Source organism: Rhizobium sp. TRM95796 (genome assembly GCF_025779995.1).
Lineage (GTDB): Bacteria > Pseudomonadota > Alphaproteobacteria > Rhizobiales > Rhizobiaceae > Rhizobium_E.
This window is the reverse complement of the sequence record NZ_JAOXHE010000009.1, coordinates 57,209-172,551: the sequence shown is the minus strand read 5'-3', so window position 1 is coordinate 172,551 and position 115,343 is coordinate 57,209. Positions and strand designations below refer to the sequence as shown.

Here is a 115,343-nt window from a genome sequence, read left to right as displayed (position 1 = left end):
CGAACTCGCGGTCTGCCGCTCGGTGCGCGACAGCGCCGCCATGCTCAGGCTGTTGTCCGGCGAGGCGAGAGGACCATTCCCCCCCGTGGCGCTGGCAGCGCCTGGCGATGGGCCGATGCGCATCGGTCTTCTGACCGACACCGGGGACGAGTTCCCAACAGATCCAGACCGCGCCCAGGCGATCGAAGACGCCGCTCGTCATCTCGAGCAGGACGGCCACCGCATCGTCCCCATCTCGTTTTCGCAGATTGACGCGGCGGCGGCCAGCAGCCGGCGCGCCTTCGTCGATATCGTCTGCATCAACCTCGCCGATACGATCGCACAGTTTAGTCTCGACGCGACCAAGACCGAGCGGCTGACCCAGGCGGTGATCGAGCGCGGCCTCGGCATGAACGCCGGCGCAGTGTGGCGTAGCCTCAACGCGATGGTCATCGTCAGCCGCGACCTCTGGCGTCTGTTCGACGGCATCGACTGCCTGCTCACGCCGATCCTGTCGTCCGCGCCGTTGCCGGTCGGCTCCTTCCCGAGCGATCACGTCGATACGGATCTGCATTTCGGCCGCATGGCCGCGTTTTCGCCGCTTGCGGCGCTCGCCAACGCGTCGGGTTTCCCGGCTCTGACTCTGCCTTTCGGCAGCGACGCCAAGGGCTTGCCGCTGCCGGTGCAAGTGATGGCTCCGATGGGCGGCGATTACAGGCTCTTGCGTCTCGCCGCGCGTCTGGAGCAGGATGAACGCTGGACGCATCGTTTCCCGATCGCAGGAATGACCGCATGAGCGCTTCCGTTCTCGACATTGTCGGCGTCAGCAAGCGTTTCGGCGACAATCTCGCTAATGACGATATTTCGCTGTCACTGGGTCGGGGCGAGATTGTCGCGCTGCTCGGTGAAAACGGCGCTGGCAAGACCACGCTGATGAGCATCCTGTTCGGCCATTATACGCCCGACAGCGGCCATATCCGGATCGACGGCCGCGATCTGCCGCCGGGAAAGCCGCGCGACGCCATCCGCGCCGGCATCGGCATGGTGCATCAGCATTTTTCGCTGGCGCCCAATTTGACCGTGCTCGAAAATGTCATGACCGGAACCGAAAGCCTGTGGTCGCTCGGCTCCAAACGCGCCGAGGGCCGGGCCAAACTGATGGCGATTTCCGAGCGCTTCGGCCTGAAGACCGATCCGGACGCCCGGTTGGGCGATCTCTCGGTCGGCGAACAGCAGCGCGTCGAGATCCTCAAGGCGCTTTATAACGATGCCCGCATCCTCGTGCTCGACGAGCCAACGGCTGTTCTGACACAGATCGAGGCGGAACGCCTGTTCGCGATCCTCAAGGACATGGCGCGCCAGGGTCTGTCGCTGATCTTCATTTCGCACAAGCTCGACGAAGTCATGTCCACCGCCGACCGCGTCGTCGTGCTGCGCGGTGGACGGCTTGTCGCCGAACGTAAAGCGGCCGAGACCAGCAAATCCGAACTCGCGGAACTGATGGTCGGGCGCAGCGTGTCGCGTCCAGTTCGCGAGGCCTCGACGCCGGGCGCGGTCGTGCTTGAGGCAGCCCGCGTCACCATCCGTCAGGGCGGCGTCGACAAGTTGAAAGCGGTGGATTTCCGCCTCCGCGAGGGCGAGGTTCTCGGCGTCATCGGGGTATCCGGCAATGGCCAGGCGCAACTGGCGCAGATGCTGTCGGGCACGCTGCCCTGGACGTCAGGCGACATCCTCCTGTTCGGCCAGACCGTCGAACGGCTGACGGTGTCAGATGCGGTCGCGGTGGGCATTGGGCGCATCCCCGAAGATCGCAACAAGGACGGCGCGATCGGCGAAATGGCGATCTGGGAAAACGCCGTGCTGGAACGCCTGTCGAAATTTTCGAAAAACGGTCTGGTCGACCGCAAAGCCGGCGCCGCCTTTGCGCAGGAGATTATCGGCAAGTTCGACGTGCGCGGCGGCTCGCCAACCAGTCGCATCCGGCTGTTGTCGGGCGGCAATATGCAGAAGCTCATTCTCGGTCGCAATCTCATCGAACGGCCGAAAATCCTGATCGCCGCGCAGCCGACGCGCGGGCTCGACGAAGGCGCGGTCGCCGCCGTGCATGCGCGTATTCTGGAGGCGCGTCGCCAGGGCGCGGCGGTGCTGCTGATTTCCGAAGATCTCGACGAAGTCATGGCGCTCGCCGATCGCATCCAGGCCATTGTCGGCGGCAGGCTTTCGCCGCCGATCTCCGCCGAACAGGCATCGACGCGAAAACTTGGGCTGATGATGGCGGGCGAATGGGATAGTGAGGTGGCGCATGCGGTTTGAACGCCGTGAACACAGGCCGCTAGCGCTGGTCGTGGCTACGCCGCTGATCGCCATTGCCGCCGCCATGGCGATCGCCGGGGTGCTGATCGCGATTGCCGGCGGGCCGGTTCTGGAGGCCTATTGGTTGATCCTCAAGGGCGCCTACGGCTCCAGGCTGTCCGCCACGGAGACGCTGACCCGCGCCGCGCCGCTGATCCTGACCGGGCTTGCCGCAGCCGTGGCGTTTCGCGCCCAGCTCTGGAATATCGGCGGTGAAGGCCAACTCTATCTCGGCGCCATCGCGGTCGCGTGGATGAGTTCGCATGTTCTGGGTGATTTGCATCCTGCAATCCAGATCCCGTTGTTGCTGGTCTTCGGCGCCATCGCCGGCATGGTCCTGCTGCTGGCGCCGCTTTGGCTGAGACTGCGCTTTTCGGTCGATGAAGTGGTGACGACGCTGCTTTTGAATTTTGTCGCAGTCCTGTTCGTCTCGATGCTGATCGACACGGTGCTCAAGGATCCAATGGCTTTCGGCTGGCCGCAGTCGCAATCGGTCGCCGATCAGGCGATGCTGCCGAAGTTGCTCTCGCGGTCGCGGTTGCATCTCGGCCTGGTCATTGCGATTGCGTTGGCCGTCGTCCTGCATTTCATTCAGTCGCGCACGGTGTTCGGCATGCAGTCGCGGGCGGCCGGGCTTAATCCGCAAGGCGCGGTCTTCGCGGGCGTGCCTCTCGGGCGCACATTGGTGATGGTCGCCTGCCTGTCGGGTGGGCTCGCAGGTCTTGCGGGCGCGATCGAGGTGATGGGCGTCAAGGGTTACGTGACCACGGATCTGTCGCCGGGGTACGGCTATTCCGGCATCGTCGTCGCCATGCTCGCCAATCTCAATCCGCTCGGCGTCGTACTGGCCGGATTGTTCACCGCCACCATGTTCGTCGGCGCGGATGGCATGAGCCGCAGCCTCGGCATCCCCAGCTATATCGCCGATGTGATCGTGGCGCTGTCGCTGCTCACCATGCTGATCGCCGTCTTTTTCACCCAATACAGGATTCGCCGATGAGCGCGCTGTTCGACATCGTCGCCTCCGCCGGCCTCTGGGCCGCCGTGCTCAGGATCGCGACACCCCTGATCCTCGGCACGCTGGGCGCGCTGCTGTGCGAGCGGGCGGGCGTGCTCAATCTCGGCATCGAGGGGATCATGACCTTCGGCGCGATGATCGGTTGGCTCGCGGTCTATAACGGCGCCGATCTCTGGACCGGTTTCCTGATTGCGGGGATCGCCGGCGGCGTCTTCGGTCTGCTGCATGCCGGCCTGACCGTGACGCTCGGCCTGTCGCAGCATGTCTCCGGCCTGGGCGTCACGCTGTTTGCGTCGAGTTTCAGTTACTACGTCTTTCGCCTCATGGTGCCGGTCGCCGGCACCCCGCCGACAATCGAGCCCTTCAAACCGATTTCGATCCCCGGCCTGAGCGATATTCCCTTCATCGGACCGGCGCTGTTTTCCCAGACGACGCCCACATACGCCGCCATTCTTCTCGCAATCGGGCTGGCCTATATGCTGTTTCGCACCCCGCTCGGGCTAGCGATCCGCATGACGGGGGAAAATCCGCATGCGGCGGATGCGCAGGGCGTCAACCCCATGGCGGTGCGTTATGGCGCCGTCATTGCCGGCAGCGCCCTGATGGGCATGGCGGGCGCGTTTCTGACATTGTCGGCCTTCAACAGCTTCTTCCCGACCATGGTGCAGGGGCGCGGCTGGATCTGCATCGCGCTCGTGGTGTTTTCGTCTTGGCGGCCGGAACGGGCGCTGTTGGGCGCATTGCTGTTCGCCTTTTTCGACGGATTTCAGCTCAGGCTGCAGACGACGCTCGGCGGCGCCGTGCCTTATCAGCTGTTCCTGATGATCCCCTATGTCCTGTCGATCGCGGCGCTGGCGGTCATGGCTCGGCGCGCCCGCGTTCCCCAGGCGCTGATGCAACCCTATCGGCGCGGCGAGCGCTGACCTCCGGAGAGTGACCATGTTCGATCTGATCATCCGCAACGCCAATCTGCCCGATGGCCGCCAGGGCTGGGATATCGGTCTCAAGGGCGGCAAGATCACTGCGATCGAGAAGAGTATCGTTGCCGAGGCGGGCGAGGAGATCGACGCGTCGGGCCGCCTCGCCAGCCCGCCCTTCTGCGATCCGCATTTCCACATGGATGCGACGCTGTCGCTCGGTATGCCCAGGATGAATGTCTCCGGCACGCTTCTGGAGGGCATCGCGCTCTGGGGCGAATTGCGGCCGCTCCTGACCAAAGAGGCGGTGGTCGAGCGGGCGCTGCGCTATTGCGATCTCGCCGTCAGCCAGGGTCTTCTCTATATCCGCAGCCATGTCGACACCTCTGATCCCCGGCTGGTCACGGCCGAGGCGTTGATCGAGGTGCGCGAGCGCGTCGCGCCCTATATCACGCTGCAGCTGGTCGCTTTTCCGCAGGACGGCTATTTCCGCGCGCCGGAAGGTGAAAAATCGCTGGAGCGGGCGCTGGACATGGGCATCGATATCGTCGGCGGCATCCCGCATTTCGAACGCACGATGGATGACGGGCGACGCTCGCTGGAAGCGCTGTGCCGCATCGCCGCCGAACGCGGCCTGCCGGTCGATATCCATTGCGACGAGACCGACGATCCCATGTCGCGACATATCGAGACGCTGGCGGCGGAAACGATCCGCTATGGCCTGCAAGGCCGAGTCGCCGGCTCGCATCTCACCTCCATGCATTCCATGGACAATTACTACGTGTCGAAACTCATTCCGCTGATGGCGGAGGCCAAGATCAACGTCATCCCCAATCCGCTGATCAACATTATGCTGCAGGGCCGGCACGACACCTATCCGAAACGGCGCGGCATGACACGGGTGCGTGAATTGATGGCGGCGGGCCTGAACGTGTCCTTCGGCCAGGATTGCACCATGGACCCCTGGTATTCGATGGGCTCGGCCGACATGCTCGAAGTCGGCCATATGGCCATCCATGTCGCGCAGATGGGCGGGATCGAGGACAAGAAGAAGATCTTTGAGGCGCTGACCGTGAATTCCGCCAGGACCATGGGATTGGAAGGCTATGGCCTGGAGGTCGGCTGCAACGCCGATCTCGTCGTGCTGCAGGCGGCAGACGTGATCGAGGCGCTGCGGCTGAAGCCGACGCGGCTTTATGTCGTCAAGAGCGGCAAGGTCATTTCCCGCTCTCAGCCGCGCATCGGCGAATTGTTCCTCGACGGTCGCCCCGCCAGCATAGATCCGGGGCGTGACTACGTGCCGAAGATGGCTTGAGGATGATGGCGCTCCCGAAGGAGCGCCAAGAGATCAGCCGACGAAGGCGCGCTCCACCACGAAGGTTGCCGGCGCATTGTTCGCGCCCTCTTCGAGGCCGAAGCTCTCCAGAACATACTTGGTCTCGTTCAGCATCGCCATCGAGCCGCAGATCATCGCCCGGTCGGTTTCGGGCGAAATCGCGGGCAGGCCGAGATCGGAAAACAGCTTGCCATTGCGCATGAGATCGGTGACGCGGCCCATGCGAGGCGAGGCCTCGCGGGTCGTCGTGGTGTGGAGCCTGAGCTTGCCCGCCGAGCATTCGCCGACCAGCGGGTCCTCCGCCAGAGCTTCCACCAGTTCCGTGATGTAAGTGAGTTCGGCGACCTCGCGGCAGGTCTGCACCAGAATGACCTCTTCGAACTTTTCATAAGTCTCGGGATCGCGCACGAGGCTTGCAAATGGCGCGACGCCTGTGCCGGTCGAGAAGAGATAGAGCCGCTTGCCGGGCAGCAACGCGTCCAGCACCAGCGTGCCCGTCGGCTTTTTGCGCATCAGTACGGTGTCGCCGGGAATGATTTTCTGGAGATGTTCGGTCAGCGGACCGTTCTCCACCTTGATGGAGAAGAATTCCACTTCCTCGTCCCAGGATGGGCTCGCCACCGAATAGGCCCGATAGACAGGCTTTTCGGCGTTGGGCAGGCCGATCATCACGAATTCGCCCGAGCGGAAGCGGAAAGCGGCGGGGCGGGTGATCCGGAATGAAAACAGCCGGTCGGTGTAATGCTTCACGCTGACCACGCGCTCGGCGAAAACATTGTCAGGAATGGGGAAGGCGGGTGCGGAGACGAGGGCGTCCATGACGGGCTCCTGTGGATAGATTGTTTGTATACGAATTAATTGCATGCAAGTTGTCTTGGGGCGGCGTCCGGCGGCCCTCAGGCCGCCTTTGCAGATCGCGATGCTTTCGTCGCCGCGATATCGACATCGCCGGCCGCATCGAGCGCCACGCCGAACAGAGCCAGGGCTTGGTCGAGCGTGTAGCGTCCGAGCCTGACATCGCGGGCCACGGCTTCCGGATCCCGTTCGAACGGATCGCCGTAGCCGCCGCCGCCGGGGGTCTGCACCCGCACCCGGTCGCCGGCTTTCAGCGGAATGTCCTGCGCCTTCGACAGATGCTCGGGCGTCATGGCGACGCCGTCGCGATAAAGCGTCACTTGATTGGGCGCGCCATCCTTGCCGCCGAGCGCGCCCGGAGGTCCGAAACGGCCGTGATCCATCACGAAGCTCGCAGTGGCCTGTCCGCGCCGCAGTTCGATCTCATAGTCGAGACCGAAGCCGCCGCGATGGCGGCCCGCGCCGCCGGAGCCTTCGCGAAGCGCATAGCGGTGATAGAGCACCGGATATTGCTGCTCCATGATTTCCACCGGCGGCGCCTTGGAAATGCCGATGGTCGAGCAGCCATTGGCCAGCCCGTCGTGATCGGCGTTGCCGCCATAGCCGCCGCCGGAGATCTGATACATGACATAGCCCTGGCCGCGTTCGGGATCATGGCCGCCGAGCGCGAAATTGCCGGAACTTCCGGCCGGCGAGGCCGTCACCCGGTCCGGCAGCGCCTCGACCAGCGCCGCAAACACCGCCTCGGCGATCCGCTGGCTGACTTCGGCGGCGCAGCCGGACACAGGTCGCGGATAATGGGCGTCAAGGAACGTGCCTTCCGGGCGGATCACCGTCAGCGGCTCAAACGCGCCCGCCGAGATCGGGACATCCGGAAAAATATGGCGCATGGCGAGATAGACGGAGGACAGCGTCGTCGCCAGCACCGAATTCATCGGGCCGATGCAGGGTTTGGAAGAACCAGTGAAATCGAAGGTCAATTCGCCTTGATTGGCTGTCACCGTCAGGCGGATTTCGAGCGGTTCATTGACCACGCCGTCGCTGTCGACATAGGCGGTCGAGCGGTAAACGCCATCCGGGATGAGGCGGATATTGGCGCGCATCTGGTCGGCCGCGCGGCGGCGCAATTCGGCGATCGCCTCGGTCACCGTCGCGTCGCCATAGCGATCCAAGAGCCGCACAAGGCGTTTCTCGCCCACGAGGAGGGCAGCGGCCTGCGCCTTGACGTCGCCGATGCGCTGGTCGGCCACGCGGATATTCGAGCAGATGATCGCGTAGATTTCCGTGTCGAGTTCGCCTTGCTTGAACAGGCGCACGGGCGGCAGACGCAGACCTTCCTGCTCCACCGATGTCGCCGAAGCAGAGAAGCCGCCCGGCACCGCGCCGCCGGTATCGGGCCAATGGCCTGTATTCGACAGCCAGCAGAAGATCTCGCCATTGCGATAAACGGGCATGGCGAAGCGAACATCCATCAGATGCGTGCCGCCGAGATAGGGGTCGTTGACGATATAGATGTCGCCCGGCTTGGGAGCCGCCGCCTTGCCGGCGGCGATCATCTCGATCAGCACGCGGGTGGAATACTGCATCGTGCCGACGAACACCGGCAGGCCGCTAGATCCTTGCGCGATCAGCGCGCCGTCGACGGCGGAATAGATGCCGTCGGAGCGGTCATTGGCCTCAGCGATAACAGGCGAGAAGGCGGCGCGGGAGAAGGACAGGTCCATCTCGTCGCAGACCTGCTGCAGGCCGGATTGAATGACGGAGAGCGTGATGGGATCAATGCCTTGGGTCATGGCTCAGCCTCCGATGGTGATGATGATGTTGCCGTCGGCGTCCTGACGAGCGACGTCGCCGGGCTCGATGACGATGGTCGTGTCCATCTGTTCGATGATCGCAGGACCTTCGACGACGGCGTCGGCGGGCAGATGGTCGCGCCAGTAGACCGGCGTCTCTACGAAGCCGCCGAAAAACACCGGACGTCTGCCGGTCTCGGCTTCGGCGAGGCTCGCCTTGCGGCCGCTGGCGTCGATCAGCGCCGAGAGATCGATCTCCTCACGGCGTCCGATGACCGATGTATTGACATTGACGAGATTGGCGCGGATTTCCGGCAGCGCCACATGGAAGCGGGCGAAATAGGCCTCTTCGAAGCGCTGCTGCAACTCTTCGCGGCTCGGCGTGGGATTGGGCAACGGCACGCGCAGCACATGCGTTTGGCCGATGAACTGCATGTCGACCGAGCGCATCTCGCGGATTTCGCGGATTTGCACGGCTTCCTTGGCGATCAGGCTGCGGCCTTCCTCGCTCTGGCGGGCGAAGATCTGGTGGACCGTGTCGATATCGGCGACGGCCAAAGGACGATTGACCGTCTGCACGAAATCATGCCGGAGATCGGCCACCACGCAGCCCAGCGCATTGGTGATGCCGGGTCTGGAGGGCGCAAGAACCTTGGGAATGCCGAGTTCCCTGGCGATGGCGGAGGCGTGGAGTGGCCCCGCGCCGCCGAAAGCGAAGAGCGCGAAATCGCGCGGATCTTCGCCGAGGCTGACCGAGACCATGCGCACGGCGTCGGACATGCGGGCATTGGCGATGCGGATCACGGCGTCGGCGGCCTGGATCGCGTCGAGGCCGAGCCTGTCGCCGATCTCGCGGGCGAATGCGGCTTCGACATCGGCGAGCGTCACGCCGCCCGGCACCTTGTTGAGGCGCGAGGGGTTGAGGCGGCCGAGCAGAAGATTGGCGTCGGAGATGGTCGGCCTGGTTCCGCCCTTGCCATAGCAAATCGGGCCAGGGGTGGCGCCGGCGCTTTCCGGGCCGACCTGCAGCAAGCCGGCTTCCGTGACGCGGGCGATCGAACCGCCGCCGGCGCCGACGGTGCGCACATCCACCATCGGCACATGGATCGGCATGGCGTATTCCACCTCGATCTCGTTGGAGACGGTGGGCTCGGCGTTGCGGATCAGCGCGACATCGGTGGAGGTGCCGCCCATGTCATAGGTGATCAGATTGGGCATGCCCGCGCGGCGGCCGGTATAGGCGGCGGCCATCACGCCCGAGGCCGGGCCGGACATCACCGTCTTGGCCGCTTCATTGGCGACCCGGCGAGCCGACACCATGCCGCCATTGCCGTTCATCACCAGCACGTCATGGCGATAGCCGCGCGCGGCCAGCGTATCGGCGAGACGCTCGACATAGCGGCGCAACAGCGGCTGCACCGAGGCGTTGACGGCGGCGGTGACGCCGCGCTCATATTCACGGCTTTCCGACAGCAGCGCGTGCCCCATGGTGATGTTGCCGTTCGGCCAGATCTCGCGGGCGATCTCGCCGGCCCGGAGTTCATGGGCGGGATTTGCGTAGGCATGCAGGAAGTGAATCACCAGCGACTCGCAGCCCTTGTCGACCAGTTCTTTCAACGCCGAACGGAGCGCATCCTCGTCGAGCGGCGTCACCACCGCGCCGCGCGCATCCATGCGCTCGGGGACTTCCATGCGCAGATCGCGCGGAATGATCGGCCGGAAGTCGCCCTTCATGCCATAGGCCTGCGGCCGGGTGCGGCGACCAAGCTCCAGCACGTCGCGGAAGCCCATGGTGGTGATCATGCCGGTCTTGCAGAGCTGGCGTTCGAGCACGGCGTTGGTGGTGGTGGTCGTGCCATGCACGATAAGATCCAGCGCGGCGAAATCGGCCTCGGCCGCCTCGAGCGCATGGATCACGCCGAAGGCCTGATTGTCGAGCGTCGTCGGCGTTTTCGCCAGCCGCACCGTGCCGGTTGCAGTGTCGAACAGCACGAGATCGGTGAAGGTGCCGCCGACATCGACGCCGGCGACGATCGATTGGTTGGAGGATGGAGTCCTGGCGTCGGTCGCCGATGCGGGGGGCTTAGACACGGCTGTTCCTTGCTTATTATTGTTTGTATACGAATGATATTGTCAGCCGCTATCTGGGCTGTCAAGCAAGGGCGGTCAGCGCAGACCGTCCTTGCCTTCGATTTCCTGGACCGTCAGACCGCCGATACGGGGCAGGGGCCGGCCGCTGTCCGTCAGTGCCACTGCGACCATGATTTCCCCGGCTCTCGGGCTATCGGCGAGCCTGATATCCATGCCGTCGAAATGCGAGCGGACATAGGCCGCATCCTTGTGCCCCAGGGGAATGTCGAGCGTCTGCCCCGGGCCGCCGCGCTTCTTGGACGAGGGCACCAGAGCCGCGCCCTTTTCGACGGCGGCGCGCAACGGCTTGCCCAGCGCGGGATGCAGAATGGCGGCGGCATGTTCGAGCTCGCCGTTCTCGCCCACCATCGCCGCCTTGCCATAGCTTTCGACGGCGCTGGGTTCGATGCCCAACGCGTCGACGCAGCGCCGGCCGAGGAGATCGCCCAGTTCTGCGCCGATGTCGATCAGATCGGTGAGATCCTCGACATAACGGCCCGCAAAGGGGTTGCGGATCACCGCCACCGCCGCGACCTTGCGGGTCGGAGGGGTGACCTCGCGGCCCATTTCCTGGCGCAGTTCCTCGACGAAGACCGCGATTTTCCGGATTTGCGCCTTCACCGCAGTCCGTCCTCGCCCTTGATGTCCTCGGCCTTGAGGCCGCCGACGCGGGCATGGATGCGGGCGCCGGTGGTCATGACAAGGCAGAGCACGATCTCGTTGGCGCGCGGCGCATCCGACACGCCGACTTCCATGGCGTCGAAATGGCTGCGCACATAGGACGCGTTGATATGGGTGACGGGCACGTCGAGCCGCGTTCCGGGACCGCCGACTTTCTTGGTCGAGGGCACGATGGCCTTGGCGTCGCCGAGCGCTTCGCGCATGGCGTAGCCGCCCGGCACATGCCAGAGCGCGCCATGCTCGAGTTCTCCGCCCTGGCCGACGATCGCGCCCTTTCCATAGGCCTGGATATCGCCCGCGTCGCCGCCGAGGATGTCGATCAGTTTGCGCGCCATCTCAAGACCGAGCGGCTCGAGATCCTTCATGAAGCCCGCAATCTCCGGCTCATAACGGCCGGCGAAGGGATTTTCGATCACGGCCATGACCGCGCCGCGCTTGAGCGGCGTCTCGGACACCGGGCCGCCCTCGTGGAAGACCTCTTCGACGATGGTGGCGATCTTGCGGACTTTGGGTTCAGGCATAGAGTTTTTCCTCCGGAATGGGGATGTGCGGGGCAGAAGGGTGGGGCGGCGTAACGAGCCGGCCATGACGACCGAGAAACAAAGCCGACCGCTCGATGAGAGTCCTTAAGCGAAGGTTTTTGGCCATGGCCTCGCCTTTGTCGAGCGCGAAGGCAATGTCCTGATCTGTGAGCGCGCCGACGCCTGTCGTGACGAGGCGAGCGCCGAGATCGCTGTCGTCGACGACAGTGTCTGCGGGCGCCCTGCAGACGGCGGGGTGACCAGGAAGATCGACGGCGTTGGCGATGATCGTGGCCGCCGCGTCAGCGCTCGCAGCACTGTCGGAAAGCGTGGTCACGGAATCGGCGATGCCCATGGACAGTGAGCGCCCACCGCGTCCCGACGTGGCGACGCCCCGGCAACGATCTTCGGCGGTCACGGTGAAATCGCCGAGATCGGCGCCATCCTCGCGGGCGATCTTCACCCGGAACGACGCGTTCTGTTCCAGATGCAGCGCGATGTCGCCGCCATTGTTGACATAGATGCGGTTGGGGCGGTTCTCGGCTGTGAAGCCTAAGAGCATCGCCGTCAGGATTTCGTCGGCCACCGCGCCGGCCACCGCGGCCATCGGCGTGATGAAGTGCTCGCTGGCAAAGGGCAGCACGGCGCGCCACATGCGCCTGGCGACCGCGCCTTGGGGCTCAACACCATCCGGTCGCGCCTGGCTCCTGAGAAGGGGAAGTTCCGCCACGAGTTCGTCGAGAACCGTCTTGAAGCGGCGATGCGCGAGCGCGAAGGCAAGCGCCCGCTGATAGGCTTCGAGTTCCAGCGAATGCGCGCCGTCGACGCCGATCAACAGTTCGATCGGACCGTGCTGCAGATGCAGACGGCCGTTCTGATGTCCATCGAGATAGGCGGCGACCGGTCCCGGCATGATCTCAGGCGCCCCAGCGGAAATTCTTGCCGTCCATCGGCCAGACGCTGTCCTCGGTCGAGGCGATCCGCCGCTCGGCCTGCTCGACGGCGCGCTCCACCGGAATGACGGCGTCCATATGGCCGCCCAGCGCCCGGTAGTCCTCGAGCCGCATGGTGAATTCGATCGGCGCGACGATTGCCGGCGTCGGCACATAGCCGAAACTGTTGGTCGGCATTCTGGTGACGTCGGCCATCACGGTGATGCCGCCGCCCGGCCAGACATAAGCGGGCGCTCCGCCCACCGAAACATAAGTGAGCGCATCCTTGACCGAACGCGTCAGCCGCACCGGATTGGTTGTGACGCCCGCGCGGAGGCTGCCGCCGGCGCCGCCGATAAACAGCACCGAGGTCATGGCCGGTTCGCAGTTTTCAGCGACAATCTCGACGGTCTCCTGAATCGCGGCGGGCAGGATGTCCTGCAAAACGGGGCGAAGCTGATGGTCGAGAATGTAATAGCCATATTGCTCGCCGGTGGTGGAGACCATCAGCAGGCGCAGGCCGGGATAGGCGACCTTGGGGTCGAAATCGCCGAGAATGGCGAGCGGATCGGAAACATTGGTGCCGCCCCAGCCGGTGCCGGGTTCTGCGACCTGGAAATAGCGGCCCGGCGTCGAGCGGCGGCCCTTGATCTTGATGCCGGTCGGGGCGACGTCGAGAAGTTTGCCCGCCTGATGTTCGGAAAGGACGCCGGTGATATGGTCGTCGACCACCACGACCTCGTCGACCATGTCCTTCCACTGCTTGGCGAACATGCCGATCGTGGCGGAACCGCAGCCCACGCGCATACGGCTTTCCTCGACGCCATTGATGATGGGGGGACAGCCTGCCGTGAGCGTCAGCGTGGCGCCACCATCGATCACGAGATCGACGCTTTCGCGGTTGCACAGCCGCAGGATCGTGTCGCAGGTGACGCGGCCCTCTTTCTTGGAGCCGCCGGTCAGATGGTGCACCCCGCCGATCGACAGCATCTGCGAGCCATATTCGCCCGTCGTCACATGGCCGACGGGTTCGCCATCCACCAGCACCTTGGCGGTCTCGGGGCCGATGAAACGATCGGTGTCGATCTTTATCTTGGCGCCGCAATAGGAGAAGATGCCTTCGGTGACCACCGTCACCATGTCGACGCCAGCATGGGTCTGCGACACGATGAAGGGGGCCGGTTTGTAATCGGGATAAGTCGTGCCGGCGCCGACGGCGGTCACGAAGGGCGTGGACGCATGGACGAGATCGCCGTTCCAGTCTTCAGAGCGCTCGTCTGGAAGGAACGCCACCACCTTGCCGCCGTCTCCGATCGTGTTCTCGATGATGGTCAGGGGATCGACGCGGATCAACTCGCCGCCGACATTGGCGTAGCGGTCGCAGGCGCCGGACCGGCCATCGGCGATGTAACACATGACCGGACAGGCGTCGCAGCGGATCTTTCCATTCACGGCGCTTTCGACTTGCTGTTTGACCATCGAAAATTCCCCCGGGCGCCGTTGGCGCGGCGGCGCGTCAATATTATTTGTGTACAAACGAAATTGATCCGCTTTGCTGATCCTGTCAAGTGTGGAGTTCCGCTGGTGTCACGTTCCTCGGTTGGCGGATGAAATCGTCCCGCAATTGACAATCCACCCGCCGCCGGTAAACCGGAAACACGGATCGGACCTAATCCGGCCGGAAAGGATGACGTTCATGTCGAGGGAAAGCGCAGAGCCGATTATGTCTGTGGCGGAGGCGTATCGTGTCGACGAGCAGATCGGCTTTCTGCTCCGGCAGGCCAATCAACGGCATGTCGCGATCTTTGCGGCGCGTATGGGCGACAAACTGACCACCATGCAGTGGTCGGCGCTGATCAAGCTCCGGGAAATCCAGCCATCGTCGCAGAACCAGTTGGGCCGCGAAATCGCCATGGATGCCGCGACGACCAAGGGCGTCATCGACCGTTTGGTGGCGCGCGGTTATGTCTCGACCTCGCCGGATCCCGAGGACGGTCGACGGGTGATCCTGTCTTTGACCGACGCCGGCGATGAGGCGGTGACGCGCAATCTCGCCTCCGCCCGGACAGTGACCGAAGAGACGCTTGCGCCTCTGACCGCCGATGAGCGCTCGATCCTCCTGGACCTCATTCGCAAGCTCTGCTGACGGGCGCCGTCTCACCGTGAACGGGCCAAGAATTCATTTGCGCACGAATGATTTCTTGTTATCATCCCCTTGATGGATGCGATCGAAAAAAACCAAAAGGGGAACGCCGCAATCCTGAGCCCAATCCCTGTCCGGGAGCAAGGCCGGATTCCCGCGCGATGTCCCACCGATAGGGCGGGTGCGCGATGTTTTCACCCCCGCTGACGCTTACGATCAACGGCGAGGACCGTGAGTTTTCCCTGCCGGCGGACACGCCGCTGCTTTACGTGTTGCGCAATGATTGCGCGCTGAACGGCCCCAAATTCGGCTGCGGTCTTGGTGAATGCGGGGCCTGCGCCGTGTTGCTCGATGGTCGGCCGGTCCGGTCCTGCGCGACCCCGCTTGCTGCCGTCGCAAAGCGTGAGGTGACGACGCTCGAGGGGCTTTCCCGCGATGGAAAACCGCATCCGGTGCAGCAGGCCTTCATCGACATGCAGGCTGCGCAATGCGGCTATTGCCTCAACGGCATGATCATCGCCACCGTCGGGCTTCTCTCCCGCAATCCCGATCCAACCGAAGCCGAAATCCGCGCCGCACTTCGCCGCCATCTCTGTCGCTGCGGAACGCATATGGAAATCCTGGCGGCCGTCAGGCTGGCGCGCGCGCGGCTGGCTGCCCCTGAAACTGCGGAGACTGAAGCATCATGACTGCGCCGCGCGAAGCCAGCCGGGACGCCTATCTCGCCATGTCCGACGCGCTGCTGGTCGTCAGGCCGGGAGGCTCGAACCAGCCTGACATCTATCTCGCCATGACGGCGGCGGGCGAGGTGGTCGGATTCAACGGTCATGTCGATCTCGGCACCGGCATCCGCACTGCGCTCGCCCAGATCATCGCCGAAGAACTGGATGTCGCGTTCGCGAGCGTGCGCATGGTGCTGGGCGCGACCAGCGCCGCCCCCGATCAAGGCCCCACCATCGCCAGCGAAACGATCCAGATCACCGCGATCCCGCTTCGGCAGGCCGCGGCGACGGCGCGACGCCGGCTGGTGCAGGCGGCGGCGGAGCTATGGGGCGTCGAGCCCGAGGAGATTGGAGTTTCCGAGGGCGTATTGAGCCATGGCGACCGCCGGACCTCCTATGCGGAACTGCTCGTCGGCTGGCGCGAGCGGGTCGAGATCGACCCCATGGCGCCCATGAAGCCGGGCGCCGAGTTCCGCATCGTCGGCCAGTCGCAGCCGCGCAATGATATTCCCGCCAAAGCGTCGGGCGACTGGGTCTATGTGCATGATGTCAGGCTGCCGGACATGCTGCATGGCCGCGTCATCCGCCCGCCCTATGTCGGCTTCGATCATGGCGAAGGCGTCGGCGCGAGCCTGCTGGGCGTCGATGAAGCCTATGTCGCGAATATGCCCGGTCTGGTGTCCGTTGTCGTGATCGGCGATTTCGTCGGTGTCGTCGCCGAACGCGAGGAACAGGCCGTAGGGATCGCTAAGGCGCTGAAACTGACCTGGCGCGAGCCGCCGAAACGTCCTGATCTCAATGCGCCGGAAGAGGCGTTGCGCGACAATCCCGCCTCGCGTCGGCTGTTGAAGGAGAGCGGCGATGTCGATCTGGCGCTCGATGGCGCTTCGCCGCGCATGGACCGCACTTATGTCTGGCCCTATCAGATGCATGGCTCGATCGGCCCGTCCTGCGCGGTAGCCGACTGGAGTCCTGAGCGCCTCACCGTCTGGTCCGGCACGCAAAATCCCTATTTCATGCGCCGCGATCTCGCCCGCCTCATGGATATGCCCGAGGAGGCGATCGTGGTGGAGCGGCACGAGGCCGCCGGCTGTTACGGCCGCAATTGCGCCGATGACGTGACCGCCGACGCAGCGCTTCTATCGCGCGCCGTGGGGCGTCCTGTCCGCGTGCAGTTGACGCGTGAGCAGGAACATGGCTGGGAGCCGAAGGGTGCGGCGCAAGTCATCGATGTGCGCGGCGGTCTCGATCTCGAAGGCGGCCCGATCGCCTATGATTTCGAGACACGCTATCCCTCCAATCTCGCCCCGACGCTGGCGCTGGTGCTGACCGGCAAGACGACCGGCAACGACACCGTCGAAATGGGCGACCGCACCGCGATCCCGCCTTACTCGGTCGGCAATATGCGCATCGCCGTGCATGACATGCCGCCGATCGCGCGGGCCTCCTGGTTTCGCGGCGTGTCCGCCATGCCGAATTCCTTCGCCCATGAGAGCTTTTTCGATGAACTCGCCGCCGCCGCCGGCGTCGATCCAGTGGAATACCGGCTTCGCTATCTGACCGATCCCAGGGCGATCGACCTGGTGCGCGCGGTGGCGGAAAAGGCCAAATGGAAGCCGCGCACCCGCTGGGGCAGCGAAGGCGGCGAGGGCGACCTGCTTTATGGCCGCGGCTTCGCCTATGCGCTTTACGTCCACGGAAAGTTTCCCGGAACGCCCGCCGCATGGTCGGCCTGGGTGGCCGATGTCGCCGTCAACAAGCGCACCGGTCAGGTGACCGTGACGCGGGTGACGGTGGGGCAGGATTCCGGCCTGATGATCAATCCGGACGGCGTCCGCCATCAGATTCACGGCAATGTCATCCAGTCCGTCAGCCGCGTGCTGAAGGAAAAGGTGACCTTCACCGAAACGGGCGTCGAGAGCCTGGAATGGGGAGGCTATCCGATCCTCACATTTGAGGAGACGCCCGATATCGACGTGCTGATGATCCCGCGTCCGGACGAGCCGCCAATGGGCGTCGGCGAATCCGCCTCCGTGCCGAGCGCTGCGGCGATCGTCAACGCTGTTTATGACGCTACGGGCCTGCGCTTCCGTGAATTGCCGCTCACGCCGGATCGGATTCTCGCCGGACTGGGCCGGCAGGCCTTGCCTGCTTCGGGCAAAGACGGCGGCAAGAGGCGGATGTCCTGGTTCCGTCGCGGCTTCGGCTTCGCCGGACTGGCCGGGCTCGCCGCCTTCGGACTGGCGACGGCGTCGCCCTGGCGGCCGTCGATTGCTGCCATTCAACGGCCCGATCCGGCCGTGTTCAGTCCGGCGTCGGTGGAGCGCGGCCGTCTGGTCGCCGCCGCCGGCGGCTGCGCGACCTGTCATGCCGGCCCCGAGGGCGCGGCCTTGGCCGGCGGGCGGGCGTTCGAGACGTCGTTCGGCACGGTGCGCGCCGCCAATATCTCGCCGGACGAAACGCATGGCATCGGCGGCTGGTCTTACCCGGCCTTTGCCCGCGCAGTCCGGGAGGGCGTCAGCCGAAACGGCGCTCATCTCTATCCAGCCCATCCCTATACGTCCTTCGTCAATGTGTCGGACCAGGATCTTCAGGATCTCTACGCTTTCGTGATGAGCGCTCCGGCCGCGCACCAGCCCGCACCCAAATCGGAGATGAGACCGCCTTTCAACATCAGGGGATTGATGGCCGGCTGGAACACGCTGTTTATCGGCGCCAAGACCGTCGCCTATGACCCCGCCAAAGGCGAAGCCTGGAACCGGGGCGCCTATCTGGTCGAAGGCCTGGGCCACTGTTCCGCCTGCCATACCGACCGCAACATATTGGGCGCCGAGCGCAGCGGCGACGCCCATCTCGCAGGCGGCTTTGCCGACGGCTGGGCGGCGCCGGCGATCAATGGCCGGGGCGAGGGCGCCGTGCCCTGGACCAAGGCGTCGCTTTACGACTATCTCCGCCGCGGTCATTCCGATGATCACGGCGGCGCCGGCGGCCCGATGGCGCAGGTCGTCGCCTCGCTCTCGGCTTTGCCGGACACGGACATCGAGGCGATGGCGACCTACCTCGCCAGTATGACGCCGGAGCCTGGTCCAACCGAGGTCGAAAGCCTGAAACAACAGGCGCTGCAACGCGCCGAGGCTGCGCGAGAGGTGGCCGCGCTGGCCCATCCCGAAGGTCAGCGGCTGTTCGAGGGCGCCTGTTCCTCCTGCCACGAAGACGAGGCGCTCGCGACCCATCTTGCGCTCAACACCAATCTCCGTAGCGACAGGGCTGACAATGTGCTTCAGGCGATCCTGCATGGCGCGCCAGCGCCGGCGGGTATGAGGGAACGCCTGCACGCCGCCGGCCAGCCGATGTCGATGCCATCTTTCGCCGATAGTCTGTCGGATCGGCAGATCATGGAACTTGGACGCTATCTGCGCGCCCGCTTCGCACCCGATCGCCCAGACTGGGCGATGGACGCCGAGACGCTGTCCGCCATTCGCAGCACGCCCGCTTCGCACTGACCGCTATCACCCTAGGAGCATGGATGTGCGGCGCACAAATTTGCCGCATTGCCGGGTTGTGGAAAAGCAAATAGAGAGGGTGCATGACGATTTTTCGGCCCCGCAAAGATATTCGAAACATCGCGATGATGCTGCGCCTTTTCTGCGCGCTCGCCATCGCGATGGTCGGCTTTGCCCATAAGCCGTTATTGGCGGCGGAAGGGTCCGGATATGAGGTCTCGGTCTTGCCGGATGGCGAAATCGCGACGATGTGCCTCTCGTCTCCCGACCTCGACGGCAAAAAATCTGTCGGCACAGGTTCCTGCGAAGCCTGCCGCCTGTCTTCCGCCTGCCTGTCGCCAGATCCACCGGAGAGCCAGGGCGTTTTGATCCGCACGGCTCTTACAGCGCCGTTCGTGGCCAGGCGCGCTTGTCCACCGCTCGACGTGCTTTCTTATCGGGGCGCGCCGCGCGCCTCGCCATCCATCTGAGCGTTGCGCCGCTTAGCCCATCGGCTCGACCGCGGCTTTGCAGGATCGGCGAAGGGCGAAAGCCCCTTGCGCCATCAAAGTTCAGAAAATTCCGCACAGGATCACCTCCCATGAAGAAGACATTCATTCGCGCCGCCGTCATGGCCGCCATATTCGCCGCAGCGCCGGCGCTCGCCCACGAATACAAGCTCGGTCAGATCGAGATCGACCATCCCTATTCCCGCGCCATGCTGCCGGGCGCAGCGGTCGGCGGCGGTTATCTGAAGATCGTCAACCATGGCGAAGCCGACCGGCTGCTGCGCGTGACGACCTCGCGCGCCAAGTCCACGCAGCTGCATGAGATGCAGATGGGCGACGACGTGATGACCATGCGGGAAATGACGGACGGCCTGGAAATTCCCGCCCATGGTGTTCTCGAACTGAAGCCCGGCGCATTCCATATCATGTTCATGAATGTCGCAGAACCGTTCAAGGAAGGCGAGCGCGTCAAGGCGACGCTTACTTTCGAAAAGGCCGGCTCCGTCGATGTCGACTTCGTCGTCGGCGCTCCGGCTGGCGCTCGCTCCGCCCATGCCGAGCATGAGGGCGGCCATGACCATATGGCGCATCAGCATGCCCAGGCGGATGCGCACGCCCATCATGATCACACCGCCCATCATATGCAGGCCGCCTCCGGCGATCCCGCGCAGGATATCGCCGCGATCATGAAGGGGATGTTCGAGACGCCTGACGCCCCGCTGTCCGTCGAACCCGTCGTGGTGCAGGGCGAATGGGCTGTCGCAGGCTGGGCTCAGCAGGATCGCGGCGGTCGGGCGCTTCTCAAGAAAAAGGGCGAGGCCTGGGCTATCCAGATCTGCAGCGGCGACAGCCTCAAGCAGGCAGATGCGCTCGAAAAAGCAGGCATTTCCAAGCAGGACGCCGAGGCTCTGGCCGCCAAGGTCGTCGAAGCCGAAAAGAATATCGATGCCGGGAAACTGGCGCTGTTCGCCAGCTTCGAAGGCACGGTGATGGTCGATGGCGGCGAATAGGGACAAGGGAGCCGCTGGAACCCAGCGAGATCACGCGCAATGACCAAGACCAACCCCTTCCTGATCGTTGTTCTGGCCGTTATCGGCCTGTTCATGTCGGCGCTCGTCGGCATCATCGCCTGGGTGGCGGCGGATGATTACAGGCCCGGCCCGTTCCGCGAAACCTTCACGCTGATCAATGATCGCGGCGAGACGGTGACGGAAAAGATGTTCCGCGGACGGCCCTCGCTCGTCTATTTCGGTTATACGCATTGCCCGGAAGTCTGCCCGACCACGCTTTACGACGTCTCGGTCTGGCTGAAGAAGCTGGGTCCGGAAGGGGCGGGTCTGCAGGTCTATTTCATCACCATCGATCCCGAGCGCGACACCCAACAATTGCTGCACGGCTATGTCAACGCCTTCACCGACCGCATCACCGGCGTCACCGGAGATCCCAAGGAAATCAGGAAGGTGGTCGACGGCTGGATGATCCATGCGTCGAAATCGGCGAGCAAGAATGGCGACTATCACATGAGCCATACGACGTCGCTGCTGCTGATCGGCTCGGACGCCCGGCTGAAATATCTGCTTCCCTATGGCACGGAAGACAGTGTCGCGGTCGACCGCATCCGGGATTTCCTGAAACGGGATCGTCGCGCTTCGGAAGCCAACAGTTAAAGATCGAACGCTTGAGGACATTTGAAGCCGCGCGCCTTGTGACGCGCGGCTTTTCTCTTGCTTGCTTCAGGCTGCTCGCCGCTGGTCCCAGGCATGTCCCAGCTCGCGGGCATCGGCTTGGCGGTTGAGCTTGAACTGTCCCACCAGTTCCGAAAGCCCGGTAGAATCCTGGGCGAGCGAATGGCTGATCGCGGTCGTCTCCTCCACCATGGCGGCATTCTGCTGGGTCATCTGGTCGATCGAATTCACCGCTGCCGAGATTTCCTGCAGGCCGATCGACTGTTCGCGCGAGGCGGTGTCGATGGCGTTGATCTTGAGGTCGATGTCGTTGACGAAGGCGGCGATCCGGGTCAGCGCCTGGCCGGTCTCGTCCACCAGGCGCACGCCCGACGACACCTGTTCGCTCGAGCTCTTGATCAGCGTCGAGATTTCCTTGGCCGCATGCGCCGAACGTTGCGCCAGCTCCCGCACTTCCTGAGCCACCACAGCAAAACCCTTCCCGGCATCGCCGGCGCGGGCGGCTTCGACGCCGGCGTTCAGCGCCAGAAGATTGGTCTGAAAGGCGATCTGGTCGATCACCGCGATGATTTGGCCGATCTTGCCCGAGGAGTCCTCGATCCGCCGCATCGCGTCGACCGCCTCGGTCACCACATCCTGAGAGGTCTGGGCGCAGGCGCGGGCGTCGCCGACCAGCGTGCGGGTTTCAGAGGTTCGCTCGGCAGACGACTTCACGGTCGCGGTGACTTCGTCGAGCGAGGCGGAGGTCTGTTCCAGCGCTGCGGCCTGCTGCTCGGTGCGCTTGGCGAGATTGCCAGCCGAATCCTTCATCTCCTCGGCGTTGCCGGAGACCTGGGCTGTCTTGGCCAGCACCTGTTCGAGCGCGCGCTGGAAGGTGGCGATCGAATTGTTGAAATAATGCCGGAGCGGTTCGAAACGCAGCGCGAATGGATGGTCAATCGTCACCCGCATGTCGCAGGCCGCAAGCCGTTCCAGGCCTGCGCCGAGTTCGTCGACCACCTGCTTCAATTCGCCGGCTTCCGTCTGCATCAGTTCCTCGCGGGCGCGCTTTTCCGCCTCGATCCGGTCATTTTGCTCGGCGATCTTGCGGAGCCTGTCCTGGACGCGGGTGCTGACGGAATCGCGCAGCGTTTCGAGCGCGCGCGACATGTCGCCGAATTCGCTGCGGTCCTTCACGCCGCCGATCGGCGCGTCGAACTCTTCGGATGCAATGCGCTGCATGGAGCGCATCAACGATTTCATCGGCGCGATGACGCTGCGGATGACGGTGAAGGCGAAACCCTGCAGGATGATCATGCCGATGATGCTGACCAGGCCCTGTTGACGGCCGATTTCCCAGCGGCGGGCATGGAGGTCGTCGACATAGACGCCGGTGCCGATCACCCAGCCCCAGGGCTCGAACAGAGTGACATGCGAAAGCTTCTCGGCAGGTTCCGATCCGCCGGGCTTCGGCCATTGGTAGGAGACGAAGCCGGACTTTTCATCCCGCGCCACGCGGGTGAATTCTGAAAACAGCGACAGGCCGGTCGGGTCTTTCATGCCGCTGACATCCTTGCCGTTCAATTCCGGCTTGGTCGGGTGCATGATCATCGTCTGATCGAGATCGTTGATCCAGACATAACCGTTGTCGCCGTAGCGCAGCGCGCCGATCGTCTCCATCGCCCGCGCTTGGGCTTGGTCGCGCGTCAGTTTGCCGGAGGTTTCCAGCGCATGCGCGGCGGTGGCGATCGCCATCGCGTTGTCGTCGATGGATGACAAAAGCATGCGCCGGTCCGACATCATCTGCGCGTCGGTAGTCGTCAGACTGAAATAGAAGACACCGCCGAGAACGAGAAAGGCAAGCGCCACGAGGGCGTAAAGCCTCGAAGAAACCGAAAAATTCTGCATGGCCGATCCTGAAATGCAGGTGAACGAATGCGGGGGAAAAGACATGCCTGCCCCTGTTGGCGCCATGACATTCGTCAACTCAACTCTGGAAACGGCTTGTTGAGGCGGAAATTTTTGATCTTGGTAAAAAATTGGTTTTTAACGAATTTAGAGCGGCCTGAAAATTTTAGGCCGCTCCTTGCAATGCTTTACTCTGCAGCCTGCGGCAACGGCTCAGGAAGATGGTGGACCTGATCTGCTGCAGCTTTCGTCTCCGGTTCCGCTTTAGCGCCGCTGTCCTTCTTCGCCCGGCCGAAGAACAGCGCATAGCCAGCCGGCAGCACGAAGATGGTCAGAAGCGTGGCGACCAGGATGCCGCCCATCATGGCGTAAGCGAGCGGACCCCAGAACACGCCGCGGGAGATCGGGATCAGCGCGAGCACCGCGGTCAACGCTGTCAGCGTGATCGGCCGGAAACGCCTGACGGCGGCGCCGATAATCGCTTCGGATCGCTCCATTCCGGCGGCGATATCCTGGTCGATCTGGTCGACGAGAATGATCGAATTGCGGATGATGATGCCGAGCAGCGCGATGACGCCGAGGATGGCGACGAAGCCAAACGGCGCGCCGCTGATCAGAAGCGCGGCGGCGGCGCCGATGATGCCCAGCGGGCCAGTGGCGAGCACCAACATCGCCTTGCCGAAATGCTGCAGCTGGATCATCAGCAGCACCACGATGACGGCGAGCATGATCGGCGCCTTAGCGGCGATCGAGGCCTGGCTTTCGGCGGAATCCTCGGGCCCGCCCTGGATTTCGACCCGATAGCCGGCCGGCAGCGCAGCGCGCAGATCGGCCATGCCGGCATACATGGCGGTCACCACGTCATTGGCTTGGACGTCGTCGGGCAGCGTGGCGCGCACGGTGATCGTCGGCAGGCGGTCGCGACGCCATTCGATGCCCTGCTCCATGACCGGTTCGACCTTGGCGATCTGCGACAGCGGCACGAAGGTTCCGAGATCCGTGGGAATGGAGACCGAGGCGACAGCCGAAAGCAGCTTGCGATTGGCTTCGGGCTCGCGGGCGACGATCGACACCGTCTCTTCGCCATCTCTGAAGTCGTCGAGCGGCGCGCCGGACATCGTCGCCTGCAGCATCTGGCGGATGCGCTGTGAGGTGACGCCGAGCGCGCGGGCGCGATCCTGGTCGACGACCAGTTTCATGGCGGCCACCGGCTCCAGCCAGTCGTCATGCACGGCGCCGAGCTGCGGATTGGCGTAGAACCGTTCCTTGACCTGATCGGCGATGCGGCGGACCTCGGCTCTATCCGGACCCATCACCCGCATCTGCACGGGCCAGCCGGTCGGCGGGCCGAGGAACAGGCGATCGACCTTGCCGCGGATCGAGGGGAAGTCGTTGGCGAGAATGCCGCGCAGCTTGGCGATCAACCGCTCGCGGGCTGGCTCGTCATTCGCCATCACCAGAAGCTGGGCGTAGTTCGGATTGCGGAGCTGCTGGTCGAGCGGCAGGAAGAAGCGCGGCGCGCCTTCGCCGATATAGGTGGCGACGAATTTCTTGTCTTTGTCGTCGGCGATCTTGGCTTCGAGCAATTTCGCCTGACGCTCCACTTCCGTTATGCTCGCGCCCTCGGGCAGCCAGAGATCGACGAGGATTTCCGGTCGTGACGATTGCGGGAAGAAGTTTTTCGGGATGAACTGGAAGGCCCAGAGGCTCGCGCCGAAGGTGAGAAGCGTCAGCATCAGCACGATCGCCTTGTAGCGCACGGCCCAGGCGACAGTATGGTGGAGCCCGCGATAGAAGCGGGTGTCGAACACATCCTTGTGCTCGCCGGCATGCGCCCGCTGCTTGAGGATCATGTGCCCGAGCCAGGGCGTGAAGTAGACGGCGACGAACCAGGAGAGCACCAGCGCGATGCCGACGACATAGAACAGCGAGCGCACATATTCGCCGGCGGTGGATTCGGCGAAGCCGACGGGGATGAAGCCGGCGGTGGTGATCAGCGTGCCGGTCAGCATCGGGAAGGCGGTGGAGGAATAGGCGAAGCTCGCCGCCTCCAGTTTCGGCAGCCCTTCCTCGAGTTTCCGCTCCATCAGCTCCACCACGATCATGGCGTCGTCGACCAAGAGGCCGAGCGCGATGATCAACGCGCCGAGCGAGATGCGCTGCAGGTCTATCCCGAGCTCGTACATCACGCCGAAGGTCGCGGCCAGCACCAGCGGAATGGTGATGGCGATGACGATGCCCGAACGCCAGCCGATCGACAGGAAGGAGACGACCAGCACGATTACCAGCGCTTCACCGAGCGCCTTCATGAATTCGCCGACGGCTTCGGTGACGACATGCGGCTGGTTGGCGATCTGGTCGACCTCGACGCCATAGGGCAGGGAGGCCTCGAAACGCTTGTAGGTCTCCTCAACCTGCGCACCGACGTCGGTGACCTTGAAGCCCTTGCTCATGACCACGCCGACCTGGACGCTTTCGGCGCCGTTAAAGCGGAACTTGCGTTGGACGGGATCTTCGAGACCCTGATAGACGGTGGCGATGTCGCCGAGGCGGGTAACCTCGCTGCCCGCGCGGAGGCGGAGTTCACGAATGGCGGCGACGCGATCGACCGCGCCATCGACGGAAATCCGCACGGATCTCAGGCCCGTATCGACAGTCCCGGATGGATCGACGCCGTTCTGGCCCTTCAACGCATTCTGGATATCGGTGAGCGTCAGCCCGCGTTCGGCGAGCGCCTTGGAGGAAATGTCGATATAGATCTTCTCCGGCTGGTCGCCGAGAATGACGGCTTTTTCGACGCCCGGCGTCGTCAGCAGCATGTCGCGGGCCTGGATGGCGAAAGCCTTGAGCTCGGGATAGGAATAGCCGTCGCCGCTCAGCGAATGCAGCGTGATGTAGGTGTCGCCGAATTCGTCGTTGAAATAGGGGCCGAGCAATCCCGACGGCAATTCACTGGCGATATCGCCGACTTTCTTGCGCGCCTGATAGAAGGACTCGGCGACATCGGCTCCCGTCGTGTCACCCTCGATCTGCAGGGTGATGATGGCGCTGCCGGCGCGGGTGTAGGATTTCACCCAGTCGAGGTGTGGCGTCTCCTGGAGCTTGCGCTCGATCTTGTTGACGACCTGATCCTGCATCTCCTGGATCGATGCGCCCGGCCACACGGCCTGGACCACCATCACGCGGAAGGTGAAGTCGGGATCTTCCTTCTGGCCCATATTGAGCAGGCCGAACACGCCGGTCAGCAGAATGAGGCCGAACAGGAAGCGCGCGATGCTCGGATGGCCGATGGCCCAGCGCGACAGGTTGAACTTTTCCTTCTCGGGGGAAGTCGTCTGCATGGCCGGGCTCCGTCTGGATAACAGGATCAGTTGAGGATGTTTTCAGCCAGCGCCCCGACATCGGGAAGCTTCACGGTCAGATTTTCGCGCATGAACTGGGTGCCGGCCGCCACCACGAGATCGCCCGCTTTGAGCCCGGAAATGACGCCGACGCCATCGGCGGTGAATGCGCCGACTTCCACGGGACGGGCATGCACGGTCGCCTTGGCAGGATCGACCGTCCAGACGATCTTGGCCCCGTCCTTCTCTGCCAATGCGGTCAGCGGCACGGCGTATTCGGCGGCGTCGGCATGGGTCTCCGCCTCGATCATCGCGGTCATGCCGATGAGCACATGATCATCGGCCGGCAGGCTGACGCGGACCGAAAAAGTGCGGGATTGCGGATCGGCGCTGCCGGACACTTCGCGCACCTTGCCGGTCAGCGCCAGCGCGGTGTCCGCCCAGAAGCTGGCCTTGACTGTCTTGCCGGGGCTGAATTCGGAAATCTCGGTTTCCGGCACGGCGATCTGCACTTCCTTTTCGTCATCGGCGACGACGGTGAGCACGGCGGCGCCGGCGCTCACGACCTGGCCGCGATCGGCGCTGACGGCGGAGACGATGCCGTCGCGATCCGATGTCAGTTCGGCATAGGCGAGCTGGTTTTTCGCCTGTTCGAGCGCGGACTGCGCGGCGGTGCGGGTGGCGGCGGCCTGATCATAGCTGAGCTGCGCCTGCTCAACCTGCGCCTTGGGCACCGCTTTCTGGGCGAACAGCGTCTCGGCGCGGCGTATCGCGAGATCGGCGGTTTCCAGCGCCTTTTGAGCCGAACGCAGATCGGCTTCCGCCGATTGCACTGCGAGCTGGTAATCGGTGGGATCGAGACGGGCGAGCACCTCGCCCTTCTTCACCCGGTCGCCGATATCCGCCTTGCGCTCGATCAGCTTGCCGGCCACCCGGAAACCGAGATTCATCTCGGTGCGGGATTTGACGGAGCCGGAATAGGAGAGGGTGCGGGTGGTCGCGGCGGGCGCGATCTCCACGACTTTCACCGGTCGGATCACGGCTGCGGGAGCCTCGGCCTTTTCCTCGGCGCAGCCTGTGAGCAGGCCGGAGCCGATCGCGAGACCGGCGAGAAGAACGGATGTCCTGATGCGCATGCGGTTCGGCGTGTTCATGGATGCCTCCGGTCCTTACTTGAGCGCGGCGAGCGCAAATTCGACGAGTTGATCGGGCGTCGCCCGGTTGGTTTTGGCCAGGCATTGCGCCACCATCTGCGGATGACAGAGTATGACGGTCGCCCCGCCGAAGCAGCGGGCGGCGATGTCGGGATCCTGGTCGCGGAATTCGCCGGCCTCGACGCCCTGCCGGATCGTGTCGGCCAGGAGATCGTGCAGGCGGTTGATATGCTGGTCGATCACGTGCCAGTCGCGCTCCAGCGCCACCACCACCATTTCATGCACCTTCTCCTGGTCGAGCATGGTCTCGACCGTCAGGCGATGCTGCGCATGACCCCACTGCCGCAAGCGCTCGGTCGCGCTGATCGGCTGCGACAGGATCTGCCGGGACATCTCATAGGAGCCCATCAGCATCCGCCCGCAGATCGCCTGGTGGATTTCGACCTTCGAGGTGAAGAAGCGGTAGATATTGGCGGGAGACATGCCGAGATCGCGGGCGATGTCGGCCACATTGGTCTTGGCGTAGCCGTAATGGCGGAACAGCCGCTCCGCCGCATCGAGAATGCGGGTAACGGTTTCGCTGCGCTGAGCATCCTGCAGAACTTCAGGTGTATCGATCACGGCTGACGGCTTTCGAATAATGTATGACGAAATATGTAAATCGTCAGTATTCAGAATTCAAGCCGTTGTCAATGGACGATCCGCCGAGGTCGAGACGGCGGCTCTGTAACGCAACAAAAAACCCGCCGGTGGAGCGGCGGGTGGAAGTGTGCTGGCTTTAGAGGGGTCAGTCGTGGTGGAAGACCTCGTCCATCGACGCCCACCATTCCCCATCCTTTCGCGTGTCGAGCGGCTTCTGGCAGGGCATGCAGACCGCCCACCAATCCTGCGTGACGGGATCGGCGGCCATGATCTTCATGTCGGCGTCGAAATCCTCGCCGTGATATTCGAAATAAGAGAAGAGCAGGTTTTCCGGCTCCTTGAGAAAGATCGAATAATTGCGGATGTGGCACGCGGTGATCATCGTCAACACATCGGGCCAGACGGCGGCATGCAGACGTTTGTATTCCTCGATTTTCTCGGCGTTGAGACCGATCACCATTCCCATCCGCTGCATGCTGTCCTCCCTCAGGCGATGACGCTGTTGAAGTCGGAAATAGCCCGGCGGCGGATTTCCTGCCAGTCCCAGTCGATCCCGAGGCCCGGCGCGGATGGAGCGATCGCCATGCCGCTTTCTATCTTCATCTTCTCGCCGGTGATCTCGTCGAGTTGAGGAATATATTCGACATATTTGCCGTTCGGAACCGCGCAAGCGAGGCTGACATGCAGTTCCATTAGGAAATGCGGGCAGATCGGGATGTTATACGCTTCTGCCGCGTGCGCGACCTTGAGCCAGGGCGTGATGCCGCCGATGCGGCCGACATCGACCTGGACGATCGAGCAGGCGCCGCGCTGCATATATTCCCGGAAATGCCGGATGGAATAGAGTGACTCCCCGATCGCGATCGGCGTTGAAGTCGAGTTAGACAGCCTGACATGGCCGTCGATATCGTCGGCGGCCAGGGGCTCCTCGATCCAGGCGAGATCGAGATCGGCGAGGCGGCCGGAGCGGCGGACGGCTTCGTCGAGACCGAATCCCTGATTGGCGTCGGTCATGATTTCATATCCGTCGCCGAGGGCGGCGCGCATGGCCTCCAACCTTTCGACGTCTTCTGCCGCCCGCGGTTTACCGATCTTCACCTTCGAGCCGGTAAAGCCTTTTTCACGCGCGGCCAAAGCATCTTCGACCAGCGCCTGCTTGTCGATATGCAGCCAGCCGCCCTCAGTAGTGTAAAGCGGCCGTCTGTCAGAGGCGCCGCCGGCGAGTTTCCAGAGCGGCAGCCCCATCTTCCGGGCGCGGAGATCCCAGAGCGTCGTGTCGATGGCGGCGAGCGCGATGGCGGTGATCGCGCCGATCGTGGTGGCGTGGGTGTAGAATTCGAGATCGCGCCAGATCGCCTCGATCCGGTCGGCGTCCTGGCCGATGATGCGCGGCGCGAGGTGGTCGGCGAGAAGCCTCATCACCGAGGAGCCGCCGGTGCCGATCGTGTAACTATAGCCCGCGCCCGTCGCGCCATCGCTGTCGGTGATGATGACGATGGGCGTTTCCTGGCTGACAAAGCTCTGGATCGCGTCGGTGCGTTTCACCTTCGGCGCGAGATCGACCATCAGCAGTTCGACTTTTTCGATTTTCGCCATGGTTTAGACCCTCAGGCTCGCGCCGGTTGCTGCATCGAAAAGATGCGCCTGCGACAGATCTACGCTCATGGCGATCACGTCGCCGGATCGGAGCGTGCGCGGATTGAGCATGCGCGCCACCCATTCCTTGCCGGCGAAGGTCACGAAGACCAGCGTCTCGTTGCCCAACGGCTCGGTGATCGACACCGGCAGTTCGAGAGCCGCGACTTCATGGGCTTCTCCCGAATGCAGGCCGTGGCCGGCGGGGTAGAAATCATCGGGGCGGATGCCGAACACCACCTTCTGGCCCGGCTGCAGCTTGTCGCGGAAGGCCTGTGGAATGGGCAGCGCATCGCCGTTGGCGAAAACGAGCCGGCCCTGATCCACCGTCGCCTCGACCAGATTCATCGGCGGCGAGCCGATGAAGCCGGCGACGAAGCGGCTTGCCGGGCGCTTGAACACGTCTTCGGGCGTGCCGGCCTGTTCGATGCGGCCGTCGCGCATGATGACGATGCGATCGGCAAGCGTCATCGCCTCGACCTGATCATGGGTGACATAGATGACCGTCGACTGCACTTTTGCGTGGAGTTTCTTGATCTCGGTGCGCATCTGGGTGCGAAGCTTGGCGTCCAGATTGGACAGCGGCTCGTCGAACAGGAAGACTTCCGGGTGGCGCACGATGGCGCGGCCCATGGCGACGCGCTGGCGCTGGCCGCCTGAAAGCTGCGCCGGTCGCCGCTCCAGCAGCGCCTCCAGATCAAGAGTCTTGGCGGCGTCGGCGACGCGGGCGGCGATCTCGTCCTTGGAGGCGCCGGCGATCTTGAGCGAAAAGCCCATATTCTCCGCCACCGTCATATGCGGATAGAGCGCATAGGACTGGAACACCATGGAGATATTGCGGGCGCGCGGCGGCAGGTCGTTGACCACCTTGCCGCCGATTTCGATCTCGCCGCCGGAAATATCCTCCAAGCCGGCGATCATGCGCAGCGTCGTCGACTTGCCGCAGCCGGAGGGGCCGACCAGCGCGATGAATTCGCGATCGGCGACATCGAGATTGATGCCATGGACGATTTCGAAGGCGCCGTAGCGCTTGACGAGGTTTCTGAGTGTGACGGGAGCCATGATTTACCCTTTGACCGCGCCGGATGTCAGGCCGGAGACGAGATGTTTCTGGACGGCGAAGGTGAGCGCCAGCGCCGGCAGGATCATCACCACGGCCAGCGCGCACATGCCGCGCCAGTCGATGGTGAATTCCGCCGTGTAATCGAGCAGCCCGACCGGCAGGGTCTTGGAATTGACCGAGCGGGTGAGGTTCGAGGCGAGCGCGAACTCGTTCCAGGAGGTGAGAAAGGCGAAGATGCCGGCGGACGCGATGCCGGGTCCGGCAAGCGGGAACTCGACTTGCCAGAAGGCCTGCCAGCGCGTGCAGCCGTCGATCTGGGCCGCTTCGGCGAGGTCTTTCGGCACCTGGCGGAAGAAGCCGTCGATCAGCCAGATCGTGAAGGGCACGTTGAGCGCCACATAAGCGAGGATCAGGCCCATATGCGTGTCGAGCAGGCCGAGCTTGGCGTAGACGAAGAACAGCGGCAGCGACAGCGCGATGCCCGGAACTGTGCGGGTCAGCATCAGGCCGAGAAACCAGCCGGCCTTGCCCCTGAAGGAAAAGCGCGCAAAGGCGTAGCCGCCGGAAATGCCGATGGCGAGCGCGATCACCGTCGAGGTGATCGAGATGATCAGCGAATTGCGGAAGTAATCGATGACGGGAATGCCGCCCTTGCCGACGCCGGAGAACATCGCGACATAGGCGTCGAAGGAGATTTCGCTGGGGATCCAGACCGGCGGCTTGGCCATGATTTCCACGGTCGGCCGGAGCGAGGACAGCACGATCCAGAAACCGGGGAGGCAGATGACCATCATCGCCAGGAAGAGGCCGATGAGATGCGCGGCCTTGAGGAGACGGCGGCGGATGCGATGGCTTGCATTGACGTCCATGATCACCACTCCGTCCCGACCTGGGCGCGGGCAAGCGCGAGTTTCTTGTAAAAATAGACCGTGAAGACGATCGACAGCAGGATCGAGAAATAGGCCATGGCGTTGGCCATCCCCATCTTGGCGTCGGCATAGGCCGTGCGCGAGACCAGCGTCCAGAGAAGCTCGGTGCGCTTGGCGGGGCCGCCATCGGTCATGATCTTGACGATGTCATAGGCGCGCGCCACGTCGAGCGAACGGATGGTCATGGCGATGAAAGCGAAGGGCATCACGAAGGGCCAGGTGACATAACGAAAAGTCTGCCAGGGCGTGCAGCCGTCGACCTTGGCCGCCTCGATCGGCTCCTTGGGCATGGCGAGCAGGCCGGCCAGGATGAGGATCGCGAAGACGGAGGTGGAGGACCAGACTTCCGCCACCACGATCGAGAAGAAGGCGAGTTGGCCGTCGATCAGCCATGGAATGGCCCGATCGGTCAGCCCTAAGGATTGCAGGGCATTGTTCACCAGGCCGACATTGTCGTTGAACATGAATTTGAACTGGAAGCCGACCAGCAGCGGCGAAAACATCATCGGCAGCATCATCAGCGTACGCAGGATGCGCTGGCCGGAAACGGCCTTCTCCACCAGCATGGCCAGCCCGAGGCCCAGCAGCATTTCGAGATTGAGCGCCACGGTGAGCAGCAGCACTGTTCTTCCGAAAGCCGTCCAGAATTCGAGGTCGGCCAGCAGCCGCGTATAATTGCGGAAGCCGATGAACACCCAGAACGTGTCCGGCTTGGTCAGCCGGAAGGGCGTGAAGCTCGAATAAAAGGACAAAAGCAGGGGCGCGATCACCACGGCCGCCAGCACGATCACGGCCGGCAGCAGCAGAAGAACGGGCGCCGAAAGTTTAAAACCTCTCATGCGAGGGCTCCGGCCGATATGCGTGACAATAAGGGAGAGGCGCGGCCGCGTGGAGGCGGCCGCGCCTGTCGATGACGCTTAGAGAGCGCCGGCGTCTTCGAGGATGGCCACAGCCTTGGCGGCGGCGTCGTCGAGCGCCTGCTTGGAGGTCTTGTCGCCGAGAATGGCGGCCTGGAGCTCCGGATAGACGGCGTTGGAGATCTCGATCCACTGCGCGGTCTGCGGCACCGGGAAAGCGTGCTTGGCGGCTTCCTGGAAAGCGGTCAGCACTTCCTTCTTGTAGGGATCGCTCGCGGCTTGGGCCACATCCCATTCCCAGACGGCGGTGCGGGTCGGCAAGGGACCTGCGGCGGCTTCGAGCTTCTGGCTGTCCTCGTTGGTCAGGAACCAGACCAGCGAGGCGGCCGCATCCTTGTTGGCGCAGGATTCGGTCACCGAGAAGCCGTGATGGCCAGACCAGCCAGTGCGGATGCCGGCGGAGCCCATCGGCTGCACCTTCACGCCGACATTGCCGGCGACCTTGGAGGACTTGGGATCGTTGAAGAAGGTCGCCCAGCCCGGCCAATCGAGATTGAGCGCCACCGTGCCCGAAGCGAAGCCCTGGCCGAGATCGTCCCAGAGATAGTTGGTCGTGCCGGCCGGAACCGCCTTGTCCTTATACATGCGCACGAACCAGTCGAGCGCGCGCACGCCGGCGTCGGAGTTGAAGGCCGGCTTGCCGTCTGCACCGAGATACTGGCCGCCTTCGGCAACCAGCATTTCATAGAAGCGGCCGTTGATCGCCTCTTCCTTGCCGGCGAACTGGGTGCCGTAGAAATCCGGCGGGCTAGCGAAGAACTCCGCCTGATCGGCGAGATCGGCCCAGGTGTCGGGCGGGGTCAGATCGCGACCGTATTTTTCCTTGAAGGCCTTCTTCTTGGCTTCGTCCTGATAAAGGCTCTTCTGGTAGTAGAGTGCCGAGACGTCGAACTGAGCGCGCGGCAGCATCACCAGCTTGCCGCCCAGCGTCGAGGCCTTGATATTGGCCGGCACGAAGGCGTCGATTTCTTCCTTCGGCAGCAGCGCGCCGAGATCGGTGTAGATATCGGGATATTGGGGCGCGAAGGACGAGTGGTTCGAACCCACGCACCAGGTCACGCTGCTCGACGCGATGTCGGACTTGATTTCCTTGTCGAGCTCGAAGTGGTTCTTCTTCGAGAGAATATTGACCTTGGCTCCGGTCGCCTTCTCCCATTCGCCGATCCGGGCGTACAGCGCCTCGTATTGCTGACCGCCGATCAGCTTGGCGTCGATCGTAACGCCCTCGAACTTGCCCGGCAGATCCGCGGCCTGGGCGAAGCCGCCCAGCAACATCAAGGAGACGACTCCGGCGGAGACGCCGGACAGCAATTTCACCATGACTTCCTCCCAGTTTGACAATGGCGGTCCCCTCCGGACCCGGCCCATCAAACCCTCACCCATGAAGGTTTCATTTATATGTAAACAGTGAATCCGACTTGCGTCAAGCTGCGATTGTGTTTTCGGAACAAATGGGCGCCGAGTACGCGTCGGCGCTCCGTCAGAGCCGCCGGCGTCGACGGCCAAACTGTTTGATTGATGCGACGGGGTCTTGAGGATGTTGATGAGATTGGGACGTCGCAGCGACAACGGACGGCGTATGGCTGGCTTGCACTGGTGCAAGGCGCGCAAAGAAAATGGCCCGGTCGAGAGGGCCGGGCCATGTTGAAGGCAGGAGAGATCGGATCAGGACTTCAGATACCAGCCCCAGGTTTCGGATTTGTCGAAGCTGGTGATCTGCTTCGTCTCCAGGTAGTTCTCCAGCCCCCAGCGGCCCAGTTCGCGGCCGATGCCGGACTGTTTGTAGCCGCCCCAGGGCGCTTCAGTGAAGGTCGGCTGCGAGCAGTTGACCCAAACGATTCCGGCGCGGAAAGCGCGCGCCACGCGTTCGCAGCGATCGAGATCATCCGACATCACCGCAGCAGCGAGGCCGAAGCGGCTGTCATTGGCCATGCGGATCGCGTCCGCCTCGTCTTTGAACGGCTTGACGCAGACGACGGGTCCGAAGATCTCCTCACGCCACAGGCTGTTGTCCTCGGAAAGATCGGTGATGATGGTGGGCTCAAGGAAATGGCCTCTTTCGAAAGACGCCGGCGGCTTGCCGCCCGTGGCGACGATGGCGCCTTCCGCCACACCCTGTTCGATCATGGCGAGGATCTTGTCTCGCTGGCCCTTGGAGACGAGCGGGCCGAGCAGCACGCCCTCAGTGAGGCCGTCGCCCATGGTGATCCTCTGCGTCTCCTCGGTCAGTCGCGCCAGCAAGGGCGGATAGAGGCTTTCTTCGACGAGCACCCGCGAGGTCGCCGAGCAGACCTGTCCCTGGTTCCAGAAAATGCCGAACATGATCCATTCGACGGCCTTGTCGATGTCGCAATCAGCGAAGACGACGAAGGGTGATTTGCCGCCGAGTTCGAGGCTGACATTCTTGATGTCGCGCGCCGCCGTCGCCATGATCTTGGAACCGGTCGGAACCGAGCCGGTGAAAGCGAGCTTGTCGACGCCGGGATGTTCCGACAGCGGCTGACCGGCGTCGGCCCCAAAGCCAGTGACGATGTTGAGCACGCCAGCGGGAAGGCCAACCTCCTCGGCGAGCGCCCCGAGTTCAAGGGCGGTGAGCGGCGTCAGTTCCGACGGCTTCAGCACCATGGCGCAACCCGCCGCCAAAGCAGGCGCGACTTTCCAGGCGGCCATCAGCAGCGGATAGTTCCAGGGGATGATCGCGCCGGCGACGCCGATCGGCTCGCGGACGACCTTTGACGTGAAGCGGGCGTCGCCGAGCGGAATGGCTTCCTCGGGATGGGCGTCCAGCTGTTCGGCGAGACCGGCATAAAAGGCGAAACAGCCGGCGGCGTCCTCGATGTCCCAAACCGCCTCGGGCAGCGGCTTGCCGTTATCCATCACCTCGATCCGGGCGAGTTCCTGTTTCCGTTCGAGGATTTTCTCCGAGATGGCGCGCAAGTAACGGGCGCGCTCGGCGCCGGTCATGCGCGGCCAGGGGCCTGTGTCGAAGGCGCGGCGCGCGGCCTTCACCGCGAGATCGATATCGCCGGCGCCGCCGGCCGGGGCGGTGGCGAATTCTTGTTCGGTGGCCGGATTGATCACCGGAAATGCGCCGCCGCCGAGCGGGGCGACCCATTGGCCGTCGATGAAGAGCTTGTCGCGCATGAAGCCTCCCTGAAGAAGTCAGCGCCGCGCCGCGCGCGTCGCCTTGGTGTCGCTGATGGTGTCGAGGATACGGCGGGCGGCGAGCGTAGCGCCGGAATGGGCCTGCATGGTCGCGGCGTTCGCCTTGAGGCGCGCCTGCATCTCATCATTGCCGATCAAGCGCAGGATCGCGCCCGAGAGATCTTGGGAAGACCAGTCGTAACGGTCGAGCTTTTCACCCACCTGGGTTTCTTCTGCGCGGCGGGCATTGTCATGGCCGTCCCAGCAATAGGGCATGACCAGCGACGGCACGCCGAAATAAAGCGCCTCGCAGAAGCTGTTGTTGCCGCCGTGATGGATAAACAGGCTGGATTGACGCACGACGGAGGGCTGCGGAAACCAGCTGTCGACATAGACATTATCAGGCACGTCGGAATAGTCATCGCGCCAGGGTCCAGCATTGACCAGGAAGCGGCAGGGCAGATCGGCGAAGACGTCGATCATCCGCTTCATCATCTCGACATCCATGGCCCCGAGTGAGCCGAAACTGACCAGCGCCAAGGGCGCGTCGTTATGGCTGGCGAAGCGTGGCGGCGTATAATCCACCTCGCGGCGGACGCAGCCGTCGAGAAAGACAAAGCGCTTGGGATCAAGGGGGCTCTTCCGCTCCCGGCGGATGATCTCCGGCGCCAATAGCAGATTGAGCCAGGGCGAGGGGTCGAGGAACGAGGGCGCAGGCGGCGGCTTGACGCCGCATTCGCTGAGAAAGGACGCGAAACGGCGATGCGCCGGCGCCGTCACTTTGGCATAGGTGCGGGCATAGACGTCCCAGCTTTCGTCAGGTCCGCCGCCCAGGCCCGAGAGATAGGGCGGCACCAGATCGTCGGCGATCTCGGTCTCGGCGCATGAGACGATCCTGATCCAGGGCACGCCGGCGGTGGCTATGGCCGGAAACATCACCACATTGTCGAGCACGATCGCATCCGGTTTCAGCCGCGCCAGCAATTGGCGCAAGGGCTCTTCGGCCTTCACGGCGGTGTCGACGATCGCGTCCCAGGTCGGTCCCACATAACTGGTCAGCTGTTCATAAGGCGATTGCCGGAATGCGTCCTGATGGCGGGCGATGAAGTCGGTCCAGTCGGTCGCATCGCTCCCGTCGTCGCTGCCCAGCTGATATTCGGCGAAGCCGTATTCGGCAAACACGCCGCGAAAGCCGGGATGACAGATGAAGACCGGATTGGCGCCCATGTCTCTCAACGTCTGCGCCACGCCGACGCAATTGAGCGCCGCGCCGAAGCTGGCTTCAGGAAACAGGGCGATTGTTTTTGCTGCGCTCATTCTAGATTTAGACTGCGTTTCTAGCGTGTGGCGAGTTTGAGGACGGGCGGCACGCCGCGCCCGGCGAGTCGCGGCCGCTGGGATTGCGATAGCTGCAGATGCACGCGCATGAGATCCGCCGCAAGCGTCATTTGGCCCCGTTCGATCTGTTCGAGGATCTGCAGATGCTCGGTGTTGGACTGCATCAGCCTGAAAGTGCCGACATGATTGGCGGCTGGCAGCGCGAAGCGCCGGCGGTGATGCGCCGTCAGCGCTTCCGCCATGAAGGGATTGCCGCAGCTCTTGGCGATCAGCAGGTGAAAATCCATGTCGGTGCGCTCGAAAAGGCGACGGTCGAAGTCCCGCTCGTCCATCGCCTTCAGCGCCAACATGGATTGGCGGAGCGAAAAAATCGCGGTCGCGTCGCGCTTGAAGTCCGGCATGGTCAGCGCCAAGGGCTCGGTGGCGAGGCGGAATTCGAAGCTCTTCGCCAGCGCTTCCGCGCTCACCGCGAACTGCTTGAGCAGCCATTGCTGGCCGGATCCGCGTTCGGCGAGATTGTCTTCCGACAGTTTGATCAGCGCATTTTGTACCGCCTGCCTGCCGGCTTCATATCGGCGCTGCAGGCTTGCGACCGTCTGGACGTCGCCAATCCGGCCCGCGGCGAGATCGCGCAGGATTGCCGCATGCAAGTCTTCCTCCGAGGCGTCAGCGAAATCGGCCTCTGTCCGCGCCAGCGTCACCGGGTCGGCCGCAAACCTGTAACCACCGTCCGTATCGGGCAGGACCAGGCCCTTCTCCGCCAGGATCTGCAGGGCCTTACGCACGGGGGTCCGCGAGACATTGCAAAGACTTGCAATGGCTTGTTCAGCCATGCGCTCGCCCGGGGCCATGCCGCGCTCGGTGGCGATCTCCAGTATTTTCTGCGCCAATTCGACATGGCGTCGGTTCGGCTTTTTCGGCGTGTCCGTCATGCGCTCTTATCCGGTTCAATGGGCATGCTGCCTGCGAAACCAGGGCTTTGCAAGCGTCTCCCGCGGCTTCCGGCGTAAAATTTGCGCAGCTCACGATTTCCTATTGACGTATTTTTTTTTGAAATAATACTGTGGCGCATCGAGCGAACAGATCGCAACAAGCGGCGGCGCCGATGCTGAGGCTGGAACAAATCAAACAAGGGAGCTTCCCGTGATTGCGAAAATTCGATCTGGTTCGCGGAACTGGACCGCGACACTCTTTGCCGCGACCATGCTCGCCTCCGGCGCCGGCATGGCCAATGCCGCCGACCTGGTGATTTCCAACTGGGCCGGCTATATGGCCCCCGATATCGCCGAGACCTTCAAGAAGGCGACCGGGCTCGAAGTCGAGATCGTCAATCACGCCACCAATGAAGAAATCATGGGCAAGCTGATGGCGAGCGGCGGCAAGGGCTACGACCTCGTCTTCGTGTCCTCGCCCTTTGCCGAGATCCTCAATGGCCAGGGCATGGCCGAGCCGATCGACAAGGCCGCTGTGCCCAATCTCGCCAATCTCTATCCGGAAGCCGCAAACCTCGCTTACGATCCCGGCGCGACTTTCTCCGTCCCTTATACCTGGGGTACGACCGGCCTTTGCTATCGCTCCGATCTGGTGAAAACCACGCCGGACAGCTGGATGAACCTGCTGAAGCCCTCCGATGATCTCAAGGGCAAAGTCACGATGCTGGCGACCGACCGCTGGCTGATGGCGGCGGGCCTGTTCGCGCTCGGCTATTCGGCCAACGAGAAGGATCCGGCCAAGATCGAGGAAGCCAAGAACCTGCTGATCGAGGCGAAGAAGACCCTGCTCGCCTATGACGACACGACCTTCTATTCCAAGCTCGTTTCGGGCGAAGCCTCGCTGGTGCATGCCTGGGACGGCTGGTGCAATTACGGCATCACCGACAACAAGGACATCAAGTTCGTGACGCCGAAGGAAGGCTCGGATCTCTGGGTCGACACGATGGTGGTGATGAAATCGTCCGAGCACAAGGACGCGGCGATGAAGTTCATCAACTTCATGCTCGACGCCAAAAACCATGCCTGGGCCGCCGCCAATATTCTCTACAAGGTGCCGAACAAGGCCGCCATGGAAAGCCTCGATCCGGCGCTCATCAAGACCTATCCGAATATGGGCATGACGCCGGCGGAGCTCACCAAGTTTGAGCTGCTGCGCGATCTCGGCGATGCGCAGAAGGAGTATTCCAAGGCGGTCAGCGAGATCAAGGCCGCCAACTGACGGTCTGCCTCTCAAGACCCGGCGGGGTTCTTTGAAGCCTGCCGGGGCCGAGGCGAAAGCGAGGCGGGCCGTGTTCGCCTCGGCCAATCTCATCCCATTGTCAGACTGTGAATCGAAACCCCGTGTCCTCCAAGGCTGCACGTTCCAATCTCATGGCCGCGCCCGCCGTCGCCTGGCTTCTCCTGTTCATGGTGACGCCCTGCGCGCTGGTGCTCGCCTACGCCTTTTTCGAAAAAGGCCCGTGGGGCGGCGTCGTCTTCAATTTCAATTTTGACAACTTCATCCGGGTCGCCGATCCGCTCTATGCGAAGATCTTCCTGTCTTCGGCGCGGATTGCGGCGATTACCACACTGATCGCCATTCTCATCGCTTATCCTGCGGCTTACGCCATCAGCCGCGCGCCGCGTTCGCGTCAGGCGTTGCTGTTGTTCTTCGCGGTGCTCCCCTTCTGGAGCAATTACCTGATCCGCACCTATGCCTGGATCGTTCTGCTCAATCGCGAGGGCCTGTTCAACAATCTGCTGCGCTGGTTGGGCTATGAGGGCGAGCCGCTGTCGCTGCTCTATACCGAAGGCGCCGTCATCACCGGCCTCGTCTACAATTATCTGCCCTTCGTGATCCTGGCGATCTACTCCTCGCTGTCGCGGCTGAGCCCGGATTACGCCGAAGCGTCGCGCGATCTCGGCGCCGGCCCGGTCAGAACCTTTCTGCGGGTGATCCTGCCCCTGACGCTGCCGGGCGTCGCCGCCGGCGGCGTGTTCGTCTTCGTTCTGTCGATCGGCAATTTCGTCACGCCGGCTCTGCTCGGCGGCGGACGCTTCCAGATGATCGGCAATGTCGTCTATGACCAGTTCCTCACCGCCAATGACTGGCCGTTCGGCGCGGCGCTGGGCATGGCGCTGATCGCGGTGATGGTGGCGCTGCTCACGCTGCAGGCCAAGGCCGCCTCCCGCGCCGCCGGCGAAACCCGCGAGGCCGAGGCATGAAGACCCGTTCGCTGCCCTTCCGCCTGATCCTCGTCGCGGTGTTCGGCTTTCTCTATCTGCCGATCGCTGTGCTGGTGCTGTTGTCCTTCAACGAGGCGGGCCTGCCGACCGCCTGGTCCGGCTTTTCGCTGAAATGGTACGCGTCGCTCGCCGAGAACAAGGATATTCTCGGCGCGGCCTGGAACACCTTGGTGGTCGGCGTTTTTGCTACGGTTATTTCCACCGTGCTCGGCGCGATGCTGGCGATCGGCATCGAGAGCCGGAGGCGGAAGAGCGCCTCGCTGGAAGCGCTGATCTTTGCGCCGATGGTGATCCCGGACATCGTGCTTGCGGTGGCGCTTCTGACCTTCTTCTCGCGCCTCGACATCACGCTCGGCCTCCATACGATCATCATCAGCCATGTGATCTTCGATCTCGCTTTCGTCAGTTCCATCGTCCGCGCCCGGCTCAAGCATTTCGACTATTCGATCGTGGAAGCTTCGCGCGATCTCGGCGCCTCGCCCTGGACGAGTTTCTGGCGGATCACCTTCCCGGTGCTGGCGCCGGCCATCGTCGCCGGCGCGCTTCTGGCCTTCACGCTGTCGGTCGATGAATTCATCATCGCCTTCTTCACAGCCGGCGCCGGCCGCGGCTCGATCACCCTGCCGATCCAGATCTATTCGATGATCCGCTTCGGCGTGACGCCCGAGATCAACGCGCTCGCGACCATCGTCATGGGGGTCAGCGCGCTCGCGCTCATCCTTTCCCAATGGCTCAACAAAGAACAGATGCAATGACAGATCCCGCCCCCCAGACGATCCTGTCGATCGACAGTCTCAGCAAGGATTTCGGGCCGGTGCGCGCCGTCGATCGCATTCAGCTCGACATCCGGCGCAACGAATTCTTCGCGCTGCTCGGCCCGTCGGGCTGCGGAAAGTCCACACTTCTGCGCATGCTGGCCGGTTTCGAGACGCCGACCTCCGGCCGCGTATTGCTCGACGGCGCCGACATCACGGCGCTGCCGCCGGAGAAGCGGCCGCTCAATCTGATGTTCCAGTCCTATGCGCTGTTTCCGCATATGACGGTCGCCAAGAACCTGGCCTATGGGCTCGAAATGGACGGTCTGCCCAAGGCCGAAATCGCCTCGCGCGTCGAGGAGATGATGGCGGTCACCGATCTCGGCGAATTCGCCGCGCGCAAGCCGGATCAACTCTCGGGCGGCCAGCGCCAGCGCGTGGCCCTCGCCCGCGCGCTCATCAAGCGGCCCAAGGTGCTGCTGCTCGACGAACCGCTCGGCGCGCTCGACAAGAAACTGCGCGAGCGCATGCAGCTCGAATTGAAGCGCCTCCAGCACGAGGTCGGCATCACCTTCATCATCGTCACCCATGACCAGGAAGAAGCGCTGGTGATGGCCGATCGCATGGCGATCCTGCGGGATGGCCGCCTGCTGCAATGCGGGTCTCCTGAAGAGATTTATGAGCGCCCGGTCGACCGTTTCGTCGCCAATTTCATCGGCGTCATGAATTTTATCGAGGGCCGGGTCTCCGGCGGCCGCTTCGGCGCGCCCGGGCTGGATATCGCCGCGCCCGATATCGCCGACGGGCCGGCGGCGCTGGCGATCCGCCCCGAGGATCTCGAAGTCGCAAGCGGCGCGGACGGAGAAGCGCTGCTGGAGGGCGTCGTGGTCGATATCGCCTATCATGGCCTCGACCGTGTGCTGCATGTGAAAACGCAAGCGAGCCAGACGCCGCTTCAGTTGCGCGTCGCCGCCCGCAATCCGGCCGGGCATGCGGCGGGCGAGACGGTGCGTCTCGCCCTGCGCCCCGAGCGATGCAAATTCTTCAACGAAAAATCAGAACCGAAAGAGGGTTGAGATGTCCAAGACGATCGCATTTTTCCCGGAAGCGGCCTTTGGGCCGGCGCTGAATTCCGTCGGCATCGCCCAGGCTGTCGAAGCGCTGGGCCACAAGGCGGTGTTCCTGTCCGATCCGGGCTTCGTCTCTGTCTATGAAGGCTATGGCTTCGAGGCGCATCCGGTCAATCTCTCCGAACCGATGCCGCCCGAGCAGATGGCGAAGTTCTGGGAAGACTTCATCAACGGCCATATCCCGAACTTCCGCAAGAGCCCCTATGACCAGATCGACAATTATGTGAAGGATTGCTGGACGGCGATCGTCGACAGCGCCAAATGGGCAGAGAAGGATCTGCCGGGCGTGCTCGCCAAGATCAATCCCGACATGATCTGCGTCGACAATGTCATCCTATTTCCGGCGATCAAGCATTTCGGCAAGCCCTGGGTGCGCATCATCTCTTGCTCCGAAAACGAGATCGAGGATCCGAAGATCCCGCCGCATCTGTCCGGTTGCCGTCAGGACGACTACGAGGGCCACAAGGCCTATCGCGATCGCTTCAACGAGGTGATCAAGCCGATCCATGACGATTACAACGCCTTCCTCGCCTCGACCGGCGAAGCGGCCTATCCGATCGGGCAGTTCTTCGAAGCTTCGCCCTATATGAACCTGCTGCTTTATCCGGAGCCGGCGAAATTCGATCGCGAACATCCGCTCGATCCAAATCAATTCCAGTATCTCGAAGGCTGCGTCCGCAAGGAAAAGCCCTATGAGGTGCCGACATTTGCGATCAACAACGACAAGCCGCTGATCTACATCTCCTTCGGCTCGCTGGGCGCCGGCGACACAGATCTCCTGAAGCGGCTGATCGAGACGATCGGCAAGTTGCCCTACCGGGCGCTCGTCAATGTCGGCGACTACAAGGACCAGTATGAAAATGTGCCGGGCAATGTGGTCATCGAGAGCTGGTTCCCGCAACCCTCGGTCATTCCGCAGGTCGACGCGGCCATCCATCACGGCGGCAACAACTCCTTCACCGAGTGCCTCTATTTCGGCAAACCGGCCATCATCATGCCCTATGTCTGGGACGGGCATGACAACGCCACCCGCGTCGACGAAACCGGTCACGGCTTCAAGATGCCGCGCTACGACTGGACCGACGAGGAACTGGCCGCCAAGCTCGACCACATGATCAACGATCCCAAGATGAAGACGAAGCTCGCCGCCACCTCGGCGCATATGCAGTCGCAGAACGGTCCGCAGAAGGCGGCGAAGATTTTGGACGAGTTGGTGAAGACGGGGGCGTATCGTGCTTGATGTATCTACATCTCCCGTGAGTGTTCGGGGCTACCCCCCTCTGGTCTGCCGACCATCTCCCCCTCAAGGGGGGAGATTGGATAGTGGCGCCGGCTTCCCCAATTCTCAACGCTGGGGGATGGGCAATGGTCGCTCCTCTTGGCAATCTCCCCCCTTGAGGGGGAGATGTCCGGCAGGACAGAGGGGGGTGCTGCTTCTCGCTCCTATGATGTTGGAGGCGCTCCATTGACCGACACCCTCAGATCCACCGCCCCGCATATCCACAACGCCACCACATTCGACGATCTCGTCGACTGGGGCGTGCAATCGGACGCCATCGAGGGCCAATCGAAGTCCACCGGTCGCTTGCTCTTCAAAGGACCGAACAATGAGCCGGAAACCGGCATCTGGGTCTGCACGCCCGGACGCTGGCGGCTGTCCATACCGCGCGACGAATTCTGCCATTTCGTCTCGGGCTCGGCCACCTATCGTTCGGATGACGGCGAGGTGGTCGAGGTCTCGGCGGGAACCGCGGTGATGTTCAAGGCGGGCTGGACCGGCGAATGCACGGTGCATGAGACCATGCGCAACATCTATATGCTGGTATGAGGCCGAGATGAGCACACCCCACTGGGCGAAAGCCGACGCCGTGGCGCTCGAAGACTGGGGCGCGTCGACGACTGCGACCGAAGGCAATCCGGTCATGGCCGGCAAGATCCTCAACGTGAACGCGGATGGATCGAGCGAATGCGGCATCTGGTCCTGCACGCCGGGAACCCGGAAGATCACCATCCCCAGCGACGAGTTCTGTGTCTTTCTGGGCGGCAAGGGCCTCTATATCAGTGAAGACGGCGAGGAGATCGCCGTTGAAGCCGGTTCGATCGTCTTCTTTCCCGGAGGCTGGACCGGAACCTCCATCATCACCGAAACTCTGTCCAAGGCTTTCATGAGCCGCTGACTGCAAGGAATAGACATGACCTCCGCACCCCTGATGTACAAGCCGCTCGAACAGGACAACCTGGTCGATTGGGGCACGATCCCCACCATGATCGAAGGCGTCAGCCACGTCTCCGGCAAGCTCATTCACAAGGGCCCGAACGGCGAAAGCGAATGCGGCTTGTGGATCTGCACGCCCGGCAAATGGGAATGCCATGTGACGCGCGACGAATTCTGCCACTTCCTGGAGGGTCGCTCCACCTATGTGCATGAAAGCGGCGAGGTGATCGAAATCACCCCGGATACCGCCGCCTTCTTCCCCAAGGACTGGAAGGGCGTCTGCACCGTCCATGAGACGATCAAGAAAGTCTACATGATCCGCTGAGCAAGCGGGACGGCCTCAAGGGCCAGTCAGGACCAGATATGCAGGACTTGTTGAAACCCTTCCATTTCGTGGACGGCGGCTACCGGCCAAGCCTGGGCGCCCGCGCCGATGTGATCGACCCGGCGACGCTCGCCGTGGTCGGAGCGTTTGCCGAAACCACAGACGCCGAGCTCGACGCCGCGCTGGCGCTTGCGACCGCTGCGCAAAAGAGCTGGGCCAAGATCGACGCCAAGACGCGCGCTGCGATCCTGCACCGGATCGCCAACCGCATCGAGGCGACCGATATGCGCCGCTGCGCCGAAGTCATGTCGCGGGAAATGGGCAAGCCCTATCCCGAGGCGATCGGCGAAGTCGCCAATTGCGCCGGCGCCTTCCGCTATTTCGCCGAGATCGCCAGAGACGAAGCGGGCAAAGTGGCGGGAACGACGCAGACCGGCTCGTTTCAATATGCGCGCTACGAGCCGCTGGGCGTCTCCGTCCACATCATGCCTTTCAACTTCCCGATCCTGTTGATGTGCTGGACGGTCGCCGCCTCGCTCGCCTCCGGCAATGCCTGCATCGTCAAACCCGCGCCGGCGACGACGCTGTCGACGTTGATCTTCATGGAGGTCTTCGCCGATCTCCCGGCCGGCCTGATCGCCTGCCTGCCGGGCGGCGCCGAGATCGCCAAGGCGCTGGTGGCGTCGAAGAAGACCCATGCCGTCGCCTTCACCGGTTCGGCCGAAGCCGGCAGGGCAGTGGCCATGGCGGCTGCTGGCGCGATGAAGCCTGCGGTGATCGAGGGCGGCGGCTCGGATCCGATGATCGTCACGGCGCATGCGCCGCTCGATGTCGCCGCCGCCGGCGCGGTCACGGCCGCTTTCCACATGTCGGGCCAGGTCTGCACTTCGGCCGAGCGCTTTTTCGTGGTCGACGCCGTGCATGACGCCTTCATCGAGAAGTTTGTCGCGGAGACCCGCCGCTTGCGGATCGGCAACGGCCTCGACAAGGCCGAGATCGGCCCTCTCGTCTCCAAGGCGGCGCGCGACAAGGTCATCCGTCTGGTCGAGGACGCCAAGTCCAAGGGCGCGACCGCCGTGATTGGCGGCAAGATCCCCGAGGATCAGCCGGTGGGCTGGTTCTATGAGCCGACCATCCTGACCGGCTGCACGCCCGACATGGCGATCATGCAGGAAGAATGCTTCGGCCCGGTCGCGGCCGTGATGCGCGTGGAGGATTTCGACGAGGCCATCACCCGCGCCAATGACAGCGAGTTCGGTCTCGGCGCATCGGTGTTCACCACCTCGCTCGAAGAGGCGATGGAGGCGGCCGAACGGCTGGAGGCCGGCATGGTCTGGGTCAACAATCCGCTGATCGACAATGACGCGCTTCCCTTCGGCGGCTGGAAGCGCTCCGGCCTGGGACGGGAACTCTCACGGCTCGGCCTCGACGCCTTCCGGCGGTCCAAGATGGTCATCATCGACCACAAGCCGGTGCGCCAGGGCTGGTGGTATCCCTATCCGGACGACTGGTTCTACGAAACGGGCGGCCGCAAGCACGTCTGACGCTTTTGTTTTTACGCATTTCCAGACGGAAAACCGCAAGGACACTTTTCCTGGAAATGCTCTCATTCACGCAGGAACGACATCATGATCATCAGCCTTCTCGGCGGCGCCGGCCTCATGGGCGCGGGCATCGTGCGCGACCTTCTTTCCGACCGCGCCATCATCGACATCAAGACCGTCCGCATCTGCGACGCGCAGCGCGAGCGGATGGAGGCGCTGAAAGCCGAACTCGATGACATCAGGATCGAGCTTTTCGATCTCGACGTCACCAAACCGGACGCGCTGGCCAGCGCCGTGGCCGGCGCCGATCTCTGCATCAATTGCGTGCCGACCCTCCTCGGCCACCAGATGACCATCTTCGAAGCCGCGCTGGCGGCCAAGGTCGCCTATATGGATCTCGGCGGTCTCGGCACCTACACCGTCAAGCAGATCGCGGAGCATAAGCGCTTCAAGGCGGCCGGCGTGACGGCGGTGGTCGGCTGCGGCGCTGATCCCGGCATGTCCAACGTCATCTGCCGCGCCGTCGCCGACGAACTCGACGAGATCGACGCTATCAATCTCTATTGGGCGGCGGAACTGGTCGGCGAGGAGAACCCGGTTCTCGTGCCGCCCTACAGCGTCTCGACGGTGCTGGCCGAATACGCCCATGAAAGCACGCAGTTCTACGGCGGCAAGCATGTGACCTGCCCCCCGATGAGCGGCTCTGAATATCTCGACCTTCCCGAGCCCTGGGGCCGCTGCGAATTCATGCATTCGCCGCATTCCGAACAGCTCACCGTGCCCTTGGCCGACGGCATTCGCGAAAAGGGCATCAAGGAATTCTCATGGAAGCTGCATCTGCCGCATCGCGAGCATGAAGCCTGGGTCGGCCTCGTCAAAGCCGGTTTCGGCGATTTCGACGAGCCCGTCGAGGTTGGCGGCGTCAAGGTGCGTCCGCTCGACGTGCTCAACAAGGTCATCGAGCGCAACATCAAGAAGAACGCCGCCCGCATGCCGGAGCAGGAAAGCCACGAAATCCATTTCGCCATCGGGCGTGGCCGCAAGGACGGCGTCGCGCGCACGGTGACGGTCGAAGTCGTGGTCAAGCCCGATGCGATGTATGCGCCCTATGTCGACGCCTGCACTTCGATGAACGGCTCGATCGCCGCGCAGTTGATCCTCGCCAGTCCGAAAAAGCCGGGCGTCTGGGCGCCGGAAGCCTATTTCGACATCCCGCCCTATTTCGCCGAATTGGAGAAGCGCAAGTTCATCCTGTCGACGCGGGTTGAATAGGCGCGTTGCGTCCGGGGCCGGCAATCGCCTAAGTGACGTCTACGCCATGACGGCGCGACAGGCGATTCCCGGTCAGGATGCTCGATGCACGACAATAGAAGCACGGACAGGCTTTTCAGCGATCAAGGCCAGCGCAACCCGCTCTCGGTCCTGAAGGAAATCTACGGCTATCCGGCCTTTCGCGGAAAGCAGGGCGCGGTCATCGACACCGTCACCGCCGGCGGCGACGCCGTGGTGCTGTTTCCGACCGGCGCCGGCAAGTCGCTCTGCTATCAGATTCCGGCGTTGTGCCGGCCCGGCCTCGGCGTGGTGGTCTCGCCGCTGATCGCCTTAATGCGCGATCAGGTCGAGGCTCTCAAGCAATTGGGCGTGCGCGCTGCGGCGCTGAATTCGGCCATGAGCCGCGAGGATTATCTCGATACGCGCCGCGCCATTTCACGCGGCGAACTGGATCTTCTCTATGTGACGCCGGAGCGCATCGTCACGCCGGCCTTCAAGGAACTGGTCGGGTCGTCCAAAATTTCGCTTTTCGCCATCGATGAGGCGCATTGCGTCTCGCAATGGGGCCATGACTTCCGGCCGGAATATCGCGAGCTCGGCAAGCTCGGCGAGGACTATCCTGGCGTGCCCAGAGTGGCGCTGACCGCCACCGCAGATCCGCATACGCGTGAGGACATCATCGGCGGCCTCGGCCTCGAGGGCGCGGAGGTGTTCACCACGTCTTTCGATCGCCCGAATATCGCCTATGAAATCGTCGAGCGCGACCAGCCGCGCCAGCAATTGCTGCAGTTCCTGTCGCGTCACAAGGGATCGAGCGGCATCGTCTACTGTCTCTCCCGCGCCAAGGTGGAAGACACCGCCGAATGGCTCAACAGTCAGGGCATCCGCGCGCTTGCTTATCACGCCGGCATGGACAGGGCTGTTCGCGATGGCCATCAGGACGCCTTCCTCAAGGAGGAAGATCTCTGCCTCGTGGCCACGGTCGCCTTCGGCATGGGCATCGACAAGCCGAATGTGCGCTATGTCGCCCATCTCGACCTTCCGGGCTCTGTCGAGGCCTATTATCAGGAAACAGGTCGCGCCGGCCGCGACGGTCTGCCGTCCGACGTCTGGATGGCCTACGGCATGGCCGATGTCATCCAGCGCGGCCGCATGATTGATGAAGGCGGCGCGAGCGACGAGATCAAGCGCATCGAGCGCGGCAAGCTCAATGCGCTCTTGGCCATCTGCGAAACGGCGGGATGCCGACGCCAGGCGATCCTCAATCATTTCGGCGAAGCCCATGCCGGCGGTTGCGGCAATTGCGACACCTGCTTGAAACCCGTCGACACCTGGGACGGCACGGACGCCGCCATCAAGGCGCTGGCCGCCGTCTATCGCACCGGCGAGCGCTTCGGCGTCGGCCATCTCATCGATGTGCTTCTGGGCGTCGTCAACGAGAAGACCCAGCGCTTCGGCCATGTCGATATGCCAGTATTTGGGGTCGGCAAGGATATCGCCGCCAAGACCTGGCAATCGGTCTATCGGCAGCTTCTCGCGGCCGGCTATGTCGGCGTTGATCACAGCGCGTTCGGCGCGATCAAGCTCGACGAGCGGGCGCGCGCGGTGTTTCGGAAGGAAGAAGCGGTGCGCTTTCGCGTCGACCGCCCCACCAAGGGCAAGGCGGCGCGCAAGGCGTCCGCCAGTTCCACCCAGGCCCGCTCTTCGCTCGATGTCGCCGATGGCGAATTGTTCGAGGCCCTGAGGGCCGCACGCAGCGCTATTGCCAGAGAGCTCGCCATTCCGCCCTATCTCGTCTTTCCAGACACGACGTTGGTGGCGCTCGCCACCGATCGACCTGACACGCCCGAGGCTATGCTGGCGATCTCCGGCGTCGGCCAATCCAAGCTGGAAAAGTATGGCGAGGCCTTTCTGGCGGTGATTGCAGAGCATCAAAGATAGGTCTTTGACTTTTGTCAGCGTTCGTGAATAATGTCAGAAACGCTGCGCAAAGGGAGATGCGAGGGACATGCGGTCCACAGACCAGATCATGCACAAGGCCGCCTGGCTCTATTACATGCACGGGCTCCGGCAGGACGAGGTCGCCAAGCAGCTCAATATTTCCCGCGCCTCCATCGCCACCTATCTCCGGCGCGCCCGCGAGATCGGCATCGTCAATATCTCCACCTCGACCCAGCTCTTCTCCGACGATGTGCTGGCGCGCAAGCTGGAGGACGCCCTCAGCCTGGAAACGGTCTGGATCGTGCCGGAGGACCGCTTGGCCATCGACCCCGCAGCGGAAATGCCTGTCGTCGCGGCAGCGGTCTTTCTCGAACTGATCAACAAGGGCGACCGGATCGGCGTAGCCTGGGGGCGGACGGTCTATCATCTCGCCGATGTCATGCCCTATGCCGATCTCCAAGGCGTCACTGTCGTGCAGCTCTGCGGCAATCTCGGCGCGCCCTATAACTACCGTCCCGACCAGTGCACGACCGAAATCGCCCGGCGTCTCAATGCCGAAGGCATCAACCTCTATGCGCCGCTGGTGCTGAGTTCGGAGCAGTTGGCCACTGACTTGCGCAACGAGCCTGTCATCCGAGAACAGCTCGCCTCGATCGCAGATTGTCAGCTGGTGCTCTATTCGGTCGGCGGCATCGAAAGCGACAGCCATCTGGTGCGCTGCGGCGCGCTGACGCCTGAGGAAATGCAGGCTCTGGGAGAGGGCGGCGCGGGCGGCGTCATCGCGGGCCAGGTCATCGATCATGAGGGCCGCTGGCTGGACTGTCCGCACAATCGCCGCTGCATTTCGGCGGATCTGGAGATCATCAAGACGATCCCCAAGCGGATGATGGTGGTGGAGGAGGATTCCAAATTCCAGCCGCTGTTGGCCGCCATCAAGGGCGGCTTCGTTTCGCATCTCGTGGTGACTCATTCCATGGCGATGCGGCTTCTGGCGCGCTGGGAGGCTGAGGCCCTGCAACGCGGCTGACTCCGCGAAAATAGAATTCTCCGCCCGGCCCGGATGCCGGGCGGAATCATGTTGAGGAGGAAACTATGGACAATCTCTGGAACGACCAGGACGCCGAGCGCATGGTCGAAACCTATGCGCCCAAGGGCGTCAACCCCGATCTCGCGCTGCGCACCTATACGACGCGACTACTCGGCGGCGTGCCGAAACTCGTGCTGCATGGCGGCGGCAATACGTCGGTCAAGACCACCGTCACCGACCTCGTCGGCGATGAATGGGACGTGCTCTGCGTCAAGGGCAGCGGCTGGGACATGGGCGTGATCGAGCCCGCTGGCCTTCCGGCGGTCAAGATCGCGCCGCTCCTGAAAGCTCGCAAGCTCGATCGTCTGTCGGACGAGGACATGGTGACGCTGCAGCGCGCCAATCTCATCGATCCATCCTCGCCCAATCCCTCGGTGGAAGCGCTGCTGCACGCCTTCATTCCGCATAAATTCGTCGATCACACCCATTCCACCGGCGTGCTCGCCATCGCCGATCTCTCCGACAGCATGGCGCGCAGCAAGGAGCTCTATGGCGACAAGATGGGCTATGTGCCCTATGTCATGCCCGGCTTCGCGCTCGCGAAACTGGCCGCCGAAGTCTATGACCGGAATCCCGAAGTCGAAGGCCTGATCCTCGACAAGCATGGCATCTTCACCTTCGGCGAAACCGCCAAGGAAGCCTATGACCGGATGATCCACTATGTGAGCATGGCCGAGGATTATGTTCGCGCCCATGGCCGCAATCCGTTTACCCCCGTCACCCTGCCGAGCGCGCTCGCCAGGCCCGGGGACATCGCGCCGATGCTGCGCGGCGCCGTCGCTGTGCCGAAAGGCGAGGGTCGTTTCGACCGCATGGTCAGCGAATTCCGCACCTCTCCCGAGATCCTCGCTTTCGTCAATGCGGCCGAAGTCGAGGATATGGCGCGGCGCGGCGTGTCGACGCCGGATCTCTCCATCCGCATCAAGACCGGGCCGGTGGTGCTGGCCGCGCCAGAGGTCGGAACGCTCGACGCCTATAAGTCCGACATCGCCGCCCGTGTCGCCGGCTTCGTCGAGGATTACACCAATTACTTCAAGGCAAATGACGGCCGCGACGGCGTCAAGAAGATCATGCTCGATCCCATGCCGCGCCTGACGCTGGTTCCCGGTCTCGGCCTGTTCGGCCATGGCCGCACGCTGAAGGACGCGAAGATCGCCGCCGATGTCGCTGAAACCTGGATCGAGACCGCCCGCGACGCCGAATCCATCGGCCGTTTCGAGCCGGTCAGCAAGCCCGACCTCTTCGATCTCGAATATTGGTCTCTGGAACAGGCCAAGCTCGCCGGCGCCAAGCCCAAGCCGTTCACGGGCCAGGTGGCGCTGGTCACCGGCGGCGCGGGCGCAATCGGCGCGGCTGTGGCCAAGGCCTTCGCCCGCGAAGGCGCCCATGTCGTGGTGCTCGATCTCGACGGCGCCAAGGCAGCAGACGCGGCCAAGGCGGCCGGCAATATGTCGATCGGCGTCGCCTGCGACGTCACAGATCCAGCCTCTGTCCGCGCCGCTTTCGACAAGGCTGTCGCGACCTATGGCGGCGTCGATATCGTCATCTCCAATGCCGGCGCGGCCTGGGAAAGTCCGATCGCCACCATGGACGACGCGCTGCTGCGCAAGAGTTTCGAGCTGAACTTCTTCGCCCATCAGACGGTGGCTCAAAATGCTGTGCGCATTATGAAGGAGCAGAGCACGGGTGGGGCGCTGTTGTTCAACGCCAGCAAGCAGGCGATCAATCCGGGCGCAAAGTTCGGCGCTTACGGACTGGCCAAAGCGGCGACTTTGTTCCTGTCGCGGCAATATGCGCTGGAGCATGGCGCGGACGGCATCCGCGTCAACGCCGTCAACGCCGACCGCATTCGCTCCGGCCTGCTCAACGACGAGATGATCGCCAATCGCGCCGCCGCCCGCGGCCTGTCCGTCAAGGACTATATGGGCGGCAATCTGCTCGGTCTCGAAGTGACCGCCGAGGACGTGGCGCAGGCTTTCGTCCACCATGCGCTGGCGGAGCGGACGACGGCCGATGTCACGACCGTGGATGGCGGCAATATTGCCGCGATCTTGAGGTAACCGGCTCCGTTAGCCCAGATCGGTATGTATGAAGTCGTTCCCCTTGTAGAGGAGGGGAACGCGTTCAGCTTTTGCGCATGCGTAGCTAAAACAATCTCCAAGATTTAGGCTCGCGCGATGGCCGACCACCTTGCCATAGTCGCGAGCGGCATTCAGGGCCAAAGCGCCGATTTCTGCCGTAATGCTAACTTCTCGCGCGCCAATATCGAGGAGGAAGGTTTCGAAGCCTCGTTCGGCTTCTTGGAGCGCCTGTCTACGGTTGATAGCGAAGGACTTCTGGCTGCGAGCGAGCGCCATAACCGCTTCGAACCTAGCGAGTGGGGAAACCAGGAAGGTTTCGCTGCTCTCATCCAAGCTATCCGCAATGCTTTCCCACCCTGGCTCTCGCGCGAGAAGGGCCACAATGACTGAGGCATCCAGAAACATTAAAGATCGCCCCACATCTCGTCGGAAAACTTCTTCATGTCGAAGTCCGGATCTCGGGGTCCCATCTTGGCGATGATTTCCTGTGCTGCAGCGAGCCGCTCGCGCATCGGCCTCTTTTCGCTGACGCGTTTCAGTTCATTTTCAAGCGCTTGCTTGACGGCATCCTTTTTGGTCGGCGCGTTTGTCGCTTTTTGAAGCTCGCTCGCCAAGGCGTCGACTGTGTCATCGCGAATGAATAGAGCCATAAGGAGCCTTTCCAGATATCTCTCCTCTCATAGCAGATATATGGGAGCGGCGAAATGCCTTGCCCAGATGTGAAAAACCAAGCTCCGAAATGCAAAAAAGCCCAGCCGGGGCGAACCGGCTGGGCTCTTTCATATCCTGTCGAGCTCGAGCTTACTTTGCGTTCGGGTTCGGCATCCAGGCGGGCATCGCCACGTCGGCATGGGCGAATTGCGGCAGTTTCGCGCCGAGTTCCTCGACATTCTTGATGTCCTTGTCGAGCAGATCCTTCTGGGTGATCAGCGTCGGCGGAACGATGACGCTTTTGCCGGGGTCTTCGCCGGCGAGCATCATGGCGAGCGCGCGGACCGAGACCTGGCCGACGACGGCGGGGTTGGTGGCGGCGGTGGCGGCCCAGGCGGAGCCCGGTTCGCGCATCGCGGCGATGTCGGAGGTCGAGATGTCGGCGGAATAGATCTTGACGCTGGACGACAGGCCGGCTTCGTCGACGGCGATCTTCACGCCCTTAGCGAATTCGTCATAGGGCGCGAACATCACCGTAATGTCGGGATTGGCCGAAATCACCGAACGGGCCTGGTTGGCGACCGAATTGGCGATCGGATTGTCGAGCGTGCCGAACATCGCCTTTTCCTTGATGCCCGGATATTTCGCCTTGAACTCTTTCCAGGTTTCGTCGCGGCGGTCGAGCGGCGCGATGCCGGCGACATAGACATAGCCGGCGTTGAAGCTCTCGCCATTGTCCTTGATCGCCTGTTCAAGGGCGAGACGGGCGAGGTCGCGGTCGGACTGTTCGATCTGCGGGATCTTGTCATTTTCGACATTGACGTCGAAAGCCACGACCTTGATGCCGGCGGCCACTGCACGCTGGGCGGCTTCCTTCATGGATTCGGTCAGGCCGTGCTGAATGATGATGCCCTGCACGCCCATGGCGATGGCCTGGTCGACCATGTCGGCCTGGAGCGCTGCGTCCTGCCGGCTGTCAAGCACGCGCAGGTCGATGCCGAGCGCCTTGGACTGGGCTTCCACGCCCGCCAGATAGGACTGGAAGAAGTCGCCGGTCGAGAGATAGCGCACCAGCGCGATCTTGGCGCCGGGCTTGTCGAAGGGGGCGGGCATATCGGCTGCGAGTGCCGCGCCTCCCAACGCGGCGGCGCCGATGACGCCGAGGGTGAGTTTTCCGAGCAGTCTGCGGGTGATCGTCATAGGGCTCCTCCACTTATTGACGGTCTGGTGTCTGTTCTTGCGCCTGCCGTCGGATAAAAATCCTGCGGCAGGCGATGGTCCGGGCCGGTCACCGCTTGCGGTGCGACAGCGCGAAGGTGAAGACGAGAGCGACGACGAGCACGCCGCCCTTGACGAAATCCTGGGTGTAATAGGGCGCGTTCATCATCGTCAGGCCCTGCAGGAGCACGCCGACAAACAATGCGCCGATGGCCGTGCCGAAGGCGTTGGGCTTGGCTGCGCCCAGCACCGCGAAACCGATGAGCGCCGCAGCCACCGCATCCAAGAGCAGATTGTTGCCCGAGGCGATATCGCCGCGTCCCAGACGGGCGGCGAGCAGGATGCCGCCGATCGAGGCGAAGACGCCGGAGATGACATAGGCGCTGATCTTATAGGCGTTGACCGGCGCGCCGGCGAGCGAGGCGGCGCGCTCATTCGAGCCGACGGCATACATCATGCGGCCGAAGCGGGTGTATTCGAGGAAGAACCAGATGACGATCGCCAGGACAATCAACACAACCACCGACACCGGCAACAGGTTCGGCAGGATGAAATCGAAGCGATGGCGGCCGAGCGCCAGAAAGGCGGGCGAGAACGTGCCGTTTGCCACAGTTCCATCCGGCAGGCTCATGCCGGTGGCGATCGAGCGGCCCTCGGTCGGAATGCGCTGCAGGCCGACGAGCAGGAACATCATGCCCAGCGTCGCCAGGAGATCCGGCACGCGCATATAGACGATCAGCACGCCGTTCACGAGGCCCACGGCGACGCCGATCAGGATGCAGACGAGGGTGGCGGTCATCGCATCGCCGCCCATCACCACCATCACATAGGACGAGGCCATCATCGCCGTGGTGGCGACCGAGCCGATCGACAGGTCGAAGCCGCCCACCACCAGCGTGGCAGTGACGCCCAACGCCAGAATGCCGGTGATCGACACCGATTGCAGGATGAAGACGGCGCTCTGCGGCGAGGCGAAGCCGTCGGTCGACACGCAGAAGAACAGGATCAGACCGAGCAGCAGCACGAGGAAGCCGTATTTGATCGCGAGTTCGCGGCCGGTCAGCTTGCGGGCCTGCATCGGCCTGTGGGTGAGGGGGGACGTGGCGTTCGTCTGTTCGGTCATGATCAGGCAACCATATGATTTTGGCCCGCGATCTGAGCGAGCAATTTGTCGAGATCGATGTCGGCGTTTTGATGTTCGCCGACGATCGTGTGTTCCGACATCACGAGAATGCGGTCGGCGACCTCGAAGGCCTCGTCGAGTTCGGTGAGAAAAACCACGGTGGCGCGGTCATCGGCCGAGGCGCGCAATTTCGCGCCGATATCGCGGCGGGCGGCGATGTCGACGCCCTGGAAAGGCTCGTCGAGGATCAGGAGACGCGAGGCCTGCGACAGCCAGCGGCCCACCATCACCTTCTGCTGATTGCCGCCGGACAGGGTGTTCATCTCGTCCAATTCATTGCGGCAGACCACGCCGAGCTCGCGGATCTGACGCTGCGCCATGTCGCGTTCACGGCGCCTGTTGGTGACGCCGAAGGTCGAGATGCGCCGCAGAAACGGCAGGCTGATGTTTTCGTAGATGTTGAAGCCCGGCACGATGCCGTTGTCGCCGCGATCCTTGGCGATGAGAAACACGCCTTTGTCGATCGCAGCCCGCGTTGATGTCGGGTGATAGGCGCTGCCGTCCAGGCGCATCTGGCCCGAGAAAGGTCGGCGCGCGCCGAACAGCGTTTCGGCCAGCACCGTCTTGCCGACGCCGACAAGGCCGGTGATCGCCACCACTTCGCCCGCGCCGAAGGACAGCGAAAAGGGCTTGGATGTCGGCGCGATCTGCAAGCTGTCTGCAGTGAAGACGGGTCGCGTCGCGGCGCGTAGCGCGATGTCGCCCGCCGAGACCTTCTTGCCCAGCATGGCGTTGACGGCGCCTTCGTAATCGAGCTTCGGTCCTTCGAAGAGGCCGGCGATGCGGCCGTCGCGCAGGCTGACGATCGTGTCGGCGAGCCGGCGGATGTCGGACATGCGGTGAGAAATATAAAGAATGGCGACGCCGCGCGCCTTGAGACGCTCGACGAGCTCAAACAGCCGCTCGGCCTCGGCGCTCGACAGCGACGAGGTCGGCTCGTCGAGGATCAGCACTTTCGGCTCATGCGCCATGGCGCGGGCGATCGCCACCATCTGGCGGTCTGCGAGCGAGAGGTCGTTGATGCTGGCGGAGAGATCGAGCGACAGTCCCATGCGCTCGGCCACGCTTTGGGCTTCGCGCCTGACGCGGCGGGGATTGAAGATCAGCCGCGCGCCGCGACCGTTCAGCCGGTCGAGCGTCAGATTGGAGGCGACGTCGAGATCGGCCACCACGCCGTCATTGATGTTCTGATGCACGGTCACCACGCCCGCGCGCATCGCTTCCGCCGGCGTCACAGGCGAATAGGCCGCGCCCGCCAGCGACATTGAGCCGCCGTCATGGTCGTAGACGCCGCTGACGATACGCACCAGCGTGGATTTTCCGGCGCCATTGGCGCCCATCAACACCGTCACCGCTCCAGCGCGCAATTCGAGATCGACCCCGACCAGAACATGGACGCGACCGAACGATTTGCGCAAGCCGTCGATGCGGAACACCGCTTCTTGCACCATGAACTCCTCCCTTGCCCATACTCTAGAGGGGCGTTTAATCAAATGTCAAGGCCATTGACATTTGCTAGCGCCGCATTTTAGGAATTGGGGGAGGGCCGGTTTGCGCATGGAGGCGCGCCGGGATCCACGGGAGGAAATTGATGCAAACATTCGAGGCGCTGAACGCCGAGACGCTGCCCGTTCGTCTCGGCTCCTACGCCGTCCTGACCGACCGCATCGGCTCGGCCGCGGACGGCTGGACCGTTCGCGAAGTGGGCGACGGCAATCTCAATCTTGTCTTCATCGTCGAAGGCAAAAAGGGCAGCCTGATCGTCAAGCAGGCGCTGCCTTATGTGCGTCTGGTCGGCGAAAGTTGGCCCTTGCCGCTGAAGCGGTCCTATTTCGAATACAACGCGCTGATCCGCCAGGCGGAGCGCGATCCGGGAATGACGCCGGAAGTGCTGTTCTTCGATCGCGAACAGGCAATCATCGTCATGGAGTTCCTGACGCCGCACATCATCCTGCGGCGCGCCCTGATCGAGGGCCAGCAGCTTCCCAAGATCGGCCGCGATCTCGGCCTGTTTTTGGCGCGCACGCTGTTTCGCGGCTCCGACCTCGCCATGGAGGCGCGCAAGCGCAAGGAAGATCTGGCGCTGTTCGCGGACAATGTCGAACTTTGCGACATCACCGAGAACCTCGTCTTCTCCGATCCCTACTACGAAGCCAAATTGAACAGGCACACGACGCCGCAGCTCGACGGCATCGTGGCCGAACTCCGCGCTGACCGCGATCTCAAAGTCGAGGCGCAGCGGTTGAAGCACAAATTCGCGGCGCATGCCGAAACGCTGCTGCATGGCGACTTCCACACCGGGTCGGTGATGGTGACGCCCGACAATACCCGCGTCATCGATCCAGAATTCGCCTTTTACGGTCCAATGGCCTTCGACGTCGGCATGCTGCTCGCCAATTTCTGGATGAGCTATTTCTCGCAGTCCGGCCATGAAAAAGCCAGCGACCGCGAGGAGATGCGCGCCTATCTGCTGGGCGTCGTCACCGAGATCTGGGATGTGTTCCGCGCCGAATTCGCCAATCTCTGGCGCACCGAGCGCAAGGGCATCCTCTATCAGGCCGCTCTCTTTGAAAATCGCAGCGATCCGCTCGGGGCCGAACAGGCGCTCGATGAAGTTTTGCATGAGATCTGGGACGACATGCTCGGCTTCGCCGGCATCGAAATTCACCGGCGCATTCTCGGCCTCGCCCACAACGCCGATTTTGAAACCATCGCGGATGCGGATCTTCGCGCCCGCTGCGAAACCAAGGCGCTCAAGCTGGGCCGCCACCTCGCCGTCAACAGACACAGGATCCACGGCCTAGCCGAAATCCATGCGCTGGCCGAACGGCTGGAAAAGGAGATTGTCTCGTGAAAGTCGGAGACCGCCATTACCGCACCATCTGGATGAACGAAGACGGCCGCTCCGTCGACGTCATCGACCAGCGCTGGCTGCCGCATGAATTCCGCGTCGTCACGCTCAAGACCGTCGGCGATGTCGCCACCGCCATCCGCGATATGTGGATCCGCGGCGCGCCGCTGATCGGCGTCACCGCCGCCTATGGCGTGGCGATCGCCATGCAAGAGGATGCTTCCGACGCAGCCCTCGACCAGGTCTGGGAAAAACTGCATGAGACGCGGCCGACCGCCATCAACCTCCGCTGGGCGCTCGACGCCATGCGCGCTCATCTCAAAGCCTATCCCGAATCTGAACGCGCGGAGGCCGCCTATGCGCGGGCGCATGAGATCGCCGAGGAGGATGTCGAGCTCAACCGGTCGATCGGCGCCAATGGCTTGGAACTGATCCGCAAGATCGCCGCCGGAAAGAAGCCGGGCGAGCCGGTCAACATTCTCACCCATTGCAATGCCGGCTGGCTGGCGACCGTCGATTACGGCACCGCGACCGCGCCGATCTATATGGCGGTGGAAGAGGGCATTCCGGTTCATGTCTATGTTGACGAAACCCGGCCCCGCAATCAGGGCGCCCAGCTGACGGCCTGGGAAATGAACGGCCATGGCGTGCCGCATACGTTGATCGTCGACAATGCCGGCGGCCATCTGATGCAGCACGGTGATGTCGACATGGTCATCGTCGGCACCGACCGCACCACGGCCAATGGCGATGTGTGCAACAAGATCGGCACCTATCTCAAGGCGCTCGCCGCCCGCGACAATGACGTGCCTTTTTATGTGGCGCTGCCGTCGCCGACCATCGACTGGACGGTCAAGGACGGCGTCAAGGAAATCCCGATCGAAGAGCGCAACAGCGACGAAGTCACCTTCGTTCAGGGCCGCAACGCCGATGGCTCCATCGCCATGGTTCGCGTCTCCCCGGAAGGCAGTCCCGCCGCCAATCCGGCCTTCGACGTGACACCGGCGCGGCTGATCACTGGCCTGATCACCGAGCGCGGAGTCGCCAAGGCCTCGCCCGACGGCCTCAAGGCCATGTTCCCGGAACGGAGCTGATAGAGATGACCCTGACAAACCGGCAAAGCACGGAAGAAGTGGCCGCGGGCATCCGCAAGCGCGTCTTCTTCCACACGATGCGCAACAATGGCGGCTATCTGAGCCAAGCCTGTTCGGCTGCCGAAAGCCTCGCCTTCCTCTACAACGAAGCGCTCAATCTCGGCGAGCCGACGCTTCCGAAAGTGCCGCTGGCTTTTTCCGGCGTGCCCTCGGCGACCAATCCGGACGCCTTCACCGGCGCCGGCTATCATGGCCCCTTTGCACCCGAATATGACCGCTTCATCATTTCGCCCGCACACTACGCTTTGGTGATCTATTCGGCGCTCATCCAGATGGGTCGTATGGACGAACATGCGCTCGATCACTTCAATCGCGACGGCAGCTCCGTCGAGATGATCGGCGCCGAGCACAGCCCCGGCATGGAAGTCACCACGGGGTCGCTCGCCCAGGGCCTGTCGATGGCCTCGGGCGTCGCCTGGGCGCGCAAGCGCAAGGGAGAGCCCGGCAAGGTCTGGGTCTATATGTCGGACGGTGAGTTCCAGGAGGGACAGACCTGGGAATGCCTGGCGGCGATGAGCTATCACGGCATCGACAACATCCGCGTCGTGGTCGACGTTAACCGCCAGCAATGCGACGGCGCGATGTCCTCGGTGCTCGATCTCGGTGATCTCGCCGGGCGAGTCGCCTCTTTCGGCGTCACCTGCCGGTCGATCAATGGTCATGATCTGGACGCCTTCCGAAAGGCGGCCGCAAGCGCCGAACCCGGCAAGCCGCTGATCATTCTCGCCAACACCTCGCCCTATCAGGGCATGGAGTTCCTGAAGCGCCGTTTCCCGCGCTTGCACTATGTCCGGTTCAAGTCGACTCAGGAACGCCAGGAAATGCAGACCGCCATCGCCGCCGAACTCGGCATCGATGAAGCCGAAATCGCGAGGGCCTGATCATGGTTGAAATCGTCAATCGCCCCTATGCCAAGGCGTTCGAGGCATTCGCCTCGGCGCGGCCTGAAATTCTCTGCCTGTCGGCCGATCTCACCTCGTCCTGCGAGGTCGATGGCTTCCGCGACCGGCATCCCGACCAGTTCCTGTCGCTCGGCATGGCCGAGCAGAACATGCTGTCCTTCGCCGGCGGTCTGGCCATGCAGGGCTTCCGGCCCTTCATCCACACGTTTGCGGTCTTCCTCTATCGCCGGCCCTATGACCAGCTGATCAATTCGATCGCCTATTCGAACCGCAAGGTGAGGATGATGGGCTTCCTGCCGGGCATCACCACGCCGGGCGGCATCACTCATCAGGCGATCGAGGATATCTCGGTCATGCGGGCGATCCCCAATATGACCATTCTCGAATGCGGCGACGCCACTGAAGTCGAAACCGTTATCGAGGTCGCCGACAGCATCGACGGCCCTGTTTACGTCCGCGTGCTGCGCGGCGAGGTGCCCCGCCTCTTCTCTACCCCCTTCGCCTTCAACAAGGTGAGAACGCTGAGCGAGGGCGATGACGTGTTGGTGGTCACCGCGGGCGTCTGCACCGAAGAGGCGATGCGCGCGGCCGAACCCCTAAAAGCCCGCGGCGTCGGCGTCCATCATCTGCACGCCTCGACGCTGAAGCCTTTCGATCGCGACGCGATCGTCAAGGCTGCCGCCGGCAAGAAGGGCGTGGTGACGCTGGAGAACCACACGATCAATGGCGGTCTTGGCTCACTGGTCGCGGAAATTCTGGCGGAGGAGGGGATGGGCGTGAAATTGCGCCGGCTCGGCCTCAACGACACGTTTGCGCATGGCGCCTCCAAGCCTTACCTGATGAAGAAATACAAGCTCGACGCCAGCGCGCTCGTGGCGGCGATTTCGGATCTGCTCGGCAAGCCGCTCGACATCGCTGAAGCGGAATTCGAGGCGGTTCGTCTCGACGCAGTTCATTCCACCCAGAAAGCGGAGGCGTTGTAATGGCACGCTTTTCGGTCACCTATTGGGTCGGCGCGCGCGATGAGGACGAGGCGCGCCAGCGCGCGCTCGACATCGCGCTCGAACAGACGGTGGAGATCCCGCGCGATGCGGTGCCCGCCGGCTATATCGAGGACGAGATCCTCGGCAAGCTCGAAAGGCTCGAGCCTGGCCGCGATGCGCGCGGCGGCTTCATGGCCGAGATCTCCTATAGCGAGGACGATATCGGCGGCGATTTCCTGCAATTGCTCAACATCGTCTTCGGCAATTCCTCGATCAAGACCAATATCCGCGTCGAGGACATCACGCTGTCACCGGGCATTCTGGAGCTTTGCCCCGGCCCGCGCTTCGGCATAGACGGTTTGCGCGCCCGCGCCGGGCTGGCGTCAGGGCCGATCCTGATGTCGGCGATCAAGCCGGTCGGATTGTCGTCGCGGGAACTGGCGAAGATCGCCCATGATTTCGCGCTCGGCGGCATGGATTATGTGAAGGACGACCATGGCCTCGTCGATCAGAAGAACGCGCCGTTTCTCGATCGCGTGAAGGCCTGCGTCGCCGCCGTGCATGACGCCAACGCCAAGACCGGCGGCAAATGCTCCTTCGTGCCCAACATCACCGGTCCCGCCCGGCAAGTGCTCGACCGCGCTTTCGAAGCCAAGGAAGCCGGCGTCGGCGCCGTCATGCTCGCGCCTGCGCTGGTGGGGTATGATGTGGCGCGTGAACTCTCCGCCGATCCGTCTTTCGGCCTGCCCATCGTGTCGCATCCGACTTTCGGCGGACCGAATGTGCTGACGCCGACGACCGGCTTCTCGCTGCGCTTCTATTATGGCTTGCTGCAGCGGCTGATGGGTTGCGACGCGGTCGTCTACCCCAATTTCGGCGGACGCTTCGGCTTCAGCCTGGAAGAATGCCAGTCGATCGTCGACGGCTGCCGCGCCGAGTTCGGCGGCTACAAGTCGATCACGCCCGCGCCCGGCGGCGGCATGTCGCTCGCCCGTGTCGACGAGATGAAAGCCGCCTATGGCGACTATGTCATGTATCTGATCGGCGGCGCGCTGATCCGCGAAAAGGAGGGCCTGACCGACGCCTGCCGGCGCCTCGTCGAGGCGGTCAGGGCCTGAACCACAAAGGCCGGCGTCGATGGGCGCCGGCCTTTCGATTGTTGTCGAAAAACCGCTCAGGCGGCTTCGAGCTGGGCTTCCAGCGGAATTTCAACGTCGATTTCGAGAACCGAGACGAACTCCTCCCGATCCATGGTCACCCGCACCTTGTCGGCGTCGAGCTGCACATGCTTGGCGATCACGGCGAGGATTTCCTCGCGCAGGATGGCGCAGAGATCGGAATTGGCCGTCGCCCGTTCATGGGCGAGCAGGACCTGCAGCCGCTCCCGCGCCTTGGGCGCGGACTGGTTTTTCTTGAACAGGCCGAAAATATTCATGCAGCCCTCCGTGCGAAGATCTTGCCGAACAGTCCGCGCTTTTCGCCCGGAATGGTGACGGGCAGCGTCTCGCCGCACAGCCGGCGCGCCGCTTCGAAATAGGCCTGCGCCGGAGCGCTGCGCGCGTCGGCCAGCGTGACCGGTGCGCCGAGATTGGAGGCGCGCAGCACATCTGTGCTTTCCGGAATGATCCCGACCAGCGGAATGGAGAGGATTTCCAGCACGTCGTCGACCTTCAGCATGTCGCCGCGCTCGGCGCGGGCGGCGTCGTAACGGGTGAGAAGCAGATGCTTCTCCATCCGCTCGCCGCGTTCGGCCTTCAGCGTCTTGGAGTCGAGCAGGCCGATGATGCGGTCGGAATCGCGCACCGAGGACACTTCCGGATTGGTGACGACCACGGCGATGTCGGCGTGACGCATGGCCAGCGTCGCCCCGCGCTCAATGCCGGCGGGGCTGTCGCAGATGACCCAGTCGAAATAGCGCTTGAGCTCGCCGATCACCCATTCGACGCCTTCGGCGGTAAGATTGTCCTTGTCGCGGGTCTGCGACGCCGGCAACAGGAACAGGGTTTCCAGGCGCTTGTCGCGGATCAGCGCCTGCGGCAGCTTGGCGTCGCCTTGGATGACGTTGATGAGGTCATAGACCACGCGGCGTTCGGCGCCCATGACCAGATCGAGATTGCGCAGGCCGACGTCGAAATCGACGACGACGACCTTCTCGTTGCGCTGGGCAAGCGCCGCGCCGAGCGCGGCCGTCGACGTTGTCTTGCCGACCCCGCCTTTGCCTGACGTGACCACGATAACCTTCCCCATCCTACTCTCCTGTTTTCGGCCGGATTCGGCTTAATTGATCTTTTCCGCCATGATGGCGTCGTCTTCGAGCCACAGCTGGACAGGGTGTCCGCGCAGCGTTTCGGGCATGTCGTCCGCCATCTTGTAGACACCGTCGATGGCGATCAGTTCGGCTTCCATCTTGCGACAGAAGATGCGTGCTGCGGCATTGCCGAGAGACCCGGCCAGGGCGCGGCCGCGCAGCGCGCCGTAAATATGGATCGATCCGCCAGCGATGACCTCCGCGCCCGAGGCGACCGAGCCGATCACGGTGATGTCGCCTTCCGGGAAGATCACAGATTGTCCCGAACGCACCGGCTCGCGGATCATCAGCGATTGCAGCTGCGGGCGGCTTTCCATGATCATGGGCTGCGGAGCTTGCGCTGGCGTGACGCCGGGCTGTTCGTCGTCGGCTTTTTGATCTTCCGTCGCCTGTGGGGCCGCCGTGACAGTGGCCGGGACTTCCGAGACGTCGACATCCGAGGACGCCCGTCCGCCCTTGAGCGCCGGCGGCATGCCCGGACCGATCAACGAGGGACGCGCGCCTTCGACGCCCATGACGCTGACATTGCGCTTGGCGAGTTCCTCCAGGAAATCCTTCAGCTGCGCCCGATCGATATCGAGGCCAGAAAGGTCGAGAACGACGGGACGTCCGAGGAAGAATCCGGCCGAACGCGACGCGAGATCGTCCAGCCGCCCCAGCCAATCCTCGAAAGGAAGGTCGGGCGACAGCACGACGGCCAGGAAGGATCGGCCCTTGATGCGGATCGAGCGAGCGTCTGTTAGCACTTTGGTAATCTGTGTTAAGAATTCGTTGACATGCAGTAGCGTCCGTTAGGTTAACAAATGGTTAACGCGGCTTGCCCGAGCCTTGCGTCCAGAGCCTTCCCTTACGTGTGATGCTTTCCGGTCACGCCGAAAAAAGCGGACATTCCTGCTGCCGGGCGCTATGAAGGAAACTGCTGCGTCTATACCACGCAGGATCCCATCAGGTCCGACAGGAAGGCGTCTTGACGATTCGACATTTCATCAATCGCTCCCGCCTCCACATCGCCTCGGGCGTCACGCTCGCCGTGTTTCTCGTCACCCATTTCCTCAATCACGCGCTCGGCCTGCATTCGCTGGCGCTGATGGAATGGGGGCGCGGCTATTTCAGCCTGATCTGGCGCAGCCCGCCCGGCACAGCGCTGCTCTATGGCGCGCTTTTGACGCATGCGGCGCTGGCGCTGGAGCAGCTCGCGCGGCGTCGCAGCTGGCGGATGCCGCTCCGCGAGGCGATGAAGATCGCATTCGGCCTGTCGATTCCCTATTTGCTGATCCAGCATGTGACCGGCACGCGGCTGGAATATGTGCTGTCCGGCTATGATCGCGGATATCTCGAAGTGTTGCGCGCGCTCTGGAGCGGCCCCGGCTCGAAAATCCAGTATGTCACGGCGCTGATCGTCATCTGGGGGCATGCCTGTCTGGGGCTTTGGTTTTGGTTGCGCGGCAAGGCTTGGTTTAATCGCGTGGCCGGCGGACTTGGGGCTTTAGCGCTTCTGTTGCTGTTCATCGCGATGACCGGGTTCGTCACCGGGGCGCTCGAAGCCCGCGGCGTTCAAATCCCAAAACCCCCTGTTACGCCACTGCCGCTCGACCTTCTCTACGGCATTCAAGATTGGCTTTATGCGGGCTGGACATTGCTCATCGCGGCGGCCGGCTCCATTGGCTTCATTGTTCGCGGCGAGAAGATTCGCATCCGCTATGCGGGCGGCAAGATCGTCATCGTTCCCAAGGGATCGAGCGTTCTGGAAGCCAGCCGATCCGGCGGCGTGCCGCATGTCTCGGTCTGCGGCGGCAAGGGGCGCTGCTCCACCTGCCGCGTGCAGGTGCTCGAAGGCGGCCAGGATCAGCCGGCGCCGGAGGCGCGCGAGATCGCCACGCTGCGCAGCATCGGCGCCGGCGCCGATGTGAGGCTCGCCTGTCAGCTGCGCCCGGTCCATGATCTAACGGTGCTGCCGCTCCTGGACGCCTCGGGCATGCAGCGATCGCCACGGCGCTCCGACGAGGGAGCGGCAGGGCGGGAGCAACTGGTCGCGGCATTGTTCTGCGACCTGCGCGGTTTCACGCAATTGTCCGAGAACAAGCTGCCTTATGACGTGGTTTATCTGCTCAACCGCTATTTCGCCATGGTGGACAACGCGGTGACGGAGGCCGGCGGCGTGGTCGACAAATTCGTCGGGGACGGCGCGATTGCGCTGTTCGGGCTGGAAGGTGGTTTCGACGTCGGTTGTCGACAAGCGCTGACGGCGGCGGCGCGCCTGTCGGAAGAGCTGGGCCGGCTCAACACGTCGCTGGCCGGCGAACTCGATCGTCCCCTGCGCGTCGCGATGGGCTTGCATGGCGGCCCCGCGATCGTCGGCACGATGGGATCGGGTCGGGCGGCCGGGTTGACGGCGATCGGAGACACGATCAATACCGCGAGCCGGCTGGAAGGCCTGGCCAAGCAACGCAATGTCGAACTCGCCGTGTCCGCCGATCTCGTGCGCGCGGCGGGCGCCGACTGTGCGGATCTCCAGTCGGAACATCTTGAAATCCGCGGCAAGAGCAATCTTCTGGAAACCTGGCTGGTGCCGGACGCCGCGACGGTGCGACGCCTGCTGCCTTCTGCGCACTGACGCCGCGCGATCAGATCACGGCGCAGACGGTCTTGGTCTCCAGGTAGTTTTCCAACCCCTGTCCGCCGTTTTCATAGCCCCAGCCGGATTGTTTATGGCCGCCCTTGGGCAGTTCGGGCGAGAAATAGGAATGGCAGTTGATCCAGATCGTGCCGGCCTTCACCGCCGCCGCGACGCGATGGGCGCTCGACAGATCCTGCGTCCAGACGCTGCCGGCCAGGCCATAGGGACTGTCATTGGCGAAGGCGAGAGCTTCCTCGACCTCGTCGAAGGGCGTCACGGCCGCCACGGGGCCGAAAATCTCTTCCCGCATCATGCGCATCTCGGGCCGCACCGAGGTGACGACCGTCGGCCGGTAGAAGGCGCCGGTCTCGCCTCCCTGCCGTCCGCCCACGGCGATCTCGGCGCCGTCGGACTTGCCCTCGTCGATGAAGGCTGCCACGCGATCGGCCTGCTTGCGGTTGACCAGCGGTCCGAGATCGACTTTGGGATCGAGTCCATGGCCGAGCGTCATGCCGCCGGCCGTCGCCGCCAGTCTTTCAACGACCTCGTCATAGACGGAGCGATGCGCATAGATTCGGGAGCCCGCGACGCAGACCTGGCCGGAATTGGCGAAAATACCTCTGGAGACGCCGGGAATGGCAAGCGCCATATCGGCGTCCGATAGAATGATCGCGGGCGATTTGCCGCCGAGCTCCAACGTCAGCTTCTTGAGATTGCCCTGAGCGGCGCGGACGATGAGCTTGCCGACATCGGTCGAGCCGGTGAAGGCGACCTTGTCGACATCGGGATGGGCGGTCAACGCTGCGCCGACATCCTCGCCGAAGCCGGTGACGATGTTGACGACGCCGGCCGGCAGACCTGCCTCCATCATCAATTCGCCGAGGCGGATCGCCGTCAACGACGTCTCCTCCGCCGGTTTCAGCACGACCGTGCAGCCTGCGGCGAGCGCCGGCGCAAGCTTCATGGCGGCCATCAGCATGGGTGAATTCCAGGGCGTGATGGCGGCGACGACGCCGACGGGCTCGCGGGTGGTGTAGGCGAAGATCTGCTTGCCTTGGGGCTGATAGGCGATCGAGGTCGGGATCGTCTGCCCTAGGATCTTGGTCGCGAAGCCGGCATAGTAGCGAAATTGCTCTGCCGAGGCCGGGATCTCGCCGAAGCGGCCGGTCTTGAAGCTCTTGCCCTGATCGAGCGTTTCAAGCTCGGCGAGTTCGTCGACATGCGCCTCGATGAGATCGGCGATCCGCCACAGAAGTTTGCCGCGCGCCGAGGGCGTCATGCCTTTCCAAGTGGGGCTGGTCAATGCGCGGCGGGCTGCCGCCACGGCTTCATCGACATCCGCTGCCGTTGCGCGGGCGAGATCCGCGAGGTGGCGGCCGGATGCGGGATCGTGACTCGGAAAGGTTTCGCCCCTCTCCGCCTTACGCCAGACGCCGTCGATCAGTAGCTGTTTTTCCGGTGCGGCGAGAAACGCCCTCGCCCCTTCGCTTGCGGGTTCGTGGACGGTGAGCGTGAAGGTCATGCGAGGTCTCCGGTGGCGCGCTCCGCGCGCAGCATGGCGGCGGCCGAAAGCGCGCCGCGCAGAATGGAATGATAGCCGGTGCAACGACAGAGATTGCCTTCGAGCCCGGCGCGAATTGCGGCTTCGTCGGCGTCAGGGTTTTCTTTGAGAAGCGCGAGAAGCGCGATGGAAAAGCCCGGCGCGCAATAGCCGCATTGAAAGGCGTTTTCGGCAATCAGCGCCTCGCGCAGGATGCGTCCTTCCGGCAGGGCATCGAGACCTTCGACGGTGACGATGTCGGCGCCGTCGATCCGCCAGGCCATGGTCAGGCATGTATTGACCGCCTTGCCGTCGATCAGCGCCAGACAGGCGCCGCAACGGCCGAGGCCGCAGGCGATCTTGGTTCCCATCATGCCCAAATGTTCGCGCAACAGCGTGGCGAGCGAAAGATCAGGCGCGCAGTCCAGAGAGAGGGTTTCGCCGTTCAATGTGAAGGTTATGATCATGCAGCCTCCAGCGCGGCGAGGATCGCCTCGGGAGAAAACGGCGTCGCAGTGGGCCAGACGCCGGAGATCGCGGCGAGAGCATTGGCGATGGCCGGCGTGATCGCGCCGATGCCGAGTTCGCCGGGGCCGCGCGGCCCCAATTCGTCGCCTTCGTCGAGGCTTTCCAGCGCGAAGATCTGCATGGCGGCGGGCGCGTCTTGAATGCCAGGCAGCATGTAACTGTCGAGATTGCCGGTAAGATAGCTGCCGTCGCGCATGGTCGCATCCTCCGTCAGCGTAAAGCCCAGGCCTTGCACCGCGCCGCCCTCCAGCTGGCCGAGATAGGCGGCGACATCGATCACGGGGCCTGCGGCCGTATGCTGGTGCAGGTCGAGAATGCGGATCTCCCCCGTCACGCGGCTCACGGCAACCCGCGCCAGCGCCGCGCCGAAGGCGAAGATGTAGCGGGCATTGCCGGCGGAATAGCTGTTTTTCGGAAATTCGAAGGCGATGGTGACGCTGGGGCGTTCATTCGGCGCGAGGCGTTCGGCGAGTTGCCGAAAGGTCAGAAGCAGATCGCCGTGATTGGCGCCGCGCAGCGTGACGCCGCCGGGAGCGAGCGCCAAACTTTCGGGATCGCGGCCGAGACAGGCGGCGGCAGCAGTCCGCATCTTCAGAGAAAATTCCGGAGCGGCCCTGCGCGCCGTCAGCCATACGACGGCGGAACCACGCGAGGCGGTGGTGGAGCCGGATTCGGGCGCGAGCGTGGTGTCGCCGGTGACGGGCTGGACATCGTCGCGGCTGCAACCAAGCTCGTCGGCCAGTACGGATTTGATGGCGGTCAGCAGGCCCTGACCCATTTCATCCAGCCCATAAGCGCCCTCGATCATCCCGTCCGCGGCGAGCGAGATCCGACCGCCAGCGGGATCAGGCACCAACGAGCCCAGGCCGTTGCCCTGATAATTGAGCGCCATGCCGGCGCCGATGACCCATTCGCCATCCGACTGGACGCCCGAGGGCATCCGCCAGATCGACGAAGCCTTGGCGGCGGCGAGCATCTCGTGAATACGCTCGGACGGCGCGACCTCCTGGCCTAGATAGCCCGGCGTTCCCGGCTCGCGAAGATTGCGGGCGCGGATCTCGATCGGGTCGAGGCCTGCGAGCGCCGCAAGACGGTCCATCTGGCATTCGATGGCATAGGTCATCTGATTGGCGCCGAAGCCGCGAAACGCGCCGCAGACGCCGTTGTTGGTGTAGGCGAGCCTGCCGCGCGTCGTGACATTGGCGACGACATAAGGACCGGCGGCATGCTCCAGCGCGGTTTCGAGAACGCCGGGCCCGAGCGAGGCATAGGCGCCGGCGTCCGAGAGCACGTCGACCTCCTGCGCGACGAGGCGGCCCTCGGCGTCGCAGGCCGTGCGCATGCGGATGGTCATCGGATTGCGCTTCTGCCCGGCGAGCACGGACTCTGCCCGGCTGAGCTGAAGTCTGACCGGGCGACCGCTCTTCAGCGCCAGTAGCGCGAGCGCCGGCTGAACCGTCAGCTCATCCTTGCCGCCGAAGGCGCCGCCGGTCGGGCTGGTGATGACGCGGATTTTCTCTTCCGGCATGGCGAGAATGCGCGACAATTGCATCCGGTCGCGGCCGCCATGCTGGCCGCCGACGGCGACAAGCAGCGATCCGTCGTCCTCGATCCGCGCATAGCCGCCTTCCGTCTCCATGAAGCCGTGCATCTGGCGGGGCGTCACATAGACATTCTCGACGACATGGGCGGCCGTGGCGAAGGCTGAGGCCGCATCGCCGCGCGAAAAGGTGATCTCACGCTGCAGATTGCCGGTCCCGCGAACGCGCGGCGCGTCCGGCAGCAACGCTTGTTCCGGACTGCTCACCACCGGCAGCGCCTCATAGTCGATCCGGATCAGCGACAGCGCCTTCTCCGCGGTCTCGGCGTCGACGGCAGCGACGGCCGCCACCGCATCGCCGACATAGCGGACCTTGTCGGCGCAGAGCGCAGGCTGATCCTGCACGACGATGCCGAACGCGTTGTCGCCCTGGATATCGCGATGGGTCACGATCGCGACGACGCCGGGCAGCGCCTCGGCGAGACTGGTGTCTAGGGAGAGGATGCGGGCGTGAGGGACGCCGGCGCGGAGGATGCGGCCGACCAGCATGTCGTCCTCGCGCCGGTCTGTGAGGTAAAGAAGCTTGCCTTCGACCTTGTCGCGCATGTCTGGCCTGACATGCCAGCGATCGGGTTGCCCGCTGCGCGACAGAGCGACTTCGCCGTTGAACCCTGGAGCAGTCGGCGGTGAGTAGGCGGCGCGATCAGCCATTGTCGGCAACACGCCGCCGAGACCGTGAACGAGCGCATTCGCCGCCGCCAGCCGCCGGTAGCGGCCCGACCTGAAATCATCATCCGGCGCGTCGATCGTTTCGACAAAAGCGTCGCGGATCGCGCTCCAATCCAGATCGCAGTCGTTGCGGCCCATCAGCAACTTTTCGACGGCAAACAGCCTTTGGGGGCGCGTAACGCCGCCACCGACCGCGAGGCGCGCGCCGGTGATTCTGCCGCCGTCCATCGCGAGGATGCCCGCGACATTGATGACGCTCGGCGTGAAAGCGGCGCGAAGGCCGATCTTCCGCCATGTCCAGCGTTTCGACGGGCGCAGCGGCAGTTCTATGGCGATAATCAGTTCCAGCGCTTGCGGCGATCCAGCCAGCCATTCTTGCAGCGGCATCACGAACTGACCACCCGGCGTGGCGAGGACCAGATTGGCGTCAACAGCCAGGAGCGCGGGCAGCAGGCAGCCGTTGCGATTGGCGATATTGCCGCCGATCGTCGCCATGTTGCGGATCGAGGGGCCGGCGACGGTGCGGAGCGCGGCCGCGAGAAGAGGCGAGGCCTCCGAAAACTTGCTGTTTCCGGCGAGTTCCGCGAGCGTCGTCAACGCGCCGATGGAGGTCCGGTCCGGGTTGGATGAAACGCCTTTCAGGGCCGCAAGTCCCGAAAGATCGATCAAGCCCTCCGGTTTCGGCGCGCCCTTGGCCCAATCGAGTTGCGTCGTCGTCGCGCCCGCGACGGGTTTCAGCCTTCCGCCGCCGCTTCGGATCAGCGAGAAGACGTCGTCGATGGAGCGGGCGCGCCAGATCTGCATCAATGGCCCCCCGCCGTGGTGCCGTAACGCAGGCCCTTCTCCTTGAGCCAGCGGCGATAGGCAATGGAGGAACTGTCGGCGCGGGTGGGGATTTCGGCGCGTGGTTCGAGCGGCAAGAGCAGCGGCCGCTGGTTTTCGACGATGATCCGGTCCTGCAGGAAGATCACCTGTTCGAAATTCAGAAGCGCCTTATGGGTCGAGAGACTGTCGACCAGATACATCACCGGCTGCGCCCGGCAGAGCCCGTCCTCCATCGGCTGGATGAACAGCGCGATGGCGTCGAGCCGGTTCGGCGAGGTCGGGCAGACGCGGTACAGCATCACCACGAAAGGCGAGGGCACGCGATAGGTCAGCCGCACGAAATCGCCTTGCTCCTCGGTCGCGGCGATGCGCGGCTGGAAGAAGGTGCAATTGGTCGCCCAGACCTCGTCCACGTCGCGACGGATTTCGCTGAGGTAATTCGGCACTTCCGTATGCGGCTCCGAACCGAGAATATCCGTATGCACGAAGGGGAAATGCGCCATGTCGAGAAAATTCTCGACCACGCGCAGTCCGGACGCGCGCATCGTCACCCAGCCGCACAGAACGAAGCGGCGATCGCTCTCATCGGCTTCCTCAATATGGACGATGTCCTTTTGCGGCGCGCCGAGTGTGGTGAAAAGGCAGCCATAACGGACCCTGGTCGGCAAGTGCGGGCCGAACGCGCCGTCATCCAGCATCTCGCGCACCTCAGGCGCGCCCGAGGAATCGAGCGCGTAGATCAGCGACTGGCCGAGGAGCTTGGTCGTCTGCGGGGCCTCGGTCACTTCGCTCGCGGTCGCGATGGCGTACCAGTCGTCCAGCGCCACCTGATCGGTCGTCTTGGCCATGGCTTACTCCGTTCCGTCAGTCCATTGCTTGGTCCCGCCGCCATTGGCCTCGAGCCATGCGGCGCGGCGGGCGAAATGTTCGGGCGCGAAGCGGTGGATCTCGTCGATGATCTCGCCGATATCGGCCGTCTTCAGCGCGCCGCCTTCGACGATGATGTCGCCATCGACCATGGTCATCGCCACGTCGCCGCCGCGCACGGCGTGGACGAGATTATGGTGCAGGTTGAAATAGGGGCCTTCCGGGAAGAACGGCGTCATGCGCGGCGTGTTGGATTTCACCGCGATGATGTCGGCGCGTTTGCCCACCTCAAGCGAGCCGATCTCGTGATCGAGGCCGATGGCCTTGGCGCCGAGAATGGTGGCCATGCGCAGGCATTGCCAGCTGTCCATGGCCGCTGCGTCGCGGTCTTTCAGCTTGCCGAGCAGGGACGCGGTCTTCATCTCCTCGAACATGTCGAAATTGTTGTTCTCCTTCTCGCCATCGGTGCCGATGCCGACGGCGACGCCATGGGCGAGCATGTCGGCGATCGGCGCGATGCCGGAGGCCAGCTTCATGTTGGAGACCGGGTTATGGGCGACCGAGACATTGTATTTCGAGATCAGCTCGATCTCATGCGCGTTCAGCCAGACGGCATGGGCGATCATCGTCAGCGGCGTCTCGAAGAAGCCGAGTTCCTCGAGCGCGAACATTGGCCGCTTGCCATAGCGGGTCATGAATTCCGCCACCTCGATCTCGGCTTCCGAGCAATGGGTGTGAAAGCCGGTCTTGTGCTTCCTGGCGAGTTCGATCGCTCGCTTCTGGCCCGCCTCGTCGGCATAGAACAGATGTTCGAGGCCGACCCAGACATTGACGCGGCCGCCGGCCTTGCGGTGCCAGGTCTCGATCAACGCCTCGTTCATGTCGAGCGTGTCGAAATAGTTGTAATCCGGATGTTCGCCGACATAGGGCACGGCGACCAAGCGCGTGCCGATGGCTTCGGCGGCCCTGGCGCTGCCGTCCATATAGCGCCACATATCGACCACCGTCGTCGTGCCGGCGAGCGCGGATTCGGCGTAGCAGAGCCAGCTCGCCGTCTCCGCTTCATGCGGCTGAAGCATGCGGTGCATTGGGTTGATGTGGATAGTCAGCCAGTCCCAAACCGGCAGATGCTCGGCGGTGCCGCGCAGGAAGCCGGAATGGGCATGGGCGTTGATGAGGCCCGGCATCAGCACGGCGTTGGTCATCATCTTGACCGGAAAATCCGGATAGGCCGCCGTGATCTCGTCGAGCGGTCCGACCGCGAGGATGCGACCGTCATCGATCGCGACCGCTCCTTCGGCGATCACGGTGTTGTCGTCATCCATGGTCAGCAGGCTCTCGCCCGCGATAATCATTGCCGTCTTCGCCATGTTCTCTCCTGGTCTCCCTCATGGAGACGCGATGCAAAATTCAGGCCGCTCCCAACAGAAAATCGGCGGCGCGTTCGCCGATCATCGTGACGGGAGCATGGGTGTTACAGGTCGGTATGATCGGAATGACGGACGCATCGGCGATCGTCAGGCCATCGAGGCCGCGCAGCCGCAGGCGCGCGTCGACCACGGCCATTTCGTCATTGCCCATCTTCGCCGTCCCGACCGGATGGAAAAAGGTGGAGCATCCCTGGCGGATGAAATCGATCATCTCAGGCTTGGATAGCCGCCGGGACGGCGCCGCAAATCCATCAAACAGATCCGAGAAAGCGCGGGTTTCGGCGAGGTCCATCATCGTCTCCACCGCCACTATGAGCGCATCGAGATCGGAAGGTTCGGCCAGATAGTTCGGCTGGATGTCGAGCGGCCCGAAAGGGTCGGAGGACCACATCTTTACATGCCCGACGCTTTTGGAATGCATCAGCCCCGCGCCGATCGAGAAGACGTCGCCCGAGAGATCGTAAAGCTCGCGGATGCGCGGCTCGGCCGAATTGCCCTGGACGGGAAAGGCGTGGATATCGGGCTGGGCAAGGCCGGAACGGGATTTCCAGTTGATCATCGAGCCGCCGCCATTGTCGAGCGCCGGTCCCATCGGCTGTTTCGATCGGCAGACCACCGCCTGCACCAGCGGATGATCCTGAAGATTTTTGCCGACGCCCGGTAGCGCATGGCGCGTCTCGATGCCGAGGGATGCCAATTCCTCGGGATCGCCGATGCCGGAAAGCATCAGCAGACGCGGCGTATCGATCGCGCCCGCCGCCAGCACGACCTGGGTGGCCGCGCGCGTCTCGACAGGATTTCCCTCCAGGAGATGGCGGACGCCGACGATCGCGCCGTTCTCGATCATCAGGCCGACAGCCTGGGAGTTGCAGAGGATCGTGAGGCGCGGATTGTCGAATATGGGCGCGAGATAGCCCGTGACGGAACTCCAGCGCTTGCCGCCGGAAATGTTGAAGTTCGAGGGCGCGGCGCCTTCATTGGTCGCTGCATTGGGATCTGCGATTACGGGAATTCCGAGTTCCTCAGCCCCGTCGATCATCGCTTGCGCGACGGGATGCAGCGCCTTGCTGGTCTCGATTCTCAACGGTCCGCCGGCGCCGCGGAACTTTGTTTCGCCGCCTTCCCAGTCTTCCGCGCGTTTGAAATAGGGCAGGCAGTCGGCAAAGCTCCAGCCGTCGCATCCGGCGGCCCCCCAGGCGTCGTAATCGGCGGGGTGGCCGCGATACCACATCATGGCGTTGGTGGAGGAGGAGCCGCCGAGCACCTTGCCGCGCGGAATGCCGATTGTGCGGCCGGCGACGCGCTCGGTCGGGGCGTAGTCGTAAAGCCAGTCATGCCGGCTGCGGCCGAGCGGCACCCATCGAGTTGGATCGGTGATCTCAGGCGCGTCGAATTCTGCGGAGCCAGCCTCGATCACTAGGACTGTCGCATCCGAGCCGTCGATCAGCCGCCGCGCCACCGCCGCGCCGCCCGAGCCCGAGCCGACGACAATATAGTCATAGGCTTTGAGGAGCGGGCGGTTGGGGACGGGGCTCGGCATCATCTGTCTCAGTTGTGCTCGCTCGGGCCCATGATGACGATGCCTTCGGTCGCCTCGACATGGCGGACGAAGATGTACTTGTCCTCGCGGCCGTCGGAATGCTTGCGCTTGATGTCGGGCTGCACCGTGCCCGCCACTTTCGCGACGACGATATAGGGAACATCGGCGGATAATCCGGCCTCGCAATGGGCTTCGAACTCTTCGAGCGTCCGGGCGGTGAAGGCGTTTTCGACTCCCGCGCCGCGGGCGATGGCGGCGATATCAACCCGGCCGGAGGCGGTATGCGTCGGCGGGCCGCCGATCGACTGGTAGCACTCGTTGTCCCAGACCACCACGAACAGGTTTTTCGGCTGCTCATTGCCGAGCGTGGCGAGGATGCCGAGATTGAACATCATGCCGCCATCGGTGTCGAGCGAGACGATGCGGCGATGCGGAAGGCCGGCGGCCAATCCAAAAGCCTGCGGCGTCACGCAGCCGAGTTGTTGCTGGAACAGGCTCGCCTCGCGCATATGCGGGGCGGCGTTGTACCATTCGTCGACGGATGCGCCGAGCGAGAGGATGACCAGTTCGTCCTTGAGACGGGCGGCAAGCAGCGTCATGCAGTCATAGCGCTTCATCGCACGATCTCCCCGCCGAGCGCGATGGCCGAATGGTAATAGGCGTTGTAGGACCAGTTATAGGCGTCGACGATCGACTGCTCGATCTGCTCCTCTTCGCGCACGATCCGGTAGGGAATGCGCAGCGCGTTCAAGACCGGCTCCATGGTGATGCCGTGCGGGATGGCCCACCAGTTGTTCTCGCCGAGTTCACCGCGATAGCTCATCAGCATCACCACCGGAATGCCGGCGCCGAGGCCCATGCGGGCGAGCGGTTCGACCGAGGCGCGCAGGCCGGAATTCTCCATCACCAGCGCCGCGCGCTTGCCGGACAGGAACACGCCGCCGCAGATCGCCGCGCCTTCGCCCTCATTGGTCACGCGGATCGTGCGGATGTCGGGATCGGCGTCGAGCGCCGGATAAAGCGGCTTGAAAAGGGAATCGGGCAGATAGCAGACGATGGACACGCCCGCTTTCTTGAGCCCGCGCAACACCGCGTCGACGGCTGATGGCTTCATGATGGTCTCTCCGTTCCGGGAGAGAAAAGCAAAGTCGAGATGTTCCGAATAGACGGGAAAACTTGTTGCTGTTGTTGCCTCAAACGCAACATCTCAGGCCATGCCCGAGGCTGCGAGCCGATCGATGGCTTCCGCCAGCAATTTGCCAAAGGCGGAGGCTGCGTCGGATATTTCCTTTTCGGAGCGCGACAGCAACATCAGCTTGCGCGGCGGCAGACGGCTGTCCTTCAGCGGCACGAAATGCAGCGTGCCGTCGGCCAGTTCCTGTTCGACGCCGACGCGCGTCTGAAGCACGGCGCCCAGATCCCGCTTGGCGAGATCGACCATCAGGCCGATCGAATTGGTGCGGGCGCGGCGGGATAGATCGATCAGAGAGCGGTTGAAGGCGTCTTCGACCGACGCGCCGAGCGTCAGCGAGGCGTCGGACAGGATGACGCGCTGGTTGGCGAGATCGAACAGCTTGAGCTCGCTCTTGGTTGCCATTTCGCTGCCGGGAAGGGCGAGAACGCCGAGCGGCAACAGCGCTTGCGTGATGCGCCGCATGGCGCGGGGCGGCCTGACGTCGAAGACGACGGCGAGATCGCAATCGCCCTCCGCCACCGCCGTCGCCGCCTGTTGCGATCCCATCACCTTGATTTCGACGGTGATATCGGGATGCCGGCCCCAGAACTGCTGCAGCGCCCCCGGCATCAGCCCGCGCGCCACGCTTTCCACCACCGCCACCGACAGCGAGCCGCGATGCAGTCCGTGCAACTCGTTGATCTCGTTGCAGGCGCGGTTGAGTTCGCCGAGACTGGCGCGGGCGTGATAGAGCATCAATTCGCCGGCGCTGGTCAGTTTCAGCCTTTGCCGGACGCGTTCGAACAGCGGCGTGCCCAGCTCGTCTTCGAGTTGCTTGAGCACGCGGCTGATCGAGGAGGGCGCGACATTGAGCGCCAAGGCCGCCTGCCGGATCGAGCCCAGCCGCGCCACCAGCTGGAAATAGTGGATGCGGGTGGCGACGAGCCCGAGCCGGAAAGGGTCCATAGCGTCAGGCCGGCTCGAACAGCGGCTGGATGCGCATCTCCGGCACCAGCACATTGCCCTTGTCGGTGATGCGGATTTCCGGGATCACCGACAGCGGGATCAGGTTGAAGCCCATATAGGGGATGGTGCAGCCGGCCTTTTCCCATTCGACCTTGAGCTTTTGCACCTCTTCGGCCACCACATGCACGCGCTTGTCGGACAGGAGCCCGGCGATCGGCAGCGGCACCATGGCGGTCACCAGGCCGTCCTGCACCACGCAGACCCCGCCCTGATGCGCCTCGATGGCGCGCAGCGCCACCTGCATATCCGCTTCATTCGTGCCGGCGATGATGATGTTGTGGCTGTCGTGGCCCACGGAAGAGGCGACCGCGCCGCTCTTCAGCGCGAAATTAGACAGGAGACCATGGGCGACATTGCCGGATGATTTGCCGTGACGTTCGATGACGGTGACGAAGCACAGACCGTGGCGGTCGAACTGCGTCTGCCAGTCGTTGGCGGGCTCGAGGCGGATCTGTTCGTGGCCGAGAATGATGCCGGGCAATTCGGTGCGTATCGTATGCGCGATCACCGGCGTCGTCGGCAGGTCCGGGGTGAGCTTCAACTCCTTCGGCAGCTTCACCGTATGATAGGCGGCCTCGGGATAGCGCCAGAGATCGGACAGCGCTTCGTCGAGGATCGGCGTAATCTTTTTCTGGTCGACGACGAGTTCACCGCCATACCAGGTCGAGACGGGCTTCAGGTCGTCGTCGAGCAGCACGAGATCGGCGCGGCGGCTGCCGCCCATGCCTCCGATCTCGCCTTCCTTGCCGAAGCGGGTCGCGCCGTGCAGAGAGCCCATCGACCAGGCCTGTTCCTTGGTCATCCCGGCCTTCACCGCTTCACGCACCACCCAGTCCATGCCGAAAGCCAGGAGGTCGTCGGCGTCGCGGTCGTCGGTGCAGACGGCGACGCGCTTGTGCGAGGAGCCGAGTTCCGTGATCGTGCGGATGGCGTCCGGCAGCGAATGCCAGGGCGTGGTCGGCGGGCCGCCGCGCAGGAAGAGCCAGATGCCGGCCTCCAGCATGTCGTCGGCGATGTCGCGTTCGATGGCTTCATGCGTGTCGGTGACGCCAGATGCGGCATAGGCTGCGACAAATTCCCGACCATAGACATGGCCGCAGACCGGCTTGCCGCGCGACAGCGCCGCCGCCAGGATCGCGTGGCTGCGTTCGTCGCCCATGGTCACCGGCACGAAATCCATCTTTTCGCCGAGCGCCACGGCTTCGGGCCATTTGTCGAACAGCGCCGCGATCTTGTCGGGCGTCAAGTCGCCGCCGGCGGTTTCGAGTTCCGGCGAGGTGGCGGGAACGGTTGAGGGCACTGTGAGGAAGATCGATAGAGGCGCATGGCGCGCATCTTCCAGCATCGCCTCGACGCCCGCGACATCCATGACATTGCCGATTTCGTGGCTGTCGCAGAAGATCGTCGTGGTGCCGTTGAGCAGCGCTGCCTCCGCATAGGCGCAGGCCGTCACCATCGAGCTTTCGATATGGATATGCGGGTCGACGAGGCCTGGCGCGATGATGCCGCCTTTGGCGTCATAGCGTTTGGCGCCGCCCTTGTGGGTTCCGGCGGGCTTGACGGCGGCGATGCGGCCGCCGGCGATCCAGACTTCGCGGGCGGGCAGGATGCGTTCGGAGTAGGTCGAGAGCACGCGGGCGTCGAAGATGACGAGATCGGGATCGGCGCGGCCGGAGGCGACATCGGCGAGCCTGCGGGTCATGCTGGCGAGCGGCGCGACGGAAAAACGGGTGAGGGACGTCATGGTCTTCTCCTGAGGCCGTCAGTGATAATCGGGGATGCCCGGCATGGTCTTGAATCCGTCGAGCGTGCGGAACCGGCGGATCCAGCGCCGCAGCGCCGGGAATTCGTCGTGATCGATGCCGAAATCGCGCGACAGCGCGAAGATCGGAAACAGCGTGACATCGGCGATGGTGGCGTGCTCGGCCGCAAACCATTCGACGCCGTCCATCTGGCGAAGGGTCATATGGTCGTCCATGACGCGGAAGGCTTCGCGCGCGGCGCTCCTCAAGGCATCGAGATCGCCCGGTTCGCCGAACAGCGCCACCAGCCGCGCCTGCATAGCCGGGGCGAGCGCCGAGGCCGAGAAATTGAGCCAGCGCATGGTCTCGCCGAACGCCATGGCGTCCATCGGCAGGAATTGCCCGGAGGGATCATGGGCTTTGGCCAGATAAGCAAGGATCGCCTCGGGACCGTAGAGCGTCAATTCGCCTTCTCTCAGCACCGGCAGCGAGCCCAGCGGCGACAGCGCCCGCATGGCGGGGCTGAGATGCTCCTTGCCCGGCACCATGTCGACGGCCACGATCTCATGCGGCGTCTTGAGGATCGAGAGAAGCAGCCGGACGCGGTAGCTGGAGTCGTCGAGTTCGTAATTGAAGAGAGTGAGAGACATCACGCCACCTTTGCGATTGGAGCGATCGGGGCGGCCTCGATCACTCGACGGGCGTTCTCCGCCCATTTGGCGATGCTCTTCTGCGTCGAGGCATCGACCGCGCCGAGGACCGTGAGATGCAGGGCGCTTTTGTCTGCGGCGATTGATTGAACGGCGACCAGCAGCTTGACGTCGCCGCTCGTGAAGAGAACGGCTCCCGACGACAGCGTCTCCACCGTCACGTCGGCGCCGTCGACGGGCAGGCAGGACAGCATTGGCGCGATGGTCTCGGCGGCGCGGTCGATATAGAGGCTGCGGATCGGCGAGACATCGTCCGACACAGTCGGAAGGGCTGAGGCGTCCGCTGTCTCTGCAAGGCAGGTCCAGATGACGCCGCCGCGCTCAGTGACCGCGTAGGACGGGATCTTGATCGTCGCGGGGACCTTGAGGTCGGGATGCGCCGGAATATATCGGCACTGACCGCCTGTGTCGTATTGCCAGCCGTGATAGAGGCAGGCGATGTGGTCGCCGCGCACGAAGCCGAAGCTCATGCGCATGCCGCGATGCGGACAGCGGTCTTCCCAGACATGCGCCTTGCCGCTGTTGTCGCGCCAGACCACGACCTCGAAGCCGTCGATCTGGGTTCCTGCCGAGGTTCCGGCCTCGATCGAGGCGCTGAGCGCTACCGGCGTCCAGCCGTTTGCCGCTGTCATCTTCTTGCTCCTTCGTATCCGATCCCGGGGATCATTCAATTCTCAATTCCTGACATCCGCGCGAGTCACCTCGCGGATGATGCAATTCCTTGGCCCCAGGCTGCAGGCCATTTCGAACATGTCCACCAGGGCCTCCTGGCCGCTCACCCGCATCGTTGCGCGCCCGGCGTCGCAAGCGCCGACGACGAGCGCGAGATCGAGTCTTGCCGCGCGGTGGCGCGTAAACTCGATGAAGCTCTTGCAGGCGATCTCGCCGATGAAAACGAACTCGATGTGTTCGGTCACAGCATGTCCTTCAATGCGGTGTCGAGGCGCTGCGCGGGTTGGTCTGGAAGAGTGACGGCTTCCGTTTCATGCGCGTTCCAGCCTTTTAATTGAGCGAATGTCTAAAAATTAGACATGCACTTGATTTCATCACTGTAGACTTTGGCTTCCGTCGATTTCAAGTGATTTTTTCACTCGACTTGTTGCGCTGGACGCACCGGGCAGGTCGAATTTTCAGGTCTATGCGGAACATCCTCGATTTGAAAGGCTGCCGTTCCGGCGGTTCCCGGTCGTTTGACGGCTTGAGGCGTCAGGCAGCGCCGAGCATGGCGAAGGCGCTGAGGTTGTGGCGTTTTGCGAGCAATTCTCGCAGCAGCTGCGCAACGACGCCTTGGCACGGGAGTTGCTTTGTAAAATCGAAAACGCTGGAAGCGAGGCTTGTCCGGCGGAAAACCAAAAAGGGGTTCACATGATCGATCTGCGTAGTCTTTCCCGTCGCGGGTTCCTCAACATGGCCGCCGCCGGCGCTGCTTCCACCATGCTGCCGGGCGGCTTCGCCCGTTCGGCGATGGCCGCAACGCCTTTGGCCGCCGTCAAGGAAGAAGACGCCGTCATCGGCTTCGGCCATGTCGGCCCGATCACCGACGAAGGCTGGACATGGAGCCACCATCAGGGCCTGCTCGCCGTCAAGGAAGCCTATCCCAAGCTCAAGAAGGTTCTCGAAGTCGAGAACGTTCCCTATTCCGCCGATGCGACGCGCACCTATCGCCAGTTCGTCAGCGAAGGCGCCAACATGATCTTCGACACCTCGTCGACCGGCGACTTCCTGCATGAAGTCGTCAAGCGCGCGCCGGACACCGCCTTCCTGGAGTGCAACGGCCATATCCTGATGGACAATCTCGGCTGGTATTACCTGGCGCACTGGTATCCGACCTATGTCTTGGGCGTCGCCGCCGGCATGCTGTCGAAAACCGGCAAGCTCGGCTATGTCGCCTCCTTCCCGGTCGCCTCGGTCTACGCCTCCACCAACGCCTTCCTCATGGGCGCGCGCACCGTCAATCCGACTGCGACCTGCAAGACCATCGCCATCAATTCCTGGTTCGATCCGCAGGCCGCATCGCAGGCGGGCACGGCGCTGATCGATGACGGTTGCGACTTCCTGTTCGGCATCATGGACGAGGCCGCCTATTTGCAGGTCGCCGAAAAGCGTGGCGTCTGGGCGGCCATGTGGAACACCGACATCCGCCGTTACGGCCCGAATTCCTACGTCTCCTCGATCATCATCGACTTCAAGAAATTCTACGTCGATCAGGTCGGCAAGCGTCTCGCCGGAACCTGGACCCCGGGCGAAACGCTGTTCGGCATGGGCGCGGGCGTCGATCGCGACAAGTGGGGCGAGAAGGTTCCGGCCGAGGTCGGCAAGGCTGCGGACGCCGTGCGCGACAAGATCCTCGGCGGCTGGTCGCCGTTCGAAGGCGAACTCAAGGACGCCAAGGGCAATGTGAAGGTCGCCAAGGGCCAGAAGATGACCGAGATGGAGCTCTACAACTGGGATTGGTCGGTCGAGGGCGTCACCGGTCTCTGACTTCAGCCACAGGAAGGGGCGCGATTCGCGCCCTTTCTCCCCCGCCTGTCTCCCTCTCCGGTTCCGCCTGATGTCAGATCACCCGACCCGCTATGTCGCCCCGCCCGGCGCAGCCCCGCTCGTGCAATTGAAGGGCATCGCGAAGTATTTTCCTGGCGTCATCGCCAATGAAGATGTCGACCTCGACGTCATGCCCGGCGAAATCCATGCGCTGCTCGGCGAAAACGGCGCGGGAAAATCGACCCTCATGAATATCCTGACCGGCATCTACCAGCCGGATGGCGGTGAGATCATCATCGACGGCTATGCACGGGAATTTTCCACGCCGCAGCAGGCCATCGCCGCCGGCATCGGCATGGTGCATCAGCATTTCAAGCTGGTGAACGCCTTCACCGTGGCTGAGAACATCCATCTCGGTTGGAGCGAAACGCCGCGGCGCGCCTCCGCCTCCATCCTCGAAGCGAGGACCGCCGATCTCGCCGCGAAATTCAATCTCGACGTCCGCCCCGCCGCCCGCATCACCGAATTGTCGACCGGCGAGCAGCAACGCGTCGAAATCCTGCGCGTGCTGGCGCGACGGGCGCGCGTTCTCATTCTCGACGAGCCGACAGCGGTCTTGACGCCGGGCGAGGCGCGCGAACTGTTCAAGGCGCTGCGCGACTTCGTCTCGACCGGCAACGCCGTCATTTTCATCTCCCACAAGCTCGATGAAGTGCTGGAGATTTCCGACCGCATCACCATTCTGCGCGGCGGCCGCAAGATCGCCACCGAAAACGCCGCGGACTGTACGCCCGCCAAACTTGCGCGCCTGATGGTCGGCCGCGACATCGTGCTCGCCGATATGCGCGGCCGTCCAGAAGGCGCGGCCCCAATGTCGGCGGCTCCCGTGCTCAGCCTGCGCGACGTCGTCGCGCTCAATGATCTGGGCGACGAGGCGCTGCATGGCCTGTCGCTGGATGTGCGGGCCGGCGAGATCGTCGGCGTGGCCGGCGTCGCCGGCAACGGCCAGCGCGAACTCTCCCAGGTGCTGACAGGCACCCGCGCCATCGCTTCGGGCGAAATCGTGCTCGACGGCCGGGTGATCGACCGCGCCAACGCCGCCGATTTCGTCGCGCGAGGCGTCGGACATATCCCCGAAGACCGACTGCATAGCGGGCTTGCGCCGGCGCTGAGCGTCACGGTCAATGCGGTCATGCGCGAATATGGCGCCCCGCCGGTCACCCAAAGCGGCGTCTACCGTCCGGGCGCCGCGATCGCGCTCGCCAAGGATATCGCCGCTGTGGCGGAAGTCGCCATTCCCGATTTCGCCATGCCGATCCGCAATCTCTCCGGCGGCAACCAGCAGCGCCTCGTCGCCCGCCGCGAAATGCGGGTGGCGAAAAAGGTGCTGGTGGCGGCCTATCCCAGCCGTGGCCTCGATGTCGGCGCCATCAACACCATGCTTCGCTATATCGTCGAACTGCGCGACGCCGGCGCCGGCATCATTCTGATTTCAGAGGATCTCGAAGAATTGCTCAATCTCTCCGATCGCATCGCAGTCCTCTATGAAGGAAAGATCATGGGCGTCGTGGACAACGACACTGTCGACATCGAGGAGATCGGTCTGCTGATGGGCGGGAGAAGCAAGGACGGGGGCGCCGTCCATGGCTAAGGTCCGTCTTCAACGCCTTCCCTCCGCCCATCCCGGCATGGCGCTCGGCGCCCGCATCGGCGCCATCGCGCTGGCGCTGATTTTCGCCGGCGTGATCCTCGCTCTGGCTGGCCATAATCCCCTCGATCTCGGCATGCAGGTCTTAAACGCTTCCTTCGGCTCGTCCTTTGGCATGGAAGATCTCGGTCTCCTGGTCATCCCGCTGATCCTGACCGGATTGTCGGTGACGGTGGCGCAGCAGATCGGCGCCTGGAATATCGGCGCCGAAGGCCAGTTCTATGCCGGCGCCTTCGCCGCCACCGCCGTCGGCCTGTTCATCCCGCTTCCAGACGGTTTGAGCCTGGTGGCGATGTTCATCGCCGGCGCGATCGGCGGACTGATCTGGATCCTGATCCCCACGCTTGCGCGCGCCTACGCCAATGTCAGCGAACTCATCACGACCCTGCTCCTCAACTTCGTCGCCATTCTGCTGGTCTATTATGTCTCGACCGACGCCTGGCGCGAGCGGGGAGGGGTGGCCAATTCCGCCACGCCGCGCATCCCGGCCGAAATGCCGGAATTTTGGGGCCTTGTGCATTGGGGCCTGCCGATCGCGGTCATCCTCGCCATCATCACGGCGCTGATCTTCAACTTCACCAAATGGGGTTATGAAATCCGGCTGATCGGCTCCAATCCCTCGGCGGGCCGTTACGCGGGCATCGCCTCGCGGCGCTATCTGATCCTGGTGATGCTGGCCTCCGGCGCGATTGCGGGCGTCGCCGGCATGCTGGAAATCGCCGGCACGGTGCATCGCCTGCAGGGCGGCATTTCCAACAATTACGGCTATCTCGGCATCATGGTGGCGGTGCTGGCGCGGGGATCCTCGGTCGGCGTCATCTTCTCCGGCGCGCTGATGGCCTTCATCCTGAATTCCGGCATTATCCTGCAGACGGAGGGGCTCACCACCTCCGCAGTGCTGGCCATGACCGGCCTCATTCTCTTCCTCACCGCGATCGGCGATGAGCTCGCCCATTACCGCATCCTGCGCGACAAGGCCTGAAAGGACACGACATGGAACTCCTGACCGGTCTCCTCACCACAGCCTTTCTGGCCGGCGGTGTGTTGTCCCTCGCAGCCATCGGCGAAGTCATTTCCGAACGCGTTGGAGTGGTCAATCTGGGCGTCGAAGGCCTGATGGCCATGGGCGCGGTCACCGCCGTCGTCACCGTCACGGCCGCGCCCTATCCGATGCTCGGTTTCCTGGCCGCCCTCGTGGTCGGCGCGTTGCTCGGCATATTGTTCGCAACCGCCACCGTGGCGCTTCGCGCCAATCAGGTTCTGTGCGGACTGGCGTTGACGCTGATGGGCACGGGCCTCGCCCAGACCATCGGCAAGGCTTATTCGGGCATGCCGGTGCCTGCCACCTTCGAGGGCGTTGCGATCCCGCTTCTGTCCTCGATCCCGATCCTCGGCAAGGCCTTTTTCAGCCAGAATATTCTGGTCTATCTCATCTATATCATCCTGCCTTTCGGCCTCTCATTTCTGATGTTCCGCACCCGGCACGGCCTCAATATGCGCGCTGTCGGCGAAAATCCGGCGGCTGCGGACGCCGCCGGCATTCCCGTTAATCTGATCCGCTTCGGCTATGTCGCGCTGGGTTCGGCCCTGGCTGCGGGCGCGGGCGCCTATCTCGTTCTGGCTTTCGTGCCGTCCTGGTCGGATGGCGTCGTCTCCGGCCGTGGCTGGATCGCCGTGGCGCTGGTGATCTTCGCCGGCTATCGACCCATTCCGGCGGCGCTGTCGGGTCTGTTGTTCGGTTTCATCACCGCGTTGGGCTTTGTCGGTCAGGCGCGCGGCTGGCCGATCGCGCCGGCCTTCCTGTCGATGCTGCCTTATGCCGGCACGATCGCCTTCATCATAGCGCCCGTGGTGGCATGGCAGCGGATGAAGCGGTTGATGGCGGCCCCGGCGGCGCTCGGCGAACCCTATTTCCGGAATGTGAGGTCGTGAGCCGCTTGCCTCCACGCGTGGACGGCGTCATGACAGGACAAGAACTGAAGGGAGCACGGACATGACCAAGGCCATAGACAAGGCGTCGCTGGACCAGTGGTATGTGATCGAAACCGAGGCGGCTTTGCCGGTCGGCACATCCCCGAACCGCCTGCTCGGTGTCGATCTCGCGGTGACCAGGATTGAGGACGGCGACATCACCGTCATGGCCGAGGGCCGGGCCGAGCCGCTGCCGATCCGCAAGCGTTTCGGCTTTCTCTGGACATCGCTCGGCGAGCCCGCCGGCGAGATTTTCCCGGTTCCCGAAGCAGACGAGCCGGATCGCCGCTACGTGCCCTGCGGGGCGGTGGCGGTGAAGGCGTCCGGCCTGCGCATCATCGAGAATTTCCTCGACATGGCGCATTTCCCCTTCGTGCACACCGACATTCTCGGCTCTGAGCCGCATACCGAAGTCGAGCACTACAATGTCGAGATCCGCCGCGACGTCGACGAGGTCTGGGCGACCAATTGCCAGTTTTTCCAGCCGCAGGCGGCGCTCTCGGCCACCGACGGCCTCATGACCCAATATATCTACCGGGTGATGACGCCGTTCACGACGCTGCTCTACAAGACTTGCCCGAACTCGGCTAATCGCTGGGATGTGATCTGCCTGTTCGTGCAGCCGCTCGATCCGGACCGCTGCCGGGCGCATCCCGTCATGTATCTGATCGACGATGTGTCGACGACGCCGGCGCTGATCCAGTTCCAACAGCTGATCTTCCTGCAGGACCGCATCATTCTCGAAAATCAGCGCCCCGTGCTTCTGCCGATGGAGCCGCGTTCGGAAATCCCCACCCGCGCCGACGCGTCCTCGATCGCCTATCGCCGCTGGCTTAAAGAAAAAGGCGTCACCTACGGCACCTCGCTGATGAACGCGGCCTGACGTAATGGCTGCTTCCGCGACCCAAATCGACCTCGCTTTCATCAACGCCACGGTGCTGCCGATGGGCGGGGCCGCCGAGATCGCCAACGGCGTGGTGGCGGTGCGCGGCGACGAGATCGCCGCCGTCGGCGCGGCTTCCGAGATCGATGTATCAGGCGCGACACGCATCATCGATGCGAATGGACGCGTGGTGATGCCGGGTTTCGTCAATTGTCACACCCATATCGCCTCCAACATGTTGTTGCGCGGCCTGCTGGAAGATGTGCAGCTGTTCGAATGGCTGCAGACCATGTGGCGGCTCAAGCGCAATTTCGACGGGGACACGCTCTATTGGGCAAGCCTGATGGGCCTTGTGGAAATGGTGAAGTCGGGTATGACCTGCTTCAACGAGCATTTCGACGGCTATCGCGTCGAGCCTCAGACCGAGGCGCTGAAGAAGGTGCCCCTCCGCGCCACGCTCGGTTACGGCTTTGCCGATCGCGGCATCTATGCGCCGATCACCGATTGGTCGTGGAAGACGCTGGACAGGTTCGGCGACAAGGTTGCCGCGCATCATCGCAGCGGCGATGGCCGCGTGCATGTCGGCCTGTCGCCGCATGCGCCCTATTCCTGCGGACCGGACATGTATCGCAAGGTGCGGGATGTCGCCGACGCCTATGGCCTCGCGATCCATACGCATCTCGCCGAGGGGCCGCAGGAGATGGCCTATATGCGGGAAACCTATGGGACGAGCCCGGTGAAATGGCTGCATTCCCTGGGCTTTCTGAAGCCGGATGTCACTGCGGCGCATTGCACGCAACTCGACGATGACGATATTCGCATTCTGGCGGAGACGGGAACCAAGATCGGCCATTGCCCCTGCTGCAACGCCAAACTCGATTCCGGCACGCTGAGGCTGAGATGCTGCCGGGAGGCAGGCGTCACCGTCGGGCTCGCCACCGATGGGCCGGCCAGCCACAACAGCTTGGACATGTTCCAGGAAATGAAATTCGCGGGCATGATCCACAAGGACAAGACCCACGATGTCGAATTCCTGAAGACGCGCGACTTGCTGGAAATGGCCACTTGCGAGGCGGCTAAAGCGATGAACCGGCCGGAGACCGGGCGTTTGACGCCCGGCGCCAAGGCGGATCTGATCATGATCGATCTCGACAAGCCGCATACGCTGCCGGTCTATGATGTTGCGGCCGCGCTCGTCTATTCGGCGCGCGCCGACGATGTCGAGATGACCGTGGTCGACGGCAAGATCCTGATGGAAAACCGCACCGTGCTCGGCATCGACGAGCGGGAAATCCGGGCGCGTTTTCGCGAGGCGGCGCTTGCGCTGCGCGACCGCAGCCTTTGAAAGCGCCAAGAGGCGAGACAATGACCATGCGCAACAAAACCCTGCTCGCCAACGCTTTTCATGCGCCGACGCCCTGGAGCGTCGAGTGCCTCACTGACGCGCTAATCACTGTCGACGCCGACGGCGACATTGCCGACGTGATCGGGCCTGAGCATTCCAACTATGCCGAAACGCGCGCGGCGCTTTCGGCGAGCGGGGACTTGGAGGTCCTGCCGGGCGGCTCCTATCTGCTGCCGGGTTTCGTCGATTGCCATGTGCATGCGCCGCAATATCCGCAGCTCGGCAATGCACTTGATGTTCCCTTGGAAGTCTGGCTGCAGAAATACACCTTTCCGCTTGAAGCCCGCTATGCCGACGCTGCTTTTGCCCGCCGCGCTTACTCGCTGCTCGTTCAGGACATGCTGGCCAACGGCATTACCACCGCACTCTATTTCGCCACCATTCATCAGGAGGCGACGCGGCTCCTCGTTGATATCTGCCTGGAGAAGGGGCAGCGGGCGCTGGTCGGCAAAGTGGCGATGGACAATGCCGAGAGCTGCCCGGACTATTATCGCGATGGCTCCGCTACTGAAGCTGTCGAGGGGACGCGGGCGTTGATCGATTATGTCAGGAGCCATCCGGCCAATCGCGACAATCTCGTGCATCCGGTGGTGACGCCGCGCTTCATCCCCTCCTGCACTGATGCGGCGCTGGAGGAACTCGGCGCGCTGGCCAAGCAATGCGGCTGCCATGTGCAGACCCATTGTTCGGAAAGCGACTGGGAGCATGGCTATGTGCTCGAACGTCATGGCATGACCGACGCCGAGAGCCTCGATCGTTTCGGCCTGCTCGGCCGGCGCACCATGCTTGCTCATTCCAACCTGCTGACGGCCTCGGATATGGAGCTGATCCGCACGCGTCAGGCGGCGGTGGCGCATTGCCCGCTGTCGAACGGCTATTTCGCCGGCGCGGTGTTTCCACTGCGCGCGGCGCTGGAAAAGGGGCTGAATGTCGGATTGGGCACGGATATTTCCGGCGGCCCTTCCGCCTCGATGCTGGAAAACGCCCGCGCCGCCATCCTCGTCTCGCGCATGCTGGAAACGGGCGTCGATCCCGCAAAGACTGGCGCTGAGCGCGCGTCCGGCGCGCCCTCCCGCATCGATTTCCGCCAGGCTTTCCATATCGCCACTGCCGGCGGGGCAAAGGCGCTCGATCTTCCGGTCGGTCGCTTCCAACCCGGCTACAAATTCGACGCCATCGTCATCGACACAGAGGCAGAGAAGGGCACGATGCGGCTGTTCGACGAGTTCGACAGCGGCGAAGCGATCCTGCAGAAGATCATCTTCACCGCCTCCCGCGCCAATATTTCCGACGTCTATGTCTCCGGCCGCAAGGTTGCTTGAAGAGCGATCCGGCCAGTCCGTTGAGCTGGCCGGTCGTTGCCGTCAGGCTTTGATCCTGACCATATCGGGATCGTAGAGCGGTGCGAGGTGCATGGTGGCCGGCGCCTTGTCCATGGCGACGACGAGTTCGTATGTCCCGCTGGTCAGGAAGTCATCCGTCACGCCCTCGGCATGTTTCACATAGCCGTAGCCGGTATTCTTGCCGACCGTATAGCCATATCCGCCGCTGGTGAGATAGCCGACAGCGACGCCGTCGCGCAGGATCGTCTCGCGCCCCAGAAGAACCACCGAGGGGTCGTCCACTGTGAAGCCGACCAGCCTCTTCTTGAGCGCCTGGTTCTTCACGGTTTCCAGCGCCTTGCGGCCGAGGAAATCCACCGGCTTGCCGAGCTTGACGGCCCAGCCGAGCCCGGCCTCATCAGGTGTGTCATTGGGGGTGATGTCGGAGCCCCAGGCGCGATAGCCTTTCTCGAGACGCAACGATTCCAATGCGCGATAGCCGACCGGCTTCAAACCATGCGGCGCGCCCGCGTCCATCAAGGCGTCATAGATGCGGCCGAGATCGCCGATCGGCGCATGCAGCTCCCAGCCGAGTTCGCCGACATAGGTGACGCGGAGGGCCCGGACGCGCGATCCGGCGATGTCGATCTCCCGCACATGGCCGAAGGGGAAGGCGGCGTTTGAAAGGTCCGCGGATGTCGCGGCCGCCAGCGTGTCGCGCGCCTTCGGCCCCATCAGCGACAGCGTGCCCCAGGCTTCCGTGACATCCGTGAGCGTCACGTCGAGACCCTCGGGAATATGGTCGCGGATCCAGCCGAGATCATGGGTGCGGAAGCCGGTGCCGGTGACGATGTAGAAGCGGTCCTCGGCGATCCGGGCGACCGTCAGGTCCGCCTCGATGCCGCCGCGGCTGTTGAGGAGCTGCGTATAGGTGAGGCGCCCCACCGGCTTGCGGACATCATTGGCGCAGATCCAGTCGAGCGCTGCGAGAGCGTCCGATCCCGACAGCTCGAATTTCGCGAAGGAGGACTGGTCGAACACGCCGACCGCCTCGCGCACATGGCGATGCTCCGCGCCGACCGCCTCGAACCAGTTCTGCCGGCCCATGCTGTAACGGTCTTTCGGCTCCATGCCTTCAGGCGCGAACCAGTTGGGCCGCTCCCAGCCGAGTTTCGAGCCGAACACTGCGCCCACCGCTTTTAGCCTGTTGTAAAGCGGCGAGGTCAGGCGTGGGCGGCCGCTGTCATATTCCTCATGCGGGAAGGCGACGGTGTAGTGCTTGCCATAGGCTTCCAGCGTGCGGTCGAGCACCCATTGTCGGTCGCGATGCATCTCGGAGAAGCGCCTGATGTCGACGACCCAGAGATCGAGCGGCGCTTCGCCATCGACCACCCATTGCGCGAGCACCCAGCCCGCTCCGCCGCCCGAGGCGATGCCGAAGGCATTGAAGCCGGCGCCGACGAACATGTTCTTGCATTCGGGCGCGGCGCCAAGGATGAAATTGCCGTCAGGCGTGAAGCTTTCCGGACCGTTGATCATCTGCTTGACGCCGACCGTCTCCAGCGCCGGCACGCGGGCGATGGCCTGCTCCATATGCTGTTCGAAATGGTCGAAATCGTCATCGAACAGGCGGAAGCCCCATTCATCCGGCACGTCGCCGGTGGTCCAGGCCTGCGGGTTGGGCTCATAACCGCCCATCACGAGGCCGCCGACCTCTTCCTTGAAATAGGTGCGCCGGTCGGGATCGCGGATGGTGGGGGCGTCGGTCGACAGGCCCTCGATCTTTTCCGTGACGATATACTGATGCTTGACCGGCTGCAGCGGCACATTGATGCCGGCCATCGCGCCCACCTGCCGCGCCCATTGGCCGGCGCAATTGACGACCTTGTCGCAGGCGATGTCGCCGAGCGTGGTCTTCACCTTGAGGATGCGGCCATTGTCGATCTCGAAGCCGGTGACGCGGACATTCTCGACGATCTTGGCGCCATGCATGCGCGCGCCCTTGGCGAGCGACTGGGTGATGTCGGAGGGGCTGGCCTGCCCGTCGGTCGGCAGCCAGCTTGCGCCGATCAAGTCATCGACATTCATGAGCGGCCACATGCGATTGACCTCTTCCGGCGAGATCAGATGCATGTCCATGCCGAAGCTGCCGGCGGTGGTGGCGAGACGCTTGAACTCCGTCCAGCGGTCCTGATTGGTGGCGAGGCGGAGGCAGCCGGTCATTTTCCAGCCGGTGGCCAGGCCCGTTTCCGCTTCCAAACCCTTATAGAGCTCGACGGAATATTTGAGCACGCGGGTGATCGAGGCCGACGAGCGCAACTGCCCGACGAGACCGGCGGCATGCCAGGTGGAGCCTGATGTCAGTTGGCCCTGTTCAAGCAGCAGGACATCGGCTTTGTGGTCGCGGGCGAGGTGATAGGCGGTCGAGCAGCCGATGATGCCGCCGCCGATGACGACGATCTGGGCTTGGGAAGGCAGGGTCATGATCTCAGTCCATATTGGGCGCGGTAGACATCGAGCGCGGCATTTAGCTTGTCGAGATTCTCCGCGGTATAGGCGATATAATCGGCGCCGGGGGCGGAGAGGTGAAGTTCGGACGCCATGCTCCACATGGCTTCACGCAGAAGCGAGGCGCATTGCATGGCGGCGAAGGCGCGAAGGACCGAAGGGTCCGGCCTGGCCTCGAAATAGGCCTCCAGAAAGTTCTGCGCCTCGTCCGGGCTGAACCCGGCATTCGAGGCTGCGCCGGCGAGATCGAACATCGCGGTCGAAAAGCCCGCATATTCGAAATCGATCAGCCAGAGCCGTTCGCCATCATCCAGCAGGTTTGACGGCAGAAGATCGTTATGGCCGAAGATGATCGGCAGCGGTGTCTGCGCCGCCTCCAACTCCTCGGCGAGCGCGAGGTAATCCGGCAATCTCTCCGCCATCCGGCTTTCGCCCTCGCGCAACACGCGGGCGTAATCGCGGATAACGTGAAAGACCCAGAACATATAGCCGGGGCCAGAGACATGGCGGGGCATGGCGCGATGGAAATCGGCCAGCAGTCTGGCGATCCGCAGCCGTTCCGCTTTGACATCCGCCGCCGCCAGCGTTTTGGCGCCGAGATAGGCGGAGACCATCACGCCCGGTTCGGCATATTCGACTGCGGGCGCGAAGCCAGCCGCATGCGCGGCGCGGGCCGTCATCAATTCCCGGTCGCGAAAGACCTGATGAAAAGGATAATCCTTGCCGAAGCGCACGACATGCCGGCCGCTGGCGTCCTGGACGATGAAGCTCTCATTGCTGAGGCCGCCCTTCAGCCTGTCGATGCCGATGGAGCCGTTCCAGCAGGGCAGGGCGCGGATGCGATCCTCGATCTCCGGGGCGATCGTCATGGGCGCCTCACAGTCTGAAGGGGAAGGAAAGTCGAGATATGGAGCTGGTCCATCGCGTTCTCCCGGTGTGAAGACCAGGCCGCGCGTTCCCTGTTTTTGTCACGGCCTCGTCATGGAGCGCATGACACGCCATCCGGCCCGAGCTGTCAATCCAGATTCTGTGGTAATATGTGGTTTTATGACCGATTGCGTGGTGGCACGTTGTCATGTGGCGCAGAATTCGAGTATGATTGCGGCAGTGAAATGAGGCGTTCATGGTTCAGAGCAAGCGTCAGACGGAGATATTGCGGCTGCTCGAAAGCGAGGGCGCGATCGGCATCGCGGAGCTCGCGGCGCGGCTCGGCGTATCGCTTGAGACCGTCAGGCGCGATCTAAAGCCGCTTGCCGGCCTGGGCGCTGTCATCAAGACGCATGGCGAGGTCGGGCTCCCTTCCTCGATGGGCGAAGCGCCGTTCGAGAAACGCATGCGGGAAAACAGCGCGGCCAAGAAGATCATCGCCGCGCATGTCGCCGCGACGATCCGCGACGGCGATTCCGTCATGCTGGACACCGGCACGACCACGAGTTTCCTCGCCCGCGCCCTGATCGGCCATCGGCGCCTGACGGTGGTGACCAATTCTTCCGACATCGCCCGCACGCTCGCCACCGTCAACGGCAACCGGGTCTATATGGCGGGCGGGGAATTGCGCAGCGACAACGGCGCGGCCTTCGGCTCGACGGCGATCGATTTCGTCAGCCGGTTCAGCGTGACCCACACCATCGTCTCGGCGGGCGGCGTCGACAAGGATGGCGTAATGGATTTCGATCTCGACGAGGCTGATTTTGCGCGCATGGCCTTGAGCCGGGGCCAACGCCGGCTGGTCGTTTGCGATCACACGAAATTCGGTCGCCAGGGGCTGGTGCGGGTCTGCGGCTTTAGTGGCGTCACCGAGCTTGCCACCGATCTTGCTCCGCCCGACGACATCAGCGCCGCGCTCGAAGCTTCGGGCGCGACGCTGACGGTGGCTCAAAAGTAACGATCGGGCCGCGGGAAAGGCGGCCGGACCATCGGTCGTTAGGCTGGCAGCTGGAACACCACATTGGCGATCAGCACGATCGCCAGGCCGCCGGCGAGCGCGAGATAGGGCAGCATGCCCGCTTTCTTCACACCGAGATCCTGACCGACCAGGCCGAGATCCTCCATGGCTTCCGGCGGGAACTTGCCCTTGTCCTGCACGAAATGCCTGAAAGCGAAGACCGGCAGGATCAGGGCTGCAAAGATGAAGCCGACCCAGAGCGCGTTCGAATAGCCCCAGACCTTGGCGCCTGCGCCGAGGAACAAGGCGTTGACGAAAGCCAGCACGGTGTTGACGCCGATCAACCAGGTCGGCGCTTTCCACGGGCGCGCGATATGGCCCGAATCCATCCGGTGGATCCAGCCGGAATTGAGGTTCAGGAAGTTGAAGATGATGTAGCCGACATTCGACACGGCGAGCACGAAGAAATAGCCGGCGGCGTCCGATGCGATCGCCAAGAGCAGCAGGTTGAAGCCGAAGTCGGTCCACATCGCGCCGGTGGGCGCGCCGTTCTTGTTGACATGGCTGAGATAGCGCGGCAGCCAGCCGTCTCTGGAGCCCTGATAGAGCGTGCGCGAGGAGCCCGCCATCGCCGTCATGATGGCGAGAAACAGCGCCATGATCATCAGGATCACGAGGATCTGCGTGACGATACGACCGCCATGAATGAGGCCGGCCAGCGCTTCGGCGACGCCCGTGCCGTCGACGATCCCCGGCGCGAGCATGCCGCTATGGCCGAGCACGCCCTGGAAGGCGAAGGGAACGAGGAAGAAGAATAGGCAGCAGACGAGGCCGGAATAGAAGATGGCCTTGAACGTGTCCGTCTTCGGATTCTTCAGTTCGCGCGTGTAGCAGACTGCGGTTTCAAAGCCGTAGGTCGACCAGGCCGCGATATAGAGACCGCCGAGAAATAGCGTCCAGCCGCCATTGCTCCAGGTTCCATCGACGCCGGAATAGCCGGCGGTTGGCGGCACGAGGCCGGTGACGTTGGCGGCGACGATCTGGCCCGAAAAGATCGGCCAGAGGCCGATGAGCAAAAGTGGGATCAGCACGATGATCGCCAGCCATTTCTGCACACTGGCCGTTTCCGCGATGCCGCGATGCTGGATCGCGAAAATGATCAGCATCAGCGCGACGCCGATCACGAAGGTGGCGTTGAGATTGGCCTTGGCGAGGAAGGGAATGTCAAACGAGATCAGCGACCAGCTGCGGATGGCGGGCGTCAGCGCCGCGACCGCGTCATTGGACAGAAGCGCGTTGATCGCCTGATCGGGCGTCGATCCCGCATTGGCTGCGAGCCATTCCGCCACGCGCGGGCTGTCTGCAGCGAGCGTCGAGGCATGCGCGGCGACCCAATCGAGCACGGCCTGCGATTCCGCTACCGGGATTGGGAACAGTGCATTGAGGATGTAACCGGCCGCAATCGCGCAGCCGAGCGACAGAACCGGCGACCAGGCGAACCAGTTGCACCACACCGAAAGCGGCGCGATGAACTTGGAGTAACGCAGCCAGGCGGTGGCGCCGTAAACCGAAGCGCCCCCGGACTTGTTGCCGAACATGCCGGCGATCTCGGCATAGGTGAAGGATTGCAGGAAGCCCATGATCATCGAGATGATCCAGACGAGGAAGGCGAGCTTGCCCGTGGTGCCGGCGATGCCGCCGATCGAGAAGAGAACGAGTGGCGGCACGCCTGCGGCAACCCAGAACGCGCCTTTCCAATCAAGCGTTCGTTGAAGACTACCCTGCGACGAGGGCTGCGCCGTGATGGCGTCAGTGATGTTGGTCATTGTTTTAGTTCCCCAAGATGTTGCGACGCAGCGCGTCCGTCGTTTCGCCGGCTCGTTTCTGTGGTCAGCCCTTGGCCGCCCGCGTCCTTCTTCGTGTGGCGCGTTGTCGGCAAAACTATCCTGAGAGTGGAATAAATTTAATAAAGGTCAATAGGGCATCAGGCTTGGCAGTCCGAGAATGGAAAATTATTCTCTCAATGCACAGCTAAAACTGCTTCTTCATGCGCGGCTGTGGGGAGCCGCGAGACCAATTGCGCAGGAACAAAAAAAAGCCTTGCGGATTTTCATCATGTGCATATGTTTTTCCCTACAAGAAACAGGGTGGGAACGCCGCGAGGAGCCAAAAAGAGGGGAACTCGCGCATGAACGAAACAACAATTGACGTTGCGGCCAAGATTGCCGCGCTGGAAAAATCGCTGGCGACGGCGCAAACGCTGAACTCGGAAATATTTTATTGGTGGTGCACCGCGCTGATGGTCGCCATCCATGCCGGGTTCTTGGCTTATGAAATGGGCGCTTCCCGCACCAAGAATGCGCTGGCGTCCGGCATCAAAAATCTGATCGCCTTCGCGTTCCTGGTGCCGGCCTTCTATTATGTCGGATGGTGGATCTATCTGTCCTTCCCGACCGGCCTGACCATTTCGGAAGCCGGCGCAGCCGGCCTGCCCTGGTCGGCCAATATGGGTCCGAACGTGACCGATCATGCCTCGGGCGTTTTCTACGCCGCTTTCACCCTGTTTGCCGCCACCACGGCGTCGATCATGTCGGGCTCGGTGATCGAGCGCATCCGCATTTCAGGCTTCACCATTCTGGCGCTGGTGTTGGGCGCGGTGGTTTGGAATCTCGGCGCGGCCTGGGGCTGGCACCCGCAGGGATGGCTGACCTCCACTTTCGGCCTGCATGATACGGCTGCGGCTGGTTGCGTGCATACCGTCGCTGGTTTCTTCACGCTCGGCGTCCTGCTCAATCTCGGGCCGCGGATCGGCCGCTACAACGCCGACGGCTCGATGAACGAGATCGCCGGCCACAATATGCCGATGTCGCTGATCGGCCTGATGCTGATCGTCATGGGCTTCTTCGGCTTTCTCGGCGGCTGCATCATCTACACGGCCGACGGATGGACGACGATCTACAACACGCCGACCAATCTGTCCGCCTTCGCCTTCAACACGCTCATGGGTGTGGCCGGCGGCATGATCGGGGCCTATATCATGACCCGCGATCCGTTCTGGATGATGTCCGGGGCGCTGATCGGCGTGATCGCCTCGGGTTCGGGGCTGGACCTCTACTATCCCGGACTTGCCTTCCTGAACAGCTTTGCGGCCGGTCTCGTGATCCCCAAAGTGAACGATCTGATCGTTCGCAGGTTCAAGATCGATGATGCTGTCGGCGCAGTTGCGGTGCATGGCGTCACAGGTCTGTGGGGCGTCATCGCCATGGGCGTTTTCGCTTCGGGCTATCCCAACCTCGCCGGACCGGCGACGTCGATCTACGGCCAGACCATCAGCGCGGTCATCTTCGCCGTGCTTGGCTTCGTCCCGGGTTACGCACTGTCTTATGTCCTCAAGGTCTTCGGTCTTCTGCGCGCCGGCAAGGATGCGGAACTCGCGGGCTTGGACAAGGTGGAAGTACCGGCCATGGCCTATCCGGAAGCGCGTATTCCTGCTTTCGAACAACATCTTCACGCTTCGCCCGCGGAGTGACGCGGCTCATGAAAGGAGACCAGCATGTATTCCGCGCCTATCACTGAATGGAAGGATGTCAGCGCCTATTTCACCTTCGCCGACAAACCGGCCGTTCTCGTGTTGCTGACCATCGTCGGCGTCGCAGTTTGCGCTTATTCGATCGTAAGCATGGTGAAGCACGAAAACGCATCCTACAAAAAGAACGGCCATTGAACGAATCGCCGCCTCTCGGCTTTGGTCGGGAGGCGGCGCCGCCGAAAGCAAGCCGGCGCAAGAAGTCTGGATCGCTCGAAGATCCGGATATTGGGAGGCAGCATGTCAGGTATCGACACGATCGCGGACAGGAGAGGACGCGTGATCAGACCGCCCCGGGCGAGCATAGCGCTCAGGCCGGGGAGCGGCCCAAAAACTGCGGCTATGGAGCGCTATCGCATCAGAGGCGGCGGATCTCTGCTGCTGCCGGTCGCGCCGGGGGACACGTTGGTGTTCATCGACAAGGAAGGACTGCAGCCCTGCGAGGCGACCTTCATCTCCGAGGCCGGAAAATGCGAGGGCGCAGGCCTCGGCGTACGGTTCGCCAACGACGCGTCGGGGGGGCTTCGATCCATATTGGCGCGGGAGGAGACCGGCGCTCGCCGCCAGCGCGCCGCCCTCTTGAAAACCGGTTTAGAGATTTCCCAGCTGGCGGCGATACGATTTTTCGGCGGCGGGTCGAGAGCAGGGAGCCGCGCAGAGTTCGTCGTCGCGGCTCCCGGACTTCTGTTGGCCGGCGCGCCCGGAGAAAGAATGGAGCCCGACGGGCAGGCTGTCGCCACCGAGATCGAACTGCAGATCACCCGCATCGCCGGCGCGCCTCGCGATTATCATGCCTACCTGCCCGAGCCGCTCGCCGATCCGCTTCAGGACATCCGCATCGATGCGGCGACAGCCAAAGCCTATTTCGTCCGCGCCGGCGAATTCATCCAGGTGATCGACGTCTTCGGTCGGCAATGCACTGATTTTCAAGCCTTTTCAGCCCGCAAGCTGGACAAGGGACTGGATCTCGCGCTCGACGCGACGGTGACGCGGACATTGCTCGGTCGCAGTTATCCCATCCCGGGTCTTCCGTCCAAGGCCTTCGATCGCGATTTCGAGCCGCTGGTCGAGGTGGTGCAGGACACGGTCGGTCGCCATGACGCCTTCGCGACGGCCTGTAATTCCCGTTACTATGACGACATGGGCTATCCCGGCCATGTCAACTGCACCGACAATTTCAACGAGGCGCTCGCGCCTTACGGGATCGCGCCGCGCAAGGGTTGGGAGGCGCTCAATTATTTCTACAACACCCGCGTCGATGATCATAACCAGCTCTATCTCGACGAGCCGTGGTCGCGGCCCGGCGATTATGTGCTGATGCGGGCGCTGACCGATATCGTCTGCGTGTCCTCGTCCTGTCCCGACGATATCGACCCCGCCAATGGCTGGACGCCGACCGATATTCATATCCGCACCTTCTCCGCCCAGGAAAAATTCTCTCGAGCCGTGGCTTATCGCATGACCCCTGACGCGCCTGCCGAATTGACTCGCGAAACCGCCTTTCACGAGCGGCTGTCCGACAAAACCAGAGATTTCATCGAATATCGCGGGTACTGGCTGCCCAACCGCTTTACGGCGACCGGGCCAATCGAGGAATATTGGGCCTGCCGCGAGGCCGCGGCGTTGATCGATCTGTCGCCGCTCCGCAAATTCGAAGTGACCGGACCGGACGCCGAAGCCCTGCTGCAATATTGTCTGACGCGCGACGTGCGCAAGCTGACCACCGGCCAGGTGGTCTACTCGGCGATGTGCTACGAGCATGGCGGCATGATCGACGACGGCACGCTGTTCCGGCTCGGCGACCACAATTTCCGCTGGATCGGAGGCGACGATTACAGCGGCGTATGGTTGCGGGAAGTGGCGGAGAAGAAGGGCTTTCAAGCCTGGGTGCGCTCCTCCACCGACCAGTTGCACAATATCGCGGTGCAGGGGCCGAAATCGCGCGACATTCTGAAAGACATTTTCTGGACCGCTCCGCGCCAGCCTGAGATTGCCGATCTCGAATGGTTCAGGTTCTCGGTCGCACGCATAGGGCATTTCGAGGGGCCGCCCGTGGTCGTTTCACGGACGGGCTATACGGGTGAGCTGGGCTATGAGATCTTCTGTCATCCCAAGGACGCTGCGGCCGTGTTCGACGCGGTGTGGACGGCCGGCGAGCCGCACGGATTGAGGCCCATGGGCCTGCAGGCTCTCGATATGGTGCGTATCGAGGCGGGTCTGATCTTCGCGCATTACGATTTCGGCGATCAAACCGATCCGTTCGAAGCCGGCATCGGGTTTACCGTGCCGCTGAAATCCAAGCAGGACGACTTCATCGGCCGCGACGCGCTCATCCGCCGCAAGGACAATCCGAGGGTGCGCATGGTGGGGCTGGACGTGGCCTCGAACGAGGCGGTGAGCCACGGCGATCCGCTGTTCATCGGCCGCGCCCAGGTGGGCGTCGTGACCAGCGCGACGGCCTCGCCGATCCTCGGAAAGACAATTGCGATGGCGCGGGTGGATGTCACTCATGCCCTGGTCGGAGCCGAGCTGGAAATCGGCAAGCTGGATGGACTGCAGAAGCGCATTCCCGCCGTCATTGTTCCGCTGTCGCATTACGATCCGGAGAAGACGCGTCCGCGGGCATGAGCCTCGCCCAACGCCCTTGCGGGCTCAACTGGCCCGTTTCTGCGCGGCGGTGATGGCGCGGGCGGCCTCTTCCGAAGCGTTTGCCAACTGCCGCATTTCCGCGGCGAGCACGGCGAAGCCGGATCCCGCCGAGCCGGCGCGCGCGGCTTCGATGCCGGCGTTGACCGCCAGCATCTTGAGGTAACGCAGCGAATGCAGGATCTCTCCGGTCTTGGAGGCGGTGATGCGCATTTCCGAGGTCTGGGCGTCGATGCGCTGATAGAGCGACTCGATGTTGATGATGCTGCCTTCGAGATAGAGAAGCTCCCCGGTCTCGGACCAGACGCCGCCGCCGGTTTCGGTCACCCAGACCTCGTGCCCCTTGGCGTGGCGGATGCGATATTCCATCGTCCAGTTTTCCTTGCGCTCCAGCGCGCCGCCGACAGACGCGTCCATCCGCTCCAGATCATCCTTCGAGATGAGGTCTGAAAAGGCGTAGACGCGGTTGCCGATGATCTCATCCTGGCGATATCCGAACACCCGATGAATGCCGTCGGTCAGTTCGAGCATTGTATACTCAGCGTCGGCGCGGCAACGGTAGAGGAAGCCATCCATGCGGCTGAGAACGCTGGTCAAGAAATCCACGGCCGTCTCCTCGGCGAGAGTATTGAATGAAGGTGATATTTAATTCCTGAAATGGTTATTTTTACGTAAGCATGCAACTTCTGGGCGCGCTGCGCACTCGTGATATCGAGCGCACAGCGCGCGAAGCGTCAATTCTGGAGATAGACCTCCATCGTGTCGTCGAGCGCGTCCTTCCATGGCGTGTGATGTTTTGGCGCCATAGTGCCGGTCAGCAGCGACTTGTAGGAATTGTCGCGGAAGGCCATGATGCCGTCTACCTTGTGCTGCTTCCATTCGAAGAAGGCCTTGCACATCCCGTCGACGTCGAATTGCGGATAATCCGTATCCGCCAGCAATTCCTTGACATAGGCGCCCTGATATTTGATCGCCGATTTCACGTCGTCATAGGCGTCTTCGCGGGCTTCACGATCGGCGACGTCGGCAAGCAACGTCTCCTTGTCCGAAGGAATCGCGATGCGGCCCATGATGATGTCGCGGACATACCATGCCTGGACGTCGAACATGTTGAAGGTGAACCACTGATCCTGCATGCCGATATAGAACATCTTCGGATTGTGCACGAAGACCACACCCTTGTAGAGATCGGCAGTCGCCAGTCGGTTCTTGGTCTTCAGCCGGAGATCGTCGGGCAGGAAGGGGAAATAGTGACGATAGCCGGTGCAGAGGATGATCGCGTCGACATCCTTGCTCGTGCCGTCCTTGAAGAAAGCCGTCTTGCCGTCCACTCGTTCGAGCGCCGGCTTCTCTTCCCAATTGTCGGGCCATTTGAAACCCATCGGCGCCGAGCGGTAGCAGGACGTGACGGTCTTAGCGCCATATTTCCAGCACTGCGAACCGATGTCTTCGGCGGAATAGGACGAGCCGACCACCAGCACGTCCTTGCCGGAAAATTCGCGCGCATCGCGGAAGTCGTGGGCATGGACGATGCGGCCGTTGAAGGTGGAAAAGCCGGGATATTCCGGCACATTCGGCGATGAGAAGTGTCCCGAGGCGCAGATGACATAGTCGAAGCGGTCGGTCGTCACGCTGTCCTTGACGAGGTCGTGGACGCTGACGCTGAAATCGCCTGTATCGGGATGATATTCCACCCAGCGCACCACGGTCGAGAATCGGATCCAGTCGCGCACGCCGGCCTTGTTCACCCGGCCCTCGATATAGTCGAACATTACCGCGCGGGGAGGATAGGAGGCGATCTGCTTGCCGAAATGTTCTTCGAACGGATAGTCGGCGAATTCGAGCCCTTCCTTGGGGCCATTGGTCCAGAGATAGCGATACATGGAGCAATGCACGGGCTCGCCGTTTTCGTCGACGCCGGTGCGCCAGGTGTAGTTCCACAGGCCGCCCCAGTTGGACTGTTTTTCAAAACAGACCACTTCGGGGATCTCGGCGCCCTTGGCGGCGGCCGATTGGAAGGCGCGCAACACCGCGAGACCGGACGGACCGGCCCCGATCACTGCAACTTTCGTCATGGGATTTCCCCCTCTTCTAGCATTGAGATATCGGATCGTCGGCCATCCCAGGGGAGGGTCGATCAGTCGGGAAAGATGCCGGGACTGGTCGGCGCGCCATCATCATGCCGCGACAGCCACTCTATCGTCGTGTCGCGAAAGCGGGTCAGCCCCTTGTAGTCGACGAGTTCCGGCGGCAGCGTCTTGAGGACGCGGTGGAAGCGGCGCGCCCATTTGGGCACCGTCACCAGTTCTTCCATGTTCATGAGATAGCAGCGGATCACGAACAGGATGGCGTTGGAGCGCGGCAGCCGCCACAGGCTCTGCAACTCCACGCGCAGATGCACCTTATCGCCGACATTCTCGGGCGTCACCGTCGTGCGGTCCTTGCCCCATTTGGGATAATTCTCCGGGCTGGTGTCGAGGCGCGGATTGATGGTCATCGTCCAGTTGAAGCGGCGAGTCGGCTGTCCCTGCTGCAGATTGAGCAGGAATTTCAGCGCCCGTTCGAAGACGCCGATCTGATGGGCGAGCGGCACCGGCCCATGCCATTCCATGAAGTTCATGCCGATGTCGAAATCGAGCGACCAATCGGCCTGAGTGGTCACCATGCCGGCGTCCATCCAGAGATTGCCGTCGCGTTGGTCGACGACGCAAATGTCGCCCTGGGTCTGGCGGGAGATATATTCCAGCGGCTCATAGGGGAGCGTGGTCGGATCGCCGAAAGTGAACGTGTCATCGATCCCGAGCGGGCGATTGATCCAGCGCCAGCGGTCGCCGTCCTTGGTGAGCGTGAAATGCTCGGGATAGCCGGCCGCCTGTTGCTCCATCAGGAGTTCCAACGTGTCCCATTGCGCCTGCATCATATGCGGCAGCGCCTGATAGCGCAGCGGATCTTCCTTGAGCACCATCGCCCGGTCGGCCATTTCGGAGACATAGTGCTCGTCGACGTCGATCAGGCTTTCGAACACGGTGCCCGCTCTGCCCTTCACATGCGGCTCCATATTGACCGAATACATGTAGCCGTCCTCATGGAACGGGAAGGGAAAACGTCGGATATTTCCCGGGCTGTTGCGATAGGTGAAGTCGTTGCGGAAAGTTTCCTGTTTGAAAACGATGGCCATGGATCGGGCCTCCTTGCGCTCGGGCGCCGTCAGAGATCGAGTTGCAGCCGCGTCCCCTCGAAGCGGGAGACGCAGAGCATGATTTTCTTCCCCGACGCCTTCTCGGCGTCGGTCAGGAATACGTCGTTGTGCAAAATCGCGCCGTCGCAGGCGGAAACGGACGTCTCGCATTGCCCGCAGGCGCCGCCGCGACAGAGATAGGGGGCGTCGACGCCAGCCGCCTCCAGCGCCTCCAGAATGCTCTCATGCGCGCCGACCGGAACCGAGACGCCGCTGCGCAGCAGATCCACCGAGAAGGGCTTGCCCGGCGGCGGCGCGAGGAAGCGTTCGGAGTGCAGATTGTGCGCCGGCCAGCCAGCCTCGAGACCGGCGGCGAGGACAGCGTCGATCATGCCGCCGGGACCGCAGACATAGAGATGCGAGCCGAGCGGCTGGCGGGCGAACAGCGCATCGAGCGAGATCGCCGATCCCTCCTCATCCACATATATCTTGACTCGGTGGCCGTAGCGTGCGGCCAGATCCTGGCAATAGGCGCCGCGGCTTCGCGATCGGACGGCGTAGTGAAGCTCAAAGGCAATGTTTTCGCGGTCGAACTGCGCCATCATCGCGAGGAAGGGCGTGATGCCGATGCCGCCGGCGACGAGGATATGCTTGCGGCCGCGCCAATCCGGCTGAAACAGGTTCACCGGCTGGCTGATGGTGAGCACCTCGCCTTCATGAACCCGGTCATGCATGAAGATGGAGCCGCCGCGCGATTGCGGCACGCGCAACACGCTGATTTCATAGGCGGAGGTGTCGGCCGGATCCGACATCAGCGAATAGGCGTTGCGCCGGATATGATCGTAATCACGCATCGCCACCACGACATGGGCGCCGCCGGAGAACACCGGCAAGGGTTTGCCGTCCACATGTTCGAGGCGAAAGCGCTTCACGCCTTCTGCAACAGGTTCGACATGGGTCACGCGAACGGAAAGATCGGTCTTGCTCATAAAAACAACGCCTCCGGCTCCGGCGTGACGCCTGGCTCTTCCGCGTCGACGCAGACGCCCTGAAAGGCGCCGAGCCGTCGCGAATAATGATCGCGCACGAGGAGAGACAGGCCGCAATGGCTGCAGGTGAAGGGCGTCATGGTCACGTCTTCGGTGACGCCCTTGCAATGGACGCATTGAACGCGGCGGGCGAGCGAGCCGCGATGTTCGGTGGGAATGGTGGAATAGTCCATGCCCTGGTCGAGCGCGACCTGCATCGCCTTTCCGATGAAACCTTCTGTGCCGGCGATGTAGAGCCTTGTTCCCATATGCGCGACGGCCAGCATGGCTCTCAGCCGGAACAGCAATGTCTCCACTGTCGGCGCAATCCAAGCGACATCGGCGCCGACCGCCGAGAGCGCGTCGGCATGTCCTTCCCCCGCGGAGCCTCGGGCGACATAGAGGATCTCGGTCGACGCCAGCATCGCCGGCGTCAGTGTGGGTCTCTGCTCGAGCAGCGCCCGTGCGCCTTCGCCTTCCAGGACGAAGATGTGCCGGCGCGCGCGAGGGTCGGCCGCAATCCCGTGATAGACTGGACGGCTCTTGATGCCTTCAACCAACATGACGCGATCCTCAGCCGATCGCCGTGCGCTTTTTCTTCTCGGGATCGTCGAAGGGCAACTGATGCGCGATCGCTTTGGCCTGCATCGTCTTTCCCTTGACTTCGAGCGGCGTGCCGTGGACCGCCTTGTCGACGTCGAGACGGGCGATCGCCATGCTCTTCTTGGTGAGCGTCGAATAGCTCGGGCAGGTGATGACGCCCACTTTCTTGCCGTCGGCCCAGACCTCGTCGCCGAGATCGGCAGGCCCGTCTGACTCGATCAGCATGCCGTAGATCTTGAAGCGCTCCTTGCCTTTGAGGCGGGCATGCTCTTCCGCGCCGCGGAAACCGATCTTGCCGGGGCTGACGGTGAAGTCGAGGCCGAGCTCCCACAGGCTGTCGCCGGGCTGCTCATTGGCAAAGGGATACATTTGCGAATTGTCGTAGGGATAGAACAGCAGGTAGCTTTCCACCCGCAGCATGTCGAGCACGCTGAAGCAGCAGGGGATGATGCCCATATCCGCGCCCTCGGCGAGGATCGTATCCCAGACCTTCGCCGCGTCCTGGCCGCGCACGAAAATCTCGTAGCCGCGTTCGCCCGTATAGCCGGTGCGGGAGATCATCACCGGCGCGCCGAACAAAGTCGTCTGCATGTGATGGAAATATTTGAGATCGCGGATGCCGGGCACATGCTTGGCGAGGAAATCGACCGCCAGCGGCCCTTGCAGCGAAAGATCGTGAAGGTCGTCGTCGAAAAGAACGGCGCAGTTGCGGCCGGCGGCCTGCTTGATCACTTCCTCATGGGCCGAGCCGGACCCATGCACCAGCATCCAGGAATTGGGGCCGGTGCGATAGACGATGCAATCATCGGTGAAATGGCCGCGATCGTTGAGCATGGCGGCATAGACGGAGCGGCCGGGATAGATCTTTCCCATATCGCGCGTGGTGATATAGTCGAGCACGGCAATGGCGTGCGGGCCGACCAGATGGACCTTCTTGAGGCCCGAGACATCCATCAGACCCGCCTTGGTGCGGATCGCCACATGTTCGGCGTAAATGTCCTTGTCATAGGTCCATGCCGTACCCATGCCGCTCCAGTCTTCGAGCTTGGAGCCGAGCGCGCGATGTCGTTCTGCGAGCGCGGAGAAGCGCCAGGAAAGAGTCATTGTAGTTCCCCATGCTTTACCGCACTTTACTGTGCGGAATAATTATTTCCTCACTATAGAGCGAATTTGGCTGCTGGCAAGCACCCATCGAGCCAAAATCTACCAAGGTCGCAGAGGGGGTGGAGAGGTCATTGCATGCTCCCCAATGAAAAGCCGGGCCGCATGGAGCGACCCGGCGAAACAATTGATGGAACGATAAGATCTTACTGCGCTGCGGCGGACGCAGCCGCCGCGGCCGCGTTTAAACGACGCTTGGCGCGGCGGGCGAGGAAGATCGGCAGCACGGCGACCAAGGCCGCGAGGCACCAGAGAACGATGGAGATGGTGCTTTCGAACAGGATCGACACGTCGCCGCCGCTGATCGCCAGGGCGTTGCGGAGGTTGACTTCCATGACCCGCCCGAGCACGAAGCCGAGAATGATCGGCGCCATGTCGAAGCCTGCTTTCCTGAGCAGCCAACCCGCCATGCCGATCGCCAGCATCAGATAGATCGAGAAGACCGAGGCGTGGGTCGAGTAGACGCCGACGATCGACAGCACCAGGATGCCGGGCACCAGCAGCCAGTTCGGCACGGTCAGCACGCGGGCGAAAATGTTGACCAGCGGCAGGTTGAGCGCAAGCAGGATGAAGTTGCCGACGAACAGCGAGGCGACGAGACCGCCGACGATCTCGGGCCGCTCGACCATCAGCATAGGGCCGGGCTGGATGTTGTAGAGCATCAGCGCGCCGAGCATGACGGCGGTGGTGCCCGAACCCGGCACGCCGAGCGTCAGCATCGGCACGAAGGCGCCGCAGGCGGTGGCGTTGTTGGCGGCTTCGGGGGCGGCGAGGCCACGCACATCGCCTTTGCCGAAGGTGCCTTCGGTGTCGGAAATGCGCTTTTCCGTGGTGTAGGAGACGGCGCTCGACACGGACGCTCCGGTGCCCGGCAGCACGCCGACGACGAAGCCGATGACCGAGCCGCGCAGTGTCGCGCCCGCGCATTTGACGATGTCGCTCATCCGCGCGGTCATCCGGCCGAGTTCGCGGATCACAGTCATGCCGCGGCCCTGATGTTCGAGGATGATCAGCGCTTCGGAGATCGAGAACAGGCCGATGACCAACACCACGAATTCGATGCCGTCGCCCAGTTCCGGCTCGTTGAAGGTGAAGCGATAGGCGCCGGAGGTGGCGTCGAGACCAACGGTCGCCAGCATCAGGCCGAGCACGCAGCCGATCAGCGTCTTGGCGGGCGCGCTGCCTACCATCGAGCCTAGGGTCGCGAAGGCGAAGACCATCAGCACGAAATATTCCGCCGGTCCGAAGCCGATCGCGAGCCCCGACAGGAGCGGCGCGAAGAATGCCAAGCCAACAGTGCCCAGGATGCCGCCGACGAAGGACGATAGGCCGGACAAAGCCAGCGCCTCTCCGGCGCGGCCCTGCTTGGCCATGGGATAGCCGTCCATCGCCGTCATCACCGCGCCGGCGTCGCCGGGCACGTTGAGCAGGATGGAGGAGATGCGTCCGCCATACTCCGCCCCGCAATAGATGGCGGCGAGTAGGATCATCGTGCTCTCAGCCGGAAGGCCCATCGTATAGGCGATAGGGAGCAGAAGCGCGATGCCGTTGATCGGGCCGATGGCGGGCAGCGCGCCGACCATGGTGCCGATGAAGCAGCCGACGAGGCCGATGATGAGGTTTTGCCAGGTCAGCGCGACAGCGAAACCTTGCCAGAGATAATCGAGATTCATGGCGAATGTCCTTTCAGGTCGGCTCGCTCAGCCGAACAACATGCCGGCGGGCAGATAGACTTCGAGGAGATAGGAGAAGATGAGCCACCAGAGCGCGGCATGCCCGACGGCGCCGATCAGCGCGAGCTTCAGCGGCGCGCCGAAAATATAGCCGGTTCCGAGCGTCAGCACGAAGATCGAGGCGGCGAAGCCGGCCGGTTCGAACAGCGCGATCGAAATGACGGTCAACACTGGAATGGCGAGCACCTTGACGAGCAGCGGACCGGTCGGGAAGCCCTCGCAGGCGCCGGGTTTCAGAAAGTATAAGATCGAAAGACCTGCAAGCACGACGGCTAGCGCCACCGGAAAGACGCGCGGCCCCAACGGATCGGAGGCGAAGGCGTATTCGATCACGCTGCCGCCGAGGCCGTAGACCAGAGCGAGAGCGATGAGAATGAGGGCTGCGATGCGGCCGGTGAGACGTGTGGCGCGCGCAGAGGGCTGATGGGAGTCCGACATCGGCTGGCTCCGGTATGGCTAGAGAAACATGTTAAGGAATCTGGGGATCGCACGGCGATCCTGGTCTCCTCCATGCCCCGGCCGCCTCAGCGACGGCCGGGGCGCGCCCCTGGCTCGGGAGGAGGAGAGGGGCTCGATTACATCCCGGCTTCCTTGGCTAGGATCTTGAAGCGGGCGACGTCGGACTTCACACGATCTTCGAAATCCTTGCCGAGCAGGGTGAATTCGAACAGGCCGCGCTCTTCGCGCTCCTTGGCGAATTCCGGCGTCTTGGAAGCGGTCTCGAACGCCTTCACCCACCAGTCGTAATCGGCCTGGGAAACGTCCTTGCCGACATAATAGCCGCGCCAGACCGGCCAATCGATGTCGAAACCCTGCTCCTTGGCGGTCGGCACATTGGCCAGTTCGCCCGGCAGGCGTTCGGACGACATTACCGCGAGGATGCGGACTTTGCCGGCGACATGGTGCTTGACCATTTCGGCAGCGTCGCCGGAGCCGACCTTGACATGGCCGCCTTCGAGCGCGGTCAGCACGGCGCCGCCGCCTTCGAGCGCGACGTAACGCATGCTCTTCGGATCCTGACCGGCGGCCTTGGCGAGCAGCGAGCCCTTCATCCAGTCCTGCGAACCGACGGCGCCGCCGCCGGCGATGGCGAAGCTGGAGGGATCCGCCTTGTAGGCTTCCACGAGTTCGCCGAGCGTCTTGTACGGCGCATCTGCGGCGACCACGAGCACGCCGTAATCGGCGCCGAGCGCGCCGAGCCAGCGAACGGCCGTTTCGTCATATTTGCCGAACTTGCCCTGGGCGATCAGCAGCGCAGAACCGGAGGACGCGGCCGTGATGAGATTGCCGTCATGGGCGCGCTTGCCGATCACATGGTTGTAGGCCACGGCGCCGACGCCGCCTTCCATATAGGTTACGGCCATGGGCTTGGAGATCTGCTTGGTGGCGAGCAGCGAATTGGCGGCAAGGCGGCAGGTCAGGTCGAAGCCGCCGCCGGGCTTTGCGCCGGCCAGGCATTCGGGCTTGGCGGGTTCTGCAAAAGCGGACGACGCGGCGCCGAGGGCGGCGAGGCTGGCTCCGACGAATGCAGCGGCGAAAAATCTCTTCATCTTGTCTCTCCCAATGGCGTGATCTCCGGGAGAAGGCGCGCAAAGACAGGCTCTGTTCGAACCGTCTTTCACAGCGATTTTGATGGTGCTCCTCCCCGGAGCGGCTCCTCCTCTCGGAGCCGATAACGATCCATTAACCCGCAAACCTGTCATCTTGCTGTCATGGCGCCGCAGCATGGAAATGCCGCGTATGGAGCGTTTCAGGCGGCTTGATCGCGCCTTCCGACCGTGACAGCATAGGCGGATGCGCATTCTCCTGGTTGAAGACACACATGACGTCGGCGAGGCCATCTGCCGCCGTTTCCAATCGACGGGCCACACCGTCGACTGGGAAACCGACGGCGCGGCGGCGGCCGACATTCTCGACTTTACCGATTACGACCTGGTGATTCTGGATGTCATGCTGCCGGGCTTGGATGGGTTTTCCATCTTGCGCCGCCTTCGCAAGGACAAGAGCAGCGTGCCGGTGCTGGTGCTGACCGCGCGCTCCGAGATCGACGATCGGGTCAGCGCGCTGGATCTCGGCGCCGACGACTATCTGGTCAAGCCCTTCGATTTCCGCGAACTCGAGGCGCGGGCGCGGGTGCTTCTCCGGCGGCGCAGCGGCGGCGAAGCCACGAACATCATCATGTGCGGCGATGTCAGTCTCGACCGGGCCAACAGGAGCGTCAAGGTCGGCAAGCGGGAAGTGCAACTCAAGCGCCGGGAGATGACCCTGCTCGAAGTGCTGGCCTCCCGGCCGGGCAAAATCTTCAGCAAGGAGGAATTGCTGGATCGCTTGTTCGGCTTCGAGGAAGCGGCGGGGCCGAACGCCATCGAGCTCTATGTCGGACGTTTGCGCAAGAAGCTGGAAGGCGCGAGCGCCCGCATCGTCACACAGCGCGGGGTCGGCTATCAGCTGGTGTCCGATGAGCCTGCTTAAGGATTCGCTGTTTTCACGCCTGATGACGCGGGTGGCCGCCGTCCTCGCTTTGGGCGCCGCCGCTCTGGTGACGGCCGCATGGTTCTACGCTCGCGCCGCCGCCGACGACGCCTATGACCGACTGCTTCTGGGCGCCGCCTTCCAGATGTCCGACAGCCTGATCATCACGGGCGGTGAGCTGAATTTCGAATTGCCGCCTTCGGCCTTCGATCTCCTCGGCCTCGCCCAGCGCGACCGTATCTTTTACAGGGTGATAGATCCGCAAGGGCAAACCCTGACCGGCTATCCCGACCTGAGCACGCGGGCAGGACTCGACCAAAGCCGCGCCGGGCCTCGGCTGGAAAATGGCCAGTATCGCGGCGCCGCGGTTCGCATCGTCACCGTGGCGAGGGCTTTGACGCAGGCGTCGGGGCCGGGCTGGACCTATGTGATGGTGGCGCAGACGACCGAAGCGAGGCAGTCGCTCGCCGCTGAACTCACCTGGCGGGCGGTGATCCTCGTCGGCGTCATGAGCGCGCTCGCGCTCGTCGGCTCCGCCTTTGCCGTGCGATTTTCGCTGAAACCGGTGGCCGATCTCGGCGAGGCCATCAAGGGCCGCGATACGCAGGACCTGACGCCGATCGGCGGGGCCGCGCCGCGCGAACTCCTGCCCTTCGTCGACGCCATCAATCATTTCATCCGCAGGCTCGACGAGCGCATCAAGCTGCTGCAGCGCTATGTCGCCGACAGCGCGCACCAGATCCGCACCCCTTTGACGGCGCTGTCGGCCCAGGTCAGCCTGATCAACGAAGATGCGCTCGGCCCGGACGATCGCCGGCATCTGGAGAGGGTGCGCAACCGAACCGCGGAACTCGCGCGCTTCACCAACCAGCTTCTCAATCATGCGATGGTCATCCATCGCTTCGATTCGGCGCAACTGGCCTCCGTGGCGCTCAACGACGCGGCGCGGCTGGCGTTTCGAGCGGCGATTCCGATCACGGTCGATCCGGATCTCGTGGTGTCGTTCGAGCCGGCCGAAGGCAATCCGGTCGTCACGGGCGACATGCTCAGTCTGCGCGAGGCGATCGTCAACGTCATCGACAATGCGCTTCGCCACGGTGCGCGTAATCGGCTCGATGTTCGCGTCGAAATGAGCGAGGAGCGCGCGCGGGTGGTCGTGGAGGATGATGGACCCGGAATCCCGGCGTCGGAATGGGAAAACGTCACCAAACGCTTCTTCTCCTCGCGCACAGAGGGGCCCGCTTCCGGTCTCGGCTTCGCCATCGCGGCCGAAGTGGCCAATGCGCTTGGCGGCGCGATCGGCTTTCAGGAGCGGTCGGCGATCGCGCCGTTCGCAGTCTTCATCGACCTGCCTCTTGCGAGGGAGACGCCGAGATGAACAGCCTGCGCATCCTTTTCACCGTCTTTGCAGTGTTCGTCATGTCGTCGTCGGTCGGCGCCATCGAGGGGCAACGCCAAGTCTTTCCGGCTTTGTCGGGTCAGGAAGGCGCTCGGTTGGTCATCCATGCGGCGACCGATCTGGAAGCCATGCGGCCGCTGATCCTCGACTTTCAGGAGACGGCGCCGGATCTCGCCGTCGATGTGACGGATTATGTCACAAACGATCTGTTTCGCGAGGCGCAGAAGGCCTGCGCAGACGGGGGGAGAAGCGGCGATATCCTGCTGTCGTCGTCGGTCGATCAGTTGGTGAGGCTCGCCAATGACGGCTGCGCCCAGGCGCATCGGCCGCTTCCGACATCGCGCATCAAGGATTGGGCCAATTGGCGCGACGAGGTGTTCGGCTTTACTTTCGAGCCGGTGGTCTTCGTCTACGACCGCTCCAAGGTGCCGTCGGAAGATGTGCCCGACAGCCATGAGGCGCTGGTCGACCTGCTGCGACGCAATCCCTTGCGCTATCATGGCCGTATCGGCACCTATGACATCGAGGCTTCGGGCGTCGGCTATCTCCTGGCCTTCAATGATTCGCGCCAGGCGCCCACCACCTATGGCCGGCTGATCGAGAGCGTCAGCCGAGCCGCTCCGGTGATCCGCTGCTGCAACAACGAGGTTCTGGGCGAACTGTCGAGCGGCGCGGTTCGCATCGCCTATAATGTTCTCGGCTCCTACGCCTATGCCGCGGCGCGCCTCGATCCGGATCTCGGCATCGTCGTGCCGCGCGATTACACGCTGATCCTCTCGCGCGGCGCGATGATTCCGAAAACAGCCGCCAACCCGGCGCTCGGACAGCGCTTCCTCGATTATCTGCTTTCGGAGAGAGGACGGGCGGTGGCGCGGGAGAAATCCTTCTTCTTCGCCGAGGGTAAGCCTATGCCTCCCGGCGTGGACGGGCCCGACGACCTCATGGCATCGGGCGTGGGCCGACCGATCCGGATCGGGCCTTCGCTGCTCGCCGCCCAGGACGATATACAACGCCGGCATTTCATCGGCGACTGGAAGCGGCTGATCCGCAACGATGTCAAACGCTGAGACGGCCTAACGGCGTCGGTAGAGGAAATAGCGACCGTCCGACACGCCCGCGGGCTGCGGAAACGATGCAAAGGCGTCGTGATCAAGCGGCAGGCCGCTGATTGCGATCCCGCCTTTGGTCAGGGCGCGCGCCATGATTTCGGGCAGCCAGGTCAGGGTGACGGCGTCGCGGTCTGGATTACCCGTTCCGATATCGGCATGCACCACTGCGGCGGCGCCGGTGAGGTAAGGCGCGATTGTCTCCTGGATCTCGCCGACCACCATGTCCCGGTCGTCGGGCCGGGAAATCTGGTCGCGCCGCTCGTCGCGATCAAAGGCGATGATTCGCTTCTCCGGAAACAGTTCGCGCAGGTGATCATAGGTGCGTCCATTGCCGAGGCCGAGCTCGAGAACATCGCCTTCCAGACGGCGCGCGTCCTCGGCGATCGCATTCAAGATGTCGCGTTGGGCCAGCAGACGGCGGATGAAACTATCCAGGCGGCTCATGATGTCTTTTCCCCGATCACTGTTTTGTGATGCTCTAGCGCCCGGCGGCGGCATTGTCGACGCCCCGGGTGGAAGCGAGCCGCGTTTCAGGGTAGGAGCGAGCGGATAAGCAGAGGGATGCGGGTTTGAGCGGCTGGAAAAAACGTTGGAGCAAGACGAGGGATCGATGGGCGACGCGCTTTTTCGACACGCCCATGGGCCGGCGGCTGCTCATTCACGGTATCGGCGAGCGCGCTGTGTCGATGACCGTGGATTGCGGCGATCACGTCATGACCTTCTCCCCGGCCGACTATATCGGCCGCAAGATCTTCCGAAAAGGGCATTACGACCGAGATCACGTGACGAGGCTGATGGATATCCTGACGCAGGAAAGCATCGAAACGTCCGGCGGCGTGCTGTTGGAGCTCGGGGGCAATATCGGCACGCAGACGGTGTATTTCGCGCTTAAAAAGCATTTCTCCCGCATCGTCACGGTGGAACCGGACCCACGTAATTTCGCGCTTCTCTCCGTCAATCTCGCACAAAATGGCCTGGCGGGCGAAGTCTCGGCCCTCAACTGCGCGGCGGGTGAGGAACCGGGCAGTCTCGACTTCTTCCAGAACCCCGACAATCACGGCCGCAGCGGCATGATCCGGCGCAGCGCCAAGGATAGACAGATCACCGTGCCGGTGAAGCCGGTGAGCCGCCTGCTCGAAGACGCCGGAGTCGGTGAAGACGACGTGGCGCTGGTCTGGGCGGATATAGAAGGCTTCGAGCCCGTGGCGTTTCGCAGCATGCAGAACCTCCTTCAGCGTCGCGTCCCCATCCACACCGAATTCACGCCCGAGCTCTACGGACCCGCAGACAGTGCGCGGTTCCGCGATTGGCTCGGCCAATATTACGACGATTGCTGGGTGTTCATCGAGGATGACCGACGGCGGATGAAGGTGAGCGACATTCCGATCGGCGAGCGACAGTTCGATCTGTTGCTGTTGCCTTGAACGAAGATGTCAAACTGTCATCGCGTTGCGGCAGAGGCCGTGCTAAGTTTTGTCCATGCCTTTGGAACGCGTCGATCCCTTCTACAATGATGTGCCCGTCTTCACGCAGTTTTCCGGCGTGATCGATCTGGACAACTACAGGCCCTTGCCGGACGACTGGTGGCTCGCGACCGGCGATATTGTCGACTCCACCGGCGCCATCGCCGCCGGCTCCTATAAATCCGTCAATATGGCCGGCGCGGCGCTGATTTCCGCCGTGCTCAATGCGCTTGGGCATCAGGACCTTCCCTTCGTCTTCGGCGGCGACGGCGCTCTTGTCGCCTTGCCGGCCGCGGGGATCGAGAAGGCGAAGGCTGCGCTCGCCGCGCTTCGAACCTGGGCGAAAGAGGCGATGGGGCTGGAGATGCGCGCGGCCCTGGTGCCGATTCGTGATGTCCGCGCTTCGGGTCTGGATGTTCGCGTCGCCCGGTTTCGCGTGTCCGAGTTCGCCTCCTATGCGATGTTCGCTGGCGGCGGCGCGAGTTGGGCGGAAGCCCAGATGAAAAACAATCGTTACTCCGTCGACCCCGCGCCGGCGGGCGCTGCGCCGGATCTCGAAGGCCTGTCCTGCCGCTGGAGCCCGATCCCGGCCAGGCATGGCGCGATCGTGT

At 63.3% G+C, this 115,343-nt stretch carries 100 protein-coding genes (2 of these 100 running past the window's edge); 46 read left to right on the top strand and 54 right to left on the bottom strand.

The window, feature by feature from the left end:
• The 5 genes in view from OCK01_RS19160 to OCK01_RS19140 are tightly spaced (at most 16 nt apart) and all read left to right on the top strand, a layout consistent with a single transcriptional unit that may run on beyond the window.
• On the top strand, window positions 1-775 hold the 3' portion of the coding sequence (locus OCK01_RS19160) for an amidase (protein WP_263825314.1). It extends 635 nt beyond the left edge of the window; the window shows 775 of its 1,410 coding nt (coding positions 636-1,410); the start codon falls outside the window, past its left edge; it ends in the stop codon at window positions 773-775.
• A complete protein-coding gene (locus tag OCK01_RS19155; protein WP_263825313.1) occupies window positions 772-2,292 on the top strand; it encodes an ABC transporter ATP-binding protein in 1,521 nt (506 codons plus the stop codon). Before OCK01_RS19160 ends, OCK01_RS19155 begins: the two co-directional genes overlap by 4 nt.
• Window positions 2,282-3,331 carry an ABC transporter permease gene (locus tag OCK01_RS19150; protein ID WP_263825312.1) on the top strand — a complete coding sequence of 350 codons (1,050 nt, stop codon included), beginning with the start codon at window positions 2,282-2,284 and terminating at the stop codon, window positions 3,329-3,331. The genes OCK01_RS19155 and OCK01_RS19150 overlap by 11 nt, the downstream gene beginning before the upstream one ends.
• A complete protein-coding gene (locus OCK01_RS19145) occupies window positions 3,328-4,272 on the top strand; it encodes an ABC transporter permease (RefSeq protein ID WP_263825311.1) in 945 nt (314 codons plus the stop codon). Before OCK01_RS19150 ends, OCK01_RS19145 begins: the two co-directional genes overlap by 4 nt.
• A gap of 16 nt (window positions 4,273-4,288) precedes the next feature.
• Window positions 4,289-5,581, top strand: coding sequence for an amidohydrolase family protein (locus OCK01_RS19140; RefSeq protein WP_263825310.1), 1,293 nt, complete (start codon window positions 4,289-4,291; stop codon window positions 5,579-5,581).
• Between the two features lie 33 nt (window positions 5,582-5,614).
• On the opposite strand, the gene OCK01_RS19135 is transcribed toward OCK01_RS19140, so the two are convergent.
• The 7 genes from OCK01_RS19135 to OCK01_RS19105 all read right to left on the bottom strand — a co-directional run bounded on the left by OCK01_RS19135 (window position 5,615) and on the right by OCK01_RS19105 (window position 13,993).
• The gene (locus tag OCK01_RS19135) at window positions 5,615-6,421 is read right to left on the bottom strand and encodes a ferredoxin--NADP reductase (RefSeq protein ID WP_263825309.1); all 807 of its coding nucleotides are present in this window, start codon (window positions 6,419-6,421) and stop codon (window positions 5,615-5,617) included.
• Between the two features lie 77 nt (window positions 6,422-6,498).
• A complete protein-coding gene (locus OCK01_RS19130; RefSeq protein WP_263825308.1) occupies window positions 6,499-8,250 on the bottom strand; it encodes a hydantoinase B/oxoprolinase family protein in 1,752 nt (583 codons plus the stop codon).
• Window positions 8,251-8,253: 3 nt separating this feature from the next.
• The gene (locus tag OCK01_RS19125; protein WP_263825307.1) at window positions 8,254-10,341 is read right to left on the bottom strand and encodes a hydantoinase/oxoprolinase family protein; all 2,088 of its coding nucleotides are present in this window, start codon (window positions 10,339-10,341) and stop codon (window positions 8,254-8,256) included.
• Between the two features lie 75 nt (window positions 10,342-10,416).
• Window positions 10,417-11,001 (bottom strand): amino acid synthesis family protein, encoded by a 585-nt coding sequence (locus OCK01_RS19120; RefSeq protein WP_263825306.1) that lies wholly within the window; start codon window positions 10,999-11,001, stop codon window positions 10,417-10,419.
• Window positions 10,998-11,582: an amino acid synthesis family protein gene (locus tag OCK01_RS19115; RefSeq protein ID WP_263825305.1), complete on the bottom strand. Its 585-nt coding sequence runs from the start codon at window positions 11,580-11,582 to the stop codon at window positions 10,998-11,000. Before OCK01_RS19115 ends, OCK01_RS19120 begins: the two co-directional genes overlap by 4 nt.
• Window positions 11,575-12,495 (bottom strand): UPF0280 family protein, encoded by a 921-nt coding sequence (locus tag OCK01_RS19110; protein ID WP_263825304.1) that lies wholly within the window; start codon window positions 12,493-12,495, stop codon window positions 11,575-11,577. Before OCK01_RS19110 ends, OCK01_RS19115 begins: the two co-directional genes overlap by 8 nt.
• Window positions 12,496-12,499: 4 nt before the next feature.
• Window positions 12,500-13,993 carry a 6-hydroxynicotinate reductase gene (locus OCK01_RS19105; RefSeq protein ID WP_263825303.1) on the bottom strand — a complete coding sequence of 498 codons (1,494 nt, stop codon included), beginning with the start codon at window positions 13,991-13,993 and terminating at the stop codon, window positions 12,500-12,502.
• 217 nt (window positions 13,994-14,210) lie between these two features.
• Between OCK01_RS19105 and OCK01_RS19100 the strand changes: the two genes are divergently transcribed.
• The 6 genes from OCK01_RS19100 (at window position 14,211) to OCK01_RS19075 (ending at window position 21,037) form a co-directional block, all read left to right on the top strand.
• On the top strand, window positions 14,211-14,660 hold the full coding sequence (locus OCK01_RS19100) for a MarR family winged helix-turn-helix transcriptional regulator (protein ID WP_263825302.1): 450 nt from the start codon (window positions 14,211-14,213) through the stop codon (window positions 14,658-14,660).
• Between the two features lie 185 nt (window positions 14,661-14,845).
• Window positions 14,846-15,346: a (2Fe-2S)-binding protein gene (locus OCK01_RS19095; RefSeq protein WP_263825301.1), complete on the top strand. Its 501-nt coding sequence runs from the start codon at window positions 14,846-14,848 to the stop codon at window positions 15,344-15,346.
• Window positions 15,343-18,882 (top strand): molybdopterin-dependent oxidoreductase, encoded by a 3,540-nt coding sequence (locus tag OCK01_RS19090; protein ID WP_263825300.1) that lies wholly within the window; start codon window positions 15,343-15,345, stop codon window positions 18,880-18,882. Before OCK01_RS19095 ends, OCK01_RS19090 begins: the two co-directional genes overlap by 4 nt.
• Before the next feature lie 83 nt (window positions 18,883-18,965).
• Complete coding sequence (locus tag OCK01_RS19085) at window positions 18,966-19,352, top strand: hypothetical protein (protein WP_263825299.1); 387 nt, start codon at window positions 18,966-18,968, stop codon at window positions 19,350-19,352.
• Between the two features lie 110 nt (window positions 19,353-19,462).
• On the top strand, window positions 19,463-20,380 hold the full coding sequence (locus OCK01_RS19080) for a copper uptake system-associated protein (RefSeq protein ID WP_263825298.1): 918 nt from the start codon (window positions 19,463-19,465) through the stop codon (window positions 20,378-20,380).
• Between the two features lie 39 nt (window positions 20,381-20,419).
• Window positions 20,420-21,037, top strand: coding sequence for an SCO family protein (locus OCK01_RS19075; protein WP_263825297.1), 618 nt, complete (start codon window positions 20,420-20,422; stop codon window positions 21,035-21,037).
• Window positions 21,038-21,103: 66 nt separating this feature from the next.
• Here the strand turns inward: OCK01_RS19075 and OCK01_RS19070 are convergent, their stop codons facing one another.
• From OCK01_RS19070 to OCK01_RS19010, 13 genes are all read right to left on the bottom strand, one after another.
• Window positions 21,104-22,942: a methyl-accepting chemotaxis protein gene (locus OCK01_RS19070; protein WP_263825296.1), complete on the bottom strand. Its 1,839-nt coding sequence runs from the start codon at window positions 22,940-22,942 to the stop codon at window positions 21,104-21,106.
• A 188-nt stretch (window positions 22,943-23,130) separates the two neighbouring features.
• Window positions 23,131-26,283 (bottom strand): efflux RND transporter permease subunit, encoded by a 3,153-nt coding sequence (locus OCK01_RS19065; RefSeq protein ID WP_263825295.1) that lies wholly within the window; start codon window positions 26,281-26,283, stop codon window positions 23,131-23,133.
• 26 nt (window positions 26,284-26,309) lie between these two features.
• The gene (locus tag OCK01_RS19060) at window positions 26,310-27,437 is read right to left on the bottom strand and encodes an efflux RND transporter periplasmic adaptor subunit (protein ID WP_263825294.1); all 1,128 of its coding nucleotides are present in this window, start codon (window positions 27,435-27,437) and stop codon (window positions 26,310-26,312) included.
• A 15-nt stretch (window positions 27,438-27,452) separates the two neighbouring features.
• On the bottom strand, window positions 27,453-28,058 hold the full coding sequence (locus OCK01_RS19055) for a TetR family transcriptional regulator (RefSeq protein ID WP_263825293.1): 606 nt from the start codon (window positions 28,056-28,058) through the stop codon (window positions 27,453-27,455).
• 166 nt (window positions 28,059-28,224) lie between these two features.
• Window positions 28,225-28,554, bottom strand: a complete 330-nt coding sequence (locus OCK01_RS19050; RefSeq protein WP_263825292.1) for an L-rhamnose mutarotase — start codon at window positions 28,552-28,554, stop codon at window positions 28,225-28,227.
• 11 nt (window positions 28,555-28,565) lie between these two features.
• A complete protein-coding gene (locus OCK01_RS19045; RefSeq protein WP_263825291.1) occupies window positions 28,566-29,675 on the bottom strand; it encodes a mandelate racemase/muconate lactonizing enzyme family protein in 1,110 nt (369 codons plus the stop codon).
• Window positions 29,676-29,678: 3 nt separating this feature from the next.
• Entirely contained in the window at window positions 29,679-30,776 is a 1,098-nt protein-coding gene (locus tag OCK01_RS19040) for an ABC transporter ATP-binding protein (protein WP_182829653.1), read from the bottom strand.
• 3 nt (window positions 30,777-30,779) lie between these two features.
• A complete protein-coding gene (locus OCK01_RS19035; protein WP_263825290.1) occupies window positions 30,780-31,646 on the bottom strand; it encodes a carbohydrate ABC transporter permease in 867 nt (288 codons plus the stop codon).
• 2 nt (window positions 31,647-31,648) lie between these two features.
• Window positions 31,649-32,545 (bottom strand): carbohydrate ABC transporter permease, encoded by an 897-nt coding sequence (locus OCK01_RS19030; RefSeq protein ID WP_263825289.1) that lies wholly within the window; start codon window positions 32,543-32,545, stop codon window positions 31,649-31,651.
• 78 nt (window positions 32,546-32,623) lie between these two features.
• Window positions 32,624-33,943, bottom strand: coding sequence for a sugar ABC transporter substrate-binding protein (locus OCK01_RS19025; RefSeq protein ID WP_412179037.1), 1,320 nt, complete (start codon window positions 33,941-33,943; stop codon window positions 32,624-32,626).
• A 345-nt stretch (window positions 33,944-34,288) separates the two neighbouring features.
• A complete protein-coding gene (locus tag OCK01_RS19020; protein ID WP_263825288.1) occupies window positions 34,289-35,767 on the bottom strand; it encodes an aldehyde dehydrogenase family protein in 1,479 nt (492 codons plus the stop codon).
• A gap of 18 nt (window positions 35,768-35,785) precedes the next feature.
• On the bottom strand, window positions 35,786-37,084 hold the full coding sequence (locus OCK01_RS19015) for a glycosyltransferase (protein WP_263825287.1): 1,299 nt from the start codon (window positions 37,082-37,084) through the stop codon (window positions 35,786-35,788).
• A 20-nt stretch (window positions 37,085-37,104) separates the two neighbouring features.
• The gene (locus OCK01_RS19010; protein WP_263825286.1) at window positions 37,105-38,037 is read right to left on the bottom strand and encodes a GntR family transcriptional regulator; all 933 of its coding nucleotides are present in this window, start codon (window positions 38,035-38,037) and stop codon (window positions 37,105-37,107) included.
• A gap of 211 nt (window positions 38,038-38,248) precedes the next feature.
• Here OCK01_RS19010 and OCK01_RS19005 point away from each other — a divergent pair, with 211 nt between their 5' ends.
• The 13 genes from OCK01_RS19005 (at window position 38,249) to OCK01_RS18945 (ending at window position 52,652) form a co-directional block, all read left to right on the top strand.
• A complete protein-coding gene (locus OCK01_RS19005) occupies window positions 38,249-39,316 on the top strand; it encodes a spermidine/putrescine ABC transporter substrate-binding protein (protein ID WP_263825285.1) in 1,068 nt (355 codons plus the stop codon).
• A gap of 152 nt (window positions 39,317-39,468) precedes the next feature.
• Complete coding sequence (locus tag OCK01_RS19000; RefSeq protein WP_263825438.1) at window positions 39,469-40,302, top strand: ABC transporter permease; 834 nt, start codon at window positions 39,469-39,471, stop codon at window positions 40,300-40,302.
• Complete coding sequence (locus OCK01_RS18995) at window positions 40,299-41,078, top strand: ABC transporter permease (protein ID WP_263825284.1); 780 nt, start codon at window positions 40,299-40,301, stop codon at window positions 41,076-41,078. The genes OCK01_RS19000 and OCK01_RS18995 overlap by 4 nt, the downstream gene beginning before the upstream one ends.
• Window positions 41,075-42,154, top strand: coding sequence for an ABC transporter ATP-binding protein (locus tag OCK01_RS18990; RefSeq protein WP_263825283.1), 1,080 nt, complete (start codon window positions 41,075-41,077; stop codon window positions 42,152-42,154). Before OCK01_RS18995 ends, OCK01_RS18990 begins: the two co-directional genes overlap by 4 nt.
• Window position 42,155: 1 nt before the next feature.
• Window positions 42,156-43,448 carry a glycosyltransferase gene (locus tag OCK01_RS18985; RefSeq protein ID WP_263825282.1) on the top strand — a complete coding sequence of 431 codons (1,293 nt, stop codon included), beginning with the start codon at window positions 42,156-42,158 and terminating at the stop codon, window positions 43,446-43,448.
• Window positions 43,449-43,673: 225 nt separating this feature from the next.
• The gene (locus OCK01_RS18980) at window positions 43,674-44,036 is read left to right on the top strand and encodes a cupin domain-containing protein (protein WP_263825281.1); all 363 of its coding nucleotides are present in this window, start codon (window positions 43,674-43,676) and stop codon (window positions 44,034-44,036) included.
• Window positions 44,037-44,043: 7 nt separating this feature from the next.
• Complete coding sequence (locus OCK01_RS18975) at window positions 44,044-44,385, top strand: cupin domain-containing protein (RefSeq protein ID WP_263825280.1); 342 nt, start codon at window positions 44,044-44,046, stop codon at window positions 44,383-44,385.
• Window positions 44,386-44,400: 15 nt separating this feature from the next.
• Complete coding sequence (locus tag OCK01_RS18970) at window positions 44,401-44,748, top strand: cupin domain-containing protein (RefSeq protein WP_137155513.1); 348 nt, start codon at window positions 44,401-44,403, stop codon at window positions 44,746-44,748.
• A 38-nt stretch (window positions 44,749-44,786) separates the two neighbouring features.
• Window positions 44,787-46,292 (top strand): aldehyde dehydrogenase family protein, encoded by a 1,506-nt coding sequence (locus OCK01_RS18965; protein ID WP_263825279.1) that lies wholly within the window; start codon window positions 44,787-44,789, stop codon window positions 46,290-46,292.
• A gap of 84 nt (window positions 46,293-46,376) precedes the next feature.
• Window positions 46,377-47,564: a saccharopine dehydrogenase family protein gene (locus OCK01_RS18960; RefSeq protein WP_263825278.1), complete on the top strand. Its 1,188-nt coding sequence runs from the start codon at window positions 46,377-46,379 to the stop codon at window positions 47,562-47,564.
• Window positions 47,565-47,648: 84 nt separating this feature from the next.
• Window positions 47,649-49,505, top strand: coding sequence for a DNA helicase RecQ (gene recQ / locus OCK01_RS18955; protein WP_263825277.1), 1,857 nt, complete (start codon window positions 47,649-47,651; stop codon window positions 49,503-49,505).
• 67 nt (window positions 49,506-49,572) lie between these two features.
• Window positions 49,573-50,532 carry a sugar-binding transcriptional regulator gene (locus OCK01_RS18950; RefSeq protein ID WP_263825276.1) on the top strand — a complete coding sequence of 320 codons (960 nt, stop codon included), beginning with the start codon at window positions 49,573-49,575 and terminating at the stop codon, window positions 50,530-50,532.
• 65 nt (window positions 50,533-50,597) lie between these two features.
• A complete protein-coding gene (locus OCK01_RS18945) occupies window positions 50,598-52,652 on the top strand; it encodes a bifunctional aldolase/short-chain dehydrogenase (protein WP_263825275.1) in 2,055 nt (684 codons plus the stop codon).
• 9 nt (window positions 52,653-52,661) lie between these two features.
• On the opposite strand, the gene OCK01_RS18940 is transcribed toward OCK01_RS18945, so the two are convergent.
• The 5 genes from OCK01_RS18940 to OCK01_RS18920 form a co-directional block, all read right to left on the bottom strand.
• A complete protein-coding gene (locus OCK01_RS18940) occupies window positions 52,662-53,078 on the bottom strand; it encodes a type II toxin-antitoxin system VapC family toxin (protein ID WP_263825274.1) in 417 nt (138 codons plus the stop codon).
• Complete coding sequence (locus tag OCK01_RS18935) at window positions 53,078-53,287, bottom strand: type II toxin-antitoxin system VapB family antitoxin (RefSeq protein WP_412179036.1); 210 nt, start codon at window positions 53,285-53,287, stop codon at window positions 53,078-53,080. The genes OCK01_RS18940 and OCK01_RS18935 overlap by 1 nt, the downstream gene beginning before the upstream one ends.
• Before the next feature lie 187 nt (window positions 53,288-53,474).
• A complete protein-coding gene (locus OCK01_RS18930) occupies window positions 53,475-54,524 on the bottom strand; it encodes a substrate-binding domain-containing protein (RefSeq protein ID WP_263825272.1) in 1,050 nt (349 codons plus the stop codon).
• 88 nt (window positions 54,525-54,612) lie between these two features.
• Window positions 54,613-55,620: an ABC transporter permease gene (locus tag OCK01_RS18925; RefSeq protein ID WP_182829668.1), complete on the bottom strand. Its 1,008-nt coding sequence runs from the start codon at window positions 55,618-55,620 to the stop codon at window positions 54,613-54,615.
• Window positions 55,621-55,667: 47 nt separating this feature from the next.
• Entirely contained in the window at window positions 55,668-57,176 is a 1,509-nt protein-coding gene (locus tag OCK01_RS18920) for a sugar ABC transporter ATP-binding protein (RefSeq protein ID WP_263825271.1), read from the bottom strand.
• A gap of 140 nt (window positions 57,177-57,316) precedes the next feature.
• Here OCK01_RS18920 and mtnK point away from each other — a divergent pair, with 140 nt between their 5' ends.
• From mtnK to OCK01_RS18895, 5 genes are read left to right on the top strand one after another with little or no spacing between them, the layout of a single operon-like run.
• On the top strand, window positions 57,317-58,579 hold the full coding sequence (mtnK, locus tag OCK01_RS18915; protein WP_263825270.1) for an S-methyl-5-thioribose kinase: 1,263 nt from the start codon (window positions 57,317-57,319) through the stop codon (window positions 58,577-58,579).
• Window positions 58,576-59,670, top strand: coding sequence for an S-methyl-5-thioribose-1-phosphate isomerase (gene mtnA, locus OCK01_RS18910; protein WP_263825269.1), 1,095 nt, complete (start codon window positions 58,576-58,578; stop codon window positions 59,668-59,670). Before mtnK ends, mtnA begins: the two co-directional genes overlap by 4 nt.
• Before the next feature lie 5 nt (window positions 59,671-59,675).
• Window positions 59,676-60,611, top strand: coding sequence for a transketolase (locus OCK01_RS18905; RefSeq protein WP_263825268.1), 936 nt, complete (start codon window positions 59,676-59,678; stop codon window positions 60,609-60,611).
• A 2-nt stretch (window positions 60,612-60,613) separates the two neighbouring features.
• Window positions 60,614-61,615: a transketolase family protein gene (locus tag OCK01_RS18900; RefSeq protein ID WP_263825267.1), complete on the top strand. Its 1,002-nt coding sequence runs from the start codon at window positions 60,614-60,616 to the stop codon at window positions 61,613-61,615.
• Complete coding sequence (locus OCK01_RS18895) at window positions 61,615-62,733, top strand: RuBisCO large subunit C-terminal-like domain-containing protein (RefSeq protein WP_263825266.1); 1,119 nt, start codon at window positions 61,615-61,617, stop codon at window positions 62,731-62,733. Before OCK01_RS18900 ends, OCK01_RS18895 begins: the two co-directional genes overlap by 1 nt.
• Window positions 62,734-62,789: 56 nt before the next feature.
• Here the strand turns inward: OCK01_RS18895 and minE are convergent, their stop codons facing one another.
• From minE to minC, 3 genes are read right to left on the bottom strand one after another with little or no spacing between them, the layout of a single operon-like run.
• Entirely contained in the window at window positions 62,790-63,050 is a 261-nt protein-coding gene (gene minE, locus OCK01_RS18890) for a cell division topological specificity factor MinE (protein WP_137157519.1), read from the bottom strand.
• On the bottom strand, window positions 63,047-63,862 hold the full coding sequence (minD, locus tag OCK01_RS18885; protein ID WP_182829673.1) for a septum site-determining protein MinD: 816 nt from the start codon (window positions 63,860-63,862) through the stop codon (window positions 63,047-63,049). The genes minE and minD overlap by 4 nt, the downstream gene beginning before the upstream one ends.
• 30 nt (window positions 63,863-63,892) lie before the next feature.
• On the bottom strand, window positions 63,893-64,678 hold the full coding sequence (minC, locus tag OCK01_RS18880) for a septum site-determining protein MinC (protein WP_263825437.1): 786 nt from the start codon (window positions 64,676-64,678) through the stop codon (window positions 63,893-63,895).
• A gap of 212 nt (window positions 64,679-64,890) precedes the next feature.
• Here minC and OCK01_RS18875 point away from each other — a divergent pair, with 212 nt between their 5' ends.
• Window positions 64,891-66,537: an adenylate/guanylate cyclase domain-containing protein gene (locus tag OCK01_RS18875; RefSeq protein WP_263825265.1), complete on the top strand. Its 1,647-nt coding sequence runs from the start codon at window positions 64,891-64,893 to the stop codon at window positions 66,535-66,537.
• 10 nt (window positions 66,538-66,547) lie between these two features.
• Here OCK01_RS18875 and OCK01_RS18870 read toward each other — a convergent pair whose 3' ends face one another.
• The 13 genes from OCK01_RS18870 to OCK01_RS18810 form a co-directional block, all read right to left on the bottom strand.
• Entirely contained in the window at window positions 66,548-68,062 is a 1,515-nt protein-coding gene (locus OCK01_RS18870) for an aldehyde dehydrogenase family protein (RefSeq protein WP_263825264.1), read from the bottom strand.
• Entirely contained in the window at window positions 68,059-68,547 is a 489-nt protein-coding gene (locus tag OCK01_RS18865; RefSeq protein WP_263825263.1) for a (2Fe-2S)-binding protein, read from the bottom strand. The genes OCK01_RS18870 and OCK01_RS18865 overlap by 4 nt, the downstream gene beginning before the upstream one ends.
• Entirely contained in the window at window positions 68,544-71,681 is a 3,138-nt protein-coding gene (locus tag OCK01_RS18860; protein ID WP_263825262.1) for a molybdopterin cofactor-binding domain-containing protein, read from the bottom strand. Before OCK01_RS18860 ends, OCK01_RS18865 begins: the two co-directional genes overlap by 4 nt.
• On the bottom strand, window positions 71,681-72,550 hold the full coding sequence (locus OCK01_RS18855) for an aromatic ring-hydroxylating oxygenase subunit alpha (protein WP_263825261.1): 870 nt from the start codon (window positions 72,548-72,550) through the stop codon (window positions 71,681-71,683). Before OCK01_RS18855 ends, OCK01_RS18860 begins: the two co-directional genes overlap by 1 nt.
• A gap of 3 nt (window positions 72,551-72,553) precedes the next feature.
• On the bottom strand, window positions 72,554-73,939 hold the full coding sequence (locus tag OCK01_RS18850) for an amidohydrolase (RefSeq protein ID WP_263825260.1): 1,386 nt from the start codon (window positions 73,937-73,939) through the stop codon (window positions 72,554-72,556).
• Window positions 73,940-73,979: 40 nt separating this feature from the next.
• Window positions 73,980-75,539 (bottom strand): GMC family oxidoreductase, encoded by a 1,560-nt coding sequence (locus OCK01_RS18845; protein ID WP_263825259.1) that lies wholly within the window; start codon window positions 75,537-75,539, stop codon window positions 73,980-73,982.
• Window positions 75,540-75,547: 8 nt separating this feature from the next.
• Complete coding sequence (locus tag OCK01_RS18840; protein WP_263825258.1) at window positions 75,548-76,156, bottom strand: thiamine pyrophosphate-dependent enzyme; 609 nt, start codon at window positions 76,154-76,156, stop codon at window positions 75,548-75,550.
• Window positions 76,153-76,653, bottom strand: coding sequence for a thiamine pyrophosphate-binding protein (locus OCK01_RS18835; protein ID WP_137157529.1), 501 nt, complete (start codon window positions 76,651-76,653; stop codon window positions 76,153-76,155). Before OCK01_RS18835 ends, OCK01_RS18840 begins: the two co-directional genes overlap by 4 nt.
• A gap of 93 nt (window positions 76,654-76,746) precedes the next feature.
• On the bottom strand, window positions 76,747-77,679 hold the full coding sequence (locus OCK01_RS18830) for a LysR family transcriptional regulator (protein WP_263825257.1): 933 nt from the start codon (window positions 77,677-77,679) through the stop codon (window positions 76,747-76,749).
• A gap of 4 nt (window positions 77,680-77,683) precedes the next feature.
• Window positions 77,684-79,483 carry an adenine deaminase C-terminal domain-containing protein gene (locus OCK01_RS18825; RefSeq protein WP_263825256.1) on the bottom strand — a complete coding sequence of 600 codons (1,800 nt, stop codon included), beginning with the start codon at window positions 79,481-79,483 and terminating at the stop codon, window positions 77,684-77,686.
• Between the two features lie 18 nt (window positions 79,484-79,501).
• A complete protein-coding gene (locus OCK01_RS18820; protein ID WP_318530244.1) occupies window positions 79,502-80,131 on the bottom strand; it encodes a glutathione S-transferase family protein in 630 nt (209 codons plus the stop codon).
• Window positions 80,131-80,823 carry a Rieske (2Fe-2S) protein gene (locus OCK01_RS18815; protein ID WP_263825254.1) on the bottom strand — a complete coding sequence of 231 codons (693 nt, stop codon included), beginning with the start codon at window positions 80,821-80,823 and terminating at the stop codon, window positions 80,131-80,133. Before OCK01_RS18815 ends, OCK01_RS18820 begins: the two co-directional genes overlap by 1 nt.
• 42 nt (window positions 80,824-80,865) lie before the next feature.
• On the bottom strand, window positions 80,866-81,108 hold the full coding sequence (locus OCK01_RS18810; RefSeq protein ID WP_263825253.1) for a hypothetical protein: 243 nt from the start codon (window positions 81,106-81,108) through the stop codon (window positions 80,866-80,868).
• A gap of 448 nt (window positions 81,109-81,556) precedes the next feature.
• Between OCK01_RS18810 and OCK01_RS18805 the strand changes: the two genes are divergently transcribed.
• The 7 genes from OCK01_RS18805 (at window position 81,557) to guaD (ending at window position 89,961) form a co-directional block, all read left to right on the top strand.
• Window positions 81,557-82,672 (top strand): BMP family ABC transporter substrate-binding protein, encoded by a 1,116-nt coding sequence (locus tag OCK01_RS18805; RefSeq protein WP_182829680.1) that lies wholly within the window; start codon window positions 81,557-81,559, stop codon window positions 82,670-82,672.
• A 70-nt stretch (window positions 82,673-82,742) separates the two neighbouring features.
• Window positions 82,743-84,323: an ABC transporter ATP-binding protein gene (locus OCK01_RS18800; protein WP_263825252.1), complete on the top strand. Its 1,581-nt coding sequence runs from the start codon at window positions 82,743-82,745 to the stop codon at window positions 84,321-84,323.
• A complete protein-coding gene (locus OCK01_RS18795; RefSeq protein WP_263825251.1) occupies window positions 84,316-85,362 on the top strand; it encodes an ABC transporter permease in 1,047 nt (348 codons plus the stop codon). The genes OCK01_RS18800 and OCK01_RS18795 overlap by 8 nt, the downstream gene beginning before the upstream one ends.
• 11 nt (window positions 85,363-85,373) lie before the next feature.
• Window positions 85,374-86,312, top strand: a complete 939-nt coding sequence (locus OCK01_RS18790) for an ABC transporter permease (RefSeq protein WP_263825250.1) — start codon at window positions 85,374-85,376, stop codon at window positions 86,310-86,312.
• A 61-nt stretch (window positions 86,313-86,373) separates the two neighbouring features.
• Window positions 86,374-87,234 (top strand): aromatic ring-hydroxylating oxygenase subunit alpha, encoded by an 861-nt coding sequence (locus OCK01_RS18785; protein ID WP_263825249.1) that lies wholly within the window; start codon window positions 86,374-86,376, stop codon window positions 87,232-87,234.
• Between the two features lie 4 nt (window positions 87,235-87,238).
• On the top strand, window positions 87,239-88,579 hold the full coding sequence (locus tag OCK01_RS18780; RefSeq protein WP_263825248.1) for an amidohydrolase: 1,341 nt from the start codon (window positions 87,239-87,241) through the stop codon (window positions 88,577-88,579).
• A gap of 20 nt (window positions 88,580-88,599) precedes the next feature.
• Window positions 88,600-89,961, top strand: a complete 1,362-nt coding sequence (gene guaD, locus OCK01_RS18775) for a guanine deaminase (RefSeq protein WP_263825247.1) — start codon at window positions 88,600-88,602, stop codon at window positions 89,959-89,961.
• Between the two features lie 42 nt (window positions 89,962-90,003).
• On the opposite strand, the gene OCK01_RS18770 is transcribed toward guaD, so the two are convergent.
• Both OCK01_RS18770 and OCK01_RS18765 read right to left on the bottom strand, forming a co-directional pair.
• Window positions 90,004-92,445, bottom strand: a complete 2,442-nt coding sequence (locus OCK01_RS18770; RefSeq protein ID WP_263825246.1) for a GcvT family protein — start codon at window positions 92,443-92,445, stop codon at window positions 90,004-90,006.
• Window positions 92,442-93,338, bottom strand: coding sequence for a phosphotransferase (locus tag OCK01_RS18765; RefSeq protein WP_263825245.1), 897 nt, complete (start codon window positions 93,336-93,338; stop codon window positions 92,442-92,444). Before OCK01_RS18765 ends, OCK01_RS18770 begins: the two co-directional genes overlap by 4 nt.
• 254 nt (window positions 93,339-93,592) lie before the next feature.
• On the opposite strand from OCK01_RS18765, the gene OCK01_RS18760 reads away from it, so the two are divergent.
• Entirely contained in the window at window positions 93,593-94,354 is a 762-nt protein-coding gene (locus OCK01_RS18760; protein WP_263825244.1) for a DeoR/GlpR family DNA-binding transcription regulator, read from the top strand.
• A gap of 38 nt (window positions 94,355-94,392) precedes the next feature.
• Here the strand turns inward: OCK01_RS18760 and OCK01_RS18755 are convergent, their stop codons facing one another.
• On the bottom strand, window positions 94,393-96,180 hold the full coding sequence (locus OCK01_RS18755; RefSeq protein ID WP_263825243.1) for an APC family permease: 1,788 nt from the start codon (window positions 96,178-96,180) through the stop codon (window positions 94,393-94,395).
• A gap of 362 nt (window positions 96,181-96,542) precedes the next feature.
• Between OCK01_RS18755 and OCK01_RS18750 the strand changes: the two genes are divergently transcribed.
• The 3 genes from OCK01_RS18750 (at window position 96,543) to OCK01_RS18740 (ending at window position 100,568) form a co-directional block, all read left to right on the top strand.
• The gene (locus OCK01_RS18750; protein WP_263825242.1) at window positions 96,543-97,883 is read left to right on the top strand and encodes an ammonium transporter; all 1,341 of its coding nucleotides are present in this window, start codon (window positions 96,543-96,545) and stop codon (window positions 97,881-97,883) included.
• 24 nt (window positions 97,884-97,907) lie between these two features.
• A complete protein-coding gene (locus tag OCK01_RS18745) occupies window positions 97,908-98,078 on the top strand; it encodes a hypothetical protein (RefSeq protein ID WP_182829689.1) in 171 nt (56 codons plus the stop codon).
• 102 nt (window positions 98,079-98,180) lie between these two features.
• A complete protein-coding gene (locus OCK01_RS18740; RefSeq protein ID WP_263825241.1) occupies window positions 98,181-100,568 on the top strand; it encodes an aminomethyltransferase family protein in 2,388 nt (795 codons plus the stop codon).
• Between the two features lie 24 nt (window positions 100,569-100,592).
• Here OCK01_RS18740 and OCK01_RS18735 read toward each other — a convergent pair whose 3' ends face one another.
• The 9 genes from OCK01_RS18735 to OCK01_RS18695 all read right to left on the bottom strand — a co-directional run bounded on the left by OCK01_RS18735 (window position 100,593) and on the right by OCK01_RS18695 (window position 109,839).
• Complete coding sequence (locus OCK01_RS18735) at window positions 100,593-101,192, bottom strand: PAS domain-containing protein (RefSeq protein WP_263825240.1); 600 nt, start codon at window positions 101,190-101,192, stop codon at window positions 100,593-100,595.
• Window positions 101,193-101,320: 128 nt separating this feature from the next.
• On the bottom strand, window positions 101,321-102,661 hold the full coding sequence (locus OCK01_RS18730; RefSeq protein ID WP_263825239.1) for an NAD(P)-binding domain-containing protein: 1,341 nt from the start codon (window positions 102,659-102,661) through the stop codon (window positions 101,321-101,323).
• A gap of 62 nt (window positions 102,662-102,723) precedes the next feature.
• On the bottom strand, window positions 102,724-103,764 hold the full coding sequence (locus tag OCK01_RS18725) for a heme-dependent oxidative N-demethylase family protein (protein ID WP_263825238.1): 1,041 nt from the start codon (window positions 103,762-103,764) through the stop codon (window positions 102,724-102,726).
• Between the two features lie 29 nt (window positions 103,765-103,793).
• Window positions 103,794-104,753 (bottom strand): PDR/VanB family oxidoreductase, encoded by a 960-nt coding sequence (locus tag OCK01_RS18720; protein WP_263825237.1) that lies wholly within the window; start codon window positions 104,751-104,753, stop codon window positions 103,794-103,796.
• Window positions 104,750-105,355: a dimethylamine monooxygenase subunit DmmA family protein gene (locus OCK01_RS18715; protein WP_263825236.1), complete on the bottom strand. Its 606-nt coding sequence runs from the start codon at window positions 105,353-105,355 to the stop codon at window positions 104,750-104,752. Before OCK01_RS18715 ends, OCK01_RS18720 begins: the two co-directional genes overlap by 4 nt.
• A gap of 10 nt (window positions 105,356-105,365) precedes the next feature.
• Window positions 105,366-106,499 carry an aminomethyltransferase family protein gene (locus OCK01_RS18710; RefSeq protein ID WP_263825235.1) on the bottom strand — a complete coding sequence of 378 codons (1,134 nt, stop codon included), beginning with the start codon at window positions 106,497-106,499 and terminating at the stop codon, window positions 105,366-105,368.
• Window positions 106,500-106,702: 203 nt separating this feature from the next.
• Window positions 106,703-108,229, bottom strand: coding sequence for a tripartite tricarboxylate transporter permease (locus OCK01_RS18705; protein WP_263825234.1), 1,527 nt, complete (start codon window positions 108,227-108,229; stop codon window positions 106,703-106,705).
• 27 nt (window positions 108,230-108,256) lie between these two features.
• Window positions 108,257-108,727: a tripartite tricarboxylate transporter TctB family protein gene (locus tag OCK01_RS18700; protein ID WP_263825233.1), complete on the bottom strand. Its 471-nt coding sequence runs from the start codon at window positions 108,725-108,727 to the stop codon at window positions 108,257-108,259.
• A gap of 137 nt (window positions 108,728-108,864) precedes the next feature.
• Window positions 108,865-109,839: a Bug family tripartite tricarboxylate transporter substrate binding protein gene (locus tag OCK01_RS18695; protein WP_263825232.1), complete on the bottom strand. Its 975-nt coding sequence runs from the start codon at window positions 109,837-109,839 to the stop codon at window positions 108,865-108,867.
• 244 nt (window positions 109,840-110,083) lie between these two features.
• Here OCK01_RS18695 and OCK01_RS18690 point away from each other — a divergent pair, with 244 nt between their 5' ends.
• Genes OCK01_RS18690 through OCK01_RS18680 form a run of 3 tightly spaced genes read left to right on the top strand, consistent with a single transcriptional unit; the run spans window position 110,084 to window position 113,227 of the window.
• Window positions 110,084-110,761: a response regulator transcription factor gene (locus OCK01_RS18690; protein WP_182829696.1), complete on the top strand. Its 678-nt coding sequence runs from the start codon at window positions 110,084-110,086 to the stop codon at window positions 110,759-110,761.
• Window positions 110,748-112,139 (top strand): sensor histidine kinase, encoded by a 1,392-nt coding sequence (locus OCK01_RS18685; RefSeq protein ID WP_263825231.1) that lies wholly within the window; start codon window positions 110,748-110,750, stop codon window positions 112,137-112,139. Before OCK01_RS18690 ends, OCK01_RS18685 begins: the two co-directional genes overlap by 14 nt.
• A complete protein-coding gene (locus tag OCK01_RS18680) occupies window positions 112,136-113,227 on the top strand; it encodes an ABC transporter substrate-binding protein (protein ID WP_263825230.1) in 1,092 nt (363 codons plus the stop codon). Before OCK01_RS18685 ends, OCK01_RS18680 begins: the two co-directional genes overlap by 4 nt.
• Window positions 113,228-113,233: 6 nt before the next feature.
• Here OCK01_RS18680 and OCK01_RS18675 read toward each other — a convergent pair whose 3' ends face one another.
• Window positions 113,234-113,713 (bottom strand): class I SAM-dependent methyltransferase, encoded by a 480-nt coding sequence (locus tag OCK01_RS18675; protein ID WP_263825229.1) that lies wholly within the window; start codon window positions 113,711-113,713, stop codon window positions 113,234-113,236.
• Between the two features lie 125 nt (window positions 113,714-113,838).
• Here OCK01_RS18675 and OCK01_RS18670 point away from each other — a divergent pair, with 125 nt between their 5' ends.
• Window positions 113,839-114,693 (top strand): FkbM family methyltransferase, encoded by an 855-nt coding sequence (locus OCK01_RS18670; protein ID WP_263825228.1) that lies wholly within the window; start codon window positions 113,839-113,841, stop codon window positions 114,691-114,693.
• Window positions 114,694-114,748: 55 nt separating this feature from the next.
• Window positions 114,749-115,343 carry the 5' portion of a DUF3095 domain-containing protein gene (locus OCK01_RS18665; protein ID WP_263825227.1) on the top strand. It continues 563 nt past the right edge of the window, so the window shows 595 of its 1,158 coding nt (coding positions 1-595); its start codon is at window positions 114,749-114,751; its stop codon lies off the right edge, out of view.

What these genes read in the sequence shown, in the direction of transcription:
- OCK01_RS19155 (WP_263825313.1), top strand. Translation starts at nt 772, where the DNA reads ATGAGCGCTTCCGTTCTCGACATTGTCGGCGTCAGCAAGCGTTTCGGC.
- OCK01_RS19150 (WP_263825312.1), top strand. Translation starts at nt 2,282, where the DNA reads ATGCGGTTTGAACGCCGTGAACACAGGCCGCTAGCGCTGGTCGTGGCT.
- OCK01_RS19145 (WP_263825311.1), top strand. Translation starts at nt 3,328, where the DNA reads ATGAGCGCGCTGTTCGACATCGTCGCCTCCGCCGGCCTCTGGGCCGCC.
- OCK01_RS19140 (WP_263825310.1), top strand. Translation starts at nt 4,289, where the DNA reads ATGTTCGATCTGATCATCCGCAACGCCAATCTGCCCGATGGCCGCCAG.
- OCK01_RS19135 (WP_263825309.1), bottom strand. Translation starts at nt 6,421, where the DNA reads ATGGACGCCCTCGTCTCCGCACCCGCCTTCCCCATTCCTGACAATGTT.
- OCK01_RS19130 (WP_263825308.1), bottom strand. Translation starts at nt 8,250, where the DNA reads ATGACCCAAGGCATTGATCCCATCACGCTCTCCGTCATTCAATCCGGC.
- OCK01_RS19115 (WP_263825305.1), bottom strand. Translation starts at nt 11,582, where the DNA reads ATGCCTGAACCCAAAGTCCGCAAGATCGCCACCATCGTCGAAGAGGTC.
- OCK01_RS19110 (WP_263825304.1), bottom strand. Translation starts at nt 12,495, where the DNA reads ATGCCGGGACCGGTCGCCGCCTATCTCGATGGACATCAGAACGGCCGT.
- OCK01_RS19105 (WP_263825303.1), bottom strand. Translation starts at nt 13,993, where the DNA reads ATGGTCAAACAGCAAGTCGAAAGCGCCGTGAATGGAAAGATCCGCTGC.
- OCK01_RS19100 (WP_263825302.1), top strand. Translation starts at nt 14,211, where the DNA reads ATGTCGAGGGAAAGCGCAGAGCCGATTATGTCTGTGGCGGAGGCGTAT.
- OCK01_RS19095 (WP_263825301.1), top strand. Translation starts at nt 14,846, where the DNA reads ATGTTTTCACCCCCGCTGACGCTTACGATCAACGGCGAGGACCGTGAG.
- OCK01_RS19090 (WP_263825300.1), top strand. Translation starts at nt 15,343, where the DNA reads ATGACTGCGCCGCGCGAAGCCAGCCGGGACGCCTATCTCGCCATGTCC.
- OCK01_RS19085 (WP_263825299.1), top strand. Translation starts at nt 18,966, where the DNA reads ATGACGATTTTTCGGCCCCGCAAAGATATTCGAAACATCGCGATGATG.
- OCK01_RS19080 (WP_263825298.1), top strand. Translation starts at nt 19,463, where the DNA reads ATGAAGAAGACATTCATTCGCGCCGCCGTCATGGCCGCCATATTCGCC.
- OCK01_RS19075 (WP_263825297.1), top strand. Translation starts at nt 20,420, where the DNA reads ATGACCAAGACCAACCCCTTCCTGATCGTTGTTCTGGCCGTTATCGGC.
- OCK01_RS19070 (WP_263825296.1), bottom strand. Translation starts at nt 22,942, where the DNA reads ATGCAGAATTTTTCGGTTTCTTCGAGGCTTTACGCCCTCGTGGCGCTT.
- OCK01_RS19065 (WP_263825295.1), bottom strand. Translation starts at nt 26,283, where the DNA reads ATGCAGACGACTTCCCCCGAGAAGGAAAAGTTCAACCTGTCGCGCTGG.
- OCK01_RS19060 (WP_263825294.1), bottom strand. Translation starts at nt 27,437, where the DNA reads ATGAACACGCCGAACCGCATGCGCATCAGGACATCCGTTCTTCTCGCC.
- OCK01_RS19050 (WP_263825292.1), bottom strand. Translation starts at nt 28,554, where the DNA reads ATGCAGCGGATGGGAATGGTGATCGGTCTCAACGCCGAGAAAATCGAG.
- OCK01_RS19045 (WP_263825291.1), bottom strand. Translation starts at nt 29,675, where the DNA reads ATGGCGAAAATCGAAAAAGTCGAACTGCTGATGGTCGATCTCGCGCCG.
- OCK01_RS19040 (WP_182829653.1), bottom strand. Translation starts at nt 30,776, where the DNA reads ATGGCTCCCGTCACACTCAGAAACCTCGTCAAGCGCTACGGCGCCTTC.
- OCK01_RS19035 (WP_263825290.1), bottom strand. Translation starts at nt 31,646, where the DNA reads ATGGACGTCAATGCAAGCCATCGCATCCGCCGCCGTCTCCTCAAGGCC.
- OCK01_RS19030 (WP_263825289.1), bottom strand. Translation starts at nt 32,545, where the DNA reads ATGAGAGGTTTTAAACTTTCGGCGCCCGTTCTTCTGCTGCTGCCGGCC.
- OCK01_RS19025 (WP_412179037.1), bottom strand. Translation starts at nt 33,943, where the DNA reads ATGGTGAAATTGCTGTCCGGCGTCTCCGCCGGAGTCGTCTCCTTGATG.
- OCK01_RS19020 (WP_263825288.1), bottom strand. Translation starts at nt 35,767, where the DNA reads ATGCGCGACAAGCTCTTCATCGACGGCCAATGGGTCGCCCCGCTCGGC.
- OCK01_RS19015 (WP_263825287.1), bottom strand. Translation starts at nt 37,084, where the DNA reads ATGAGCGCAGCAAAAACAATCGCCCTGTTTCCTGAAGCCAGCTTCGGC.
- OCK01_RS19010 (WP_263825286.1), bottom strand. Translation starts at nt 38,037, where the DNA reads ATGACGGACACGCCGAAAAAGCCGAACCGACGCCATGTCGAATTGGCG.
- OCK01_RS19000 (WP_263825438.1), top strand. Translation starts at nt 39,469, where the DNA reads ATGGCCGCGCCCGCCGTCGCCTGGCTTCTCCTGTTCATGGTGACGCCC.
- OCK01_RS18995 (WP_263825284.1), top strand. Translation starts at nt 40,299, where the DNA reads ATGAAGACCCGTTCGCTGCCCTTCCGCCTGATCCTCGTCGCGGTGTTC.
- OCK01_RS18990 (WP_263825283.1), top strand. Translation starts at nt 41,075, where the DNA reads ATGACAGATCCCGCCCCCCAGACGATCCTGTCGATCGACAGTCTCAGC.
- OCK01_RS18985 (WP_263825282.1), top strand. Translation starts at nt 42,156, where the DNA reads ATGTCCAAGACGATCGCATTTTTCCCGGAAGCGGCCTTTGGGCCGGCG.
- OCK01_RS18975 (WP_263825280.1), top strand. Translation starts at nt 44,044, where the DNA reads ATGAGCACACCCCACTGGGCGAAAGCCGACGCCGTGGCGCTCGAAGAC.
- OCK01_RS18970 (WP_137155513.1), top strand. Translation starts at nt 44,401, where the DNA reads ATGACCTCCGCACCCCTGATGTACAAGCCGCTCGAACAGGACAACCTG.
- OCK01_RS18965 (WP_263825279.1), top strand. Translation starts at nt 44,787, where the DNA reads ATGCAGGACTTGTTGAAACCCTTCCATTTCGTGGACGGCGGCTACCGG.
- OCK01_RS18960 (WP_263825278.1), top strand. Translation starts at nt 46,377, where the DNA reads ATGATCATCAGCCTTCTCGGCGGCGCCGGCCTCATGGGCGCGGGCATC.
- recQ (WP_263825277.1), top strand. Translation starts at nt 47,649, where the DNA reads ATGCACGACAATAGAAGCACGGACAGGCTTTTCAGCGATCAAGGCCAG.
- OCK01_RS18950 (WP_263825276.1), top strand. Translation starts at nt 49,573, where the DNA reads ATGCGGTCCACAGACCAGATCATGCACAAGGCCGCCTGGCTCTATTAC.
- OCK01_RS18945 (WP_263825275.1), top strand. Translation starts at nt 50,598, where the DNA reads ATGGACAATCTCTGGAACGACCAGGACGCCGAGCGCATGGTCGAAACC.
- OCK01_RS18940 (WP_263825274.1), bottom strand. Translation starts at nt 53,078, where the DNA reads ATGTTTCTGGATGCCTCAGTCATTGTGGCCCTTCTCGCGCGAGAGCCA.
- OCK01_RS18930 (WP_263825272.1), bottom strand. Translation starts at nt 54,524, where the DNA reads ATGACGATCACCCGCAGACTGCTCGGAAAACTCACCCTCGGCGTCATC.
- OCK01_RS18925 (WP_182829668.1), bottom strand. Translation starts at nt 55,620, where the DNA reads ATGCAGGCCCGCAAGCTGACCGGCCGCGAACTCGCGATCAAATACGGC.
- OCK01_RS18920 (WP_263825271.1), bottom strand. Translation starts at nt 57,176, where the DNA reads ATGGTGCAAGAAGCGGTGTTCCGCATCGACGGCTTGCGCAAATCGTTC.
- mtnK (WP_263825270.1), top strand. Translation starts at nt 57,317, where the DNA reads ATGCAAACATTCGAGGCGCTGAACGCCGAGACGCTGCCCGTTCGTCTC.
- OCK01_RS18905 (WP_263825268.1), top strand. Translation starts at nt 59,676, where the DNA reads ATGACCCTGACAAACCGGCAAAGCACGGAAGAAGTGGCCGCGGGCATC.
- OCK01_RS18900 (WP_263825267.1), top strand. Translation starts at nt 60,614, where the DNA reads ATGGTTGAAATCGTCAATCGCCCCTATGCCAAGGCGTTCGAGGCATTC.
- OCK01_RS18895 (WP_263825266.1), top strand. Translation starts at nt 61,615, where the DNA reads ATGGCACGCTTTTCGGTCACCTATTGGGTCGGCGCGCGCGATGAGGAC.
- minE (WP_137157519.1), bottom strand. Translation starts at nt 63,050, where the DNA reads ATGAATATTTTCGGCCTGTTCAAGAAAAACCAGTCCGCGCCCAAGGCG.
- minD (WP_182829673.1), bottom strand. Translation starts at nt 63,862, where the DNA reads ATGGGGAAGGTTATCGTGGTCACGTCAGGCAAAGGCGGGGTCGGCAAG.
- OCK01_RS18870 (WP_263825264.1), bottom strand. Translation starts at nt 68,062, where the DNA reads ATGACCTTCACGCTCACCGTCCACGAACCCGCAAGCGAAGGGGCGAGG.
- OCK01_RS18865 (WP_263825263.1), bottom strand. Translation starts at nt 68,547, where the DNA reads ATGATCATAACCTTCACATTGAACGGCGAAACCCTCTCTCTGGACTGC.
- OCK01_RS18860 (WP_263825262.1), bottom strand. Translation starts at nt 71,681, where the DNA reads ATGCAGATCTGGCGCGCCCGCTCCATCGACGACGTCTTCTCGCTGATC.
- OCK01_RS18855 (WP_263825261.1), bottom strand. Translation starts at nt 72,550, where the DNA reads ATGGCCAAGACGACCGATCAGGTGGCGCTGGACGACTGGTACGCCATC.
- OCK01_RS18850 (WP_263825260.1), bottom strand. Translation starts at nt 73,939, where the DNA reads ATGGCGAAGACGGCAATGATTATCGCGGGCGAGAGCCTGCTGACCATG.
- OCK01_RS18845 (WP_263825259.1), bottom strand. Translation starts at nt 75,539, where the DNA reads ATGCCGAGCCCCGTCCCCAACCGCCCGCTCCTCAAAGCCTATGACTAT.
- OCK01_RS18840 (WP_263825258.1), bottom strand. Translation starts at nt 76,156, where the DNA reads ATGAAGCGCTATGACTGCATGACGCTGCTTGCCGCCCGTCTCAAGGAC.
- OCK01_RS18835 (WP_137157529.1), bottom strand. Translation starts at nt 76,653, where the DNA reads ATGAAGCCATCAGCCGTCGACGCGGTGTTGCGCGGGCTCAAGAAAGCG.
- OCK01_RS18830 (WP_263825257.1), bottom strand. Translation starts at nt 77,679, where the DNA reads ATGGACCCTTTCCGGCTCGGGCTCGTCGCCACCCGCATCCACTATTTC.
- OCK01_RS18825 (WP_263825256.1), bottom strand. Translation starts at nt 79,483, where the DNA reads ATGACGTCCCTCACCCGTTTTTCCGTCGCGCCGCTCGCCAGCATGACC.
- OCK01_RS18820 (WP_318530244.1), bottom strand. Translation starts at nt 80,131, where the DNA reads ATGTCTCTCACTCTCTTCAATTACGAACTCGACGACTCCAGCTACCGC.
- OCK01_RS18815 (WP_263825254.1), bottom strand. Translation starts at nt 80,823, where the DNA reads ATGACAGCGGCAAACGGCTGGACGCCGGTAGCGCTCAGCGCCTCGATC.
- OCK01_RS18805 (WP_182829680.1), top strand. Translation starts at nt 81,557, where the DNA reads ATGATCGATCTGCGTAGTCTTTCCCGTCGCGGGTTCCTCAACATGGCC.
- OCK01_RS18800 (WP_263825252.1), top strand. Translation starts at nt 82,743, where the DNA reads ATGTCAGATCACCCGACCCGCTATGTCGCCCCGCCCGGCGCAGCCCCG.
- OCK01_RS18795 (WP_263825251.1), top strand. Translation starts at nt 84,316, where the DNA reads ATGGCTAAGGTCCGTCTTCAACGCCTTCCCTCCGCCCATCCCGGCATG.
- OCK01_RS18790 (WP_263825250.1), top strand. Translation starts at nt 85,374, where the DNA reads ATGGAACTCCTGACCGGTCTCCTCACCACAGCCTTTCTGGCCGGCGGT.
- OCK01_RS18785 (WP_263825249.1), top strand. Translation starts at nt 86,374, where the DNA reads ATGACCAAGGCCATAGACAAGGCGTCGCTGGACCAGTGGTATGTGATC.
- OCK01_RS18780 (WP_263825248.1), top strand. Translation starts at nt 87,239, where the DNA reads ATGGCTGCTTCCGCGACCCAAATCGACCTCGCTTTCATCAACGCCACG.
- guaD (WP_263825247.1), top strand. Translation starts at nt 88,600, where the DNA reads ATGACCATGCGCAACAAAACCCTGCTCGCCAACGCTTTTCATGCGCCG.
- OCK01_RS18770 (WP_263825246.1), bottom strand. Translation starts at nt 92,445, where the DNA reads ATGACCCTGCCTTCCCAAGCCCAGATCGTCGTCATCGGCGGCGGCATC.
- OCK01_RS18765 (WP_263825245.1), bottom strand. Translation starts at nt 93,338, where the DNA reads ATGACGATCGCCCCGGAGATCGAGGATCGCATCCGCGCCCTGCCCTGC.
- OCK01_RS18760 (WP_263825244.1), top strand. Translation starts at nt 93,593, where the DNA reads ATGGTTCAGAGCAAGCGTCAGACGGAGATATTGCGGCTGCTCGAAAGC.
- OCK01_RS18755 (WP_263825243.1), bottom strand. Translation starts at nt 96,180, where the DNA reads ATGACCAACATCACTGACGCCATCACGGCGCAGCCCTCGTCGCAGGGT.
- OCK01_RS18750 (WP_263825242.1), top strand. Translation starts at nt 96,543, where the DNA reads ATGAACGAAACAACAATTGACGTTGCGGCCAAGATTGCCGCGCTGGAA.
- OCK01_RS18745 (WP_182829689.1), top strand. Translation starts at nt 97,908, where the DNA reads ATGTATTCCGCGCCTATCACTGAATGGAAGGATGTCAGCGCCTATTTC.
- OCK01_RS18740 (WP_263825241.1), top strand. Translation starts at nt 98,181, where the DNA reads ATGTCAGGTATCGACACGATCGCGGACAGGAGAGGACGCGTGATCAGA.
- OCK01_RS18730 (WP_263825239.1), bottom strand. Translation starts at nt 102,661, where the DNA reads ATGACGAAAGTTGCAGTGATCGGGGCCGGTCCGTCCGGTCTCGCGGTG.
- OCK01_RS18725 (WP_263825238.1), bottom strand. Translation starts at nt 103,764, where the DNA reads ATGGCCATCGTTTTCAAACAGGAAACTTTCCGCAACGACTTCACCTAT.
- OCK01_RS18720 (WP_263825237.1), bottom strand. Translation starts at nt 104,753, where the DNA reads ATGAGCAAGACCGATCTTTCCGTTCGCGTGACCCATGTCGAACCTGTT.
- OCK01_RS18715 (WP_263825236.1), bottom strand. Translation starts at nt 105,355, where the DNA reads ATGTTGGTTGAAGGCATCAAGAGCCGTCCAGTCTATCACGGGATTGCG.
- OCK01_RS18710 (WP_263825235.1), bottom strand. Translation starts at nt 106,499, where the DNA reads ATGACTCTTTCCTGGCGCTTCTCCGCGCTCGCAGAACGACATCGCGCG.
- OCK01_RS18705 (WP_263825234.1), bottom strand. Translation starts at nt 108,229, where the DNA reads ATGAATCTCGATTATCTCTGGCAAGGTTTCGCTGTCGCGCTGACCTGG.
- OCK01_RS18700 (WP_263825233.1), bottom strand. Translation starts at nt 108,727, where the DNA reads ATGTCGGACTCCCATCAGCCCTCTGCGCGCGCCACACGTCTCACCGGC.
- OCK01_RS18695 (WP_263825232.1), bottom strand. Translation starts at nt 109,839, where the DNA reads ATGAAGAGATTTTTCGCCGCTGCATTCGTCGGAGCCAGCCTCGCCGCC.
- OCK01_RS18690 (WP_182829696.1), top strand. Translation starts at nt 110,084, where the DNA reads ATGCGCATTCTCCTGGTTGAAGACACACATGACGTCGGCGAGGCCATC.
- OCK01_RS18685 (WP_263825231.1), top strand. Translation starts at nt 110,748, where the DNA reads ATGAGCCTGCTTAAGGATTCGCTGTTTTCACGCCTGATGACGCGGGTG.
- OCK01_RS18680 (WP_263825230.1), top strand. Translation starts at nt 112,136, where the DNA reads ATGAACAGCCTGCGCATCCTTTTCACCGTCTTTGCAGTGTTCGTCATG.
- OCK01_RS18675 (WP_263825229.1), bottom strand. Translation starts at nt 113,713, where the DNA reads ATGAGCCGCCTGGATAGTTTCATCCGCCGTCTGCTGGCCCAACGCGAC.